Origin of the sequence: Stenotrophomonas sp. CASM106, from assembly GCF_049384825.1 — a bacterium.
GTDB lineage: Bacteria > Pseudomonadota > Gammaproteobacteria > Xanthomonadales > Xanthomonadaceae > Stenotrophomonas > Stenotrophomonas muris.
This window is the reverse complement of record NZ_JBMRFS010000002.1, coordinates 509,228-621,228: the sequence shown is the minus strand read 5'-3', so window position 1 is coordinate 621,228 and position 112,001 is coordinate 509,228. Positions and strand designations below refer to the sequence as shown.

Below are 112,001 nucleotides of genomic sequence, written 5' to 3'. Positions count from 1 at the left end.
CATCTGGTGCGGTCATGCCTGCCCGCAGACGCTGTGGCGTCGTGCCTTCGACTGGATCGCGCACGGCATGGCCAAGGTCTTGCCAGTGCCAGCCGTGCGCCCGGCCACCCAGGTCGCGTGGGGGCTGCTGTCGCTGTGGACTGGCATCACCTTCGTCGGCCTGTTCAGCCCGATCGCCGGACTGCTGGCCGCCGCGCCGCATGCCGGCTGGAGCGGCTGGGAAACATTCTGGGTGCTGTTCTATGCCGCCGCCACCTGGGGCAATGCCGGCTTCCTGCGCGAGCAGGTGTGCCGTTCGCTGTGCCCGTTCGCGCGCATGCAACCACTGCTGATCGATCCACATACACCACGCATGCTGTACGACGCGCGCCGCGGCGAACCGCGCGGCATGCGCCCTCCGGGCATGGGGGGCGTGCTCGGACGCGGACGCGGCCTGCTCGACCCGACCACCGCACAGGACTACGTGTTCCGCGCCGCACATCCGCTGCTGGCCGGACCGATGCCCACCTTCAGCGCCGATCGCCTGGGCGACTGCACCGACTGCGCCGCGTGTGTCAGCGCCTGCCCGATGCAGCTGGACATCCGCCAGGGACCGCAGGCCGATTGCCTGGCCTGCGGCGCCTGCCTGGACGCCTGCTCGCGGCAGCAGCACCAGGCCGGTTTCGGCCCGGGGCTGGTGCGCTACTGCAGTCCGCAGGCCATGGCCGGGCAACCGCGGCAATGGTGGCGACCGCGGACCCTGGCACTGCTGTCAATGCTGCTGGCGCTGTTGGCCTGTGGCGCCTGGCGCCTGCTTTGAATCAACGGGTCAACGCGGCCCGTTGGCGTGCGGCGGCACCAGCTGCGCACGTCGGACGATGCCGAGCTGTTCGATGATCAGCGCCATTTCATTGGTGACTTCGGTACGCTCGGTCCCCTGCGGGACCAGGCGGTCCAGCACCTGCTGGTAGGTATCCCAGAACGCCGGACCGCATCCGTGTTTGTGATAACTGGCTTCCAGTTCGCGGCGTACCCGTTCAGCCAAGCCATGCATGCCGTATTCCATACGACCTCCGTTGGACTTGTTCTGCATCGTTGACGGTCTACCGACTCACTTGCGAGCTACTGAAAGACTCCCGGGCTTCACGCCCGGTTGATGCCAATTAGTCATAGATTTCACGACAGGTCAATTACATGCAGCGACTTTCGTGATCGAAATTATTAATCGTTCACGAAACCACATACGGGATGACAGGCTTCCCGGATGGGCCGGAGCCGACAACCTACCCGATTCCTCCAGCCTCTGCCCTGGTAGGCCTCATCGATAGCCCGACCCCGTTCCATCGAAGTTTCCTATGTTGCTAAGCATACTTAGCAAATGGCACTTAGAGTGCTATATGCGCCAAAAGGCGGCGCAGTTGAGGCTTATTCGCCCTGCGTGGCTTCAGTTGCCGGGAACAGGTTGGGATAGCGCTGATGCAGGATGTATTGGCGTAACGCAGGAATCGGGAAATCCTTGGGCCATTGCGACACTGCAGATCGGCTTATGCCAAAGAAGCGCGCCAGTTCGGCATCGGTGCGGAAACCCAGCCGGGTGCGCACCTGCCCCTTGCTCCAGAATTCGGTCACGGTCGGTCCTTCTGTTAACCAGACTTATTCTTGGAACAAGGGATCTTTGCGATCCACGCGTTAAGCTGGCTTGCATAGATGAATACTCTCGGCCAACGACTCGCCATTGCCATGAAGAAAGCCGGGCACCCTCGCCCGGCCGATCTGGCCCGCGCCGCCGATTCGACGACGGCAACCATCAGCAACTGGCTCAACGACCACGTCAGCCCCGCCCATGTGAAGGCCGAACAGCTGTTCCGCATCGCCGATGCGGCCAAGCTGGACGCGCGTGAACTGCTGTATGGCGTGAGCGGGCTTGGCGTCGGTGAGCGGGGCAATACCTATATCCCCAGCCAGGCCCACCTGGATGTCTGGCAGGACGCCTACGAACTGGTCAGCCATCTGGTGGAAGAGAAGGGCCTGGAGATCGACCACCGCCGCCACGCGGCCCTGGACCTGCTGGCCTTCGAACTGCTGATGGACGGCTTCAGCCGCAGCAAGGTCATCCGGGTGCTGACGACCTCGATGACGTGAATGCACTACCGCTGGTAGCATGGTCGCCGATGGGGATGGGGCTCCCCCGATAACCGCCTGAAAGGGCTGATGGCTCCTGCCAAGACGAACCGGCGTTCGTCGATGGCAGGCCGTGCCTGCCCTCGGCGTTCGCCATCGAATCAGCGAACCCGTACCCGAGGCACGTGATGCACGCATTGAACAACTACTTGCTGGTCTTCATCGGCGGCGGGCTCGGCGCCTGCCTTCGCCATGCCTGCAACCTGATCGGTGCGCGGGTGGCAGTCGGCAGCCCGTGGCCATGGTCGACCTTCCTGATCAACATCAGCGGCGCGCTGCTGATGGGCGTGCTGGTCGAAGCCTTCGCCCTGCGCAATGGCGCCTCGCCGCAGCTGCGCCTGCTGCTGGCCACCGGCGTTCTCGGCGGCTACACCACGTTCTCCACCTATGCGCTGGAAATCGGCGTGCTGCTGCAGCGCGGCCAGCACGGCCTGGCAGCGTTGTACGCCGGCGGTTCGGTGGCACTGGGCCTGGTCGGCCTGTTCGGTGGCATGAAACTGGCCCGGCTGGTGCTGGGCTGAGGCTCAGGCCGCGCCGGCGCGGGCCTGCCCACGCCACTCGCGCGGCGACTGCCCGGTGTGCGCCTTGAATGCGCGCGACAGCGCGGCTTCGCTGCCGTACCCCACATCGTCGGCAATCCGCTTGAGCGGTCTGCCCTGGCGCAGTGCCTGCTGCGCCAGGCCCACCCGCCAGCCCTGCAGGTATTGACCGGGCGTGGTGCCCATCGCCTCACGGAAACTGGCAGCAAACACGCTGCGTGACATGCCGGCGACCTCGGCCAGGTCTTCCAGGGTCCAGGACTGTGCGGGCGCCTCATGCATCGCCACCAGCGCCAGCCGCAGCCGCGGATGCCCCAGCCCGGCAAACAGGCCGCCACGCATCTCGCCCCCTTCCATCAGCTGCCGCAGCACCTGGATCATCACCACCTCGAACAGCCGGTTGACCATCGCCGCACGCCCGCAGCGCTGCTCGAAGGCTTCCTCGAACAGCAGTTCCAGCACTGCGTTGCCGCCGTACAGATTGGCCAGCGGCAGGCAGATGAAATCGGGCAATGCGGCGCTGATCGGGTTGAGCCGTCCACCCTCGAAATGCAGGTTGGCGCAGGCCATGTCGGCGCCCTGCTGCGGGTCGGTACTGAAGCGATGCGGCATCGGCCGCGGGTACAGCAGCAGGCTCGGCACCTCGACCTGCACGGTCTGCTGGCCGTGGCTGACCTGCAGCGGGCCACGTCGCACCAGGTGCAACTGCCCGGCTTCATCCTCGCCGTCCAGCGTGTTGATGCCGCACAGCGCGCCGGCATGGAACACCGAGGCGGTGACCGAAAAACGTTCCAGCAGAATGGCGAGACGGTCGACCATGACGGGACTCCGGATCAAGCGAGACGAACTCAATGCGACAGATCGTATCGGATTCGGCGGTTGAGGGGGCGGCACTGGCTGAGTGATCCGTCGAACGCTATACAGGCCGCACATCCCCGCGCATGGAGGCACTGATGTCGATCCGCATCGCCCTGGCCCTGTTGCCACTGCTGCTCGTGGCCCCGCACGCCCTGGCCGCTCCGTCCTCGAAGATCGACCACCTGGCGTGGCTGGCCGGTTGCTGGCAGCTTGATGGCCAGCCGGCCGGCGCTGGCGAGCAGTGGTCCACCCTGGCTGGAAACACCCTGTTGGGCAGCAGCCGCAGCCTGCGTGACGGCCGCACCGTGGGTTTCGAGTTCATGCAGCTGCGCCAGCATGACGACGGCCGCCTGGTGCTGACCGCCCTGCCCTCCGGCCAGAACGCCACGGACTTCAACGCCACCCGCGTCGATGCCAACGAGGCAGTATTCGAGAACCCGGCCAACGACTTCCCGCAGCGCATCCGCTATCGACGCCTCGATGAACAGCGCGCGCATGCGCGCATCGAGGTCGCGCAGGAGAACCCGAAACAGGCCCTGGACTTCCCGATGCATCGCGTTGCCTGCGGTGGACCATCACCCACCCACTGAAATACAAGCGCCCCGGACTGGCCGGGGCGCCTGCATACGGTCAACACCACACGGACATTCACCCGGCCAGCGTGGTTTCCAGCGCCTTCAGGCCATCGCGGTAGATACCCTCGAACAGCGCGGACGCTTCTTCGTTGCTGACGCCCATCGGAGTGAACTCACCGGACCAGTCGATCCGCGAACCGCCGCCCTGCTCGACCACACGCAGCGTGGAGCGATAGCCGGTAACCGGGAACGGTGCCTGCAGGATCGGGTAGGTGTAGCTGCGACCGGCCTGGTCGAAGGCTTCCAGGCGCTCGACGATGGCATCGCCGTCGGGATTGGCCAGATGGCGCACGCGGCCACCTTCGCTGAGCGTGCTCCGGGGAATGTACGGAAGCCAGTCGGGCAGCGAATCGAAGCCGCCGATGAGGTCCCAGACCTGGTCGGCCGGGGTCGGCACGGTGATGGATGCAGATGCAGTTGCCATGGGAAGGTCTCCTTGGGACTCAGATGTTGTCGATCGGCAGCGGGGCGTTGGCCGCAACCAGGCCCTGGGCGCGCAGTTCCTGCCAGAACCCGGCCGGGATGATTTCCTTCAGTGCGGCGTCGTCTTCGGCGATGCGCTCGGGACGGCTGGCGCCCGGGATCACCGCAGCCACTGCCGGGTTGGCCAGCGAGAACTGCAGGGCGGCCGCCTTGATGCTGATGCCGTACCCGGCGGCGACGGCCTTGATGCGCTCGACCCTGGCAAGGATCTCAGGCGACGCCTTCTGGTACTCGAAGTGGCTGCCACCGGCCAGCACGCCGGAGCTGTACGGACCGCCGACCACGATGCCGGTGTTGCGTTCGGCCGCCTTCGGCATCACCCGCTGCAGCGCACGCTCGTGGTCGAGCAGCGAGTAGCGGCCGGCCAGCAGGAAGCCGTCCGGACGGGCTTCGTCCAGATCCAGGGTCAGCTCGATCGGCTCGACACGGTTGACGCCCAGGCCCCAGGCCTTGATCACGCCCTCCTCGCGCAGGCGGGTCAGCACCTTGAAGGCGCCGCGGCGTGCGGTCTCGAAGTACGACAGCCACTCATCGCCGTAGAAATCCTGGGCGATGTCGTGCACCCAGACGATATCGAGACGGTCGGTCTTCAGGCGCGTGAGGCTGTCATCGATCGAACGCAGGGTGGCATCGGCCGAGTAGTCATTGACCAGCTTGTTGGGGCGGCCGGCGACGAACAGGCCGCCCTTCTCGCCAAGATCGCGGGCGCTGGTGTCTTCCACTTCGTCCAGGATCAGGCGGCCGACCTTGGTGCTGAGCACGAAGTCGTCGCGGTTGCGCTTGGCCAGCACGTCGCCGAGCCGGATCTCGGCCAGGCCGGCGCCGTAGAACGGGGCGGTATCGAAGTAGCGGGTGCCCTGTTCCCAGGCCGCGTCCACGGTGGCCTGGGCCTCGGCTTCCGGGATGTCACGGAACATGTTGCCCAGCGGCGCGGTACCGAAGCCGAGGGCCTTGCCAGCCAGCAGAGTGTTGATGCTCATGGGGTTCCCCTTGGGGACGTTGTTGAGGTTGAGGCATAGGCTAGGCTTGCCCAATAAGACTGTCCAAGACATAATTTGTCCATCTTGAGTCCCGGACGGTCTTATGCTCGATCTCCGCCAACTGCGCTATTTCGTGGCCGTCGCCGAGGATGAACACGTCGGCCGCGCTGCCGAGCGCCTTCACATCTCCCAATCCCCGCTCAGCCGGCAGATCGCGCAGCTGGAGGAACGGCTGGAACTGCAGCTGTTCGAACGCTCGCAGCAGCGCATCCGGCTGACCGCCGATGGCCGCACCTTCCTGGCCGAGGCACGCGCCCTGTTGACCCACGCCAACCGGCTGGAATCGCTGGCACGCCGGCTCGGCCGCGGCGACGAGGGCGGCCTGTGCATCGGCTACCTGGAGTACGCGATGCACTCCGGCGTATTGCCCGCCGCCCTGCGCGAACTGCGTGGCGACCGTCCTGCCGTACACATCGCGCTGTACAACCAGCAGTCGGACACGCAGCTGGAAGGCCTGCGGCAACGCAGCCTGGACATCGCCCTGGTCTGCGAACCCCCCGCGTTCGACGATCCGGACCTGGAGGCCACGCAGGTGCTGAACGATCCAATGCTGCTGGCGCTGCCGGCCGGCCACCCATTGGCCAGCGCAGAGACCATCACGCCAGAGGATCTGGCCAGCCAGCAATGGATCGGCGTGATGCACAAGGAAAGCGCGCTGCGCCATGACACCTTCATCGCCGCCTGCGCGAAGGCCGGCTTCACCCCGACCATCGCCATGGAGGCGACCGAGCCGCTGGCCGCACTCGGTCTGGTCGCTGCTGGGCTGGGCCTGACCACCCTGCAGCGCAGCCTGGACCACCAGGCACCGCAGGGCGTGGTACTGCGCGAGCTGCCGTGGTTCAGCTACCGCACACCGCTGTGGGCGGCCTGGCACCGCATCAACCTGCGCCCGCTGGTCGAGACCTTCCGCAGGACGCTGGTGCAGACCGCAACCGAGGGCAAGCCGGCCTTCGTCGACTGAACTGACCGCGCTATGCCGGGCCTGCCTCGGTGTAGCGCATCACCACAAAGCCCTCTTCCGCGGCCGGTGCAACGAAGTGGCGGGTGATCTGTGCGAACTCCTCATCGCTGGCCTGGAACGGATGCTCACCGCGCGCATTGCGCGCACGCAGCCGCGCCTTGCAGACCTCGTCGGCAACATCCAGGAAATGCAGCTGGTGCGCGGCTCCCTCCGGTTCGAACAGCTCGCGCGCCCATGCCCGCGCGGCCGGCGTGTTGAAAGGGAAATCGAGCACCACCGAGACGCCCATGCGCAGCAATGCGCGCAGATGATCGGCCAGCACATTGCGCAACGTGGCTGCACGCTGCAGATAGTCGGCAATGGAATGGATTTCGCCCGGATACAGCGCCGCCAGCCACGTGTCTTCGCTGATCAATACGTGGCGCGGCTTCAACGCCAGCTGCTGCGACAGGGTGGATTTGCCGGCACCGATCTTGCCGCACACCAGGTGCAGGGTCGGCGCAGCGTCGTTCGATGAAAGGTCGTGCATCTGCATTCTCCTTGGTGGATTCATTACCCGGGAGAGCGCTGCATGCAACCCGCCTTCCCGGGCAGGTTGCTTGGCCGTGATGACCGCGCGCTACCCCGCCTTCCCGTGGGGAATGCGGATAATCGACGCGATGCTGTGCAGGGCCATGCCGCCAGCGTAGAGCGCAGCACCGCCGACCGGCAATGCCCTGCGGCACTGCAGCGCGCGCAAGGTTGTGCAGGGATCTATGCTCGGCGCCATTCCCGCATGGAATGCCCCCGATGCGAACCTTGTTTCGATGTGCGCTTGCCCTCTGCCTGCTGCCTTGGATGACATCGCTGGCTGCACCACCGCCGGCACCGCGCACGCTCAGCGGCGAGCTGCAGGGCGCACCGTGGCGGCTGGATGTACCGGCCCGCTGGAACGGCGACCTGGTGATGCTGGCCCATGGCTATGAACCGGTCGGCATGCCACGCACCGCACCCATGGCGGCCAATGACAGCACCGCGCCACTGCTGGCAGCAGGTTACGCCGTCGCGCAGAGCGCCTATGCCAGCCAGGGCTGGGCGGTGGCCGATGCGATCACCGATACAGAACGCCTGCGCCAGCAGGCAGTGGGTGAACTCAAGCATGTCCGCCACACCTGGATGCTGGGATTCTCGATGGGCGGCGCCGTGACCATCGGCAGCCTCGAGCGCTTCCCGCAGCACTACGCAGGTGGCGTGTCGCTGTGCGGCGCCAATCTCGGCGGCGAACAGATCGCGACCGATCTGCTGACCACGCTGGTCGCATTCGATTACTTCTTCCCCAAGGCCGATGGGCTGCCGGCCGCCGGCCTGGTAGCGCGCGAAGCCGCCGCGCAGCCACAGGGCGAGTTGTACCAGGGCATCGCCAATGCCCTGCAACGTGATCCGTCGCACGCCGCAGTGCTGGCGCGGCGGCTGCAGGTGTCCCCTGATGCAGTGGCCGGCACCATCAGCCTGCACGCGCTGGTGCTGCACGAACTGGCCACGCGCAGCGGCGGCATGCCGGTCGGCAACCTGGGGGTGGTGTACAGCGGATTCGGTGACGACGCCGCATTCAATGCCGGTGTTCAGCGCATCGATCCCGTGCCTGCGGCACAGGCGCATGTCCGCAACTCGCTGGCAATCACCGGCGCACTGAAGCGACCGCTGGTGATCCAGTTCAACCACAACGACCCGACCATCGTGCCGCACATGCAGACGGCGTATCCGCAATTGGCCGCACGGGCTGGCGCACGCCCGCTGCCACGCGTGTTGCCGCCAGTGGGCGAAGGACATTGTGGTTTTTCTGGGGCACAGGTGGTCGACGCCTTGAAAGCAGTGCAACGCTGAGTCCATCGTGTGCCGCAACGCATCACCACCGTGCCGGAAGGGGTTGCTCGGGTGGCGTGTGTTGTTCAGCCGCCAAGGCCTCGGCCTGACCAGCATGGTGCTGCGCGATGCACGCCGCCCGATCGGCATGCAGGGCCAGGCGCTGACCGTGCGAGCCCAACCATGACGGGCCCAGTCAGCCGCCCAGCGTGCCCATCGTGAAGGTGTAGCCCGAGCTCATCAGGAATTCGCGCATGCGCATTTCCGCGCGCCGCGGTGAGGCCAGGCTGGCCGGCGCATACAGCGCATACACCAGGCCCGATCCCTCGATATGCTCGCGGCGGACCTCGCAGCGGGCGGTTTCCGAGGCAATCACCCATCCGTCCTTCAGCCGCTCCGGCCCGATGGATTGTCCGTTCTTCAAGCGAAAGGTCAGCCAACGCACATCTGCCATGACTTTGCTCATTTCCGTTTCGCTCCGTGGCTGAAGCGACGCGTGATGTCCTTGCTCGCCATTGCGGCTCCCTGAGACGTGGAACCTGACCATAGCGCCTTTCCATGTCGTGGCCGGCTGAGACTGGCGGCCGCGGCATGCGAGCTGCCGCACGGTTTCCCTCGCGGCGTCGGAAATGGCGACGGCAGGGAGCGTCCTGCCGGCGCAGTTCACAGGCAGGGAACCCGACTCACGCAGCGCGGTCGCTGCCCTGGTTCAAGGCGTGCAGCGCATCGGCCAGCGCCTGGATTTCGGCACGCAGGGCCAGCCGCTGCAACCACCGCCCGGGGATTCCGCGCGCACCATGGAATGCGCCCGCCAGCTGCCCCGCGATGGCGGCCGTGGTGTCGGCGTCCTCGCCAAGATTGGCCGCCTCGAGTACGACGGCTTCAAAGGTGTCGTGGCGATCAAAGCACCAGAGTGCAGCTTCGACACTGTCGACAACATAGCCATTGCCACGGATCTGCTCACGCGCGGCACCGCGGTAGCCGCCCGCCGCGATCTGCTGCAGCCGCGCGCTCTCGACGGGGACATTGCTGAGATCCAGCACCGCGTCACGGGGGCCACCTGCCAACGCCCGCTCCAGCGCGACCGCCAGCAAGCGGCACGCCTCCAAGCACTCCTGCGCAGCGTGCGTCGTTCGCGAACTCAGCTCGGCCATTGCCTGCAGGTCGGGGGTCCCGGCGTAGCGCAATGCCACCGGCGCCAAACGCATGATCGAGCCATTGCCAGCGCTGCGTGGGTCGTCACTACCCGCCAGCGGATGGCCATCCTGCAGGAACCGGTCGATCGCAGCCCGCGTTGCCATACCGATATCGAAGCACTCGCCGGTCGCACTCCAGTACCCATGCCGGTACCAGTTGGCGTAGCGGTTCATCTGATCGTGCACATCGAAGGTGTCACAACGCACCAGGCTCTCGGCCAGGCACATCGCCATGGAGGTATCGTCGGTCCATTGCCCCGGCTGCAGCTGGAACGGCCCACCACCCACCATGTCGGTGATCGGGGTGAAGCTGCCACGAGGCTTGAACTCCAGCGTGGTACCGACGGCATCGCCGCATGCGAGGCCGAGCAAGGCGCCGCGGAAGTGATCAATCTGGTTCATCAGACCAGTGTAGCGCCACCGGATCCGCCATGACTGGCCGCCAGGCCGCGCAACGATCGCGCAAGCGGGAACGCAATCGTAGCCAACAAAAAAGCCCTGACCGGAGTCAGGGCTTTTCAATTGGAGGCCTCAAGCGGAATCGAACCGCTGTAAACGGATTTGCAATCCGGTGCATAGCCACTCTGCCATGAGGCCAACGTACTGCGCGCCAGGAATGGAACCCTGACAAGACAAAACCCCATGATGGGGCCTGTCGGAACATGGAGCGGGAAACGAGACTCGAACTCGCGACCTCAACCTTGGCAAGGTTGCGCTCTACCAACTGAGCTATTCCCGCGTAAGCCGACATGCTACCGGAAATCCGGAAAACACACCAGCGATTTCACCTTTCTGACTGCGCGCAAAGCCTTGCGGCTCAACGTGCCCCGCCTTGCCGTGGCGGGAGAAAAACAAGGCCCCTACCGGGGCCCTGTAGAATCTGGAGCGGGAAACGAGACTCGAACTCGCGACCTCAACCTTGGCAAGGTTGCGCTCTACCAACTGAGCTATTCCCGCAGATTCCGTTCGACCTGCGTCGAAGGAGCGCTATTGTGTCCAAATTCCTTCACGCCGTCAACAGTCTTCACATCATGCGGTCACAGGCGTCCGCACTGGGGTACGCTGCCCCGCCCAGCCCCATGCGCCCATGTTCCTTCGCGGCAAACCCTTGTTGATCGCCCTGCTGCTGCATCTGCTGGTGGCGCTGCTGTACTGGGCACTGATTCCGCTGGGAATGAACTGGTATCGCGACCATTTCGGCTTCACCGCCCATCGCGACATCGGCCTGGGCATCGCCCAGTTCCATCTGTTCTGGATGTTCATTGGCGCCCAACTGCTGATCGCAGTGTTGCGGCCATTGTTCGCCAAGCTGCTGGTGCTGGCGGCGCCGCTGGCGTTCGCCAGCTGGACGCTGATGCACGACCATCCGCTGCGCCTGGTGTACTTCACCGTTGGACCTGGCCTGCTGGCACTGGCCGCAATCGCCGCAAGCCTGCGCTATTCGTCGCGGGCAACCTCCCGCTACACCACGGACACCACCGATGCCTAGACGTTACATCCGCCTGTTCTGGCTGCTGGTCGCGCTGACCTGGCTGGCGCTGATCGCCGCACTGGTCAATGCCGGCTTCACTCCGGACTACTGGCTGCTGCACCACCTGGAAGGCGCCGAACTGCCCTACCCGACCAGCACCGTCATCGTCTTCGCGTTGCTGGGCACCGTCGAACTGGTGGTAGCCGCCTTGATCGTGCGGCCGTGGAGACTGAAACGCCTGTGGCTGCGCCTGCTGATCGCCTTCGCCCTTCTGCTGCTGTGGTCGGTGCCGTGGATGCTGTCGGCGATGCATCAGCCGCCGGTACAAGGCATGCATCTGCTGTGGCTGCTGCTGTTGGACGTGGGCCTGCTGCTGGCGCTGTGCATGGTGTCGGCGGTGAGCGCGTGGCGGGCGTTCAGGCGTCGAGGGCGCGCGGATGCGCCCCCGTTGCAGCACTAGGCCTACTTCCGGAACTCCACCCGCACATGCTGGCCGAAGCGCGCCTTGGCCTCGCCATCGAACTCCAGCACGCACTCCACCACCTTGGCCACGCCACGCCCCGCGTCTTCAGGCAGGCGAGCCTGCGCGAACACCGGGCTGATGCGTACCACGCGTGCGGGCGGCAGCGTGCTGGCGTTCTCGGCACCATCGCTGTCTGGCACCACGGTGGCCCTCATGCCCACCTGCACGGCATCGGCGTAGGCCGCGCTGAGTTCGGCACGTACCTGCAGCGGGCGCGCCGGCAGCAGTGATATCGCCGGCTTGCCGGCCTGCACGAAGGCGCCGAGGCCCGGCACCTGGCCGACCACGGTGCCGGCTTCCGGCGCGCTCAGCGACATCTGCTGCAGTTTCAGCCTGGCGTGTTCCAGCTTGTGCTGGGCCATGTCGACCTGCGCACCGGCCACGTCGACATCGGCGCGTACGCCAGCCAGCTGCTGCTTGGCCGCATCGGCCTGCTGGTTGGACGACACGCCTTCGCTCGCACCCGTGGACAGGCGGGTGGCATTGCGCTCCAGTTCGCGCAGCTGCGCCTGGCTGCCCTTCAGGCGGTCATTGGCCAGTGCGAGATCAGCGGTGGCCATCGCCACTTCCTGCTGCAGCAGCGCACCGTCCAGCGACAGCAGAAGCTGCCCCTTCTTCACCGTGGCGCCCTCCTTCACCAGCGCGGCGGTGATCGAACCATCCACCGGCGGCGCCAGCGCGATCAGGCCACCCTCGACATCGATGATGCCGCGCGCCACCGCAACCTTGCCGGCGGTGGCAGTGCTGGCTTTACCTGCAGGTGCCTGGGCGGGCGCGTCCCTGGAACAGGCGCAAAGCAGCAGTGCCACGGACAGTACCAGGCTGAGGGGAAGCAGGTGCGACGTCTTGGTCATGGGGCGGACTCTACGGTTTCGTTCTGGCGGCGGTCATCACGGACCATGCCGTCTTCCATGGCGATCACCCGATCGGCATGCCGGATCAGGCGCGGATCGTGGCTCACGCACAGCACGGTGGCGCCATGCGCACGTGCGTAGCGGTGCAGGATGTCGATCACGCGCTGGCCGTTCTCGGCGTCCAGCGCGCTGGTGGGTTCGTCGGCGAAGATCAGCGTCGGCGACTTGGCGAAGGCACGGGCGACGGCCACACGCTGCTTCTCACCGCCGGACAACTGCGCCGGGCGCATGTGGCTGCGGTGGCTGAGGCCCACTTCTTCCAGCGCCTTGCGCGCCAGCGGCTCGCTTTCGCGATTGCGCATGCCGCGGTAGCCCAGCGGCAGCTGCACCTGCTCCAGCGCAGTCAGTGCCGGGAACAGGTTGAAGCCCTGGAACACGAAGCCGACATGGTGCAGGCGGAAGCGCTCCACCTCGCCGCGGGTCAGGTGGCCCACGTCCTGGCCGAGTGCGTGCACGCGACCGCCATCCGGCGCGGAGAGGCCGGACAGCAGCGACAGCAGCGTGCTCTTGCCGCACCCCGAAGGGCCCGAGACCAGAGTCAACTCGCCCGGATAGATGTCCAGCGACAGGCCGCGCAGCACCGGCACCTGTACATCGCCGGACATGAAGCCTTTTTCCAGTGCGTCGGCCTGCAACGTGGGGGCGACGGCATGTTTGGAGGTCATCGGCCGGTCCTCAACGCAGCAGCAACGATGGATCGGAGCGGACGACACTGCGTACCGCCATGATGCTCGACAGCATGGCCATCACCGCGACCAGCGCCACGCAGCCGATGATGACCATCGGCGTCAGCTGCACCGGCACGCGCTGGGACTGTGCGATCAACAGCACGACGGTACTGAACGCCGCTGCCAGCAACATGCCCACGCCACCGATCAGCAATGCCTGCTCGAATACCACCCGTGCCAGCGCGTAACGACCTGCGCCGAGCGCGTTGAGCGTGGCGTACTCGCGCACCGAACCAGCCACCACCGAGGCGAACGACTGGTTGGTGATCACCGCGCCGACGAAGCAGACGATGACCGCCATGAACAGCACCGCGATGCCGGCGCCGGTGTCGAACAACCAGTACTGCTGCGAACGGCTGGCGAACGCCGGCGCGGTCCAGAACTCGACCGGCGTGGCCTGGCCCATCGACGCAGCGAGGCGGTCGCGCACGCGGTCGGCCAGGTCCGGCGAGCGCAGGCCCGCCACGAAATAGGTGCTGCCCTCGTGCGGATCGGTACCGGCGATGGCACGCGCGGTATCCAGCGAGGCCAGCACGTTGACGCCACCGAGGCCACGCAGGCCCGGTTGCGCGGCGACCACACGCACCGCCTTGCCATTGATCCATGCACGGTTGCTCTGCAGGTCCACGCCGAGCGTATCCAGGTCGGCGCTGTCGACGATCACCGCCCCCGGCTCGCGCAGCTGCGCGCGCAGGTCGGCAGGCAGGATGCGCGCGAACATCATTGCGTCATCGCCGGTGGAGATTCCGGACAGGTACACCGACACGTTGCCGGTACCCTGCGCACCCGAGCGCCATTCGCCATCGACCCACTCGTAGGGCTCGACGCGGGTGACATCCGGGTCCATGCGCAGGTGGCTTTCGACGTCCGCGCTGATCGCATGGCCGTAATTGACGCTCTGGGTGCCGGGGAAACCGGCCCAGATGTCGGCCGAGGACGCTTTCACGTAGATCGCAGCGGTACCGAAGATGCCCAGCACCAGTGCCGCCTGCACGATCAACAGCACACCGGCGAAGCACATCGCCAGCACCACCGGCAGGAACCGGCGCCACTCATAGGCCAGGGTCTTGCGGGCCAGCGCGATCATTGCGGTTCGCCCTCAGCCTCGACCGGCAGCGGTGCGCCGCCAAGGGCGCGGTACAGCGAAGCAAACGCCAGCACGCGCGCGCCCTGCGCACCGATCAGGTCGGCCTGCGAGGCCAATGCGGCACGCTGCGTATCCAGCCCATCGAACTCGCTGGACAGGCCCAGCTGCACCTGCCTCGCCTGGCGCTTGACCTGCTGGTTGGCGGCATCGTTGGCCGCACGCAGGGACTGGATGCTGCTGTCTTGGCGTGCAAGGCTGCCCAGCGCGCCTTCCACTTCGCTCACGCCTTCCAGCACGGCCTTGCGATACCCGAGCAGCGCGGCGTCCAGTTGCTTCTCATCGGCATGGAAACGCGCACGGCGTTGGCCCCAGTCCCACAGCGGAATATCGACGTACGGGCCGATCGAGGGACTGGAATCGGAGTTGGAGCGGGCGTTCTGGGTGAGGTTGTAGGCGTACAGGATCGAACCACCCAGGCTGATCCGCGGATACATCGCAGCGCGCGCCGCGCCCTTGCTGGCGGCGGCCTGCATCACCTCCGATTCGGCCAGCAGGATCTGCGGACGGTGGCGCAGCAGATCGGCGGGTACCTGCTGCAGCGAGAACGTGCCCAGCTTCGGCGGCGTTCGGTACGCGCGCCAGGCCGGGTCCGGGCCATCGCGACCCAGCAACAATGCCAGCGCGCGGGCCGCGTTGTCCCCGTTCTCCCGCGCCTGTGCGATGGCGGCGCGGGTGGCGGCCTGGCGTGCACGCAGGCGATCAAGTTCGCCGGGCTCATCCAGGCGCAGGCGCTGGCGCACCAGGGCCAACTGTTCGCCGCGGTCATCCACGGTCTGCTGCCGGCCCAGCAGGTCCTGCTGGGCCTGCGCCACGGTCAGATCCAGATAGCTGCGCACCACGTCGGCGATCACCGCGACCTGCGCGGCATTGCGCAGCGCCTCGGCATTGCCAGCCGAGGCCTGCGCGCTCAGCTGCGCACTCTCGGCGGCGCCGAACAGGCCCAGGTCCCAGATCGCTTCAATGCCGGCATGGAAGTAGGTATCGACAGCGGCGGCGTCCTGCACCTGCTTGGCGCTGGCGGAGATTTCCGGCAGGAAACGCGAGTCGGACGTGCCGGCGACAATCCGCACGGCCTGCAGGCGCAGCGTGGCCTGCTGCAGGTCGAGGTTGCCGGCGATGGCCTGATCGACCAGTCCATCCAGCGCTGGATCGGACAACACTTTCCACCACTGTTTGGCGTCCACCGCCACGCCTTGGCCCTGCGGCACCTGGGTCCAGGTGCTGGGCGTGCGATCAGGCAGATCCGGAACCGGCACCGACATGCAGCCCGCCAATGCGAGACTTGCGAGCAGCGCGCCGGGTCGCAGCACTGCCTGCAGGGAGAGTCCGCGCCCCGTCCTGGGCACTGCCACTGAAGTGATACGCCTGACCACCAGCCCGCCAACGTGTAGAAGGAGCATGAAGGCTACCGTGCGATTGTGGAGCGAACATGGAGAAATGGTCCGAAAAAGGTCACAGCACGCGTGCGGTTCAGGCAACGCCGGCGCAGGCCTTTCGCCAGCCTTTCAGCGCCTGCAGCAGGCGGAACACTGGTGCGGATTCCAGGTCATTGCGTCTGTTGCAGCCCCTCGTGCCAGGTGCTTCCGATCGTTCCCACGATCGCTGCGCCCCCCGTCATGCCGATTGCGACACCAATGTCGGAATCGCCCCCAGCTGCAGACTTACCACGCCCACCATGAAAATGTCGTGGCCCGCCTGTAGCGACCCGCCTGGCCAACGTCATGACAAACGAAAAACGCCCCCTTGCGGGAGCGTTTTTCTTGAATCTGGAGCGGGAAACGAGACTCGAACTCGCGACCTCAACCTTGGCAAGGTTGCGCTCTACCAACTGAGCTATTCCCGCAGATTCCGTTCGACCTGCGTCGAAGGAGCGCTATTGTGTCGATATTGCTGCACGGCGTCAACAGGAATTTTCGCCGGCATTGCGGAAGGCGTTCAGGCCCTCAGGACCGACACCTCAGGTTCGCAGGCCACGGCGGTGGAAGTAGACCTGCTCGGCGATGCGCCGCGTGGCCCCCGTGTGCAGCAGTGCGTTGAGCGGCCAGTCGGCCTGCAGATGGTCCATCGCCCAGCGCAGCAGGCGCTTGCCATGGAATGCCGGCGCCACCTGCCGCGCCACCCGTTCCGCTTCCGGCCCTTGCCCACGCAGATGGCGGGCAATCGCCTCGCCGACCGCCCAGCCGTGCCGCCACGAGGAGTGGATGCCGCCGGCGGACAGCGGCGAGACGATGCCTGCCGCGTCGCCGGTCAGGATCACGCGTTGGCCGGTGAAGGGCCCATCCGGCCGGCCGCACGGGACCAAGCCGGCGCGGGTGGCCGAGGGACGCGCCGAAGGCGGAATGCCGACCACATTGCGCACGTGGTCGAGGAAGCCATCGATATCCGGCGGCCGTACCTGTTGCGGGTCATGACGCAGCGCCAATCCCACCTGCAGCCCGGTCGGATTCTGCGCGACCCAGCAGATGTAGCCCGGTGCGTAGCGCTTGCTGACGAAGCAATGCAGTGCATCGCCCTGCGGCACCTGCAGGCCGGCGAACTCACGCTCGACGCCGTAGAGGTTGTCACGCACCTGGCCAAGCCCGGTGCGTTGTGCCACGCGTGAGCGTGCGCCGTCAGCGCCAACCAGATAGGCGCATCGCCCTGCCCCATCCACCTGCCAGCCGTCACCACTGCGATGGGCGTCGGTAAAGGACTGCTGCAGGCGCAGGTCGACGCCGTTCGCATGCAGCTCGCTGGCCAGCCAGCGCATCAGGTTCGGCGTATCGGTGGTGAGGAAGTAATAGCCCGGTGCGGCCAGCAACACGCTGCGAAGGTTCGGCGCATACAGGCGCACGTTTGCGCCGCGCTGCACCAGATGCTCGGGCATGCGCCCCAGCCAGGTCTGCTCCATCGCTTCCTTCACCACGATGCCGGTGGTGTGCAGGCGCTCACCGGGGTCGGCCTTGCGTTCCAGCACGCAGACGCGCAGCCCGTACTGGACAGCGGCCAATGCGCAGGCGGCGCCGGCGAAACCGGCGCCGACGATGACGACATCGTGGTCGTAAGCAGAGGATTGATGAGGCATCGCGGCATCGCCGGGCTGGAACGGAGATACAGCTTCGCGAACACGCGTGGTGAGGCGATGGGGTGGCGGTGAAGCAGGGATGAAGTGCCCTGCACACAAACGAAAAACGCTCCCTTCGGGGAGCGTTCTTCTTGAATCTGGAGCGGGAAACGAGACTCGAACTCGCGACCTCAACCTTGGCAAGGTTGCGCTCTACCAACTGAGCTATTCCCGCTTGGGAGGCGAAATTCTACCTGTTCCAAGGATGGCGTCAAGCGGTTTTTTCGGGGCCTGCGAGGCGCCTTGCACCGCGTATCCATGCATGGCGTGGATCTACTACAGCGTCTCCGCAAACTGATGGATCCGCACCATCCGTGGACGCAGCATTTCCAGTAGGTCCACGCCATGCGGGGATAGGCGCATCGATGGGGTCAGAGCCCTTTCCTTCGGAAAGGGATCCGACCCCGGGGCTCAGACCCCGGGCTCAGTTGCCCAGCTTCTTCTGCCGCGCACGCTCGCGCGCCGCGCGCTCATCGTCGCGCAGGCTCGGCCACGCGGCGTGCAGGTACTGCAAGCCCGACCACAGGGTCAGCACGGCGGCAATGGCCAGAGTCCAGTCGCCGATATGGAACACCGGCCAGCCCATCCAGATGTCTTCCACCGGCACGTTCGGGGCCACCGAGTACAGCAGGCACAACAGCGCGACCATCTGCGCGGTGGTCTTGACCTTGCCGATCATCGCCACGCGCACCTTCGCGCGCTGGCCCAGCTCGGCCATCCATTCGCGCAGCGCCGATACCGCGATCTCACGGCCGACGATGACCGCCGCCCAGAACGCCATCCACGGCGTCGGGTGGCCCTGCACGATCAGGAACAGCGCCACTGCCACCATCAGCTTGTCCGCGACCGGGTCGAGGAAGGCGCCGAAGGCCGACTCCAGCTGGTAACGGCGTGCGATCCAGCCATCGAGCCAGTCGGTGATCGCGGCCAGGCCGAAGATCGCCGCCGAAGCGAAGTTGGTCCAGGTGTAGGGCAGGTAGAACACCAGCACCAGCACCGGGATCATCACGATCCGCAACAACGTCAGCCAGGTGGGCAGGGTCAACTTCATGCTTGCGTGCTTCTCTCTCTACTCGGCCGCATCAGGCGTGGCCAACCCGTGCAGGTTAGCGTAGATACGTGCCGCGAGGGCGTCATTGATGCCTTCCACCTTGGCGATTTCCGCTTCGCCAGCGGCTTTCAGGCCCACCAGGCCGCCGAAATGCTTGAGCAGGCTGGCGCGGCGGCGCGGCCCGATGCCGGGGATATCCTCCAGCTTGCTGGTCATCCGCGCCTTCTGGCGGCGCCCCCTGTGGCCGGTGATGGCGAAGCGATGCGCCTCGTCGCGCACCTGCTGGATGAACTGCAGCGCCGGGCTGGCCGCGCCCGGGCGCAGCTCGCGGCCATCGGGCATCACCAGCGCTTCGTGGCCGGCACGGCGCTCCACGCCCTTGGCCACGCCCACCAGCAGCACGCCTTCCACGCCCAGATCGGCCAGTGCAGCTTGCGCCTGTGCCAACTGGCCGGCGCCACCGTCGATCAGCAGCACGTCCGGCAGCACGCCCTGCTCTTCCACTGCGCGGCGGAAACGGCGGTCGATGGCCTGGCGCATGGCGGCGTAGTCGTCGCCCGGCTCGATGCCGCTGATGTTGAAGCGGCGGTACTGCGCGCGCACCGGGCCGGCGGCGTCGAACACCACGCACGAGGCTACGGTGGCCTCGCCCAGGGTGTGGCTGATATCAAAACACTCGACACGCTTGACCGGCTCGGCCAGGCCCAGCATCTCGCGCAGCGCATCGCTGCGCGCGTGCTGCGCATTGCGGCTGTTGAGTTCGGTGGCCAGGGTCAGCTGCGCGTTGCGGCTGGCCAGTTCCACATAGCCGGCGCGCTCGCCGCGCACGTTCCACTTCAGCTGCACCTTGCGCTCGGCCGAGGCCGACAGCGCGGCGACCAGCAGGTCGGCGTCGGGAATCTCGCGGTCCAGCAGGATCTCGCGCGGCGGCTCGAATTCGATGTAGTACTGCGAGACGAAGGCGGCAAGCACTTCCTCCGGGCTTTCCTCGCCATTGGTGCGCGGGAAGAACGGGCGGGTACCGAGGTTGCGGCCATCACGGAAGGCCAGCAGCAGCACACAGGCCTGCGAGCCCTGCATGGCCACGGCCAGCACATCGAGGTCCGCGGCGCGGCCATCCACGTACTGGCGGGTCTGCATGCTGCGCAGCGAGGAGATCAGGTCGCGCAGGCGCGCGGCCTGCTCGAACTCCAGCGCCTCGCTGGCGGCCTGCATCTGCTCGCCCAGTTCGCGGGTCAGCTCGTCACTCTTGCCTTCCAGGAACAGGGCGGCGCGGCGCACCGACTCGGCGTACTCCGGCGCCGGGACCAGCTCCACGCACGGCGCGCTGCAACGCCCGATCTGGTATTGCAGGCACGGCCGCGAGCGGTTGCGGAACACGCTGTCCTCGCAGCTGCGCAGCTTGAACAGCTTGTGCATCAGGTTCAGCGTCTCGCGCACGGCGGTGACGCCGGGATACGGCCCGAAGTAGCGCCCGGGAATGGCACGCGGGCCACGATGCAGCGCGATGCGTGGCCAGTCCTCGCGGGTCAGCAGCACATGCGGATAGGTCTTGTCGTCGCGCAGCGAGACGTTGTAGCGCGGCGACAGCGATTTGATCAGCTGGTTTTCCAGCAGCAACGCCTCGGCTTCCGAGCGCGTCACGGTCACGTCCATGCGCGTGATCTGCGAGATCATCGACATGATCCGCGCGTTCTTCGGGCTACCGTTGAAATAGCTGCCGACACGGTTGCGCAGCGCGCGCGCCTTGCCCACGTACAGCAGGGTGTCGTCGGCGGCGTACATGCGGTACACGCCAGGTGCGGTGCTGAGCTGGGCCGCGAAGGCCTTGCCGTCGAAGGCCGGGGCGGGAACGTCGGTCATTCGCTGATCGGGACTTCGCTGAGCACGCCGCTGTCGGGGTCGAATCGCAGCACGGCATGGGCGTCAGTCTCGGCGATCCACACCGCACCGGCGCCCACCGCCAATCCGGCCGGGCCATGCAGGCGGCGCGGCAGCGGCTGGGTGGTCAGTTCACCGCCGCCCAGGCGCAGCGTGCGCAGGCGACCGTTGCCGGTATCGGCAATCCACAGCAGCGGAGCGTCCGCGCTCAATGCGATCGCCTGCGGATACTGCAGGCTGGCCTGCGCACGCGGGCCGTCTTCGCTGCCAAAGCGCCAGGGCCCCTGCCCGACCAGCGTCTGCACCAGGTCGCCGCGCAGTTGCAGTGCACGGATCGAGGATCCCAAGGCGTCGGCGACGTACAACACCTGCTGCACCACGGCCAGCGCAGTCGGTTGGGCAAAGGCAGCCAGGTGGCCGCTGCCGTCACGCTCGTCGATGGAACCACTGCCGGCGCGCCATTGCAGGCTGCGCTGGCCCAGGTGGTAGCTCCAGATGCGGTTGTCGCCGGCCATCGCGATGTGCAGCTGGTTGTCGGCGATGGCCAGGCCGACAGGATGGTCCAGCGAGACCTGCCGCGCCTGCGCCACCGGACCTTCCATCGGCGCACCGGGACGTCCGTTGCCACACAGCGTGTCGACGATGCCGGTCAGCAGGTTGATGCGGCGCACCGCATGGTTGCCGGTGTCGGCGACGTACAGCGAATCGCGCTCCAGCACCAGCGCCTGCGGGCGGTGGAACGCCGCTTCGGCCAGGTTGCCGTCCATGAAATCGGCGGTACCGAGGCCGAACTGGCGCAGGATGCGGCCGCCATGGCTGCATTCGAGAATGCGGTGGTGGCCACTGTCGGCGATGTACAGGCGTTCGGTGCTGACCGCCAGGCCCAGCGGGAACCGCAGCGCCTGGCGTGGTTCCGGATGCAGTTCGCTGCCGCCGCGCGGCGGCGCCGAAGGCGCGCCCTGGCACAGCGTGTTCAGGGCGCGCTCCAGTTCACCGGGTGCTCCCTGCCCGACCAGCCGCTGCTGCTCGCGACCCTGCGCGTCCAGCAGCACCACGGTCGGCCAGGCGGTAACGCCGAAGCGGCGCCAGCCATCCCAATCGGCATCGAGCAGTACGGGCATGGCCAGGCCCTGGCGGCGCAGCAGCTTCAGTGCGGCACTGGCGTCGCGCTCGAAATCGAAGCGCGGCACCTGCAGCACCAGCGGCTGCAGCTTGCCGGGGTGGCGCGACAGCCATTGGCCGAACTCGGCCAGGCGTTGCGCACTCCAGGCGGAGGCCGCATTGACGAACAGCAGCGCGACCGGCCGGCCGCGCAGCTCGGTCAGGGTGCAAGGGGTGGCATTGAGCCAGGTGGCGAACTCGGGCAGGTCCGGGACGGGCTGGACGTTCATGACCCGATTATGCCGGAGTCGGCGTCATGCAACAGTCGTGCCACCGCACGTTTTGCAGCATCGTCGACCAGCGACCAGACCTGTTCGAAATGATCGCTGCCGCCGGTGTAGGGGTCGGGGATGGCTACCCGCCCCTGAACGCCCGACCAGGGCAGGTACAACGCCAGCCGTTCACGCTGGGCCGCCGACGCCAGGCGCCCTGCATCACGCAGGTTGGCCTCGTCGGCACACAGGATCCAGTCGAAACGGTCGAAATCCACGTCCTGCAGCTGGCGTGCGCGCAGGCCGCCGATGTCCACGCCGTGCCCGGCCGCGCAGGCGATCGCGCGGCGGTCCGGCGGCTCGCCCACATGCCAGTCGCCGGTGCCAGCCGAATCAACCTGCACCCGCCCGGCCAGCGGCGAGGCATCCAGGCGTGCGCGCAGCGCGCCTTCGGCCATCGGCGAACGGCAGATGTTGCCGAGGCAGACGACCAGCAGCCTCATCGCGGCGCCATCGCCTGCAGCAGCCCCTCGGCGCGCTCCAGGTCCTCGGGCGTGTCGATGCCCGGCGGGAACGGCTCGGGCGAGATCGCCACGCTGATCGGATAGCCCGCTTCCAGCACGCGCAGCTGCTCCAGCGATTCGACCTGCTCCAGCTGGCCCGGCGGCATCGCCGCGAACTGCTGCAGGAAGCCGGCGCGATAGCCGTAGATGCCGATGTGGCGCAACCAGTGGTGGCCGTCCGGCAGCGTGTCGCGGCTGCGTGCGAAGCCGTCGCGGTGCCAGGCGATCGGCGCGCGGCTGAAGTACATCGCCTCGTTGCGCACGTTGCGCACCAGCTTCACCACGTTCGGGTCGAACAGGGTGTGCGCGTCCTCGACGGTCGTGGCGAGAGTCGACATCGGCGCAGTGCCTGCGACCAGCGCATCGGCCACCGCACGGATACCGGCCGCCGGTGCGAACGGTTCGTCGCCCTGCAGGTTGACCACCACCGTGTCATCGGCCCAGCCGGCAATGCGTGCGCATTCGGCCAGGCGATCAGTGCCGGAGGCGTGCGTGGTCGCGGTCATCGCCACCTTCACTTCGGCCAGCCCGGACAGCGCATCGGCAATGCGCTGATCGTCGGTCGCTACCCAGACTTCACGGGCACCGGCCTGCAGCGCGCGGCGCGCCACATGCAGCACCAGCGGCTCGCCGCCCAGCGGGCGCAACGGCTTGCCCGGCAGCCGCGAGGCGGCATAGCGGGCCGGAATGGCGACGACGAATTCAGTCATGCAGGCGGTACTCGGCAGGCTCGTTACAACGGGAATGCGGGCAGCAGCGCGTGAATGCAAGCGCCGCCGCGCCAGTCAGTTCGGCCGCAGCTTGTCCAGGCGATCGGTCAGCGCCACCCAGAACGCCGCGGGCAGCTCGGCGCGCAGCGGAACCGCGTAGTGCCAGTCGTTGCCGAACGCACGGCATTTCACCGCGTCCTTCTCGGTCATCAATACCGGCAGCTGGCTACCGAAGGACAGGTCCTGCGGCTGGTAGGCCTGGTGGTCGGCGAACGCATGCGGCACCACGCCGATCCCGCGCGCGCGCAACATGTCGAAGAAGCGCTGGGGATGGGCAATGCCGGCCACCGCATGCACGCGCTGGCCCTTGAAGTACGCCAGCGGGCGAGCGCGGCCGCCGGCCAGCGGCTGTGCACTGTCGATGTGCAGCGCCATCGGCCACTGGCCGAAGCCACAGGCCTGCGCTGCGGTTTCCTCATCGGCCTGGCCGAGGTTGACCACCCGGAAATCGCATTCGCTGGCGCGGCTGACCGGCTCGCGCAACGGCCCGGCCGGAATCATCCGGCCATTGCCGTAGCGACGCTGCGCATCGACCACTTCGATCTCGATGTCGCGCGCCAGGCGGTAGTGCTGCAGGCCATCGTCGCAGACGATCACATCGCAGCCGGCCTCGATCAGCGCCTTGCCGGCGGCGACACGGTCGCGGTCCACGCGCACCGGCACACCGGTCTTCCAGGCGATCAGCACCGGCTCGTCACCGCCCTTGGCAGTTGGCGTATCGGCCTGCACCCACAGCGGCTTGTCGGCGTCTTCGCGACCATAACCACGGCTGGCCACGCCCGGCTTCCAGCCGGCCGCGCGCAGGCGCTCGACCAGGGCAATGGTCAGCGGCGTCTTGCCGGTACCACCGGCGGTGATGTTGCCGACCACGATGACCGGCACCGGCAGCGAGTGGCGCTTGCGCCAGCCACGCCGATAGGCGCGCCGGCGCAGTGCGGTGACACCTGCGTACAGCGGCGCCAGCAGGCGCATCGTCCACGGAACGGGGCTGCCGTCGTACCAGTACGCCGGGGTCTGGGTACCCTTGCCGGCCATCAGTCCTGCCTTTCGCGGAACTGCATGCTGTGCAGATGCTGGTAAAGGCCGCCCAGTTCGAGCAGCTCCTTGTGGGTGCCACGTTCAACGATGCGGCCATGGTCCATCACCAGCACCTGGTCGGCATGCTCGATGGTCGACAGGCGGTGCGCGATGACCAGCGTGGTGCGTTCCGGCATCAGGCGCTGCAGCGCATCCTGCACCAGGCGCTCGGATTCGTTGTCCAGCGCCGCAGTGGCTTCGTCGAGGATCAGGATCGGCGCGTCGCGCAGGATCGCGCGGGCAATCGCCAGGCGCTGGCGCTGGCCACCGGACAGCAGCGCGCCATTCTCGCCGACCGGGGTCTGCAGCTGCTGCGGCATGCGTGCGATGAACTCCCAGGCATTGGCCGCTTCGGCCGCCGCACGGATCTGCTCATCGGTCGCCTCCATGCCGTAGGCGATGTTGGCGGCGATGGTGTCATCGAACAGCATCACCTTCTGCCCGACGATCGCCACCTGCCGGCGCAGGTCGGCCAGCGGATAGTCATCCAGGGCCACGCCATCGAGGGTGATGACGCCGCCACTGGGCTCGTAGAAGCGCGGAACCAGCCGGATCAGGCTGGTCTTGCCGCTGCCGGAACGGCCGACGATGGCCGTCACCGTGCCCGGCCTGGCAACGAAACTGATGTCGTCCAGGGCAATGCCGCTGTCTTCGCGGTAGCGCAGCATGACGTGGTCGAACGCCAGTTCGCCGCGCACGCGCTGCACGCGGTGCTGGCCCTCATCACGCTCCACCGGCATGTCGAGGATGCCGAACAGGCGCTCGGCGGCGGAGACGCCGCGCGAAATCGAGGTCTGTACGCTGGTCAGTCGGCGCAGCGAGGGAATGATGGCCATCATCGAGGTCATCAGGCCCATGAACTGGCCGGCATTGAGGCGGCCGGCCAGGGCTTCGCGGGTCGACACCCAGACAATCACCGCCAGCGCCAGTGCGGCCAGGAACTGCACCACGCTGGACGCGGCGGCGCGGGTGACCTCGACCTTCATGTTCAGCGCCAGCATGCGGTTGGCCAGGCGCGAGTAGCGCGAGATCTCATGCTGCTGGGTGCCGTGCACCTTCACTTCCTGCTGCGCGGCCAGCGACTGCTCGGCAGTCTGCGCCATCGTGCCCATGCCGTCCTGGATGCCGCGGCTGATGCGACGGTAGCGCTTGCCCACGTAGGACACGATGCCGCCGATCAGCGGCACCACCAGCAGCATCGCCAGGGTCACCTTGACGCTCATCTGCAGCATCACCGCCAGCATCGCGATGATGGTGAGGGTATCGGCGACCACGGTCTTCAGCGCGTCGGCACTGGCCTGGGTGACCTGTTCCGTATCGAAGTTGAGGCGGCTGACCATTACCGGCGTCGCTTCGGTATCGAAGTGCGACGACGGCAGGTGCAGGTACTTCTGCAGCACCTGCTCACGCAGGTCGCGGACCACGCTGCGGCCGGTCTTGGCCAGCGTGTAGTCGCTGACCCAGGTGGCCAGGCTGCGCATCAGGAACAGGCCGAGGATGGTCAGCGGCAGCACCACGGCCGCGCGCGGCTGCGGATCGACGAAACCTTCGTTGACCAGCGGCTCCATCAGCTTGGTGAAGTGGTAGCCGGCGAGGGCTTCGACCACCATGGCGATGACCGCGCCCACCATGAACACCCAGTAGGTGCGGGTGTAGCCCAGCAGACGTTTGTAGATCGGCCACACCGGCGCGTGATGGGAACTCATGGACGCACCTCTGGCGCAGTTGCAATGGCGATACGACGGAAACCGAGCTGACCGAGCGCGTCCTGCGCAGTCACCACGGCCTGGTAGGGAGTACGCGCGTCGGCGCGCAGCAGCACGGGCTGGCTGCGATCACTGCCGGCGACGGCGGCGATGGTCTGCTTGACGGACTCGACATCGCTGCGCAGCACTTCCTGGTCATTGATGAAATAACGGCCTTCGGCGTTGATCAGCACGCTGAGCGAACGCGGCGGTTCGTTGTTGGGCTGCTGGCTGGCGGTGGGCAGCTGCACCTGCAACGTCGAGCGCGCATCGAAGGTGGTGGTGACCACGAAGAAGATGATCAGCACCAGGATGACGTCGATCAGCGGGACCAGATCGATATGCGGCTCATCCTGGGATCGGTCATTGCCGATACGCATCGATCAGGCCTTCGCCGCAGCGGCGTTGGCCGGGCGCGCCGACGGGGACGGGTTCATCACCCCCGGGCGGCCGTCGAGCGTATCCAGCAGGGCGCTGGCCTCCTGTTCCATCTCCACCACGTAGCCGTGGATGCGGCCCTTGAAGTAGCGATGGAACATCAGTGCCGGGATGGCCACGATCATGCCGGTGGCGGTGCACACCAGGGCCTTGCCGATGCCACCGGCCAGCTGGTTCACATCACCCACGCCATGGTCGAGGATGCCCAGGAACATCTGGATCATGCCGATCACGGTGCCGAGCAGGCCCAGCAGCGGGCCGGCCGAAGCGATGGTGCCCAGCGCGTTGAGGAACCGCTCCATGCGGTGCACCAGGTGACGGCCGGTATCCTCGATGCGCTCGCGGATCTGGTCGCGCGGGCGGTTGCGGGCTTCCAGCGCGGCCGCCAGCAGCGCGCCCAACGGCGAGTTGGCACGCAGGGTCTGCAGGTGCGCCGGGTCAAGCTTGCCGCGCGCGGCCCAGTTGCGCACTTCCTGGCCGAGACCGGGCGGCAGCACCTCCGTTCGCCGCAGGGACCAGAAACGCTCCAGGATGATCGCCAAAGCCAGTACGCCCAACAGCAGCAGCGGCACCATCGGCCAGCCACCGGCCTTGACCAGTTCCCACACGTTTCAACCCTCCGGCCCAACGGCCGCTTGTTCGATCGGCGATAGGATAGCAGCCGACCGCGCCCGCCCAGCGGCATCCCACCACCGGGATGCATGGATGCGCTGTTCACGCAGCTGCAGCCCTTGTGCGCCAAGCCATACGCGGATCGCCCCGGACTCCGCAGTGGACACCACCTCGGCGCCCTGCGCCTGCCAGCGCCGGACCACGTCCTGGCGCGGGTGGCCGAAACGGTTCTGGTGGCCGGCCGAGACCAGTGCCAGCCGGGCTGACACCGCCGCCACCCAGGGCGCGCTGGAACTGCCGCCGCTGCCATGGTGCGGCACCAGCACCACATCCGCCTTCAGCGCCGCTGCAGACGCCCGCAACAGCGCCTGTTCGGCCGGACGGCCGATGTCCCCCGGCAACAGGACCACGCCATGGGCACCGGCCACGCGCAGCACGCAGCTGTCCTCGTTTTCGGCCCGCTGGCTGTCGGCACCCGGGTGCAGCACCTGGAAATCGACGCCGTCCCAGTGCCAGCGCAGGCCGCGCTGGCAACGGCCGGCCCCGGCGATCGTACTTCCCGGCGGCGCCAGCAATGGCAGCCCCGGCAGCTGAAGACGCAGGCTCGGCAGGTTGCCGGCATGATCGAGATCGTCGTGGCTGAGCAGCACCCGCTCGGGCGGCGCCTGGCCCAGGGCCCGCAGTGACGGAACCAGGACCCGCTCGCTGCCCTCGCCCCCGTTCGGCGGCCCCACGTCGTACCAGAGGGCATGCTGCGCAGTACGCAGCAACACCGCCGTGCCCTGGCCGACGTCATGCACCAGCAGCTCCAGCTCCCCCTCGGCCGGGCGCTCACGCGCCGGCCACAGCAGCGGCAGGCACAGCAGCAGGCCAGCCAGCCAGCCCCCGGCCCCCCGTGGCAGCAGCCACCAGAACACCCCCAGCAGCGCCGCCGGCACCGCCCAGGCCGGCGCCTCGGCCAGCCACCACATCGCCTGCGGGTGCGCCGCCAGTGGCTGCAGGGCCTGCCAGCTGATCTCGAACAGCCACGCCGCCGCGCGCCACACCCAGCACCCAGCACCGTCGTGCAGCGCCTGCAGGGCGGTGCCCAGCAGCGACAGGGGCACCACCAGCAATGTCCACCACGGGATGACCGGCAGGTTCACCAGCGGCCCCAGCCAGGCGGTGCCACCGAACAAGGCGATGCCCAGCGGCAACAGGCCGACGCTGGCCACCCCTTGTGCGGCCAGGAACCCGCGCAGGTTGGCGGCCACCCCGCGCGGACGTCCCTGCGGCAAGCACCACACCAGCCACAGTACGCCGCCGAAGCTGAGCCAGAAGCCCGCTGACAGCACCGACAGGGGCGCCGGCAGCAGCAGCGCGAGCGCCGCCAGCGCAAGCCCCTGCACGAGACCGAGCGGGCGCCGCCCGCTGCGCGCCAGGGCCACCAGCCCGATCATCAATGCCGTGCGCACGGTCGGCAATTCACCGCCGGCCAGCACCGCATAGCCCGCTGCGGACAGCGCCGCGGCGCAGGCCGCCGCCTGTGGACGTGGCCAATGCCGGGCCAGCAGGGGGCACAGCCACCACAGCCCTCGGCACAGCAACGCCCCCAGCCCCGCCACCACCCCGACATGAAATCCGGAAATGGCCACCAGATGGGTCAGCCCCAGCGCCCGCAGCTGATCCCAATCGGTGTCGGACAGGCCACGCGTGTCGCCCAGGGCGAGCGCCTGCACGAAACGGGCGGTCGGATGGGCCACTTGCATGGCGATGGCGGCGCTGGTGCGCTCACGCCATGCCGGCAGGCCATGTCCGGCCTGCAGCTCACGCGCGCTGGCCGGCGCCCTCACCGTTCCAGTGCCGGCTACGCCACGCAGCAGCGCATGACGCTCACTGTCAAAACCCCCGGGATTGATCCGCGAGCGAGGGGCCCGCACACGCAGCGCCAGCTGCCACTGCGCACCGGCCAGGACCTGCCTGCGCCGCCCCTCGGCAGCGGCGCTGGACCTGCCTTGCCAGCCGTCGTTCCAGGTGACCTGGAGGCGCTTGCCGCGCAGCGATGGCAGTTCGCGGCTCTCGCTGACCTGCAGCAGGAAGCGGGTGTGCGCGGCCCGATGATCCGGCAGATCGATGACCCGGCCACTGACCACTACATCCCGAGCCGGTTGGCCCGGTGGCAGCTGGTCCTGCATTGCCCAGTGCCCGTGCATCGACGTCCATCCGGCACCGAGCAGCATGACCGCCGGCAGGCGCCCCCGCCATCGCAGGCCCCACCCGACCATGCCAAGCACGATCATCACCGTGCAGACCCACAGCGGCGGCAGCTGCGACAGCTGCACGCAGCCCAACGCCCCCAGTGTGAGCGCCCCAGCGGTGCCACTGCCCAGCAAGGGAGACGGGGAGCGCTCGATGGCCATGAGGCCAGCCTGCCGCTGCCGGCGGCAGGTTGCCTATCGGGACTTGCCCCGCAAACGCGTCAGCGCCGCGCGCTGCCGCGATGGAAAGTGACCCGGAAGCTTGCGCCGCCGCCCGCGGCCTCACCGACACTGACCGAGCCGCCATGGTGCTGCACGATCTCCTTCACCAGGTGCAGGCCAAGGCCACTGCCGCTGCCCGCCGCGCGCAGGCGATGGAACGGCTCGAAGATCGCCTCGCGGTCGCCTACTGGAATGCCCGCGCCCTGGTCGCTGACTTCCAGCAACCCGCGCGTGTCCAACCGCACACAGATGGTGCCACGGCCACCACCATGCACGATCGCGTTGTGTACCAGATTGGCAATCACCCGCCCCAGCGCCAGGCTGTCACCGTGGATCCACACCGGCGCGTCCGGCGCGTCCACTTCGAATCCATAGCCGGCGCCCACCACCAACGGCGCCAGGTCCGCGGCTGCCTCACGCACCAGCAGGGCCAGGTCCAGCCGCTGCAATGCGCCGACATTGCGGTCAAGCCGCTGCAGATCAAGCAGGTGCTCGGCAACATTGCCCAGCCGCGCCACGTCGGTCAGCAACTGCGATTTCAGCTCGCCCTGCGGCAGCTGCGACAGGCGCGCCTGCACCACGGCGATCGGCACGCGCAGCTCGTGCGCTGCGTCGGCAAGGAACTTGTCGCGCGCGGCGTAGCCCTGCTGCACCTTGTCGATGGCATCGTTGAACGCTTCCACCAGCGGCGCCACTTCCGTGGAGACCAGCCGCGCATCCAGCCGCGCACCGGGCTGGCCGATGTCCAGCTCCTTGGCCTGCTGCGCGGAACGGCGCACACCGCGCATGGCACGGTGGATCACGGTCGGCATCACCAGCAGGGTGACCACGATCAGTGGCAGGAAGAACCACAGGCCGATCAGGCGCAGCACCATCAGCGCACCGTCCAGCAGCCCGCCCTTGGGTGCTCCACCGACCATCACGGTGATGCGGCGCCCATCCTCGTTGCGGATCATCACCCGCGCCACGTCCAGGTAGGGCGGTACCAGCGAACCCAGCTCGGTGGCACCCACGGTCGGCAGCCGCGCGAGCATCGGCGCGTGGATCGCGGGGATGGTGCCGCGCTCGAGCCACATGCCCTTGTCATCCACCGCGGCGAACCAGAGATTTCCCCCGGCGTTGGCATCGAGCTTGTCCCAGCGCGCCTGGTCCAGCACCAGGCGGCCGTCTTCGCTGTGCACCGCCTTGGCCACCGCCTCGGCAACGAACATGTCCATGCCCCAGGAGTCCTTGTCACCCCAGGTCAGGATCAGCGCGACCACCGCGAACAGTACGGTGAAGGCCTGCGCCAGGAACAGGCGCCAGGCCAGGCCAAGGGTGATCGAACGGATCGGACGGGCCATCTCAGGCCTCCGCCAGCAGGTAGCCGACGCCCCGTATCACGTGGATCTCGACGCCGGCACCGGCCTGCTGCAGTGCCTTGCGCAGCTTGGAGATGTGCGCGTCGAGCGCATTGGACTGGATCTCATCGTCGAAACCGTACACCGCAGCCTCCAACGCACTGCGGGTGACCGTGCGCCCCTGCCGCATCGCCAATGCCTGCAGCACCAGTACCTGCCGACGTGGCAGCGCCAGAGGCTGGCCCTCCACCTGCGCCTGCAGCGATTCGAAATCGAACTCGAGGCGCCCCAGCCGCAGGCTCGGTGTCACCATCGCCGAAGGCCTGCGCGATACCGCGCGGATGCGCGCCATCAGTTCCTCGATCGCCACCGGCTTGACCAGATAGTCATCGGCACCGACGTCCAGGCCTTCGACCTTGTCCGACAGCGTGCCCTTGGCGGTCAGCATGATCACCGCCAGGTTCGGCCGCAGCGCACGCGCCGTCGCGACGAATCCGGCGCCATCGCCATCGGGCAGCTGGCGATCGAGCAGCAGCAGCTGGTGCACCGGTTCGCGCAACGCGAGCGCGGCCTCGGCCAGGCTGCCGACCACGTCGGCGACCACGCCCTGCCGCTCCAGGCCCGATTGCAGGGCGCGGGACAGATCAGGATCGTCTTCGACCAGGAGGATGCGCATCAGGAACTCGTCTGCCGGAAACGCTGCCGATCATAGTGCCTGGCGCCAGGGTTTTGCGCCCATGCGTGCCGATCACGCGGGCGCAATGTTCTGACAATGTTGCCCCCTCACCATGCGCAGCCATCCTCCGCAACGTGGCTGATCGATGCCGTCGCTGTCCCCGACCCTGCTGCGCCCGCTGCTGTTCACCGCTGCCCTCGGCGTGCCGTTGCTCGCCCACGCTGCCGAGCAGAACCCGGGCGTACAGGCCGGCATCAGCGCTGGCGCGACCTCCGGTGCGTACGCGCACTACGACGTCAAACCGCTGGTGGTACCGGCCATTGCCTGGCAGGGCGAGCGCTTCTTCGCCAGCCCCGGCTCGCTGGGCATGTACCTCTACAAGGGCCAGGGACTGCGCCTGTCGGCGGCGGTCACGCCCTACACGCTGCGCTTCAAGACCGACGACGTGAACGATGCTCAGCTGCGCCGCCTGCACAGCCGGCAGATGTCGGCCATGGCCGGCATCAACGGCGAGTACAGCGCCGACTGGGGCATGGTCGAGGCCAGCGTGATGCGCGAAGTGACCGGCCATGGCGGCGGTTTCGAGTCGCGCCTGCATTACAGCTACCCGATCCAGGCGGGTCGCTTCACCTGGGTGCCGCGGGCGGGCGTGGTGCACTCCAGTGCACGGCTGCTCGACTACTACTACGGCATCAGCGATGAAGAAGCCCTGCGCTCGGGCCTTGCCGCCTACCGCCCCGGCAGCACCACGTCGCCGAGCCTGCAGATCGCGGTCAGCACGCCACTGGGCACCAAATGGCGCGCCACCGGCGTGGTGGCCAACCAGTGGTTCGGTGATGCAGTGAAGGACAGCCCGATGGCACGACGTGGCACGCAGACGTCGGCCTTCGTTTCCCTGATGCGCTCGTTCTGAGCGAGCGCCCCCTACGGACAAGGACCCCCATGGCCTCCGTCTCCTCCGCCACCGAAGCCCACGCGATCCTGCGCGCGCCCGACCTGGACAGCGCCGAGCGCGTCTATCTGGGACTGATGCCCGACCTCGAACATGTGAATGCACTGGCACGCCGTGCAGTGGGCCTGTCACGCGTAGCCGACGCGGCACGCGGCTATGCGTTGTCGATGACCCTGGTTGGACTGCGCCTGCAGGAACTGGAGATGGGCGAGCCGACGGCCAGGGAGCACCGCCAGGCAACCCTGCGCAGCCTGCGCCAGGCCTTCAGCGCCTGACGGCACATGCACGGACACTGCCGCCGCACCCTTGCCGCGGCACCCGTATTCACTGCATCAGCAGCCAAGCCCACGCGGTAGCGTCGCTCAGCGCAGCGTGGTCCACGCCAGCAGCGCGCACAGGATCGCCACCCAGATCACTGCCTTGAACGTGCCTTCCAGCATGTTGCCGCCGAACAGGCGTTCCAGGAACGGATTGGGCCTGGACACCGGGACGTGATCGCTCATGCGGCAGCTCGTTGAAGTGACGGCGCGGTTGCGCGGTAGCGCCGAGTCTACGCCTGCGCGCCCCGGATTCATCGCCGCCTGCCCGCCTTTGGCGGCGCAATCCCCGTCTTCGTCGCAGGCCGGCTGCGGTGCCCGGCCGGCCATGCCAGCCTGCACGCACTTTCCCGCTGGAGCACCGTGCCATGCCGATGCTTGCCCTGGTCCTGCTGTTCTCCAGCCTGTTCGGCGACGGCAGCGGGCCCACCGAGGATGCCCTGCGCAGCCAGATCCTGCGCACCGAAGGACCGCAGGACACGCATGAAGCGCTGCCCCTGCAGCTCTATCACCTGCGCCAGGACCGCGTGCTGCGCCTGGGCAGCCAGCAACTGGCAGGCGACCAAGGCGGCAGCCCGCATGCTGCGCTGGCCCGGGCAGGTGTAGCGCAGTTGTGGGAACGCGTCGATGGCCACTGGCGGATCCAGCGTTCGATCACCATCACCCACTGATTTCACGCCACTGAACCTGCAGGAATGTGGCTTCGCGGGAACGTCGGGGTCCTGCCCCTGGAAAGAAAAAAAGCCGGCCCCAGGGCCGGCTTTCATCGTTTCCACCGTCTCACCGGCAACGCCGGGAACAGGTGGTGGGCGGTACAGGGTTCGAACCTGTGACCCCTACCATGTCAAGGTAGTGCTCTACCGCTGAGCTAACCGCCCATCTTGTTCTTGCCGCCCGAAGGCTGGCCTTGTTACGTAAAAACCCGGCGCCAGGGCCGGGCTTTGCAGTTCACGAGAGCCCTTTTGCAAGGACTTCGTGGTGGGCGGTACAGGGTTCGAACCTGTGACCCCTACCATGTCAAGGTAGTGCTCTACCGCTGAGCTAACCGCCCCTTTTGCTTCTGCATTTCCGCGATTGCGTCGGTGCAGGCCGCGTATATTACGGATGCCGGCAGGGAAGCGCAACACTTTTGTGAAGATGATGCTGCACTGCCGCGTTCAGCCCAGGCTGGCTTCCTTCAGCTGGCGGATCTGGTCACGCACGCGCGCGGCATCCTCGAATTCCAGATCCTTGGCGTGCTGGTACATCTGCTGTTCCAGCGCCTTGAGACGGACAGCCAGCTGCGCCGGCGACAGCGAACGATAGTCGGTCGCCTCTTCGGCCACGCCCGCCCGGCCCTTGCCCTTGCCCTTCTTGGCTTCCTTCTCCGCGGCATCCGAACGCGCGCCCTCGAGGACGTCGACGATCGGGCGCGCCACCGAACGCGGCACGATGCCATGTTCTTCGTTGTACTCGACCTGCTTGGCGCGGCGGCGGTCGGTTTCATCGATCGCCGCCTGCATCGAACGGGTGATCCGGTCGGCATACAGGATCGCCTTGCCGCGCACGTTGCGGGCGGCGCGGCCGATGGTCTGGATCAGCGAGCCGGTGGAGCGCAGGAAACCCTCCTTGTCGGCATCGAGGATCGCCACCAGCGATACCTCGGGCATGTCCAGGCCTTCGCGCAGCAGGTTGATGCCGACCAGCACGTCGAACTTGCCCAGGCGCAGGTCGCGGATGATCTCCACACGCTCGACAGTGTCCACGTCCGAGTGCAGGTAACGCACGCGGATGCCATGCTCGGTGAGGTATTCAGTGAGGTTTTCAGCCATGCGCTTGGTCAGCGTGGTGACCAGCACGCGGTCGCCCGCCTTGATGCGCGCGTTGGCCTCGCTCATCAGGTCGTCGACCTGGGTACCCACCGGCCGGATCTCCACCACCGGGTCGATCAGGCCGGTCGGGCGCACCACCAGTTCGGTGATCTCGTCTCCGGCCTCGCGGTATTCATACGGACCCGGCGTGGCCGACACGTAGATGCTGCGCGGGCAACGCTCCTCCCATTCCTCGAAACGCAGCGGACGATTGTCCAGCGCGGACGGCAGGCGGAAGCCGAACTCGACCAGGGTTTCCTTGCGCGAGCGATCGCCCTTGAACATGGCGCCGATCTGCGGAATGGTCACATGCGATTCGTCGATGACCAGCAGCGCATCGGCCGGCAGGTAGTCGAACAGGGTCGGCGGCGGCTCGCCGGCGGCCTTGCCGGTCAGGTGCCGGGAGTAGTTCTCGATGCCGTTGCAGTAACCGACCTCGGCCATCATCTCCAGGTCGAACTGGGTGCGCTGCGCCAAACGCTGCGCCTCCACCAGCTTGTTCTGCGCGTACAGCTGCTCCAGCCGCTCCTTCAGCTCCACCTTGATCGTCTCGATCGCCGCCAGCACGCGTTCGCGCGTGGTCGCATAGTGGGTCTTCGGATACACGGTGAAGCGCTGCATGTTGCGCAGCGTCTCGCCGGTCAGCGGATCGAACAGGGTGATCTTCTCGACCTCGCCATCGAACAGCTCGAGGCGCAGCGCTTCACTGTCCGACTCGGCCGGGAACACGTCGATCACTTCGCCGCGCACGCGGAAGGTGCCGCGCTGCAGTTCGTACTCATTGCGCGTGTACTGCAGCTGGGTCAGGTGGTTGATCAGGTCGCGCTGGTCGATGCGCTCGCCCTTGGACAGGATCAGGCGCAGCGACAGGTAGTCTTCCGGCGCGCCCAGGCCATAGATCGCCGACACCGTCGCCACCACGATCGCGTCCGGGCGCGACAGCAGGGTCTTGGTCGCGGCCAGCCGCATCTGCTCGATATGTTCATTGATCGAACTGTCCTTCTCGATGAAGGTGTCCGACGACGGCACGTAGGCTTCCGGCTGGTAGTAGTCGTAATAGCTGACGAAATACTCCACCGCGTTGTGCGGGAAGAACGCCTTGAATTCGCCATACAGCTGCGCCGCCAGCGTCTTGTTCGGCGCCATGATCAGCGTCGGCTTCTGAATGTTCTGGATGACGTTGGCGATGGTGTAGGTCTTGCCCGAGCCGGTCACGCCCAGCAGGGTCTGCTTGGCGATGCCGGCCTCGAAGTTGCTGGTCAGCTTCGCGATGGCATCGGGCTGGTCGCCCGCCGGCGAATACGGCGAGACAAGTTCAAAACTGTCGCTCATGGTGTTGCCAGTTCCCGGGAAGGATGAGTATACGGGGCGAGGGGTGACGGCTGGCTGAGGAGTGGCCGGGCAGCCCGCCACGGGGATTCCCGATGGCGGCCGCGCAGCCGGGCGCGGAGGCTGGATGCATGCACCCGACCCATGCCCCCTGCCCCCTCGGCCCCCGCTCTGCGCGGGGCGTGCACCTGACCGAACTGCTGGTGGTCATCGCCGTGCTGGCGGTGCTGCTGGCGGCGTCCTGGCCGGCGCTGCAGCCTTTGCTGCTGCGGCAACGCGCCGATGCACTACAACTGACCCTGCACGCCAGCCTGGCCGGCGCGCGCAGCGAGGCATTGCGCAGACGCGAGCTGATCGGCCTCTGCGCCAGTATCGACGGCCTGCACTGCAGCGACGACTGGAGCGCCGGCTGGATCATCTACCGCAGTGGCGACCAGCGCGGGGAGCCAACGTCGCCGGAGGCGATCCTGAACCATCACACCGGGCGCTCGGACATATCGATCCTTGCCCAGGCCAGCAGCGGGCGGCCCCAGCTGTTCTTCCAGGCAGACGGACGCAGCCCAGGGGCCAACCTGACCCTGCGCATCTGCGCGGGCAACCGGCTGCACGGTGCGTTGATCGTCAACAATGGCGGCCGCGTGCGAAGTGAACGCGTGGACCGCGATACGCCCTGCTGACTGCCTGCGCAGAAAAGCAAAAGCCGCGATTTCTCGCGGCTTTTGCAGTGTCTGGCGCCCGAAGTTGGACTCGAACCAACGACCCCCTGATTAACAGTCAAGTGCTCTAACCGGCTGAGCTATTCGGGCGGGGAGGCGCATTGTACTGGTCGATTACAGGAAGATCAACACCTGTTTCACCAGCAACTGGCAACGCCACCGTCGGCCGTCTTGCGGTTGGCCTGGTCCACGCTCATCGTGCCGCAGCTGTCCTTGGCCTGCGTGCCCTGCGGGGTGGCGGTGATGGTGAAGCTGGTGCCATCCCCCTTGTAGTCCAGGTTGTAGCGCACGGTACCGCCATCACGGGGCGACACCTTGGTCGGCAGCGCGTAGCCGGTGTAGGAGTTGTTGCTGGTGTGGTAGCGCTCGGCGCGCTGTGCGTACTCAGCCAGGTCCGCCTTCACCACGGCACGATGCGATCGGCGCACGTATTCCTGATAGGACGGAATGGCGATCGCCGCCAGGATGCCGATGACGATCACCACGATCATCAATTCGATCAGCGTAAAGCCAGCCGCGCGGCGAGGCATGTGAGTGTGCAACATGAGCGTGGATCCTCGCACTGGGGTTACTGGAGCTGGCGCCAGGACTGGCGACCGCAAGGGTAAGGCAGATACAGCGACTGGCTGCCCGCCGCGCCGACGGCCATCCAGCAGGAGCTGCCTCCGGGCGGCGCCTTGTTGTCCGTCGGACGCGGCAGCACCGACAGCGAAACGTCACGGACCGGCGCAGTTCCTCCAGTCTTCAACGCGATGGCGGCGGTCGCTGCCCCGGGCCGGCTGCCGGTCGGCGAGCCATAGCGCACGTTCTCCAACATCGGCAAGCCGCTGATCGACGACAGCCCGAACAGCCAGTTCGAACCGCTGGTCGAACAGCCCACCGACTGCATGTTGGGCACGTAGGTCGGCATGAAGACGATGCCACTGACCAGGATCGGGTTGCCCACCGCACGCTCGCCATTGCCGGCAGGCAGCTGGATCATCCAGCCCCGGGCATTTGCCGGGGCCGTCCCCGCCGTGATCTTGCGTTCATCAACGCCTGCAGTGGCGGCCGCGGCCGTGTACGGAACCAGGTTGGCAGCGGTCACCGTCGAGGTCACTGTCTTCCCCGACAGATCGTTCACGGCGTACAGCGCCTGCTGCGCCTTGTCATCCTTGTCGCTGGTGAAGGAGAAGCTGCCGGTGCCGAAATAGAGCATCACGCCGCCCGAAGGACCGGTGGCAGCAGTCATGCCACCGGTGATCGGCTGGCGGTAGGTCTTGGTGGAGGAGTCCTGGGCAACCTGGCTGGTGAACATCGGCACGGTCAGCGTGGTGTTCGCACTGCTGGTCAGGTCGAACTTCCACACGGCGCCACGCTGATCGGCGGCATAGACGGTGTCGGCCAGTCCATCACGGCCGCGCGCATCCTGGTTGGTACCGGTCCAGCGATCGACAACCACAACATTGCCCAGTCCGTTGCTCCCGGAGATGCCGGCGCCTGACGTACCCTCGACGGCTTCGATCATCCGGATGTCGCCACTGGCCATGTCGACCACGAACAGCACCGCCTTGCCATTGGCGCTGCCGTACCCATTGCCGAAGATCGCCTTCCAGGCCACGCCGGTGCCGCTCTTCACCGGCACGATCACCGGCTTGCCCAGCACGAATCCGATGTTGTTGCGCACCTCGTCCCTCAGCGACGCGTTGATGTCGCTGATTTCCCACAGCACGTTGCCGGTGCCGAAGCTGCCCGGCGTGGTGACGTCCAGCGCGAACACCGAACGGCCACCTGCCCCCGTGGTGCCTACCAGACTGGTCTGCCACGCGGTGCCATTGTAGGTATCGGCCACGGCAATCGGGCCATCGACGTAATAGCGGTGGCGGAAGGTCTGGTCGGCCGTATCGGACTTGTAGGGGAACAGCAGGTTGGCCATGTGCCCCAGCGCGGTGGCCGGGATGTAGGCAAAGCTCTCCGTGCCGCCGGTGCCGTCCTGCTTGGCATCGGCCTTCATGCCGCCATCGAAGGCGTGCAGCATGCCGTCATTGGCACCGACATAGACCATGTACCGCTGGGACTTGGCCTTGGCCGCCAGGTAGTCGGTGTAGCTCTTGGCGTAGGTGCCGCCGAGCTGGCGGTACCCGTAGTCGTCCAGCGGCGAGCTGACCACCGGCGCCGAATTGACGATGTCACCCAGCGGCGTGGTCCGGTCACGATACTTGCCGCCGTTGCGGACCTCGGTGGAGCTGTCGGCACTGAGATAGTTGATGGCACTGGCCAGATCGGCCTTGATCGTCGTCAGCTTGTCGGTGGAGCAGACCAGCATCGACGCGTACTTGCCGTCGGGTTTGCTGCACAGATCCTGCAGGCTGATACGGGCACTGTTGAAGTCCACCGGCGAACCCAGCTTGTTGGCCACGATCCGGCGGCCGGACGACGTCAGGCGGCTGGAGGCTTCCCACACCTCGGTGAGCTCCGCGACCTGGTCGGCGTTGACCTTGACGCTGGCCGCAGTCAGCTTGCTCGACCAGTCGGTGCCGCTGTTGGTGATGTCATAGCGTGGGGTGACCGCCAGTGAGCCGGTGCCGATGCGCGCACCACTGATACCGATCGTGCCTGAAGGCGACGCACCACCACTGATCGAGGACAGCACCCGACGCATGGCCTCGGTGACGTCCGCCGGGGTCTGCGCGTTGATGAATTCGCCACGGCTGTTGACGGCCGCATGCCACAGCTCATCGATGACGGTACCGTCATCGACGTCCAGCGGATTGCCATTGCCGGCCCAGTTCGGCGCCGTCTTGTACGGATCGGCGGTTGCGGCCTGGTTGACGCCGTAGATCTTGCCCTGCGCGCCCAGGGTCACGCCGTAGAAGTTCATGTGCAGGTCGGTCTGGCAGTCCAGGCGCTTCCAGTCCGGGCTGCTCTTGTCCAGGGAGCTGCACTTGTCACTGACCGGCACCTGCCCCGCCGGGAAGCTGGTCCCGGTGCGCAGGGGGGTCCGGGCGCCTGCATAAGCCGCCGCGGCGATGTCGGCGATGGTATTGCTGTAGCCGTCGGAGAACGGAATGGACGGCAGGTGGGTCGAGTTCACCGAGTCGGCGTCACCGAAGGACGCGCTCGGTGCATTGCCGGAGTTGGTGTAGCCATCGGTGAACAGCATGCCGCCATTACGCTGGCAGGCCAGCTGCACGGGGGCATCGGCGTCGGTACGACGGAACTGGTCGACCAGATACTCCACCGCGCGACGGTTGGGCGTGCCGCCGTTGGCCGTCAGCGCATAAATCTGCTTGTAGAGGTCAGCTCGGTTGGTGACCATGTCATACATGGTCGCGTTGCTGAGCTTGTTGATGGTGAAGTAGCCCACCCGCATCGTATCCACGCTCACCAGGGCGGCGGTCGACGAACCGACGATGGCCAGCACGCGGTTGCGGTGATACTGGAACCAGTTGGCGAAATTCTGGATCGCGGCGTTGTAGGCGGCCGGACTCGAGTAATTGCCCGGCTTGATCTGGTAGCGACGCAGGTTGCAGCCCGGACCACAGGCACCGGTAATCACCGGGCGACTGGCGTCGTCGGTCTTGTATCCGTCCGGTGCAGGCGCTGCAGCCGGCAGGTAGAAGGTCGCCGGAAAATAACTGATGGAGTATGTGGTATTGCCGGTGTTGCTGATCGCGGCGGTCTTCCATCCACCATCCCACCAGCTGTCGACATAGTATTCATTGCCGGTACCGGAAAGGTCGGGAATCCGCATACCGTTGACGAACTGGAACTTTTCCGACGTGTCGGCCCGATTGACGGTCATGTTGTACACGGCGTTGTAGCCGCGCTGGCCGGACCGGGGATCGGCGCGGGTCTGGGTGATGGAGGCATCTGCCCACAGCGTGCCATCGGCATTGGTCCACGGCCGATAGGTCACTGCCGGGTTGAAGTAACTGGCGTTGTAGACATGCGAACGCGCGAAGCCGTAGATATCCAGCGGCGGAATGGCGCGGCCTGGCGAGTATTCCTTGTTGAACTCCGCGTGCGGATACAGGTAGAGGTAACAGTCCACCGAGTTGCTGGCGCACGCCGAGCCCACGCTGAAGAAGCTTCCATCGTTGTTGAAGAAGCTGTTGGTGTTGCTGTTCCAGCGCATGCGGCCGTCACCACCGGGGAACATGCGTTCGAAGTTCATCGAACCCGAATCGTCCACCGCCATGATGAACGCCGGTGTCGCGCGCGTCTGCACGTTCATCGGCTCCTGTGCCAGCACGCCCTGCGCCTGTGCGGCAAACAAGGTATGCGCCAGATAGCCGCCAGCGGCCAAGACGGCAAGGCCAACGCCTGCCAGGATCCTGCGGTTGCGAGTGTTCATGGGCTCCCCACCCTCACAGCTTGAATACGGTATCGATCGCCGCACGCGACGTCGCATCACTGGTGGTATCACCGGCATAGGTCGTGATCTGGTAGACCGGCGTCGGCTTCTCCACCGACTTGCCCATGTCCAGCGCACCCTCCCCCTGGATGCAGCCCTGGATCTCACGGACATAGATGGCCGGCTTGCTGCCCAGCTTGGTTTTCGCGACCCAGGCCGAGGGGTCGAAGCCGTCATCGCACTGCTGGTTGATGTCGGAGGAGGCCACGGCCGGATTGGCGCCGGCATCCTTGCGGTTGGCGATGTTCTCCACGGCGTTCTCGGCGCTGCGTGCCGCGCCTTCCGCGTTCTGGAGCGCCATGTTGGTCGCCCGGTAGCCGGCCGCCATGCGTTCCTGCATGCCGGCCACCTGCATGCCGATCACGCCCAGCAGGGCCAGCAGCACCAGCATGATCAGCGCGACATAGAGAACCGCACCCTGCTGTCGTCCCTGGGCAACGAAGGGACGGCGTCGGGAGGAAGGATGAGTGCGCATGGTCGTCAGTTCCCGAACAAGCGGTTGCGCAGCGCAACGGACGCTTCATAGGCGCCACGATGGCGCTGGTCGTAAGGATCGGCCGGGGCAAAGCCCACCCCGAGGATGGCCGGATACGTGGCCGCACTGCCCGGCGCTTCGGCCGACGCACGCTGCGGACTGCGCGCCAGCAGGCCGACCTGCACCATGCCGACGCGGCGCCACTGCCCTGCGGCGGTGGCATCGGTACCGGTACTGACCGCACTGGCCACGCGCTGGTCGACGATGCGACCGGTCGGCGGCGTGGGCAGGGCGATATCCGGGGTGGCATCCAGTCCGTACAGGAACTGCATGTTCTCGATGCCTTCCACCAGCTCCTCGCCATCGGCGTAGCCGCCGGCGCCATTCGCGCGTGCCCGGTAAAGCGCCGGCTCGCCATTGGGATTGGTCGCGATGTAGTACGCCATGCCATCGGCGCGATACAGCATGGTCATCGCGTTGTTGATCGAATAGTTGCTCAGGTCGACCTTGTCCACCTTCAAGGTCGAACCGCTGATGGTGGCGGGGAAGACGTCGGCACGGGTGCAGTCGGCTATGCCGAAGACCGTCGGCGTACCTGCGGCGTTGGCCTTCAGTCGGGCCATGCCATCACTGGAGACGGTCAGCGTGGTCGCACCCGCGGCCACGGAGATGCCGGTCACCACGGCCCCTTCCGGACTCATCAGGCGCAGCACAAGGATGTCGCTGCCAGGCAACGGCGCCGGCTTGAGGTTGGTGATGCTCTTCGGTACCGACTGCGCCGCGCTCCACGCACGGCCCAGCGTCAGCGTGGCGCCCGGCGCCGTACCTGCTGCCTCATACCCCTGCACCGGAACCGAGAAATCCTGCGGGTCGCCACTGCCCGAGCTGATGCCCAGGTGATAGCCGACATCGCCGGTGTTCTTGACCACGTGGGCCTGGTCGTTGACGCAGCCGAAGTGGCCGGCCATGCGCAGGTCACGCTGCAGGAAATCCAGCGCGAAGCGCGCGTTCTCCTGGGTACGGGCCGCGCCTTCGGACAGCCGCGACGCCGCACGCGAGGCGATGAAGATCTGGGTGACGCCCAGCATCAGGACCAGGCCGATGACCATGGCGATCATCAGTTCGATCAGCGACAGGCCTCGGGCTCGCGAAATTGGACTCATGGGCGCGTTCACAGGAAGGTCGTCAGGCCGAAGGTGGTAAGGCTGTCGGGATCCTTCGGATCCCAGCGCTGGTCACCCCAGCTGATGGCCACGGTGACCTGGCCGGTGCTCTGCACGAAGGTCACCTGCGCGCTGGCCTTCTCGCCCAGCGTGCGCGCGACCTCGCACTGCCATCGCGCCACGTTCGTCTTCGGCGTCACGGCAGCGCCGGTCGGCCAGGCGCAGACGCCGCTGGGCTTCACCGAGCCGGCCGAGAACGAGGCCGAGGAATAGGCCCCACCGGCCAGGGTATCGGTGCGCTGGGCGCGCATCAGCTCGATCAGGTCGTTGGCCAGGTTGGTCGCCTGGGTGCGGTAGTTTGCGCTCTGCACGAAGCGGACGTTGGTGGTCTGCAGCAAGGCAAAGCCCAGCAGCCCGAACGCCAGGATCAGCACCGCCACCATCACTTCGATCAGGCTGAAGCCACCCTGCGACGAGCGCGGGCGGGCCAGGTTGCGGCGGCTCATGAGCAGGCTCCCTTGGTCACCCGGACCTGGCCGGATTGGTTGATCGTCAACGTGCTTTTCGATTCACCGGCCTTGCACGCATCCGGCGACAGCACCAGGGTCTGATCAGCGACCGCCCTGCGCCGGCCGCGCCCGTCGAAGGCGATGACCGCGCCCGGTGGGCCGACTACGCTCAGCTGCGGATTGCCCTGAGAAAAGCGCAGCGCGACGTCATTGCTGCCCATCTGGCCGTCGCCATCGAGGTCCGACCAGGCCAGCACACCCTTGGACCAGTCGCCATCACAGGCCTTGCCATCGGCGCTGCCACAGACACCGCCACCGTTGCTGTTGCGGATGCCTTCGCTGCGGGCCAGGTTGGCCAGCGCGATCAGTTCATTGTTGGCGGTCGCCAGCCGGTTCGAGCGGATCATCCCGCGGAAGCTCGGATAGGCGATCGACGCCAGGATCACGAAGACGGCCAGCGTGACCATCAGTTCAACCAGCGTGAAACCGTTTTGCCGGCGCAAAGACATTGGACGCTCCCCAGCGTGTTGGTGGCCACGATGGGCCATCGTCCCGCCACCGGCAAGCGGCGGCAGGATGAACGGTCAATCCGGGGCGACGGGCGTCAAAGGCTTGACGACCCGCCCTCCCCTGCCCGTGCCGGCGCGATCCCAATCGCGCCGGCCCGGGTTCAGGCCAGCACCTGGTAGCAGGGCTGGTATTCGCCGGAGATCTTCATCCGGCGCTGCTCGACGAAGGCGCGCAGCAGCGCATCCAGCGCCTGCATCATGTCCGGATCCCCGTGGATCTGGAACGGCCCGAACTGCTCGATGCGGCGCATGCCGTCCTCCTTCACGTTGCCGGCGACGATGCCCGAGAACGCCCGGCGCAGATCGGCCGCCAGCGCGTGCGGCGCACGCCCGTGGTGCAGGTCCAGCGCGGCCATCGCCTCGTGGGTCGGCACGAACGGCTGCTGGTACTCCCACGGGATCTCGATCGACCAGTTGAAGAAGAACGAGTCCTTCTGCGCCAGGCGGTGCTCGCGCACGCGCTTGATGCCGTTGGCCATCTTCTTGGCCACCGCGACCGGGTCACCGATGATGATCTCGTAGCGCTCGGCAGCCTCATCACCCAGGGTCAGGCGGATGAAGCGGTCGATCTGCTCGAAGTACGGCGCCGCCACGGTCGGGCCGGTCAGGATCAGCGGGAACGGCAGGTCCTTGTTCTCCTCGCGCAGCAGGATGCCGAGCAGGTACAGGATCTCTTCGGCAGTGCCGACGCCGCCGGCGAACACGATGATGCCGTGGCCGATGCGGACGAAGGCCTCAAGGCGCTTCTCGATGTCCGGCATGATCACCAGGTGGTTGACGATCGGGTTCGGCGACTCGGCCGCAATGATGCCCGGCTCGGTGAGGCCGATGTAGCGCGTGACGGTGCGGCGCTGCTTGGCATGGGCGATGGTCGCACCCTTCATCGGGCCCTTCATCGCACCCGGACCGCAGCCGGTGCAGATGTCCAGGCCGCGCAGGCCCAGCTCGTAACCCACCTGCTTGGTGTACAGGTACTCGTCGCGCGAGATCGAATGGCCGCCCCAGCACACCACCAGGTTCGGATCGCCCGGGTTGAGGATGCGCGCATTGCGCAGCAGGCCGAACACCGCGTTGGTGATGCCCTCGGACGACTCCAGCTCGGCCGCGTAGGCCGGGCCCATCTCGATGGCCATGTAGGCCAGGTCGCGCACGACGGCGAACAGCAGTTCGGCGACACCGCGGATGATCTCGCCGTCGACGAAGGCCATCGCCGGTGCGTTGACCAGGTCGATGCGCACGCCGCGATCCTGCTGCGCCACCTGGATGTCGAAATCAGGGTAGAGGTCGCGCGCCGCGCGCGGATCGTCCGAAGCGCTGCCGCTGGTCAGCACAGCCAGCGCGCAGCGGCGCAGCAGCTCATGCATGCCGCCGGCGGAGGCATCGCGCAGGCGTGCGACCTCGGCCCGCGACAGCACATCCAGCCCACCGCGCGGGTAGATCCGCGCATCCTGCACCGGCAGTGCACGGGCTGATTTTTCGTTCGTGGTCATATCCAATTTTTCGCTTCCTTCAAGGTTTCCGACTGTACTGCCGCCCCCTTAAAAAGCAAAACGGCCGGGAAGCCCGACCGTTGGATGTGTGCTGCCCGCGTTCCCCTGTCCGGGACCGCCTGGGCGGCGTTGACGCCGCGCACATTTCCAGATGCTACGCCGTTGCCCAGCGCCCCGCAAGGACTTTCGCCTGAACGGAAAACGGCCGGGTTTCCCCGGCCGTTTCCGTTTACAGCAGCGCTACGTCAGTGCATCAGAACTGGTAGCGGAAGCCCAGCTGCATCGACCACTGCGAGACACCGACGTCGAAGCCGTCAGCATCGGAGTTGGCGACGCTCGGCAGGTCCGCGCCACGGTAGTTGTAGACGTACTTGCCGTTGTACAGGCCCTGCAGGCTGGCAACACGAGCGTTGGCGTAGAAGCCGTAGTCGTAGATGTTGCCCCACTTCTTGTTGAGCATGTTGCCGACGTTCTGGATGTCCAGCCAGATCTCCGACTTGTGGCCCTTCATGAAGCCCGGCAGCTGCTGGCTGATACGGATGTCGAAGGTGTTGATCCAGCCGGTACGGAACTGGTTGGCCGGAGCCACTTGGCCTTCGTACTTGGCCAGCTGCGGGTTGGCCGCCAGCCAGTCGAAGAACGACTTCTCCATCGCCGCATCGGCGGTGAACTTGCCGTTGTTGGACAGGGTACCGAACAGGACCTCGCCGCGACGCGGCACGTAGAACAGGTCGTTGCCCGAACGGCCGTCGCCGTTGGCGTCGTTCACATAGATGTAGCTGTACGGGCGGCCGCTGCGGCCTTCGTACACCAGACCCACCTTGGTCTCGTAGTCGCCGAAGAACTTGTGCTTCCAGTTCAGCGAGCCCGACAGGCGGTCTCGGATCTGGTAGCGCGAGGTGTTCAGCATTTCCTCGTTGGCATTGAAGGCGTACTGGTAGCCCCAGCCCGAGCTGGCGGTGGAGCTGGTCAGGCTACCCACTTCCTTGGCATCGGTGTAGGTGTAGCCCAGGTTCCAGGACCAGTCGCTGCTCGCGCTCCACGGCTTGCTCAGCGAGACGGTGAACTGCGAGGTGCGGCCCTGATCGGTGTTGTCGATCAGGTAGACGTTGTTGAAGCCCTGTGCGGCATAACCATTACGCGCATCGTTGGTGCCCCACGCCCTGCCGTCAGCCGAAGGCACGTAGTAGTTCACGCGACCATCGGCACCGACCTGACGGCCCTTGCCCAGGTTCAGGTGCTGGTAGTACAGGCCATCCTTGACCTTGGTGACCAGCAGCTCGGCCGAGGCGACCATGCCGTACCAAGGCAGCTCGTGATCGAAGGCCAGGTTGGCCTTGTACAGCGACGGCAGCTTGAAGTCGCGGCCGACGAAGTTGACGTTCTGCAGCGCGCTGCCCGGAGTGGTCGGGACCGGCTGGTTGTCCTTGTCCGGATTGAACTTCTGGCCGTTGTAGCGGCTGATGTTGTACGAGTCGTAGTTGAAGCCGGTGGTGGAGTAGCTGTTGCTGATCCACACCTGCGGTGCATCACCCTGGAACAGGCCGATGCCGCCGCGCAGCTGTGTCGGGCGCTCGGTGTCGAAGGTGTAGTTGAAGCCGAAGCGCGGCTGGATCAGGAACTTGCTCGGGAACACCGCACTATTGTCATAACCGAAGACAGTCTGCGCCTTCTGGTTGTACGCCGGCGCCGGGCTCACCTTCGGCCGGTCGCCACGCAGACCCATGGTCAGGGTCAGGTTGCTGTTGACGTACCAGGTGTCCTGCACGAACAGGGCCAGGTTGCTGTACTTGTAGTCAGCCGCGATCGAGTTCGCGCTCTTTTCCTTGTTCAGCTGGTAGGTCTGCCACTGCCCCTTGGCGAAATTGTCCAGGCCATAGAAGGTGTAAGCACCCCACGAGCCAGCGCCAAAGTAGTTGTAGACATCGTTGGTGTCGTACGAACCACCGAACTTCAGGTCGTGGTCACCCAAGGTCAGCGTACCGGCGGCGTAGTAGTTCCACGCCTTGGTTTCCAGCACGTTGTTCTGCGAGTTGGTCTCGGTACCCAGGAACAGCGAGTCGCCTTCCGGCGTGGTCACATCGCCACCGCGCGGGAAGTAGATGCGGATGCTCGGGGCATTGGTCGGCACCTCGCGGACGGCCGAGTACTCGCGGTACGAAGCCTTCAACTCGGTCGAGAAGGTGTCGGTCCAGTCGCTGAAGACCTGGGCGACGTAGCTCTCGTTGGTCTTGACGTGCTGGTACCAGTAAGAGCTCAGCGAAGCCTGCGAGGTCGAGCCCATGCCGTTGATGCGCAGCTTGCTCTGCTCGAGCTTGCTGTAACGGATGTTGGCGCGGTGGTTCTCGTTGATGTTCCAGTCGAGCTTCAGCGCGTACTCTTCCAGATCCGTGTTGCCGTTGCTTTCGATACCGCCGGCATCGAAGCCATAACCCTTGGCGATTTCCTGGGCACGGGTCACGTCAGCCATGCTGTAGTCGGCATTGGCCTTGCCCAGCGCGGTGCTGGACAGATCGGCGCCCGGCGCGGACTGCTTGAACTTCTCGTAGTTGGCGAAGAAGAACAGCTTGTCCTTGACGATCGGGCCGCCCAGGGTCATGCCGTAGGTCTTTTCGTCATTGAAGCCGTTGAACTTCTTGCCTTCCGGGTTCTTGCCGAACCAGTCACCGTCACGGTAGGTGCCGTACACCGAACCGTGGAATTCATTGGTACCGGACTTGGTCACCGCATTGACGGTGGCACCGGCAGCGCCAGCGATGCTGACGTCGTAGTTGGACAGGTTGATGTCCAGCGCTTCGATGGCTTCCATCGCGACCGGCTGGCGGCGGGTCGGCATGTTGTTGCCTTCCAGGCCGAAGGTGTCGCTGGCCGAGACGCCGTCGATGTTGATCGAGTTGTAGCGCGGGTTCTGGCCACCGGCCGAGATCGAGCCCGAGGCGCGATCGATGAAGGTGACGCGCGGATCCAGGCGCATCAGATCCTGGATGTTGCCGCCGATGGACGGCGCAATCTCGATCTGCTCCTGGCTGATGTTGGTGCCCGAGCCCATCTTGGTGGCACTGAACACCTCCGAGCCGCCGCCGACAGCGGTGACCTGCACGGTGTCCAGGTTGGTGGCCTTGGCCACGTCACCGGTCAGGATGGCATTGATGGTGCCGGTCTGGTTCACGCCCAGGTACACACCATCTTCGGTCTTGGTGCCTTCACCCGGCTTGGTGATGGTGATGGTGTAGGGACCACCCACGCGCAGGCCGCGCGCGTTGTAGCGACCCGCCGCGTCGGTAGTAGCGCGCGAAACCGTGCCCGACTCGGTGTGGGTGATGGTGACTTCAGCACCGGCGACGGGCTGGCCGCCGCTGGTCACGACCTGGCCGCCGACACCGGCAGTGGTGGTCTGGGCGAAGGCGGGAGCGGCAGCAAGTGCAGCCACGAGACCAAGGGTAAGCTTGGACATCCGGAGTGGGTGGGTCATTTTTCGGTAGCCTCGATGCGAGTTGGCGATGGCGGAAAAAAAAGCGCATCCAAACAGCCCTGCGGGTGGCTGGTCGGAGAGTTATCTGGGGTTCCCTACCGCTTGGCTGAAGGCAGCCATAACGGTTAACACTAGATTAACACGCTACGCCATCAATGTGACGGTTGTGCGACAAACGGCACCGGTTCGCAACGCAATCGTGACGGGTTCTTCACTCCGCCTTTCCCCGGGGCTCACTCGCGGGGAACTGCCTCGCTGGCATCGAGAATCGTCCCCCGCCAGGCATGGCCGGCCGGGGACAACAGGATGACGGCCGCAGCGGCGGCCGCTTCGGGCCCTTGCGCAGCCGGGTCCTGATCGACGGAATAGGCTCGGGCGCGCAGTGCCGTGCGCAGGGGCCCCGGGTACAGGCCACTGACCCGGACCGGGCTGCGACCCAGCTCATCGTGCAGGCTGCCGATCAGGCCACGCAGGCCGTGCTGGGCCACGCCATACCCGCCCCAGTAGGCCTGCCCCACCCGTTCGGGGGCATCGACCGCGAAGACCAGGGCAGCATCCTCGCGCTGCCGCAGCAGCGGCAGGCAGGCCTGGGCCAGCCAGGCCGGGGCGGTCAGGGTGACATGGACCGCGCGGGCGAAACTGGCCGGGTCGGCCAGCTCGAACGGGGTCAGGCCGGGGAAATGCGCGGCGCAGACCAGCAGGCCATCCAGCCGCCCCAGCTCACGCTGCAGGGCCTGGGCCAGTTCGGCATAGTCATCGGGGCCGGCACCCTCCAGGTCCATCGGGTACAGCAGGGGTTCCGGGCCGACCGCCTGGACCTGGGCATAGACCCGGTCCAGCCGGCGCGGCTTGCGCCCCAGCAGGACCACCGTAGCCCCGGCCGCCGCAGCGGCAATCGCCGCCGCACTGCCCAGCCCGCCGCCGGCACCGGCAACCAGCACCACGCGGTCCTGCAAGGGGCGGCCATCGAGCGCCCCGTCAGTCGGTGACGTCGACGGCCAGGCACTCATCCCTGGGTCGCCTCTTCGACGATGCGCTTGAGCTCGCCGGATTCAAACAGTTCCATGACGATGTCGCAGCCGCCGATCAACTCGCCGTTGATGAACAGCTGCGGGAAGGTCGGCAGGTTGGAGAAGCGCGGCAGGTTGGCGCGGATCTCCGGTTCTTCGAGCACGTTGACGGTGCGCAGGGTGACGGCGCCGGCAGCCATCAACGCCTGCACGGCGCGGCTGGAAAAGCCGCACATCGGGTACTGCGGGGTGCCCTTCATGAACAGCACGAGCGGGTAACGATCGACCTCGGCCTGGATTTGCTGCATTACCGCCACAACCACACTCCTTGCTTCGCCGGACAACCCGACCGTGATGGTCGGCTAGACTGCCCACGGTAGCCGCCATTGTAAGCGGATGGAACAGGCTGCCGCCGTCCCCTGGCCACGAACCTGCACATGCCCGTCGAATTGCCCGCCCTGCCCTACCTCTCCGGCTCCCTGCAGCCCCACCTGTCCGCGCAGACCGTGGAACTGCATCACGGCCGCCACCACCGCGCCTATGTCGACGCGGTCAACGCCGGCACCCTCGGCACCGAGTGGGAGGAGGCGTCGCTTGAAGAGATCGTGCGCCATGCCCAGGGCACGCTGTTCGATGCGGCCGCCCAGGCCTGGAACCACGGTTTCTACTGGCAGTGCCTGCGCCCGCGCGGCGGCGGCGAACCGCAGGGCCGGCTGGGCGAACTGGTCAAGCGCCAGTTCGGTGACGCGCAGCGCCTGCGCGAGGAATTCAACCGCACTGCACTGGGCCTGTTCGGCTCGGGCTGGGTGTGGCTGGTGCAGCACCCGGGCGGCCAGCTGGGCATCCAGGCCACCCGCAACGCCGGCACGCCCCTGACCGGCGACAGCACCCCGCTGCTGTGCTGCGACGTGTGGGAGCACGCGTACTACACCGACTACCAGAATGACCGCGCGCGTTACCTGGACGCGTTCTGGCAGATGGTCAACTGGGAATTCGCCGAGAGCCAGCTGCGCTGAGGCAGCGGCTCTGTCACCGGGTAGTGCCGGCCGCTGGCCGGCAACCCACTGGACGTACAAGGATGCCGGGGTTGCCGGCCAGCGGCCGGCACTACCGGGCAGCAGAGCGTGGCTTCACGCGCTCTCGTGCGCGGCCACCGCATCCATCACCCGCGCCGAGTACACCAGCGCGGCGCCAGCGTTGAGCGAGACCGCCACGCCCAGCGCCTCGGCGATTTCCTCGCGGCTGGCGCCATGCTTCAGCGCCGCGTCCACGTGCACGGTGATGCAGCCGTCACAGCGGGTGGTCACCGCCACCGCCAGCGCGATCAGCTCCCGGGTCTTGGCATCCAGGTGGTTGGTCTGGGCACCGGCATTGGCCAGGGTGGCGTAGCCCTTGACCGTATCCGGCGAGAGCTTGCCGATCTCGCCGATGCGGCCCTTCAGTTCCTTGCGGTAGGCATTCCAGTCGAGCATGGTCGTGACTCCTGTGAAAGGAGCTCCACGCTACCACCGGGAATGTTGCACCGATGGCTGCACCGGTGCGCCACACCGTTGCACTGCCGGCCAGCGGCCGGCACTACCGGACTCAGCGGTTGCGCAGCGCGTGCACCGCCGGTGCCACCTGGGCCTGGCGGTCCAGTTCCAGGCCCACCTGGTCCAACGCGTCGGCCAGTGCTGCGGCATCGTCATCGCGCAACGTGGCATGGCCGACCTTGCGGCCTTCGCGCGACTCCTTGCCATAGTCATGCCAGTGGCCACTGGCCTGGGCCAGCACCGGCAGCGGGTCGGGCATCCGGCCCAGCCAGTTCAGCATGCAGGCATGGCCGAGCATGCGGGTGCTGCCCAGCGGCAGGCCCAGCACGGCGCGCAGGTGGTTCTCGAACTGCGAGGTCTCGCTGCCTTCGATGGTCCAGTGCCCGGAGTTGTGCACGCGTGGCGCCATCTCGTTGGCCAGCAGCTCGCCATCGCGGCAGAACAGTTCCAGCGCGAACACGCCGACGTACTGCAGGTGTTCGGCGACACGGCGTGCATAGCCGATCGCTGCCTGCTGCTCGGCGGCGGACAGCACGGCCGGGGCCACGCTGGCCGACAGCACACCGTCGACATGCCAGTTGCCGGTGATCGGCCAGGCTTCGAAACTGCCATCGCGGCCACGCACCGCCACCACGCTGACCTCGCGCTGGAAGGCCACGAAGCCCTCCAGGATCAGTCCGGTGCGCTCGACCTGCGCACCCAGCGCATCCCAGGCGGAGTCGATGTCGGCCTCGCTGCGCAGGCGGAACTGGCCCTTGCCGTCGTAGCCCAGGCGGCGGGTCTTGAGGATGCACGGCAGGCCGAATTCGGCGGCCTTCGCCGCCAGCTCGTCGCGGCTGCAGATATCAGCGAAGGCCGGCAGCGGGATGCCCAGCTGCTGGAACAGGGTCTTCTCGCTCAACCGGTCCTGGGCCACCGCCAGCGCGGCCGGCGGCGGGTAGACCGGCACGCGGTCGGCCAGGAACTGCGCACTATCAGCGGGCACATTCTCGAAATCGAAGGTGACCACATCGACCTTGGCAGCGAAGTCCGCCAGCGCCTGGCGGTCGTCGAAGGCGCCCACGGTGAGCGGCGCCAGCGGGCCGCTGCAGGCGTCGGCCGCCGGGTCATACAGCTCGAAGCGCAGCCCCAGCGGCGCACCGGCCAGGACCATCATGCGGGCGAGCTGGCCGCCGCCCAGGATGCCGACGGTCAGGCTCATTGGCGCGGATCGTCATGGGCCATCACGTCTTCGGTCTGGCGTGCACGGAAGGCGTCGAGCGCCTGGCCGATCGCCGGCTGGTCGCTGGCCAGCATCGCGGCGGCGAACAGCGCCGCGTTGGACGCGCCGGCATTGCCGATGGCGAAGGTGGCGACCGGGATGCCGGCCGGCATCTGCACGATCGACAGCAGCGAATCCATGCCGTTGAGGGCCTTGGACTGCACCGGCACGCCCAGCACCGGCACGGCGGTCTTGGCGGCGATCATGCCCGGCAGGTGGGCGGCCCCGCCGGCACCGGCGATGATCGCGCGCAGGCCACGCGGGCCCGCCTGCTCGGCGTAACTGAACAACACATCCGGCGTCCGATGCGCGGACACCACCTTCACTTCGAACGGAACACCCAGGGCTTCAAGCTTCTGGGCGGCGTGCTGCATGGTTTCCCAGTCGGAACGGGAACCCATGACGATGCCGACAAGCGGCGCGATCGGGTTGGGGGTCATTGGCCGTCACCTGCCTTAAAGACGTATTCTAGCCATCTTCCACGCAAGACGAAGAACCATGGATCGCAAGCTGCTCGACCTGCTGGTGTCGCCTGACACCCGCCAGCCCCTGTCCCTGCTGGATGGCAAGGGCCTGGAAGCCCTCAACAAGGCCATTTCCGCCGGCGCGGTGAACAAGGCCGATGGCAACCCGCTGGCGCAGCCGCTGCGCGAAGCGCTGGTCACCCGCGACCGCAAGCAGGTCTTCCGCGTCGACGACGGCATCCCGGTGCTGCTGGCCGAGGAAGCCATCCCGACCGCCCAGATCGCCGATTTCCCGACCGCATGAGCACGCTGCCGACGCCGGATGCGGCCGTTGTCGCCGCCGATGTCGCGCGTGCACTGGCCGAGGACCTGGGCAGCGGTGATGTCACCGCCGCCCTGCTGCCCGACCAGGCCGACAGCGCCTACCTGCTGTGCAAGCAGGACGGGGTGATCGCCGGCCGCCCCTGGTTCGACGCCACCCACCGCGCGCTCGACCCGGACGTACGCATCGAATGGCAGGTTTCCGACGGCGACGCGGTCACCGCAGGCACCGTGCTGGCCCTGCTGCACGGGCGCAGCCGCAGCCTGGTCAGCGCCGAACGCACCTCGCTCAACTTCCTGCAGACGCTGTCCGGTACGGCAACCACCACCGCCCGCTACGTGGCGGCGGTGGCCGGTACCGGCACGCGCATCCTTGACACCCGCAAGACCCTGCCCGGCCTGCGCCTGGCGCAGAAGTACGCGGTGCGCTGCGGCGGTGGCGAGAACCATCGTTTCGGCCTGTACGACACGGTGATGCTGAAGGAAAACCACATCCGCGCTGCCGGTTCACTGGCCGACGCCGTGGCGGGCGCACGCCGGCAGTGGCCTGCGCTGCCGCTGGTGGTCGAGGTCGAGGATCTGGCGCAGCTGCGCCAGGCGCTCGACGCTGGTTGCGAACGCATCCTGCTGGACGACTTCAGCCCCGACCTGCGCCGCGAGGCGGTACGCATCACGGCCGGCCGCATTCCGCTGGAAGTGTCCGGCAGCGTCGGCCTGGGTGGCCTGCGCTCGATCGCCGAGGATGGCGTCGACTGCATCTCCATCGGCGGCCTGACCAAGCACGTGCAGGCCATCGATCTGTCGTTGAAGCTCGGCCCACCGCCGGGCTGAGGCCTGGCTTGGGGTCCGATCCCTTTTTCATGGGAAAAGGGATCCGACCCCGTTCTCACACCCGGCGTTCACGACAGCGCTGCGACGCTGCGGGCATCCCCCACAGGAGCCGCGCATGCGCCGGATGCTCTTGCCTGCCTGTCTGCTGCTGGCCGCGGCCCCCCTGTCCGCAGCGGCGGCCGAAGCCTGCGATGTGCCACCGCGTTTCGGCCTGAGCCCATTGGCGGTGGCCATCCGCAATACTGCCTGCAATGAACACCGGCTCTGGTTCCGGCCTTTCATCGATCGCGATGGCCGCGCGGCGAGCCTGAGTGTCACCGAGGCCGAGAACGAACATCTGGCCGACAACGGGCTGATTGCCTGGCAGCGCGTGGCCGGCTACTGGCGCAACAGCGGCACGCTCAACGCGATGGGCAGCATCGTCGGCGCCAGCAGCTGTCTGGCACCACTGGGCACGCGCTACACCGACAGCGACTGCCGCACCTTCCTGATCGACAACCCGTGGTCGGCCGCGTTCATTTCCTGGGTGATGGTGCAGGCCGGCGTCCCCGGCTTCAACGCGTCGCCACGCCACATCGACTACATCCGTGCCGCGTACCAGGGCGGACCCTCGGGCGTGCCGTACCGGCTGGTCGATCCCGCGACCGCAAAGCCCGCACCGGGCGACCTGCTGTGCTTCCTGCGCGATCGCAGCACCACGCTCAGCTACAGTGGGCTGGTGCAGGCACTGGGCAACGGTTCGGTGGGCCACTGGAAATCACATTGCGAAGTAGTGGTGGCCGCCAACCTGGGGGGCGACCAGACCCTGTACCTGGTGGGCGGCAACGTGATGAACACGGTGGCGATGCGACTGCTGCCGCTGGACCGCACCGGGTTGATCAAGCTGCCGCCGGCGCGCGAACGCAACAGCACCGGCATCGAGCCCAGCTGCACGCCGGGCCGCGAGGACGAATGCAGCTTCAACCGCCAGGACTGGGCAGCGCTGCTGCAGCTGACGGCGACCGCGCCATTGGTGATGCCTTCGCCCTCCGCCGCGCCGATGCAGACGGTGCCGGCGACGGCGCCGTCTAACGTGCCCGCATCACCGATGTCCAGCGAACCGCAGCCGCGGCGGTGAATGCAGCGCTTGATCCAGCGCGCATTCGCCGCCATCTTTGCGGGATCGACCTCTGACGGCTGACGCCATGCCCACCCTGCTGTTGTTGCTGATTGCCGGCGGAATCATCTATTTCTTCTGGAATGCGGCGCGTTCGGCCGCCGAGCGCGCGGTCGAGCTGGGCCGCAATGCCTGCCGCGCTGCCGACGTGCAATGGCTGGATCAGGCGGTACATGCCACCGGCCTGCGACTGTCGCGTGGCGAGGATGGACGGCTCGGTTTCGAGCGCACCTTCAAGTTCGAGTATTCCTACGATGGCATCGATCGCCACGTGGGACGCATGGTGCTGCGTGGCGACCAGTTGATCTCGTTCACCGGCCCAGGCGCGGCGCGGATCAGCCAGATCCGGCCGGATGTGGAGGATGCCGAGGATGTGTAAGAACTGAAGGTGTGCCGACCAACGGTCGGCACCCACACAATTCCGGCACCCACCGGTAAAACCTGCAAAGGAAGACGCCGCCCATCGGGGCGGCGTCGGAATGGTTACTTGACCACGCGCAGGTTCGGGCGGCCCTTCGGCGGCGGGCTGGCCGGCGGCGTATCGTCCGGTGGCGTGCCGTCCTCATGCAGCAGCTCGTCGCTGGTCGGCGCGGTCTCGCTGCCCGGAATGTCATCCGGCAGCGCCATGCCCTGCCCGGTCTCGCGGGCATAGACCGCCAGCACGGCGCTGATCGGTACCTGCACCGGGTAGCTGGTGCCGGAGAAGCGGGCCGAGAAGCTCACCATTTCGTTGTCGATCATCAGCCGCACGACAGCGCGTTCGGCGATGTTGAGCACGACCCGGCCCTCCTTGACCGCCGAAGGCGGCACCTGCACGCCGGGGACGCCGGCGTCGACCAGGATGTGCGGGGTCAGCTGGTTGTCGTTGATCCATTCCACCAGCGCCCGCAGCAGGTACGGGCGGTGGCTGGTCATGTGGAAGAAGTCTTCGGTCATGCGTGAAGTGTACGCGCCCGGCGCCCCGCCGGGGCGGATCGCCTGCACGCCGGTCGGCGTGCAGACGGGTTACGCAAGGTTGGATCAGACCGGCAGATCGCGCAGCTTCTTTTCCTGGTCGGTCAGGCTGCGGACGAAACCCGGGTGACGGAAGATGCGGTTGCCATAGTCCTCGATCGCCTTGCCGTCCTTCGGCAGCGGCACGTCCAGCGACTGCAGGCGCCAGATGATCGGTGCCATTGCACAGTCGGCCAGGCTCATTTCCGGATTGAGGAAGAACTTGCTGGCCTTGAACAGCGGCAGCGAGGCGGTCAGCAGTTCCTTCAGGCGCTTGCGGCCGGCCTCGGCCTGGGTCTTGTTGCCCAGCTGGATGGCCTGCACCTGCGGTACCCAGTCGTGCTCGATGCGCAGCATGGCCAAGCGGATACGCGCACGCGAGAGCGGATCGACCGGCATCAGCGGAGGATGCGGGTAGCGTTCGTCCAAGTATTCGCTGACCACCGACGCGGCGTACAGCACCAGCTCGCGCTCGACCAGGGTCGGCACCGAGTGGTACGGATTGAGATCGATCAGGTCTTCAGGCGGGTTCTGCGGATCGACCGGGACAAAGTCGAAGGTGACCCCCTTGGCCGCCAGCACCAGGCGTACCCGGTGGCACAGTACGTCGTCGTTCGAGGAAAACAGCGTCAGTGTATTGCGCATGCGTACGCTCGCCGCCATCAAAGGCTCTCCCACGACAGGAGACCGCCTGCCGCATCGGCGCCGCCGGCACCGTGCCAGCGGTCGACTCCACCCCGAGTGTGCAACCGACCATCACAAAAGCCAATAGGCCCGGGCGATGGCCGGCGGCAGAATCAGTGGACGTCCTTCCAGTATTCCTTCTTCAGCAGGTACAGCAGGAAAGTCAGCAGGGCCAGGAACAGGATCACCCATACGCCCAGCTGCTGGCGCTTGAGCGCGGCCGGTTCACCGGCGTATTCGAGGAAGTTGGTGATGTCCCGAACGGCCTGATCGTACTGGCCGGCATCGACCGACCCGGGCGTTTCGATTTTCAGGCCGGTCACCGGCGGGTCCATGCCGGGCGCTTCCGCCTTGCCGTGCACCGCATGCTGCAGGCCCTGCATTTCCCACAGCGGGTTGGGCATGGAGGCATTGGCGAACAGCGCGTTGTTCCAGCCCAGCGGGCGGCTGCTGTCCAGATAGAACGACTTGAGATAGGTGTAGACCCAGTCACTGCCCCGCACGCGCGAGATCAGGCTGAGATCGGGCGGCATCTTGCCGAACCACTTCTCCGCGTTCTCCTTGGGCATCGCCACCGGGATCGGGTCGCCGATCGCCGAGCCGGTGAAGTTGAGGTTGTTCATCACCTCTTCCTCGGTCAGGCCGAGGTCCTGCGCCATCCGCGAATAGCGCAGGTACTTCAATGCGTGGCAGCCGGAGCAGTAGTTCATGTACAGCTGCGCGCCGCGCTGCAGCGAGGCGCGGTCACCGAGGTCGTTGCCGGCCTGCAGCAGCGGGGTGCCGCCTTCGGCGGCGGAGGCCAGGAAACTGCCCAGCATCAGGGTGGCCGCCAGGGCCAGCCGGACCATCCAGCGCTCAGTCATGCGTGGTCACCCTCTCCGGTACCGGCTTGGTCCTGTCCAACCTTGTCCATAGCGGCATGGTGATGAAGAACGCGAAGTACAGGAAGGTCAACACCCGCCCGATGTAGGTCTCGTGCACATCGGTGCCCGGGCCGGAACCAATCACGCCCAGCCACACGAAGCACACCGCCAGCACGCCCAGCATCACCTTCGAGATCCAGCCGCGGTAGCGCACCGATTTCACCTTCGCCTTGTCCAGCCACGGCACCAAGAACAGGATCGCGATGGCCGAGAACATCACCAGCACGCCGCCCAGCTTGTTCGGCACCACGCGCAACATCGCGTAGTACGGCGTGTAGTACCAGACCGGCTTGATGTGTTCCGGGGTCACCAGGCGGTTGGCTTCGGTGAAGTTGTCGTGCTCCAGGAACAGGCCGCCGAAACCGGGGGCGAAGAAGATGATGAAGGCGGCGATGATCAGCAGGAAGCCGGCACCGACGCCATCCTTGAGCGTGTAGTACGGATGGAACGGAATGCCGTCGGCCGGGGCGTTCGGCGACCAGCGGTTGCCCTTGGGCCCCTTCTTGATCTCCACGCCATCGGGGTTGTTCGACCCCACCTCGTGCAGCGCGCCCAAGTGCAGCACCACCAGCAACAGCAGCACCAGCGGCAGTGCGATGACGTGCAGCGCGAAGAAGCGGTTGAGCGTGGCGTCACTGGGCAGGTAGTCGCCCATGATCCACTCGGTCAGGCCGTTGCCGATCACCGGTATCGCGCCGAACAGCGAAATGATCACCTTGGCGCCCCAGAACGACATCTGCCCCCACGGCAGCACGTAGCCCATGAAGGCTTCGGCCATCAGCACCAGGTAGATCAGCATGCCCAGGATCCACACCAGCTCGCGCGGCTTCTGGTAACTGCCGTACAGCAGGCCGCGGAACATGTGCAGGTAGACCACGATGAAGAACAGCGAGGCCCCGGTGGAGTGCATGTAGCGGATCAGCCAGCCCCACTCCACATCACGCATGATGTATTCGATGGAGCCGAACGCCTCGGCGGCGTTGGTCTTGTAGTGCATCGTCAGGAAGATGCCGGTGACGATCTGGTTGACCAGCACCAGCAGCGCCAGCGAACCGAAGTAGTACCAGATGTTGAAGTTCTTCGGCGCGTAGTACTCGGTGACATGCTTGCGATAGACCGGCATCAGGCCCGGCGCGCGGGCATTGACCCAGTCGGCCACGCCGCTGGCGGTACGAGCGAGGATATTGGCCATCAGGCTGCCCCCTGCGGATCGACACCGATGATGATGGTGTTGTCGTCCTGGTAATGGTGCGCGGGCACCTTCAGGTTGATCGGCGCCGGCACGTCCTTGAAGACGCGGCCGGACATGTCGAAGCGCGACTTGTGGCAGGGGCAGAAGTAGCCGCCCTTCCACTGCGGGTCATAGGGTTCAGGCCGGATCTCGGCGACCATTTCCGGCGAACAGCCCAGGTGCGTGCACAGGCCGACCAGCACGGAAATGTCCGGCTTGATCGAGCGCAGCTCGGGGTTCTGCTTCAGCACGTAGTCCGGCTGCTGGTCCTTCTCGCCGGACTCGGGGTCCTTGAGGCGGCCATCGAGCCCGTGCAGTGCATCGAGGATCGCCTTGGACCGCTTGACGATCCAGATCGGCTGGCCACGCCATTCCACGATCAGGCGTTGGCCTTCCTGCAGGGCGCTGATGTCGGCCACCACCGGTGCGCCGGCAAGCTTGGCACGGGCACTGGGGTTCCAGGATTTGATGAAAGGAACAGCGGTGAATCCGACGCCGACGGCGCCCACCACGGCTGTGGTGGCAGAAAGAAAACGCCGACGTCCGGTGTTGACTGGATCGTGTACCCCATCGTTGGCCATCCGGCACTCCGATATTGATTAGGTAGCTTTAAGGCTGCCAGCGGATCCGGTGGGGGCCAGAGCCGCATTGAATCATGGGCGAGTGTAGCGGAACCGTCGAGCGCCACACAACGCATTGCAACAACATTGATTACGGGGCTGCCAGCCAGTGGCCGGTCGGTACCGGCCATTGCCCAAGGTTGCCGGCCAGCGGCCGGCACTACTGGTGCGTCAATGCGGTGCGGTAACGCTCGGCCAGCTGCCCGACCCGGCGCACGTAGTACTGGGTCTCGCTGTAGGGCGGCACGCCACCGTGGCGGTCAACCGCGCCTTCGCCCGCGTTGTAGCCAGCCGCGGCCAGGGTCAGGTCGCCATTGAAACGCTTCAACAACCACGCAAGATACTGCACGCCACCGCGGATGTTCTGCCCGGCATCGTAGGAATCGCTGACTCCGAAACGGGCCGCGGTTGGCGGCATCAGCTGCATCAGGCCCTGCGCGCCGGCGCGGCTGAGCGCGGTCGGGTTGTAGGCCGACTCGGCGTGGATGATGGCGCGCACCACGGCTTCGTCGACGCCGAACTCGCGCGCGGCCGAGCTGATCTCGGTCTGGAACGCGGTGGTGTTCAACCGCACCGAACCGAAGTCCACGCGCGGGTTGACGCCACAGGCGTAGCAGCGCTCCATGAAACTGTAGCGGATGGTGCGCACCGGGCCGAGGTTGGCGACCTGGGTCGGGCGCGCGCTGGTGTAGTGGCGCACGCCGTCCTTCATGAAGGAATAGACCTGGCCGCTGACCATGCGCCCGCTGCGCGAGGCGACCGGGGGCGCGGGCACGGCGGCTGGCGCAGCCGCCGGCGCCGCAGTGCTGGCCGCCACCGCCACCGGGTTGCGCTCGATGCTGGCCACGGTGGTCGGCGCCGGCTTCGGCGCGGCCACCACCGGGCGCGGTGCCGGGCGGAGGTCGCGGCTGTAGCTGATGGCGCTGCAGCGGGCCCCGGCCAGGCGCTTGCTGACATAGCTGGTGACCCCGTCGGCGCCCTGGCACTTGAACAGGGTGCCCGCGCTGGCCGGCGCAGCGGTCAGCGCAGCGATGATGATCGCCGTTGTTCCCGGTATCCCCTTCATGCCGGCGAGTGTCCCAGCTTCGCCGGGGCTTGCCAAGCGACGCGGCTCAGCCTGTGACGGGCGGCACAGCCAGCACCTGCCCCAATCCGGCCAGGCGCTGTGCCAGTTCATCGCGCAGGCCCGGCGGCGTGGTCCACACCGCCACCGGCACCCGGTCCAGGCTGAGGATCTGCGCCAGCATCATGCCGCGGCTCTCGGCGCCCATGCGCAGCAGGCAATGGTCGGGCCCATCGTCCTCCAGCACACCACACCAGGGCGGGATGCGGCATTCCAGCTCGGCGCGGCTGCCGGCCAGGCGGACGATGGCCTGCAGGGCGAACGGGGCCTGGCTGACCGCCTGCCGCACCATCACATCTGGCGGTGCGGGCGTACGGCGGTGCATGCCCGGCTCGGCGCATTCGCGCACCGCGCCCATCCGGTCCACGCGCAGGGTGCGCCAGTCCTGCCGGCCCAGGTCCCAGGCCAGCAGGTACCAGCGCCGCCCGTAGTTGACCAGGTGCTGCGCCTCGACCTCGCGCTGGGTCACCGCTTCCTGGGCACTGCGGTATTCGAAGGCCAGCCGTGACGCCTGCCGGCAGTGCTGGGCCAGCCGCCCGAGCAGGCGTGCGTCGGTGGACGGAAGGTCGGACAGGGTGGCGGTGGCGGCATGCACCTCGCCGGCCTGCTGGCGGCGACGGGTCGGCACCAGCGGATCGAGCTTGGACAACAGGCCACGCGCGGTGTCGTCGATGCCGGCGACGGTCGCAGAGGCCGCGCGCAGGGCGATGGCCAGGGTAGTCGCCTCCTCCTCGTCCAGCAGCATCGGCAGCACCGGCGCCCCTGCCCCCAGCTGGTAGCCGCCGCCAACCCCGGACGAGGCCCGGACCGGATAACCCAGCTCGCGCAGGCGCTCGACGTCACGGCGGATGCTGCGCCGGTCCACGCCCATGCGCTCGGCGAGTTCAGCCCCGGACCACTGGCGGCGGGCCTGCAGCAGGGCGATCAGGCGCAGCAGTCGATGGGCGGTGTGGCGCATGAAGGATCGAGGACAGAAGTCGTCCGCAATAGTGCCTCAGGATGGCCTCCAGTTCACCACCCACCGCAAGGAGCAATGCCATGAATTCACGCCAGATCACCCTGTACCACGCCGCCCGTTCCCGCTCGAGCGGCGCCGTGGCCCTGCTCGAAGCACTGGGTGCCGACTACCGCATGCAGATGCTGGACCTGAAGGCGGGCGCCAACCTGGCCCCGGCCTACCTGGCCATCAACCCGATGGGCAAGGTGCCGGCGATCGTCCACAACGGTGCGCTGGTGACCGAGCAGGTGGCGATCTATCTGTACCTGGCCGACCTGTATCCGGAGGCCGGCCTGGCACCGCCGATCGGCGACGCCCTGCGCGGGCCCTACCTGCGCTGGATGGCCTTCTATGGCGCCTGTTTCGAGCCGGCGATGATCGACAAGGCGATGCACCGCGAGCCGCCGCCGCGCCTGATGTCGCCGTATAACGACGCCGAGACCGTGCTGCAGGTGATCGAGGCCCAGCTGGCGCAGGGCCCCTACCTGCTCGGCGAGACGATGAGCGCCGCCGACGTGCTGTGGGGCAATGCGCTGGCCTGGACCACGGCCTTCGGCCTGGTGCAGCCTGCACCGGCCACGGCTGATTACATTGCACGGATGAGCGCGATGACCGCCTTCGACCGTTCGCGGCAGATCGATGCGGAACTGGCGGCGTAAGCAGCGCCCCCTTGTAGAGCCGAGCCCACGCTCGGCTGCTCCTCCGCCTTGCAAAGGCAGCCGAGCACGGGCTCGGCTCTACAGTGATGGCCACGCTGGGCATGGGCGCGGTTGCACGGGCGCGGCGGCTGGCGTGGGATGCGGGTAGAATTGCCCGCTTTCCCGCCACCCGAATGGATTAAGCGCCATGACCGGGACGCCAGACGTCTTTCCGCCCACCACACCGGGCGGTACCCCGCTCGTTGCCCTGCCCGCTGGTCCGCGCAAGCCCGACCAGGTGAAAGGCAAGCTGTACATCAAGACCCACGGTTGCCAGATGAACGAGTACGACTCGGCCAAGATGGCCGACGTGCTTGCCGCCAGCGATGGCCTGGAACTGACCGACAGCCCGGACGACGCGGACGTCATCCTGGTCAACACCTGCTCCATCCGCGAGAAGGCGCAGGAGAAGGTGTTCAGCCAGCTGGGCGTGTGGAAGGGCCTGAAGAACAAGGGCCGCGAAGTCATCATTGGCGTCGGCGGCTGCGTCGCCTCGCAGGAAGGCGAAGCGATCATCAAGCGCGCGCCGTTCGTCGACCTGGTGTTCGGCCCGCAGACCCTGCACCGGCTGCCGGAGCTGATCCGCGCACGCCGCGAACAGAAGCGCCCGCAGGTCGACATCAGCTTCCCCGAGATCGAGAAATTCGATCGCCTGCCCGAGCCGCGCGCCGAAGGAGCCTCGGCATTCGTGTCGATCATGGAAGGCTGTTCCAAGTACTGTTCGTTCTGCGTGGTGCCCTACACCCGCGGCACCGAAGTCAGCCGCCCGTTCGAGGACGTGGTGGTGGAGGTGGCGCAGCTGGCCGCACAGGGCGTGCGCGAGATCAACCTGCTCGGGCAGAACGTCAACGCGTATCGCGGGCCCTATGGTGACGGTGAGTTCGCCGACCTCGGCCTGCTGATCCGCACCATCGCCGAGATCGATGGCGTCGGCCGCATCCGCTTCACCACCTCGCATCCGCTGGAGTTCAGCGATTCGCTGATCGATGCGTTCCGTGACGTGCCACAGCTGGCCAACTTCCTGCACCTGCCGGTACAGGCTGGCAGCGACCGCGTGCTGTCAGCGATGAAGCGCGGCTACACCGCGCTGGAATTCAAGTCGAAGATCCGCAAGCTGCGTGCGGTGCGCCCGGACATCTCGATCAGCTCGGACTTCATCGTCGGCTTCCCCGGCGAGACCGATGCCGACTTCGAGAAGACCATGAAGCTGATCGAGGACATCGGCTTCGACCACAGCTTCTCCTTCATCTATTCGCGGCGCCCGGGCACGCCAGCCGCGGACCTGGAGGACACGATCAGCGATGCCGAAAAGCACGCGCGCCTGTCGCGCCTGCAGGAGCGCATCAATGCGCATGCCGCTGGCATTTCCGAGAAGATGGTCGGCACCGTGCAGACCGTGCTGGTGGAAGGGCCCTCGCGCAAGAACCCGAACGAGCTGACCGGCAAGACCGAGAACATGCGTTCGGTGAACTTCCCGGCGCCGGCGCGATTGATCGGCCAGTTCGTGGATGTGGTGATCACCGAAGCGCTGACCAATTCGCTGCGCGCGCGGGTGGTGGCGGAATGAATCTTCGGGTCGGAGCCCCAAAGGGGCTCCGGCCCGCCGGCCCGATAAATTGGGGTCGGAGCCCCTGCGGGGATCCGACCCCCTGCCTTCAATCCAGGCGCTTGCGGAAACGCAGGATGGCCAGGGTCATCATCACCACGATGAAGGCCAGCAGCGCCAGCGCGTCGTGCCACAGCTCCCACAATGAGGCGCCGCGCAGCATGATGCCGCGCACCAGGCGCAGGAAGTGGGTCAGCGGCAGCACCTCGGCCAGCCACTGCACCGGCCGCGGCATGCCTGCGAACGGGAACATGAAGCCCGACAGCAGGATCGACGGCAGGAACAGGAACAGCGTCATCTGCATGGCCTGGAACTGCGAGCGCGCACGCGTGGAGATCAGCAGGCCCAGCGCCAGGTTGGCCAGCACCAGCAGCACCGCGGCCAGATAGATGTCCAGCAGGCTGCCGCGAATGGGTACCTGGAACAGCCAGGTGCCCAGCACCAGCACCAGCGTGGTCTGCAGCAGGCCGATGGCCGCATAGGGCAGCACCTTGCCGACCATCAGCTCGCTGCGCGACACCGGCGTGGCGATCAGCAGTTCCATGTTGCCGCGCTCGCGTTCGCGCACCACCGCTACCGCCGTGAACATCACCAGGGTCATGGTCAGGATCACCCCGATCAGGCCCGGTACGATGTTCACCGCCGAGCGCCGCTGCGGGTTGTAGAAGCTGGTCACGCTGACCGGACCACTGGCGATGCTGCCTTCGCGCAGGGGACGGGTGTTGCTGGTCGGGCGCGTGTCCAGCGGCACCTGCGCCAGCTGGATCGCCGCGCTCTGCACCACGGTGTCGCTGCCATCGACCAGCACCTGCACCGCCTCGCGTCCATCGAAGCGGCGACGCTCGAAGTCGGCCGGCACCACGATGCCGACACTGATCTCGCCACGGCGCAGCGCCTGCATCAGCTGGGCAGGCGTGTAGGCTTCGCTGCGCGGCGTGATCACGCCGGTGGCCACCATGTCCTGCACCAGCGCGCGCGAAGCGGCGCTGTTGGCCTGATCGGCGACACCCGCATCGAGATGACGCAGGTTGAGGTTGATCGCATAGCCGAACAGCAACAGCTGCATCACCGGAATGCCAACGATCATCGCCAGCGTGATGCGGTCGCGGCGCAGCTGCCGCAGCTCCTTGAGCATGATCGCCCACAGCCGGCGCAGGTTCATGCCGCCGGCTCCCGGCCGCGGCCACGGGTGGCGGCCACGAACACATCTTCCAGGTTCGGCGCCACCGTCTCGATACGGGCCTGCGGGTCAGCGTTGGCAAGTGCACGGGCCAGCACTGCGACGTCCGCTGCGCCCTCATTGCACAGCACGCGCAGCTGGGTGCCGATCTGCGCCACGCTCAGCACACCGGGCAGCTCAGACAGTGCGCGGCTGGCCTGCCGCGGCTGCGACGACGTGACCTGCAACGTGCGGCCGTCCAGCCGTGCGCACAGCTCAGACGGCGTGCCATCGGCAACCAGTGCACCACGGTCCAGGATTGCCAGCCGGTGGCAGCGCTCGGCCTCGTCCATGTAGTGGGTCGACACCAGCACGGTGGTACCGGCGTCGGCAAGTTCAAACAGGGCTTCCCAGAAATCACGGCGCGATTCCGGATCGACCGCGCTGGTCGGCTCGTCCAGGAACAGCAGCTCGGGCGCGTGCACGACGGCGCCGGCCAGGGCGAGGCGCTGCTTCTGGCCACCGCTGAGGGTTCCGGCCAGCTGCGGCTGCCGGTCCAGCAGACGGTACTGCTGCAGCAGCTCGTCGACCCGCTGCCGGGCCTGCGCGCGTGGCAGATCCTGGATGGCGGCGAGGAATTCCAGGTTCTCGCGCACCGACAGGTCCTCATACAACGAGAAGCGCTGGGTCATGTAGCCGATGCGCCGGCGCAGTGCTTCGGCCTGCTCGGGAACCTGCAGCCCCAGCACCTCGATCTGCCCAGCGCTCGGTTCCAGCAGGCCGCACAGCATGCGGATGGTGGTCGACTTTCCGGATCCATTCGGCCCCAGGAAGCCGTACACCTGCCCGCGCGGCACGGTCAGGTCGACATTGTCCACGGCCAGAAGATCGCCGAAGCGGCGGGTCAAGCCCTGCGCATGCACCGCGATGTCGTCGCCGGTGTTCAGAAGCGCACCTGCACCGGCAGTCCGGCCGGAAGCTTCTGCATGTCGGTGGCCGTGTCCACTTCGATCTCGGCCAGATAGCTCAGGCGCTCGACGTCATCACCGGTCAGTGCGTAGTACGGGGTGAACGAGGGCTCGCTGCGGATTGAGCGCACGTGCCCCTTCAGCACGGTGCTGCCGCCTTCCAGCTGTACCTGCGCGGCCTGCCCGACCTTGACCTGCAGGCGCAGCGGCTGCGGCAGGTAGACGCGTGCATAGGGGCGCTCGCCAACCAGCATCACCGCCAGCGGCGCCCCGATCGGTGCCTGGTCACCCTGCCGGTAGGGCAAGGCATCGACCACGCCATCGCGCGGTGCGCGCAGCTGCAGCTTCTGCAGGTTGACGCCCTGCACCACCTGCTGCGCCTGTGCGGCGTCGGCGGCCGCCTGGCCCTGGGCGATGTCCTGCGCGCGACTGCCGTGCACCCGTTCCAGCCAAACCTGCTCGGCGGCCCGCACGCTGGCCTCGGCATTGCCGGCAGCCGCCCGTGCACGGTCCAGCTCGGCGGCGGCGATCAGGCGCTGGCGTGCCAGCGGTTGCACCCGACGGTAGTAGGCCGTGGCTTCAGCAGACTGCGCGCGCAACGCGGCCAGCTGCGCCTGGGCCTGCGCGATCTGTTCCTGGCGCGGACCGATCTTCAGTTCTTCCAGCTGGGCCTGCGCGCGCACCGTGTCGGCCTGCGCCGCGGCGAACTGCGCGTCGCCGCGGGCGGGGTCGAGCTGCATCAGCACTGCTCCGGCCTTGACCTGCTGGCCCTCGCGCACCTCCACCGTGGCGATCACTTCGGCCGCCGGCGCCGGCACCGTGATCCGGTCCCATTCCAGCGTGCCGAGCGCTGCAGGCGGCGCCTGCCCACACCCTGCCAGCAGGCCGATACCCACCAATCCGATTCCACGCATCCCGTTGCCGATGCCCATGCCATCCCCTCCTGCGACGGCGCCACGGTGCCATCCGCCCCGTGCACCCTCAATGATTCCGATCAGCCCTGACGGTTTTTTCACCATGCGTTGGCGAGCCTTTGGCTGCAAGGCTCCGCGCCACCTATCCACAGGTTGATTCGGCATCATTCCACAACCGGTGTGGAAAACCGGCAACACGGGATCCTGTTGCTCGCCTGGCAGCGGAACCTGCGCTGCGATCACGAAGAACGCCGGCGTGCCTTGGAAGTTCTCGGCCACGCGCTGCGACGTGCCCTCCCTCCCGGTCCGCCCGTCCTGCGGGTGCCGGCACGCCCGGGTCCGTGACGATTTTTTCACCACCCCCTCATGACGCTTGTGGCACAAGCACTGTAGAGGTCTATCCACAGGTTTCCGCAGCCCCCGTCCACACCGGGTGTGGAAAAGCATGTATCGACCCCGTGCTGGCCGCGCGCCCGCTGCGCGCGCTACCCTTGTCCTCCCTGAATACACTGCGGTGGAAGGCTTCCGCCCCACCCAAGGCAATGAAAAGCATCGAACATCGAGACTTCACCCTGTCGCCGGAAGACACCGAGCGGCTGGCCAACCTGTGCGGCCCCTTCGATGGGCACCTGCGCCAGATCGAGCTGAAGCTCGGCGTGGAGATCGCCAACCGCGGTTTCGTGTTCCGCATCAGCGGGCCCAACGAAGCCATCGTCGAGGCGCAGAAGCTGGTTGAAGCGCTGTACGCCGAAGCCGGCGAAACCACCTTCGACAACCACGCCATCCACCTGCGCCTGGCGCAGGCCAACGTCGAGCAGATCGCCGAACGCTCCTACGAAGCGCAGGAGGTGGCGATCAAGGTCAAGCGCGGCACGGTGCGCGGCCGCGGTGCCAACCAAGGCCGCTACCTGCACCAGATCGCCACGCATGACATCAACTTCGGCATCGGCCCGGCCGGCACCGGCAAGACCTTCCTGGCCGTGGCCAGCGCGGTCGAAGCGCTGAACGAATCACGGGTGCAGCGCCTGATCCTGGTGCGCCCGGCGGTGGAGGCCGGCGAGAAGCTGGGCTTCCTGCCCGGTGACCTGAGCCAGAAGGTCGACCCCTACCTGCGACCGCTGTACGACGCCCTCTACGAGATGATGGGCGTGGAGAAGGTGGTCAAGCTGCTGGAAAAGAACGTCATCGAAATCGCGCCGCTGGCCTACATGCGTGGCCGCACGCTCAACGATGCCTTCGTGATCCTGGACGAAGCACAGAACACCACCATCGAGCAGATGAAGATGTTCCTGACCCGCCTCGGCTACGGTTCCACCGCCGTGGTCACCGGCGACCTGACCCAGACCGATCTCCCCAAGCACGTGAAGTCCGGCCTGCGCGATGCCATCGACGTGCTGCGCGAGGTCGAGGGCGTCAGCTTCACCTTCTTCGAGTCGCGCGACGTAGTCCGCCACCCGCTGGTGGCGCGCATCGTCAGCGCCTACGATCGCCGTGACCTGCATCAGATCCAACCTGGAGCAACTCCATGACCCGTGGTCCCGTGCGACTGGACGTCGCCGTCAGTTATGCCCTGCCGCGCACCGGCCTGCCGGCGGCGGTCAGCTTCCGCAAGTGGGTGGCTGCTGCGCTGAAAGGCCGCATCCGCGAAGCCGACCTGGCCATCCGCGTGGTCGATGCCAAGGAAGGGCAGTCACTGAACCGCCATTATCGCGGCAAGGATTACGCGACCAACGTGCTCAGCTTCCCGGCCGAAGTGCCCGAAGGGCTGCCCAAGGGCGTGAAGTTTCCGCTGCTGGGCGACCTGGTGATCTGCGCACCGGTGGTGGCCCGCGAGGCCGATGAACAGGGCAAGGCGCTCAACGCCCACTACGCACACCTGACCGTGCACGGCGTGCTGCACCTGCTCGGCTGGGACCACGAGGACGACAAGGAAGCCGACGCCATGGAACAGCTGGAGCGCGAGATCCTGGCCGAGCTCGGCATCGCCGACCCCTACGCCGGCGAGCGCTGAGGCCCGTGCAGCCGCGCCTACGCTCGGCTCCAATGCACCGCCCCCGCAAACCTGACCGAAATGCAGCCGAGCGTGGGCTCGGCTCTACAACGGGAATTTCCTTGTGCTGCTGCGTATTGCCCTGCCCCTGCTGCTCGCCGTGTCCGCCCCGGCCGCTGCCCTGGACCTGCCGGCCCTGATTGAATGCCGCCAGGGCGTGGCCGAGCAGGCCGCGCTGGCGCCCCTGCTGGCTGATCCACTGAGAGCCGTCGCCCACGGCCTGCAGCCGCTGCCGCAGGGCAACCAGTTCATGAGCGAGTACCGGCTGGCCCAGCCGATCAGCGTGTTCGGCGCCCGCACCGAACGGGTCGCCGTGGCCGGGTCCAGCGTCATGGCGATCCTCGACCAGGCCGATCCGCGGCCGCTGGCCGGGCGGCTGGGGCTGGAGACCGGCTACGACCAGGACGGCAAGTTCATGGCCGGCCGCGAGCTGGTCAGCCGCGACGTGACCGATCCGAAGACCGGCGAGGCCCGGATCGAGTCGATCATCCTCAGCGTCTCCACCGTGGCCTCCCATCCCGGCAAAACCCTGGCCGGCTGCACCTACAGCCTGGACCTGCCCGAGGAAGAAGCCCCCGCCCGGCCTGAACTGGCCCCGCCGCCGATCACCGGACCGGGCAGCGACGGTCACTGACAGGCCGCCACATCCTGATAGACTTGGGCCAACGCCCGGCTTGCCGGGTGCCCTTTTTCCAGAGATGTCAGAAGACGACAGTAGTAGCTCCGCACAGGAGCCCAGTGAAAAGAAGCGCGGCTGGCTTGAACGCCTGACCTCCGCCTTCTCCGGCGAACCCCATACCCGCGACGAGCTGGTCGCTGTCCTGCACACCGCGCAGGAAGAGGGCCTGATCGCCGCCGATACCCTGAAGATGATGGAAGGCGCCATTTCGGTGGCCGAGTTGACCGTGGGCGACGTGATGATCTCGCGCTCGCAGATGGTTTCGCTGCCGGTCGAAGCGCCCTTCCTGGAACTGATGAAGCAGGTGGTCGAATCCGGCCATTCGCGCTTCCCGGTGCACGGCGAGAACAAGGACGACATCCTTGGCATCCTGCTGGCCAAGGACCTGCTGCGCGGCGTGGTCGCCGACAACGGCCCGGCCAACGTGCGCGAGCTGCTGCGCCCGGCAGTGCTGATCCCGGAGGCGAAGAAGCTCAACGTGCTGCTGAAGGAATTCCGCCTGTCACGCAACCACATGGCCATCGTGGTCGACGAGTACGGCGGTGTCGCCGGCCTGGTCACCATCGAGGACGTGCTGGAACAGATCGTCGGCGAGATCGACGACGAGCATGACGAGGCCGAGGATCCGTCGGCGCAGATCGCCATCCAGTCCGACGGCCAGTACGTGGTCGACGCGCTGACCCCGATCGGCGACTTCAACGAACGCTTCGGCGCTACCTTCTCCGACGAGGACTACGACACCATCGGTGGCCTGGTCACCGAGGCCGTGGGCCACCTGCCGGAAGTCGGTGACGAGCTGGCGCTGGACCGCTTCATGTTCCGCGTGGCCCGCGCCGATGCGCGCCGGGTCCAGGCCTTCCACGTGACCGTGCTGCCGCCGGACGCGCAGGACGACGCTTGAAGCGCGGCGCCCTCCTGGCACTGCGCCTGAGGCTGTGGCTGGCACTGTGCGTGCTGGCCACGGCCCTGCCGCTGGCCGCCTTCGCGCAGCCGGCGGCACCCGCTCCTGCTGCACCCGCCGCCAGCGCCGAGGCTCCCGCCCCGCGCATCGGGGTGGTGACCATGCAGCCGGGCACGGTGTTCTTCGAGCGCTTCGGCCACGACGCCATCGTCGTGATCGATCCGCTCAGCGGCGAAGCGACCTCGTACAACTTCGGCTACTTCGATCCGTCCGAGGACGATTTCATCAGCCGCTTCGTGCGCGGCGACATGATGTACTACCTGGTGGCGCTGCCGCTGCAGCAGGACCTGTCGTACTACGACGAGACCGGCCGCGGCGCCAGCGTGCAGTGGCTGGACCTGCGCCCCGACCAGGCACGCGCCCTGGCCGCTGACCTCGCCGAGCGCGCCAAGCCGGAGAACGCGCGCTACCACTACGACTACTACACCGCCAATTGCGCCACGATGGTGCGCGACACGGTGGACAAGGCGCTGGATGGCGGCCTGCAGTCGCAGCTGTCGGGGCGTTCGCGCGGCAACACCTATCGCAGCGAGTCGGTGCGCCTGGCCTCGCCGGCACCGTGGATGTGGCTGGGCTTCGATGTCGGCCTCGGGCCGTTCGCCGACCAGCCGCTGTCGCGCTGGCAGGAAGCCTTCGTGCCGATGCGCCTGGCCGACGCGCTGCGCCAGGCGCGCAACAGCGACGGCCGGCCGCTGGTGCAGTCCGAACAGGAACTGCTGCCGCACCGCATCGACCCGGAGCCGAAGGAATTCGCACGCCGTTGGTGGCCGTGGCTGCTGCTTGGGCTGGTCGTGGCCGGCGGCATACTGGCGCTGCGCAGCCGGCCGCGCCTGCTTGCCGGGCTGGCCCTGCCGTTCTGGCTGCTGTGTGCCATCGCCGGCAGCCTGCTGGTGTTCCTGTGGGGCTTCAGCACCCACTACGCCGCCTGGGCCAACCGCAACCTGCTGCTGCTTTCGCCACTGGCCGTGCTGTTGCTGCCAGGCGCGATCGCGCTGCTGCGCCGGCGCGCGCCGGGCCGCATGTTCAGGGTCGTGCTGTGGCTGCTGGCGGTGCAGGCCGTGGCGGCGCTGGTGCTGCACTGGCTGAGCCTGCAGGCGCAGTACAACGTGCAGTGGATCGTGCTTCTGCTGCCCGTCCACGTCGCGCTGGCGTGGGTACTGGGGCGCCGTCCTCACTTGTCCGAAACACGGCACTGACGCACGATGGCGGGCATGTCATTGCCCGCCTCCGCTTCCGCCCCTGCCTCGGCCAACCCCGCCTGCGTCATCAACTGCGTCCACTACGATGACGACGGCAAACGCCACGACATCAGCCTGGATGCCATCAGCGATGTCATTGCCAGTGGCAACGGCTTCGTCTGGGTCGGCCTGTACGACCCCAACGACGATGTGCTGCTGAAACTGCAGGAAGAGTTCTGCCTGCACGACCTGGCCATCGAGGACGCGCGCAATGCGCACCAGCGGCCCAAGGTCGAGACCTACGGCAATTCGCTGTTCGTGGTGGTGACCACCGCGCAGATGGTGGACGAACGCATCCAGTACGGCGAAACCCACGCCTTCCTCGGCCCGCGTTTCCTGGTGACGGTGCGCCACGGCGCCTCGCTGTCCTACGCCCCGGTGCGTGCACGGGTCGAGCGTGAACCGCAGCTGCTGAAGATGGGCCCGTCGTACTGCCTGTACGCGGTGACCGACTTCGTGGTCGACAACTACCTGCCGATCGTGCACCGCTTCCGCGACACCCTGGACCTGCTGGAAAAGGACATCTTTGCCGACAGCTACAAGCGCAGCACGGTGGTACGGCTTTACGAGCTCAAGCGCGAACTGAACAAGATGCGGATGGCGGTGGCACCGCTGCAGGATGTGCTGGCGCAGCTGCGCCGCTACCAGGGTGACCTGATTCCCGATGAAGTGAAGCTCTACGTGCGCGACGTGCATGACCACGCGGTACGCATCAGCGATGTGATCGACACCCTGCGCGAGATGCTGGGCACCGCACTGAGCGTGAACCTGTCGCTGGTGACGCTGGCGCAGGGCGAGACGGTCAAGCGCCTGGGTGCATGGGCCGCACTGCTGGCAGCGCCGACGCTGATCACCAGCTGGTACGGCATGAACTTCAGCCACATGCCCGAGCTGAGCCAGCCGTGGTCGTATCCGCTGATGATTGTCGGCGTGGGCGGTGTGTGCGTCGGTCTGTACCGGTTGTTCAAGCGCGCGAAGTGGTTGTAGCGCGTATCGACCAACGGTCGATACCCACCATGCACGGGGGCGTCGATACCCACCACGCACGGGAGGCGTCGATACCCGGCAATCCGGTAGGCCACGACCGTTGGTCGTGGCACATGCCCCGCTTCTGGTAGTGCCGGCCGCTGGCCGGCAACCAGGGCAATGCCGGCCAGCGGCCGGCACTACCGTTCGGCATCAAGCCACGTAGACGGTCTTGATGTTCATGAACTCGTGGATGCCGTGGTCGGCCAGCTCCCGGCCGAAGCCGGACTGCTTGCTGCCACCGAACGGCAGCCGAGCGTCGCTCTTGACGATGGCGTTGACGAACGCGGCGCCGCATTCCATGCGCTGCGCGAAGGCTTCGCCGCGCACCGGGTCGCGCGTCCACACGCTGCCGCCCAGGCCGAAGCGGGTGTCGTTGGCCACGCGCAGCGCCTCGGCCTCATCCTTGACCCGGATCACCGCAGCCACCGGCCCGAACAGCTCCTCGTCGTAGGCAGGCATTCCTGGGCCGACCTGATCGAGCACGGTCGCCGGATAGCCCGCATGGGTGCCGGCAATGGGCTCGCCGCCGACCAGAACGCGCGCACCTTTCGCCACGCTGGCCTGCACCTGTTTGTGCAGCTCATCGCGCAGGTCCGCGCGTGCCATCGACGCCAGCGTGGTGCCACGCTCACTGGGATCGCCGTACTGGCGCTCGCCTGCGGCTTCAACGAAGCGTCGGGTGAAGTCATCGGCCACCGCATCGACCACGATGAAGCGCTTGGCCGCAATGCAGGTCTGCCCGCTGTTGTCGAAACGCGACTTCACCGCCGCCGCCACGGCCTTGTCGAGGTCGGCATCGTCGAGTACCACGAAGGCATCGCTGCCACCCAGCTCCATCACCGACTTCTTCAGCTGGCTGCCTGCAGTGGACGCGATCGAGCGCCCTGCCCGTTCGCTGCCGGTCAGCGTCACCGCCTTCACCCGTGCGTCGCGCAGCACCTCGGCAGCCTGGTCGTTGTCGATGTGCAGCACGTCGAACACGCCATCAGGCAGGCCTCCGTCACGACACACCGCCAGGATCAGGTCGGCGCACTGCGGCACGTTGCTGGCGTGCTTGAGCAAGGCCACGTTGCCAGCCATGAACGCCGGGGCCAGGAAACGGAACACCTGCCAGACCGGGAAATTCCATGGCATCACCGCGAACACGCAGCCGATCGGCTCGTAGCGCACATAGCTGCGCTGGGCTTCGGTGTCGATCAGCTGCGGCTTGAGATAGTCGGCCGCGTGGTCGGCGTAGTACTCGCAGGCGGCAGCGCACTTGTCGACCTCGGCCAGCGCCTCGGCCTTGAGCTTGCCCATCTCATGGGTCATCGCCTGCTGCAGGTCGTCGCGACGCGTGCGCAGCTGCGCGGCGATCTGGCGAAGGACGGCACCGCGATCCTGCAGCGAGCGATCGGCCCAGCCGGGGAAGGCATCGGCGGCAGCCTGCAGGCGCTGCTCGATGTCAGCAGCGCCCATCAGTTCATGGCGGTAGGTCACCTGGCCGGTGGCCGGGTCGATGATCTCGACGGTCATGGGGGATCTCCATCTGGAAGACCCCCATTGTGCGCCGCTGTCCGTGAGCCGGGTGTTGCCGGCGCTGTCGACAGGCCGTGTGCTCAGCCGTTGTCCTGCCGCGCCAGCTGCAGGTCGCGCTGGCGCCGCTTCTCGGCGCGGGCGTTGATGTACCAGCCGATCACCGCAGCGATCGACACCGCCGACACCAGCAGCGTGGCCAACGCGTTGATCTTCGGACTGATGCCCATGCGCACCGAAGCGAACACCTTCATCGGCAGCGTGGTCGAGCCCGGCGTGGCCACGAAGCTGGCCACCACCACGTCATCCAGCGACAGGGTGAAGGCCAGCAGCCAACCCGCCACCAGCGCCGGCGCGATGATGGGCAGGGTGATGCGGGTGAACACGGTCAACCGGCTGGCGCCCAGGTCCATCGCCGCTTCTTCCAGCGACAGGTCCATTTCCTGCAGGCGCGAGGACACCACTACGGTGACGAAGCAGAGGGTGAAGGTCACGTGCGCGATCCAGATGGTGGCCAGGCCACGCGCCGGGAAGCCGGGAATCGCGCCCATCGATGCCAGCAGCGCCATCAGCGAGAAGCCCAGGATCACGTCCGGCATCACCAGCGGCGCGGTCACCAGCGCGCCGAACAGTGGCTTGCCACGGAATCGCTTGAAGCGGGTCATCACCATCGCCGCCAGCGTACCCAGCACGGTGGCGGTACAGGCGGTCCAGAACGCCACCACCAGGCTGGTCCACATCGCGTCCATCAGCGCGCGGTCGGCGAACAGGTCGCTGTAGGCGCGGGTGGAGAACCCGGCCCAGACCATCGCCAGCCGCGAGCTGTTGAACGAGTAGAACATCAACAACAGGATCGGCAGGTACAGGAAGGCGAAGCCGAGCAGCAGCACGCCCAGCCCCAGGCCCTTGGCGGTACGCGGGCTCATGCCTGCTTCCCTTCCAGCAGGCGCTGCTGGGAACGGTTGAACAGCAGGATCGGCACCAGCAGCAACAGGATCATCGCCACCGCCATCGCCGAAGCGCCCGGCCAGTTGCGATTGTTGAAGAACTCGTTCCACAACTGGCGGCCGACCATCAGCGTCTCCGAACCACCGAGCATTTCCGGGATCACGAATTCACCCACGGCCGGGATCATCACCAGCATGCAGCCGGCGATGATGCCGGCCTTCGACAGCGGCAACGTGATGCGCAGGAACGCCTGCCACGGCTTGGCGCCGAGGTCGTAGGCCGCTTCCAGCAGGCGGTGGTCATGCTTGACCAGGTTGGCGTACAGCGGCAGCACCATGAACGGCAGGTAGCAGTAGACGATGCCGATATAGGCGGCGGTCGGCGTATCGATCAGCTGCAGTTTCGGCAGCCCCATCGACGTCATCAGCGTCTGCAGGCCAGTGAACTGCAGGAACTGGTCGAGCAGGCCATTGCGGTCCAGGATTGCCTTCCACGCATACACGCGGATCAGGAACGAGGTCCACGACGGCAGCACCACCAGCATCATCGCCACGTTGCGTGCGGCCGGCGACAGGCGCGCGATGGCATAGGCCATCGGATAGCCGATCAGCAGGGTGAAGAAGGTGGAGATCGCCGCGATCTTGATCGAGCTCAGGAACGCCTGCGCATAGATCGAATCGCGGAACAGCGCCAGGTAGTTCTCCAGGTTCAGCTTCAGCGAGAAGCCGCCGTCGGCGTACTGCAGCAGCCAGGTATACGGCGGCGAGCCGACCCGGCTGAGCGAGAAGCTGATCATCAGCACGATCAGGAACGGCACTGCGAAGAACAGCAGCAGCCACAGGTACGGAATGCCGATCACCGTGGCACGCAGCCCCGGCCGCCAGCGCTTCAGGCCGGCGACGCTCATGAGGTCAGCACCACGCCGTCGTTGTCGCGCCAGTGCACCCACACGCTGTCGCCCCAGGTCAGGCCATCGCTGGCCCAGCGCTGCGAATTGGCGAAATTGGCCAGCACCTTGGCGCCGCTGGGCAGCCGCACGTGGTAGACCGAATGGCTGCCGAAATAGGCGATGTCCTCGATCACGCCCTGCGCTTTGTTGGTGTGCCCATCCGGCTCGTCCTTGCCGATCATCACCTTCTCCGGGCGCAGCGCGAATGCGACCGGCTGCCCTTCGTAACAGGTGATGCCATGGGCGATGTAGATCGGTGCCGGGAACAGCGGCGAGCGCACGGTCACGTACTCGGGCAGGTCCTCGTCGATCACCCCGTCAAACAGGTTGACCGAACCGATGAACTCGGCAACGAAGCGGTTGGCCGGCTGCTCGTAGACCTCGTCCGGCTTGCCGACCTGCTGGATCCAGCCGGCATCCATCACCGCGATGCGGGTGGCCATGGTCATCGCTTCTTCCTGGTCGTGGGTGACCATCACGCAGGTCACGCCCGACGACTCGATGATGCTGACCAGTTCCAGCTGCATCTGCGAGCGCAGCTTCTTGTCCAGTGCGCCCATCGGCTCGTCCAGCAGCAGCAGCTTCGGCCCCTTGGCCAGCGACCGCGCCAGCGCCACGCGCTGCTGCTGGCCACCGGACAGCTGGTGCGGCTTGCGCTTGCCCAGGTGGCCCATCTGCACCAGGTCGAGCATCTCGCCGACGCGCTTGCTGATCGCGTCCTTGCCCAGGCCATCCTGCTTCAGGCCGAAGGCAATGTTCTGCTCCACCGTCATGTGCGGGAACAGGGCATAGGACTGGAACATCATGTTGACCGGCCGCTGGTACGGCGGCAGCGCGTCCAGGCGCTGGCCATCGACGGTGATGCTGCCCTTGGTGGGCGTCTCGAAGCCGCCCAGGCAGCGCAGCAGGGTCGATTTGCCGCTGCCGGAGCCTCCGAGCAGGGCAAAGATCTCGCCCTTGCGCACGTCCAGATTGACGTCGTCGACGGCGACGAAACCGTCGAATTCCTTGCGCAAATCACGAATGGAGAGATAGCCGGGCGCACCGGTCGTGTCGACGACGGCGGCTACCGGCTGGGCTTCAACGGGCATGGGGGCTCCGGGAGCGGGCGGTGGACAGCGGCCGCCATTCTAACGGCCGGGGGCTGCAGGGGATATGACGGCGACGGGTGGCACCCACCTGCCAGCCAGCCCTTAGCGCCCGGTCTTCACCTCGGTCCACAGCCGGGTGTAGAGCTTGTCGGTCTCCGGCGTGTTGATCGAGTAGGTGAACATCTTCTCGGCCACGTCGGCCGGCGGGTAGATGGTCGGGTCGGTACGGATCGCCTCGTCCACCAGCGGGGTCGCGGTCGGCACCGGGTTGGCGTAGTGGATGAAGTTGGTGTTGGCCGCGGCAACCTTCGGCTGCAGCAGGTAGTTGATGAAGGCGTACGCGGCTTCCGGATGCTTGGCGTCCTTCGGGATCGCCAGCATGTCGAACCACTGCGGTGCGCCTTCCTTCGGGATCGAATAGGCCACGTGCACGCCATTGCTGGCTTCCTCGGCGCGGTCGCGGGCCTGGATGATGTCACCCGACCAGCCGACCACCAGGCAGGTACCGCCGTTGGCCAGCGAACCCACGTACTGCGAGGAGTGGAAGTTCTGCACGTACGGGCGGATCGACTTCAGCAGGTCGGCGGCCTTCTGCAGCTCGGCCGGGTCGCCGCTGTGCGGGTCCAGGCCCAGGTAATGCAGTGCGATCGGGATCATGTCCGCCGGCGTGTCCAGGATGGTCACGCCGCAGTCCTTCATCTTGCTGATGTTCTCCGGCTTGAACACCAGGTCCCAGCTGTTGGCGATGTCGGCGCTGCCGCCGAAGCGCTGCTTCAGCATGTCCACGTTGTAGCCGATGCCGGTGGTGCCGATCATGTACGGCACGCCGTACTGGTTGCCCGGGTCCTGGGTGGCGATGCGCTTCATCACCGCCGGATCGAGGTTGGCCAGGTTCGGGATCTTGCTCTTGTCCAGCGGCAGGAACACACCGGCCTGGATCTGGCGACCGAAGAAGTTCAGGGTCGGCACCACCACGTCATAGCCGCTGTTGCCGGCCAGCAGCTTGGTCTCGACCATCTCGTCACTGTCGAACACATCGTAGGTCACCTTGATCCCGCTCTCCTTCTCGAAGGTCGGAATGGTGTCCTCGGCGATGTAATCGCTGTAGTTGTAGACGTTCAGGACCTGGCTGTCCTGCGCGCCGCCGTTGCCACCGCTGCAGGCGGCGAGCATGGCGGAGGCCAGGCCGAGCGTGAGGATACGCAGCTTCATCGGGTGCTCCAGAATGCGGGAAGGGGGGGCCGGCGGGGCCGGCGACGGGTGCCAGCCTACCCCCCGGCGGCGGATTTTTCTATTCCGGATGCTCAGACGTTCAGCAGCAGGAACTCGCGCTCCCACGAGCTGATGACGCGGAAAAAGGTCTCGTATTCCTTGCGCTTGACCGAGATGTAGGCCCGGCAGAAGCGCTCGCCCAGCAGGGCCTGCAGCTCGCTGCACTGCTCCAGCCCATCCAGCGCCTCGCCCAGCGAGCGCGGCAGGTTGTACCCCAGTTCCTTGGCGCTGCCGGTCACCGGCGCATCCGGTGCCAGCCGCTCGCGGATGCCCAGCAGGCCGCAGGCCAGGGTCGCGGCCATCGCCAGGTAGGGATTGGCATCGGACCCGGCGAAACGGCTCTCCACGCGCATGTTCTCCGGCGTATCCAGCGGCACGCGCAGGCCGCAGGTGCGGTTGTCGAAGCCCCAGTGGACGTTGCTCGGCGAGACTTCGCCGAACACCAGCCGGCGGTAGGAGTTCACGTTCGGCGCGAAGAACGCCATCGCCTGCGGTGCGTACTTCTGCAGGCCACCCAGGTAGTGGCCGAACACCGGGCTGAACTCGCCCTCGGCATCGGTCTCGCCGGCGAACACGTTGCTGCCATCGCTCACCCGCACCAGGCTCTGGTGGATGTGCATGGCACTGCCCGGCTCGTTTTCCATCGGCTTGGCCAGGAACGTGGCATACACCCCGTGGCGCATCGCCGCTTCGCGCATGGTGCGCTTGAACAGGAACACCTGGTCGGCCAGGTCCATCGCATCGGCATGGGTGAAGTTGACCTCCAGCTGCGCCGCGCCGGACTCGTGGATCAGCGTGTCCACGTCCAGCTTCATCGCATCGGCGTAGTCGTACATCAGGTCGAGGATCGGGTCGAACTCGTTGACCGCATCGATCGAGTACGACTGCCGCGCGGTCTCCGGGCGCCCGGAGCGGCCGGCCGGTGGCAGCAGCGGGAAGTCCGGGTCGGTGTTCTTCTGCACCAGGAAGAACTCCAGTTCCGGCGCCACCACCGGGCGCAGGCCCAGCTCGGCGTAGGCTGCCAGCACGCGGCGCAGCACGTTGCGCGGCGCCAGTTCGTGCGGCTCACCGCTCTTGGTGTAGCAATCGTGGATGACCTGCGCGGTGGCGTCGGCCGCCCACGGCACCATGCGCACCGTGTCCGGATCGGGGCGCAGCATCATGTCCGAGTCCGACGGCGAGGTCAGCTCGTAATAATCGTCAGGGAACTCACCGGTGACGGTGGTGGCGAAGATGCCCTCAGGCAGGCGCGTGCCGTAGTCGTGCGAGAACTTGTCGGCGGGAATGATCTTGCCGCGCGCGTTGCCGGTGATGTCCGGCACCAGGCATTCCACCTCGGTGATGCGCCGCTCCTTCAGCCAGCGCAGCAGCGTGCTTTCCTGCGGTGCGGGGGGCGTGGCCGTCTTGCGCGGGCGCGTTCGGGAACTCATCGGGAATCCAGTCGGTTCTGTTGGTGCTGCCGGCAAGCCTGGCCGAACGCACGGAAAATAGCGTGATAGAACGGCGCCTGCATGACACGCCACTCCGGGTGCCACTGTACGCCGAGCACGAAACGATGGTGCAGGCTGCGTGCCGCTTCGACCAGCCCATCGTCGGCCACGGCCTCGACCTGCAGCCCCTGCGCCAGGCGGGCGACACCCTGCCCGTGTACCGAATTGACCTGCGCGCGGCCACTGCCGTGCCACTGCGCCAGCCAGCCATCGGCAGCCAGCGTGACCGCGTGCGCCGGCCCATACTGCACCTCCACCGGCGCCTGCGGTTCTTCGCGATGGTCGGCCAGGCCAGGCACCGCGTGCACCTGCGGATGCAGGCTGCCGCCCAGCGCGACGTTCAACTCCTGGAAGCCGCGGCAGATCGCCAGCACCGGCAGGTCCAGCGCCAGTGCCTCGTGCAGCAACGCAAAGGCATTGGCATCGCGGGCCGGGTCATGTGGATTGCCTGGCCAGCTGCGGCCACCTTCGTAGTGCTGCGGTTCGATATTGCTGACCGCGCCGGTCAGCAGCAGGCCATCCAGCCCCTGCAGCCAGTCGCCGGCCGGCAGCGGTGGCTGCAGGCTCGGCAACACTACCGGAGTCACCTCGGCCGCCTCGGCCAGCGCGCGCACGTACTTCTCGCCGGCCACCGCGAAACGGTGATGGCCGAGCACGGTGCTGTCGGTGGGCAGGCCCACCCAGGGCAGGCGGCGCATGGGAACACTCCTTGGCGTGCCGACACGTTACCTGGCGTCCGGCGAAGGCGGCAAGTCGTCGCCGTCACGCCATGGCTGTCACGCATCGGCGAAACTAGAGGGGTGAATGCTGATCGTCCTCCTCCGCTTCGCCTTCCCGCACTGCGCCCGCGAGGCCTGCGGTGAGTGCCGCGTTCCCGCCCAGCTGGTACGCCGCCAGCCTGCCCGAACCGCCCGCACTGCCCCCGCTGCAGGGGAATGTGCAGGCCGACGTTGCGGTGCTCGGTGCCGGCTATACCGGCCTGACCGCAGCCCTGGAACTGGCCGCGCGTGGCCAGCGGGTCGTGTTGCTGGAAGCGCAGCGGATCGGCTGGGGCGCGTCCGGCCGCAATGGTGGCCAGGCGCTGGTCGGCTATGGCTGCGAGGTCGACGAACTGGAGCGTCAGCTCGGCCGTGAAGATGCGCGCCACCTGTTCGACTGGTCGCGCGACGCGGTGCAGGCGATGCGCACCCGCATCGATCGCCACGGTATCGACTGCCACTGGGTGGAGGGCCACGCCAGCGTCGCCATCCGCGAGCGCCATGAGCGCGACCTGCGGGCCAACTGCGAGCACCTGCAACGCCATTACGACTACCCCATGCAGTGGTGGGAGCGGGATGCCCTGCGCGCGCAGCTGGACAGCCCGCGCTACCGCGCCGCGATGTTCGATCCGCTCAGCGCGCACCTGCATCCGCTGGCCTATGCGCGTGGCCTGGCCGACGCCGCGCGCGCAGCCGGCGTGGTGATCCACGAGCATTCGACGGTAACCCGCGTGCAGCGTGGGCCGCAGCCTGCCCTGCACACCGCGCAGGGCAGCGTGCGCGCCGCACATCTGGTGGTGGCCGGCAACGCCTGGCTGCAGGGCCTGCTACCGGAGCTGGAACGGCGGATCATGCCGGTCGGCACCTATATCGGTGCCAGTGAGCCGATCGGGGCCGAGCGTGCCCGGGCGCTGATCGGCAACAACATGGCGGTGGCCGATACCGCCTGGGCACTGGACTACTTCCGCCTCAGCCACGACCACCGGCTGCTGTTCGGTGGCCGTGCCAGCTATTCGGCGCTGCCACCGCCCGGTCTGCGCAGGGTGATGCAGCGGCGCATGCACCAGGTGTTCCCACAGCTGGCCGACGTGGCCCTGGACCAGGTCTGGGGCGGCTACGTCGACATCACCCGCAACCGCGCCCCGCACTGGGGCCGGCTGGACGGCAATCTGTACTTCGCGCAGGGCTTCTCCGGTCATGGGGTGGCCGCCGCCGGGCTGGCCGGCGAGGTGATCGCGGCCGCCATCGCCGGCCAGAGCGAGCGCCTGGACGTATTCCAGCGCCTGCGGCATGCGCCCTTCCCCGGCGGCCGGCTGCTGCGCACGCCACTGCTGGTGGCGGCGATGTCCTGGTACAAGCTGCGGGATGCATTGTGGTGAAGATTCTGCATCTCCACCTGTATTGAACGTTCTGACAAACGTACCGCAGCGCTGATCGTGCTGCACACGTCACAGATTTTCACGCGACATCTGTGATGGATGGCTGGACAATTTCCTAAATGCGCAGCTATGCAATTGCATAATCGTTCGCAGACCGATACCGTCCTGAGAAACCGGGCCCCGCGGCGAATGGATGCTGACAGGGGACACGTAGGAGAGGGGGACGTGCGATTGGACTGGTGGAAAGAAGGATTGTTGCTGAAGGTGCGCATTCGTCCGGCTGGCCTGATGATTGCCTTGCTTTATGCAGTTGCCTATTGGGCAACCCGACAGCTGTCGCTGGATCAGTTCTATTTGCCAGCCGGCATTCGGGTGGCAGCCGTGCTGTTGTGCCCGCCGCGCCTGTGGCCCTACCTGCTGTTGGGCGAATATGCGTACTTTGCACAGTCCCGCGTGCCGATGATCGAGAAGTACGGCCTGACATGGGTCATTGTTGCCTCCGCATTCCTCATGCCAGCGGTGATGCTGATTGTGAAGCTGCAACGGCGACTGATGGCGGAGTCGCAGACGATCGGCCTCTTGTTGATTGCCGCCGCTTCCAGCGTCGTTATTACTCTGCTCAACCTCAGCTTTTCCCATCTGCTCTGGCCAACACCTCCTTCCACACCCTTCCTGACCAATGCCGCGCGCTTCAGCGTGGGTGATTTCATCGGCATTCTGACGGTGGCCCCCATCGCCATGCTGTGGGCGCGGCAGGACGTGGGGCAGGAGTGGAACGCTCGACGAAAGACCCCGATGCTGGCAGCACTTTCATCGATGCTGCTGATCGGGATAGCAGCGACTCAACTGCCCGCAGACTGGATTGCATTGAAGGCAACGTTCCTGCTGCTGTTGGCACTCCCCGCGGCCGCGCTTACCTGCCTGTATGGCTGGAAGGGGGCTGCCCTTGCAGTGCCGGTGCTCAACATGGTCATCGGCCTGACCACGCCCAACACCCATCCCACCGCATTCGATCCAGCGGCCTTCATCACCCAGCAGATCATGGCGATCAGCGGCATCGTATTGCTGCTGCTCGGATCACGCATCACCCACTTCTACCACCGTTACAGGCTGCGCGAGATGGGGGAAAGGGACGCCATCCATTTGGCGAGGAGCTCGCAATTGGCCAGCGAGATGGAGCTGCGTGAACGTGCCCTGCACCTTCGCAAGCTCGGCGACGGCATTGATACGTCGCTGGTTGAGCTGGCCGAATGGCTCAAGGCCCAGGGACATCACGCAGTGGCCAACAGCCTTCTGCATACCTCGAATGTACATTCGCGGCTCTTTCGCGAACAGACAAGCATGGTCTATCCCTCGGGCCTGGAGCATCTTGGGCTTTACGTGGCCCTGCAGGCGGGTGGCATCCGTGAGTCGTGGAAGCTGACGGAGCGCGTTCTCCGCCCGGATCTGAAAGGCGACCCCTGCAACCTGAGCGTGGAACTGCAATTGGCCGCTTACCGAACACTGATTGATGCGGTCTCCATTCTTCTCAAGCATGAAGGTGGTCAGATTCGCATTCGTGCAAGGTGCGGCGGAATGGGCTCCAGGCGCGGAATCCTCATGGTCGTGTCACTGCTGGAACAGCGCAGACGCCTTTCCCAGCAGACAACCATGGCAGCGTTCGAGCGACTGACCGGGCGAACCCTCCCCTATGACGGGACCGTTGACTGCTATCGCAACCGGGTCAGGATTCTGTTCCTCGACCGCGAAACCAGACTGGAGGCAGTAGCCAGTACTCCATCGCGGTACGGCTGCCCCGCACCCTCTGCGCTGCAGTAGTGCATTTCACAGTCAAGCGACCGGATCGAACCAACACAGCAGAATCGCATAACGTCCCGCTCGTCCCCCTGGCCCAGGGCGTCATGGGCACCCGGCGAACACCGGGTGCCCATGCAGTCTGATACTGAAGCTGGCCGATATCCCGGCAACTGTCAGTATCAGGGTGCCTCTACTGCCCACAACACATCAGCTCCGCTTGCATATCTGACCAGCGTGAATGCGGGGGCCCGATAGACAACCGTTCTGGTGGCCTTGGCGGGAACAGGCAGGCGCTGCTCCGGCAACGACACCTTCGCAGACGGGTCACCTGCCGGCAGCACCCAGAACGTGCCGGCAGCATTGCCGATCACGATGTGCACGTGCCCTGCGAGATCGTTTACCTGGAAATAATCCATGCCATCGCGCTCGAACCCATAGACCAACCAGCCGGGATCCACGCTGAGGTCTTGTGCCTGCGGAATCGACTGGCCGAGTCCTTGGCCGGCCAACTTGATTCCATGGTCGTCACTCGGGGCAAAAGCAAAAACGGATACCGGCACCAACATCAATGCACCAGCAAATGCATGAATTCGGAAACTTCTCACACTGACCTCCAGGTTGGATGCAATACGGATCAAGAAGGATGCTACCGCCAATCGCATCAGCATATACCGGGCGGACTCCGCAGTGCCTGTCGGAGATAATCCACTGGATCGATGCAAACCCATGCCACGCCGAAGCTGCCTCCGAAATCGCCAATACCCGCGGCGAAACCCGCGCACGGTGCGGGTCAGCGGCATCTGCGACAAGGCCCTGGACAGGCGCGTGCAACAGCAGGATGTCGTCGATTGTGTGACGGCGAACACAGCGGACAGCATCAACCGCCGAATGTGGCGGGTGCAACGGCTGAAACGCGATCGACACATGGGCGCACTGATTGTGGATGATTCACCGTCCTCTGGTGGCTATGCCGCCGCACTGCCGGGCATGTAGGGCCTCGAAGCATGGGAAGCCGCCGATTGCAGCGCAAAGGGAGGCCAGACACCTCGATTGCACCCATCTCCAACTGTCGATAGTGTCTGCGGAAGTGGTCAGTCATCATTGGCCAGGAGATGAGAGGCGCGGGCTTGGACCGATTCAAAGAAGCAATTGAACTGAGCTTCCGGATCCGACCCGTCGGAATCGCACTCGCGGCCGTCTACGCCCTGGGCTGCCTTGCCTCGCGTCAGTTCTCGCTGGATCAGTTCTTCCTGCCCGCGGGCATCCGGGCAGCGGCACTACTGATCGTCCCGACCCGCCTGTGGCCCTACCTGCTGCTTGGCGAGTACGCGTACTTCGCAACCTTGCGCATTCCCATGATCGACAGCTACGGCCTGGCCTGGGTCATCCTGGCCTCGACGCTGCTGATGCCGGTGGCGATGCTGGTGGTCTACCTGCATCGCATTAGAATGCCATCGGAGTCCGCCACCGGCCTCTGGTTGCTGTCGTTGACCTTCTGCATGGCGTTGTTCGTCCCGGCTCTCAATATGGGCATTTCATTTGCTCTGTGGTCGAACCCACCGCCGAGCAACCTGCTTAGCGCAGTTGATCGCACGATCTTTGGCCACTTCGCCGCCATCATCACCCTCGTGCCGTTGGCATTCCTCTGGTCGCGACGACACGCGGCCCCCAATTGGACGCGCCGCTTTGCTGCGCCTACGGTCACGGCCATCCTGGTGATGCTGGTCCTGGGCCTGTGCATGCAGCTTACGGCCATCAGCGCCCACACCACACGCACCCACCTGGTACTGCTGTCCTCCCTCCCAGCGATCGCCCTGACCTTCATGCATGGGTGGCGTGGCGCTGCCATCGCGATTCCGCTGTTGAACCTTCCACTCCATTTCGCCACACCCAGCACCGGCCTACCGTCCTCGTTCGACCTGGGCACCTTCGCCACCCAGCAGAACATGGCCGTGATGAGTGTCGCACTGCTCGCCCTGGGGTCCAGCATCAGCTATCACCATGAGCGTGCACGGTGCCGTGGACTGGCAGAGGAAACCACGTTGCGCCTGGCACGTAGTTCGCACCAGACCCGTGAGCGTGAGCTTCGCGAGCGCGCCTCCCATCTCAAGCAACTCGGCGAAGGCATGGACAGCTCGCTCGGCGAGATGGTCAGCTGGCTGAAGGCGCAGGGGCATCATGCGGTGGCCAACAGCCTGCAGCACGCCTCATCCGTGCACTCGCGGCTGTTCCGTGAACAGGCCAGTCTGGTCTACCCCACGGGGCTGGAGCAGGTTGGGCTGTATATCGCGCTGCGGGTTAGCGGCGCATGCGAAAGCTGGGACAACTCCCATCGCGTGATTCCGCCCCGGCTGGAGGGCAACCCCTGCCTGCTGACTGTCGACCTGCAGCTCGCCATCTATCGCTCGCTGATCGAGGCGGTGTCGCTGCTGCTGGAACTGGAGTCGGGACAGGTCAGCGTGCGCGCCCGGAGCGGCCAGGCGGGCGACCGGCGCGGCATCGTGGTGGTCGTTGGCCTGCTTGACCGCGGTCGCACGCTGTCGAACCGGACCGTTCAGCAGGCCATCGAGCGTCTGGCCGGCCGGATAATGGCCTACGGCGGCACGGTGCATTGCCGTGGCAACCGGCTCCGGCTCGTCCTGCACGAATCGCTTGCGGGTACAGCGGCGGCATTCGCATCGCCTGCCTGATCGGTGAACGACGCGCAGGGCACGCTGCTCCGGCTAAAGTTGCACCCGAAACCGCCGCTATCCGTGCCGAGTCCCTCCCTCGTGAGCCACCGCATCATGCCCGTCCTGCCGCAGGCCGCCGTCGATGGCGACCTGGCCGATCCGCTGCCGCAACGGATCCTGCTGGTCGAAAACTCCCGTGCGTTCACCGGCATGCTGCGCGAGGCCATCGAGCAGCGCCTGGAACTGCCGGTGGTGATCGCTTCCACCCTGGCCGAGGCCGATCGCCTGCTGAGCGAGGATGGGGGCTGGTTCCTGGTACTGACCGGGCTGGTGCTGGCCGACGGCGACCGCGACGCGGTGGTCGAGTTCTTCCTCAGGCGCGGCCTGCCCACCGTGGTGGTCAGCAGCGTCTACGACGAGGATCTGCGCAAGCGCGTACTGCAGCAGCAGATCATCGACTACGTGCTGAAGAACACGCCGGGCAGCATCGACTACCTGGTGTGGCTGGTGCAGCGCCTGGAGCGCAACCGGCGCATTGCGGCACTGGTGGTGGACGACTCGCCGTCCGCGCGCGGCTATGCCGCCGCCCTGCTGCGCATGTATGGCCACGAGGTGCACGAGGCCGCTGACGGCAACGAGGGCCTGGCCGCGATCGAGGCGCATCCTGCGATCCGCCTGGCCGTGGTCGACCAGGAAATGCCGGGCATGCAGGGCGTGGAGTTCACCCGCCGCCTGCGCACCCTGCGCTCGCGCGACAAGGTGGCGGTGATCGGCATTTCCGGCAATGCCGATGCCTCGCTGATCCCGCGCTTCCTGAAGAACGGCGCCAACGACTTCCTGCGCAAGCCGTTCTCGCGCGAGGAGTTCTTCTGCCGGGTCTCGCAGAACGTGGATCAGCTGGAGCTGATCGGCACGCTGCAGGACCTGGCCACCCGCGACTTCCTCACCGGCCTGCCCAACCGTCGCTGCTTCCTGGAACAGAGCCAGCGCCAGCTGCCGCAACTGCAGCTGCATGGCCAGTGCGTGGCGGTGGCAATGATCGACATCGACCACTTCAAGCACATCAACGACACCTACGGTCACGAAGCCGGCGATGACGCGCTGCGCGCGGTGGCCGGTGCGGTGGCCGCGCATGCCCGCAGCCACGACCTGACCGCCCGCTTCGGCGGCGAGGAGTTCTGCCTGCTGGTGCCGGACATGGAGCAGGACGAGGCCCTGCTGTACTTCGAGGAACTGCGCCAGCGCATCGCCGCGCTGGAAGTGGACATCGGCACCGCCAGCCTGCGCATGACGGTGAGCATCGGCCTGTGCTGCCTGCGCCCGCAGCGCGATGCACTGCATCGGCTGATCTCCGAAGCCGACCGCCAGCTGTACCTGGCCAAGGCCGGCGGCCGCAACCGGGTCAGCTGCACCACGGTGGCCAGCCCGCTGCGCCCGCGCGAGCCCGCGCTGACCTGACCGGGCAGCCTTGATCCAGATCAACGCCGCGCCAGCGCGGCAGCTCTACAGTCAGCCCCGACATACGCATGAAGGGGAGCCGGGGATGGCACTACTGGTCTGGCAGGACGATCTGAACATCGGCATCGATGTGATCGACCAACAACACCGCCGCATCATCGAGATGCTCAACCATTTGCACGTGGCCCAGGCCAGCATGCAGCGTGCGGCAGTGGGCGAGGTGATCGACGAAGTGGTGGACTACACCATGTCGCACTTCGCGTTCGAGGAAGAACTGATGGAGGAAGCGGGCTATCCGTTCTGTGCCGCGCACAAGCGCGTGCATGAAGTCTTCATCAAGCGGGTATCGGAGTACCGCATGCGCTTCCAGGCCGGCGAGGACATCAGCGATGAACTGCGCACCATGCTCTCGCGCTGGTTGTTCAACCACATCCGCGGCGATGACCAGGCCTACGCCGAACAGGTCAAGGCGCACTTGAACCAGTTCGCCCGCGAACACCAGGGCGGCGGTTGGCTGGGGCGCACGCTCAAGCGCTTCTTTGGCTGAGCCGCAGCGCGCGCCGGTGCAGGGCCACCAGCGCGCACAGGGTCGCTGCCGCAGTCAGGCACAGGTAGTAGCCGACCGCGACCAGGCCGAAGCGTTCGGCCAGCCAGGTGGCCAGGTACGGCGCCGGCGCCGCACCCAGAATGCCGGCCAGGTTGAATGAGAGCGAGGCGCCGGTGTAGCGCACTTCCACCGGGTAGATCTCGGCCAGGAAGGTGCCGCAGGGGCCGTAGGTCAGCCCCATCAGGAACAGGCCCAGGCACAGGAACGCCGTGACCAGCCAGGGACTGTGCGGCTGGAACAACGGCGCGAACAGTACGCCGAAGCCGATGATCAGCACGCTGGCCACGATCATCGTGCGACGCGTGCCCCAGCGGTCGCCATAGCGCGCCGACAACGGGATGCCCAGCGCGAAGAACAGCATGCCGGCCATCTGCATCAGCAGGAACTGCTCGCGGCTGTAGCCCAGCACGGCGGTGCCATGGCCGAGGCTGAACACGGTCATCAGGTAGAACAGCACGAAGGTGGCGAACGCCCCCAGCGTGCCCAGCAGCATCGCCACCGGATGGTCACGCAGCACCGTCCACATCGGCAGCCGCACCGGCGCCTTGCGCTCCAGTGCCTGCTTGAAGTCGGGCGTCTCATGGATGTTCAGGCGCACCCACAGGCCCAGGCCGACCAGCAGCGCGCTGGCCACGAACGGAATACGCCAGCCCCACTGCAGGAAGTCGTCCTGGCTCAGGCAGCGGCCGAGCACCAGGAAAATGCCCGCCGACAACAGGAAACCGATCGGCGCGCCCAGCTGCGGGAACATGCCGTACCAGGCGCGCTTGCCCGGCGGCGCGTTCTCGGTGGCCAGCAGCACCGCCCCACCCCACTCGCCGCCCAGCCCCAGGCCCTGGCCGAAGCGGCACAGCGCCAGCAGCGCGGGCGCCCACAGGCCAATCTGCGCGTGGGTCGGCAGCAGACCGATCAGCACCGTGGACAGGCCCATGGTCAGCAACGCGGCGACCAGGGTGGCCTTGCGGCCGATGCGGTCGCCGAAATGGCCGAACACCGCCGAGCCGACCGGCCGTGCGATGAACGCCACCGCGAAGGTCGCCAGTGACTGCAACAGCGCCGCCTGTTCGCTGCTGTCCGGGAAGAACAGGTGCGGGAACACCAGCACTGCGGCCGTGGCGTAGATGTAGAAATCGAAGAATTCGATGGTGGTGCCGATCAGGCTGGCCAACAGGACGCGGCGGGGAGAGTTCACGGGCGGTGCGGCAGCGGTGATCGTCGACATCGGCAACACGGGTAACGGCGGATCGCCCGATTCTGCCACGGGCCGGTGGCCGCACGGGACGATGGTTTCAGCCGACACCGATGCCAACGAGGGTGGCAGGCGCCATTGTTCTGCAGGTCCTCGCCCCTGCTCGACCACATTCCACGAAATGCAGCCGAGCATCGGCTCGGCTCTACATGTGGGCGCAAGCCCCGACGCCGTTACAGCTGGATCCAGGTGGCCTTGATCTCGCTGTACTTGTCGAACGCATGCAGCGATTTGTCGCGCCCATTGCCGGACTGCTTGTAGCCACCGAACGGGGCGGTCATGTCACCGCCATCCCAGCCGTTCACCCAGACGCTGCCGGCGCGCAGCTGGCGTGCGACGCGGTGGGCGCGGCCCAGATCGCGCGTCCACAGGCCGGCGGCGAGGCCGTAGCGGCTGTCATTGGCCAGGCGCACCGCTTCGGCTTCGTCGTCAAAGCCGAGCACCGCCAGCACCGGCCCGAATACTTCCTCGCGCGCCAATGCCTGGTCGGGGCTCACCTGATCGAACACCGTGGGCTGCACATAACAACCGCCCGCCTCGACATCGGCGCGATGACCGCCCAGCAGCAGGCGGGCGCCCTCGCTTTCGGCACGCACGATATCCCCCATCACCTTGTCCAGATGCGCGGCATCCACCAGCGCGCCCATCGGTGCGTCGGCGTCAAGCGGGTGGCGCGGCTGCATGTGCTGGCCGTAGGCAACCACCTGGTGCACGAAATCCTCGCGGATCGAGCGCTGCACCAGCAGCCGTGACCCGGCAGTACAGACCTCGCCCTGGTTGAAGAAGATGCCCCGTGCCACCGCCTTCGCAGCGGCATCCAGATCGGGGGCATCGGCAAACACCACGTGCGGGCTCTTGCCACCACACTCCAGCCAGACCCGCTTGAGGTTGGACCGCCCTGAATACTGCAGCAGCCGCGCGCCGGTGGCCGTGGAGCCGGTGAACGCCAGCACGTCCACATCCATGTGCAGGGCCAACGGCTCACCGACGCGCGCACCGTGGCCCGGCAGCACGTTCAGCACGCCCTCCGGCAGGCCCGCTTCGGCGGCCAGCGCCGCCAGCCGCAACGCACTCAGGGGCGAGCGCTCGGAAGGCTTGAGCACCACCGAGTTGCCCATGGCCAATGCAGGCGCGATCTTCCAGCACGCCATCAGCAACGGGAAATTCCACGGCACGATCGCCGCCACCACGCCGGCGGGCTCGCGCGTGACCAGGCCCAGCTCATGCGGGCCGGTGGGCGCGACCTCACCGTACAGCTTGTCCACCGCTTCGGCCGTCCAGCGCAGGCAGCGCACCGCGCCGGGCAGGTCGATACGACGCGCATCACGCACCGGCTTGCCCATGTCCAGGGTTTCCAGCAGGGCCAGCTCGTCCGCGTGTTTTTCCACCAACGCCGCCAACGCCAGCAGCACGCGCTTGCGATGGGCCGGGCTGGCCTGTGACCAGTGGCCCGCATCGAAGGCACGCCGCGCCGCGCCCACTGCGCGCTCCACGTCCTGTGCATCGCAGTCGGCGACCACCCCCAGCACGCGACCATCAATCGGGCTGATGCAGTCGAAGCGCGCGCCGCTGGCAGCGTCGGTGTAACGACCCTCGATAAAGGCCTGTCCGGGTATCGAAAGCTGCTGGGCCAGCGCCTGCCAGTGGCTGCGGTCGGGAAAGTCGGCCATGTCGGGCTCCTCGGAACAGTTTCCCCGGTTATACCGGCGCGGCCGCGACTCCACCGTGACGTGGCTGCGCTACATTTCCCCCATCGGACCCGATGGAGCTGGCATGAAGCGTTCCGCGAGCGACCTGCACGATCTGGCCACCCGACGCCCGGAGTCATTGGAGGCGTACTGGATGCCGTTCACCGCCAACCGCCACTTCAAGGCCGCGCCGCGTGTGCTGGTGCGTGCCGAGGGCATGCACTACGAGGATGTCGACGGCCGCCAGATCCTCGATGGCACCGCCGGCCTCTGGTGCTGCAACGCGGGCCATGCACGGCCGCGCATCGTCGAGGCCATCGTCGAGCAGGCGCGCACGCTCGACTATTCGCCGGCCTTCCAGATGGGCTCGCCGCCGGCCTTCGCCCTGGCGCAGCGGCTGGCCGCCTTGGCGCCGGGCCCGCTCAACCATGTGTTCTTCACCAGCTCCGGTTCCGAGGCGGTGGATACCGCGATGAAGATCGTGCTGGCCTACCACCGCCAGCGCGGCGAGGGCCAGCGCACGCGCTTCATCAGCCGCGAGAAGGCCTACCACGGGGTGGGTTTCGGCGGCATGGCGCTGGGCGGGCTGCCCAACAACCGCAAGCCGTTCGGCCTGCAGCTGGGCGGCGTCGACTACCTGCGCCACACCCTGGACCTGCCGCGCAACGCGTTCAGCAAGGGCCTGCCACGCCAGGGCGCGGAGCTGGCCGATGACCTGGAACGGCTGATCGCGCTGCATGATGCCTCGACGATTGCCGCCGTATTCGTCGAACCCATTGCCGGCTCGGCCGGGGTGATCCTGCCCGCACCGGGTTACCTGCAGCGCCTGCGCGAACTGTGCGACCAGCACGGCATCCTGCTGGTGTTCGACGAGGTCATCACCGGTTTCGGCCGGGTTGGGATGCCCTTCGCCGCGCAGCGCTTCGGGGTCACCCCGGACCTGCTGACCTTCGCCAAGGCGGTCAGCAACGGCGCGGTACCGCTGGGTGGCGTGCTGGCCAGCGACGCCGTGCATGCAACCCTGATGCAGGCACCACCACAGGCCATCGAGCTTTTCCATGGCTATACCTGTTCGGGGCACCCGCTGGCCTGCGCCGCGGCGCTGGCGACGCTGGAGGTCTATGCCGAGGAGCGTCTGTTCGAGCGCGCCATCGAGCTGGGCGAATACTGGCAGGAACGACTGCATGCGCTGCAGGGCCTGCCCAACGTGATCGACATCCGCAACTTCGGCCTGGTCGGCGCGGTTGAGCTGGCGCCTCGCCGCGATGCGCCGGGCAGCCGGGGCTACGAGGTCTACCGGCGCTGCTTCCACGACGGCCGACTGCTGGTGCGGTGCACCGGCGACATCATCGCGCTGTCGCCGCCGCTGATCGTGGACAAGGCGCAGATCGACCAGATCACCGGCACCCTGGGCGAGATGATCCGGGCCACCGCCTGAGCCCGGGCCGGTGGTGGCGAGCGGGTACAATGGGCGGTTCCGCTCCTGCTCGCTGCCGTGCCCATGGATATCGTCGTCAAAGAAGAACTCAAGGCCTACATCGACCCGCTGACCGCGGACGAACATGACGCGCTGGAGCGCAGCATCCTGGCCGAAGGCTGCCGCGATGCGCTGGTGTTGTGGGGGAATGTACTGGTCGATGGCCATAACCGTTTCGGCATCTGCCAGAAGCATGGCCTGCCCTTCAATACCGTGCAGAACACCCGCTTCCAGAGCATGGAAGACGTGCACCTGTGGATGATCGAACAGCATCTGGGCCGCCGCAGCGTGTCCGACTTCCAGCGCGGCGTGCTGGCGCTGCGCAAGCGCGACATCCTGGCCGCCCGCAAGCAGGTCGAGCAGGCGCAGCTGCAGCGCGAGAGCGATGGCACCGCCGACGTCGCCGATGAGACCAGTGAAGACAGCCCGCCGTGGGAACCGGCACCGAAGATCAGCCGCGCCGAGCTGGCGCGCGAAGCCAAGCTGAGCACCAGCCAGGTCGGCATGATCGAGCGCATCCACGCCCAGGCCGCCGCCGAGGTGGTGGAAGCGGTCAAGGCCGGCGTGATCTCGATCAGCGCCGCCGCCGCCGTGGCCGACCTGCCGGAAGAAGAGCAGCGCGCCGCCGCCGCCGGTGGCAAGGACGAGCTGAAGCAGGCCGCCAAGCGCGTGCGCGAGTCCAAGCGCAAGCCGCGCGCACCGAAGCCGGAAGCGGCCGAGATGGACTTCGAGGAACCGGACGAGGAGCAGATCGCCAGCCGCGACGCCGAGGTGCTGTCGGCGCTGGAACAACTGGGCGAGGATGCCCCGGCACTGCGCCGCCGCGTCGTCGCGCTGACCCGCGAGAACGACACCCTGCGCGCGCAGCTGGCTGCGTTGCGCAAGCAACTGGAAGCGCTCTGAACCAGCGGGTAGTGCCGGCCGCTGGCCGGCAACCCCATGAACGTTCCGCGTGCGTAGCGGATGCCGGCCAGCGGCCGGCACTACCAGATGCTCATGCCGTGCCGGTTAGACTTCCGGCATGACGCCTGCCCACGATCCGCGCCGCGCTCAGCTGCGACGCCTGAAAGCCCTCGCACTGGGCCTGCTGCTGTTGATGCTGGCCGGATTCGCGGTCAGCCACTGGCAGGGCGAACGCGGCATCTGGGCCTGGGTCTCGGCGTTCTGCGAGGCCGCAGCCGTGGGCGCACTGGCCGACTGGTTCGCCGTCGTCGCGCTGTTCCGGCGCCCGATGGGCCTGCCGATTCCGCACACTGCGATCATCCCGCGCAGCAAGGAACGCATCGGCGACAGCCTCGCCCTGTTCGTGCGTGACCAGTTCCTGGAACCGCAGGTGCTGCTGGCCAAGCTGCAGGTGTTCGATCCGGCCAGCCGCCTCGGCAGTTGGCTGGCCGACCCGGCGCGCTCGCGGATGCTGGCCGACATGGCACGCGGCTGGGCCCTGCAGGCACTGGACTTCTTCGACGAGACAGCGGTGCGCCGGCAGCTGCATGCGTTCGTGGTGCAGCAGCTGCGGCAGTGGAATGCCGCCGCCACCGCCGGTGAGCTGCTGGCCCTGCTGACCGCCGACGGGCGCCACCAGCGCGTGCTGGACGAGGGCCTGCAGCGGCTCGGCCGCTGGCTGGAACAGCCAGAAGTGAAGGAACGCGCCTCGCAGCTGATCGTGCGCTACATCCAGCGCGAATGGCCGACGCTCTCGAGCACGGTGAACTGGGTGAAGCCGATCGATGAGATCGGCGACAGCCTGGCCGAGCGCCTGGCGCGGGCGGTGCTGGAAGAACTGCAGCAGGTACTGGCCGAGCCGCAGCATCCGCTGCGCCAGGACTACGAGACCTGGCTGCAGAACTACGTGCAGCGCCTGCGCGAGGACCCGGCCCTGGCCGAGCGCATCGAACAGCTCAAGCAGGAAATGATCGACCACCCCGCCCTGCAGGACTATGTGCAAGGGCTGTGGGCGCGCATCCACGCCAGCCTGCGTGACGACCTGCAGCGCGAGGACTCGGCGCTGGTCGGACACCTGCAGCGCAGCCTCGCCTCACTGGGCGCCAGCCTGCAGGCCGACCCGGCCCTGCGCGAGGCCCTCAACCAGCACCTGCTGGAAGGTGCGCAACGCCTGACCGGCCGTCTGCGCGAGGGTGTGACCACGCATATCGCGCAGACCGTGAAGGGCTGGGACGAGCGGCATCTGGTCGAACAGCTGGAACTGAGCGTGGGCCGCGACCTGCAGTTCATCCGCTTCAACGGCACGCTGGTGGGTGGGCTGATCGGCCTGTTGCTGCATGCGGCGACAGTGGTGTTCAGGTTCTAGGCCTCGGTGCGCCCCCGGATCATCATGCTTGATTCATAAAATGCGAATGCCTATCATTTACTGATCGGTTTGTACGCTTAGCCAAGCGGGCGCGGAAGACGCGCCCATCGCCCGTGTACATCCCCGACCTCTGGATTGCCCGCCTGCGCGGGCAGTGCTTCGTCGATGGGACACGCTGGGCGACATGCGCAGGGCGCAAGGGGGCCGCGGACGCGTTCCATCCCCTCCCCTACCTGCAGGAACGCCGTGGACCGCTCGCCCGCAACCGCCAGCCCCCGCACCTTCTTCTCCAATCCACGCTGGGGCGTGCTGTCACGCTCGCTGGCCGCGATCTTCGGCGGCTACGCGCTGGCTTCGGCCACCAGCGTGTTCTGCGCGGTGGCACTGCCCGGTGCGCGCGGCCAGGCCGTGCTGACCGGCATGCTGCTGGCCATCCTGGTAGCCGCGTGCGCAGCGCTGTGGGCGTTCGCGACCCGCAGCGCGCTGCGCGCCTGGGTGGGCATCCTCGCGCCCGCGCTGCTGATGGCCGCCGTTGCGCGCCTGCTGGGGGCCTGGGCATGAAGAACGGCTTCCGCCAGTCGATGGCCTGGCTGCACACCTGGACCGGTCTGCTGGTCGGCTGGTTGCTGCTGCTGATCTTCATGGCCGGCACGGCCAGCTACTACCGCGAGGAAATCAGCCGCTGGATGCGACCGGAACTTCCGTCCAGCCAGGTCAGCATCGATGTCGCCGCGCAGCGCGCCGTGGATTACCTGCAGGCCAATGCGGCGCAGGCCGGGAACTGGTTCGTCACCCTGCCGCAGCCGCGCAACCCGGCCATGCAGATGTTCTGGCGGTTGCCACCGGAGCTGGCCGATCCCAGTCGCGGCCGTCGCGGTGGCTTCGGCGAAGCCACGCTGGACCCGAATACCGGCCAGGCACTGAAGGCACGCGAAACGCGGGGCGGTGATTTCTTCTACCGCCTGCATTTCGACCTGCACTACATCCCGGTGCTGTGGGCGCGCTACCTGGTCGGCTTCTGCGCGATGTTCATGCTGGTGGCGATCATCACCGGCGTCATCACCCACAAGAAAATCTTCAAGGACTTCTTCACCTTCCGCAAGGACAAGGGCCTGCGTTCCTGGCTTGATTTCCACAACGTCAGCGCGGTGATGGCCCTGCCCTACCACGCGATGATCACCTACACCGGCATCGTCACCCTGATGGTCATGTACCTGCCGTGGGGGGTGAAAGTCGCCTACCCGCAGGACGAAGACAAGTTCTTCAGCGAAGCCTTCGGCGGCATGCCGGAGGTGACCGCGCCGGCCGAAGGACGCGCCACGCCGCTGCCGATCGCGCAGCTGCTGGACAGCGCACGTGCGCACTGGCACGGCGTGGAAGTGGCCGGCTTCACCGTGTCCAACCCGGGGGCGGCCAATGCGGTGATCGACATCCGCCAACGCGACGGCAAGCGCCTGTCCACCGACACTCCCGCCGTTCGCTACGACATGGTCAACGGCACGTTGCTGGAGGAAACGCCTCCATCCGGCGGCGCCACCGCCACCCGTGGCGTGCTGTACGGCCTGCACCTGGCGCGCTTCGCCGATTGGGGCCTGCGTGCACTGTTCTTCCTGTCCGGCCTGGTCGGCTGCCTGATGGTGGCCAGCGGCGTGGTGCTGTGGGCGGTGAAGGAACGGCCCAGGCATGCCAAGAGCGGCCGCACCGGCTTCGGCCTGCGCCTGGTCGATGCGCTGAACATCGGCACCGTGGCCGGCCTGCCGATCGCTTTCGCGGCCTACTTCTGGGGCAACCGCCTGCTGCCACTGGACATCGCCGGGCGCGCGAGTGCGGAGGCCAACGTGTTCTTCTACGCCTGGGGCGGCGCGCTGCTGGCCGCCTTCATCTGGCCGAAGCGGATGATGTGGGCGTGGCAGCTGTACCTGGGTGCGGCTGCGTTCGCGCTGGTACCGGTGGTCAACGCGCTGACCACGCACGCGCATCTTGGCATCACACTGCGCAGCGGTGACTGGGTACTGGCTGGCGTCGATCTGTCGATGATCGCGTTCGGTGCGATGCTGGCGCTGTGCGGCTGGCGCATGCAGCGCTGGACGCCACCGCTGAGCGCGGCCGAGAAGAAGAAGCGCGCCGCCGCCGCAGCAGCACCCAGGGCCCCGGTGGACGCTGCGGAAACCGCCGAAGCGGAGGCCAGCGCATGATGCTGCTGGCACTGGCCCTGTCGTTCTCCGCGTTCACCGCGTTGTCGCTGGCGATGGAAAAGCACCAGCACGACCTGCACGGCAGGGCCGCAGCCACGCCCGCACGGCGCACCCAGTGGCGCGTGCTGGGCTGGGCCCTGCTGACGGTGGCGTTCGCGCTGTGCGTGATCGACCACGGCTGGGCGATGGGCCCGGTGCTGTGGCTGGGCACGATGACACTGGGCGGTCTGGCGCTGTCGTTCGGGCTGTACCCGTACCGGCCGAAGTGGATCGCGGCGTTGGCGATCGTGCTGCCGGTGCTGGGGCTGGTGGTGGCGGTGCTGTAGCCGGGCCACCGGGGTCGGATCCCTTTCGCGAAGCGCAAGGGCTCTGACCCCTGGTGCGTAGATCCGGATGGGGTCAGAGCCCCTGCGCTTCGCGCAGGGGATCCGACCCCGGGCGTCGCGTTACCCCAACCGCTTCAATTCCCACGCGCGGTGGATGCGCGCGTTGCGCTCGAAGTCCGGGCCGATGGTGCGCGCGGTGATCTCGCGGCACTGGGCGAATTCGGCGATGGCGTTCTCTTCCAGCTTGAAGCGGCGGAAATTGTTGGAGAAGTACAGCACGCCGCCCGGCGCCAGCCGCGCCACGGCTGCACGCAGCAGCTTGATCTGCTCGCGCTGCACGTCGAAGTCATCGGCGCGCGCGGAGTTGGAGAAGGTCGGCGGGTCACAGAAGATCACGTCGTACTGGCCACGGTCGCCCTCCAGCCACGCCATCGCGTCGGCCTGCACCAGCAGGTGCTGGTTGCCGCCCTGCCCGTTCAACGCCAGGTTGTCGTAGCACCACTGCAGGTAGGTCGCCGACAGATCGACGCTGGTGGTGCTGGCGGCACCGGCCACCGCCGCCTGCACGCTGGCCACGCCGGTGTAGCAGAACAGGTTGAGGAAGCGCTTGCCACGTACCTGCTCGGCCATCATCCGGCGCAGCGGGCGGTGGTCGAGGAACAGGCCGGTGTCCAGGTAGTCGAACAGATTCACCTGCAGCAGTGCATTGTTCTCGCGCACCACGATGAATTCGTCACGCTGCTCGAAGCGGCCGTACTTGCTGCCGCCCTTGCCGCGCTCGCGCGACTTCATCGAGACCTGCTCGGGCGGCACGCCGAACACTTCGCGCGCAGCGGCCAGCAGCTCGTTGCGGCGGCGGCGCACGTCGTTCTCGGGAATGGCAGCCGGTGCGGCGTATTCCTGCACGTGCAGGAAGGTACGGCGCTTGCCGCCGTCTTCCTCGTAGACGTCGATGGCGGCCGCGTACTCCGGCAGGTCGGCGTCATAGGCGCGGAAGCAGGTGATGTCTTCGCGGGCACGCCAGCTCTTGAACTTCTTCAGGTTCTTGCGCAGGCGGTTGGCCACCATCTGCGCGCCTTCGCTCAGCTCGCGCGGCTGTGCCGGATCACGGCCCGGCACGGCGATCGGGTCGCAGACGATCAGCGCACACTCCAGCGCACCATTGAACATCTGGTACTTCTTGCCGGCGCGCAGGCCGGTGGCGAAGGCCAGTTCGTCGTTGCCGCACAGCAGGCTGGCGCGCCACTGCGGCACCGCCTTCTGCAGGGCGTTGCCCAGCGCGCGGTACAGCGCCGGATCGGCGGCCAGGCGTTCGTCGTACGGCGGGTTGCAGACCACCGCACCGATCTCCTGTTCCGGCGCGGCCAGGTCGGCCACGTCGGCGCGGGTGAAGCGGATCGCGTGGGCGACGCCCGCGACCTCGGCGTTCTCGCGTGCCGCCTGGATCGCGGTCGGATCGATGTCGCTGCCGTGGATGACTGGCTTCAGCGCGGCCAGGCCGGCCGCTTCGCGCTCACGTGCTTCGCTCTGGATGGACTTCCAGGCGGCCTTGTCGAAGCCCAGCCAGCGGCTCGGCGGCAGGCTGCCATGACGCATCAGGCCGGGAGCGACGTCGGCGGCCATCAGCGCACCTTCGATCAGCAGGGTACCGCTGCCGCACATCGGATCCAGCAGGCCACCACCGGCAGCGTGCAGGCGCGGCCATTGCGCGCGCAGCAGCAGCGCGGCGGCCAGGTTTTCCTTCAGCGGTGCCTCGTGGGCAGCACCACGCCAGCCACGGCGATGCAGCGGGCCGCCGCCGAGATCGATCGACAACGAGGCACGGCCCTTGCGCAGCAACAGGTTGACGCGCACGTCGGGCAGATCGGTGTTGACCGAGGGGCGTTCCAGGCCTTCATCGCGCATGCGGTCGACGATGGCGTCCTTGATCCGCTGCGCGGCGAAGCGGGCGTGGGTGATCTTGTCGCCGGACACGTGCGCGTCCACCGCCAGGGTCATCTCCGGCGTGATGTGCTCGTGCCACGGCAGCGCACGCACGCCGTCGTACAGGGCCTGCTCATCCGGGCACTCGAACTCGTCGATGGGCCACAGCACGCGGCTGGCCAGGCGCGACCACATCACGATCCGCAGCGCCTGCGCCAGTTCGCCCTCGGCGTTGACGCCGGCAATGGTGGCAGTGGCCTTGCCAAGGCCCAGGGCCGACAGTTCATCGGCAAGCAGGTATTCCAGGCCCTTGGCGCAGGAGACGAAGAATTTCACGGGATCGGTTCGCAGGTGGTCGGGCGCGGCACAGGGGCCGGGCCGGTCGGAAAGGAGGGCCGTAGGCACGGCCGGCAGGCCCGCGCCGGGGGCGGCGGGGCTGCCATTGTAGTCAATGCGGGCGGGCGCGCCGTGCGCCCGGGCTTCACAGTTGCCGCAGCAAGCGTTCGAAGGCCTGCGCGGAAGCCTCCACGTGGCGCTCGAGGCGGTGGCCGTCGTCGACCAGCAGCAGCTGCGCCGAGCGCGCCTGCGCCCACGCGATCACTCCCGCTGCTGGCACCACGTCGTCATGCCAGGCCTGGACCACGGTGGTCGGCACGGCGGCGGCGTCCAGCGCCGGCATCGGGCCCATCGTGGTCGGCGGCACCATCAGGAACAGGCCGGCCACCGGTACCTGCAACGAGGCGATGGCGGAAATGTAGGCGCCCAGGCTGGAGCCGGCCAGCACCACCGGCCCCTGCCGGGCCGCGATGGCGGCGCGCTCGACCAGGCGGCGCAGGCGGGTCGGCACGTCGCCTACCCGGCTGACCTCGCTCATCGCGTCCAGGTCGGTGTAGTCCGGGCGCTCATGGGTCCAGCCCAGGCGCTGCGCCACGTCGGCCAGCGCGGTGACCTTGGTCGCTTCCGGGCCGCTCTCGAAGCCATGCGACAGGATGCAGTGGCCGCGGCTCATGCACGTGCTCCGTGCGAGCGGGCCAACGAGGAAAGAGAAGGCAGGTTCATGCCGCAATGCTAGCATCGCCGGATGCCCAACCCGCTCCTGCCCGGCCTGCAGCTGCAGCCCCTGCCCTACGAAGACCGTCTGCCGCTGCGCGACCCGGCCACGCTGGAGATGGTGGTGATCCACTGCACCGAACTGCCCGATCTGGCGATGGCCCGCGAGTACGGCGAGCGTGTGCTGTACGACAGCGGTGCCGGCAACAGCGGGCACTTCTACATCGACCGCGATGGCAGCGTGGTGCAGTACGTGGCACCGGAACGCGTGGCCCACCACGTGCGCGGCATGAACGCGCATACGCTGGGCATCGAGCTGGTCAATACCGGGCGCTATCCGGACTGGTTCGACAGCCGCCACCAGGCGATGGACGAGGCCTACACCGAGGCACAGCTGCAGGCGCTGGAACAGCTGCTGCTGGCGCTGGTGGCGCACTACCCGTCGCTGCGACGGATTGCCGGGCATGACCAGCTGGACCTGGAACGGGTGCCGGCCAGCGACGATGCGACGTTGACGGTGGCGCGCAAGCGCGATCCGGGGCCGCTGTTCCCGTGGGCGCGGGTGCTGGCGAAGGTGCCGTTGCAGCCGGTTGGGTAAGCGGCAGGGCTGCGCCCTGCACCCGCAGAGGCAACGGCAACGTCAAGAGCTGGCATTCCGTGGGATGGCGGGGTGGGTCCGGTTGCGGACACCCCCGCAACCGGACCCACCCCGCCTTCGACAGTTCTCCGCGGTCCTTCGAATCGACACGGGGTCGGATCCCGTTGCTACGCAACGGGCTCTGACCCGATTTTCGGTTGATGGGGTCAGAACCGTTCTCCGTTGGAAAACGGATCCGACCCCGCGCGGCTCAGGCGCCGGTCGCCACCGGGCGGCTGCTGTCGCTGACCCACCCGCTCCAGGAGTCGGCGTAGATGCGCGCGCCGGACAGGCCCGCCGTTTCCATCGCCAGCAGCAGATGGCAGGCGGTCACGCCGGAGCCGCACATCAGCACCACCTGCTGCGGATCGCGGTTGCCGATCACGCCCTGCAGTTCGGCGCGCAGCGCCTGTGGGTCGCGCAGGTGGCCATCGAGTACGTTCAAGGCGAACGGGCGGTTGACCGCGCCCGGCACGTGGCCGGCGATCGGGTCCAGCGGCTCGACGTCACCGCGGAAGCGCTCACCCGCGCGCGCGTCGACCAACCAGCCCGGCGCGTGCTTCAGCCGTGCGCTGATTTCATCGGCGTTGGCGATCTGGGTGGTGTCGAAACGGCCCGGGTAGGCAGGTAACACCGTCACTTCAGTCGGCCCGCTCGCCAGCGCGTGACCGGCGGCCTGCCAGGCGGCAATACCGCCGTCGAGCACGGCCACCCGGGTGTGCCCGATCAGCCGCAGCAGCCACCACAGGCGCGATGCGGCCATGCTGCCGTCGCTGCCGTCGTAGACCACCACCTGGGTTTCGGGACCGATGCCCCACGTGCCGAGCTTCGCGGCGAACGCATCGCTGTCCGGCAGCGGGTGCCGGCCGTGGCCGCTTCGGGTCAGATCCGACAGATCACGGTTGAGATCGGCATGCACCGCAGTCGGTATGTGCCCTGCCAGATACTGGCCGCCCGCAGCCTGCGGATCGGCCAGCGAAGCACGCGCATCGACCACGCGCACGGCGGTGCTGGCGGTGGCACGCGCGTCGACGACGCGCACGCCTGCGCCCAGCGCAGCGGCAAGGGTGGTGACATCGACCAGGGTGGTCCACGGCGGATCGATCGGCTTCATTGCACTTGCTCCAGGCGACGACGCAGGTTGTAGAGAATGGCGGCGGTCGCGCCCCAGATGCGCTGGCCCGGCCAGCCATACTCCAGGACGTGGCGGACCCGGCCGCGATGAGTGATTTCGACCTGGCGCAGGCTGTCGGGCGCCATCAGATAATCCAGCGGCACCTCGAACACTTCGGCCACTTCGCTGGGCTGCGGCACCGGCACGAAATCCGGATCCACCACCGCCACCACCGGCGTGACCCGGTAGCCGGTGATGGTGACGAAGGGATCGAGATACCCCAGCGCCTGCACCTGGCCGGGCGCCAATGCGATTTCTTCCTGGCTCTCGCGCAGCGCGGCCGCCAATGCGTCGCGGTCATCGGGCTCGGTGCGGCCGCCGGGGAATCCGACCTGGCCCCCGTGCGTGCGCAGGGTTTCGGTGCGGCGGGTCAGGATCACCTGTGCGCCGTTGGCGCGCGGGACGATGCCGGCCAGCACCGCAGCCTCCACCGGAGGCCCGGGCGGCAGCAGGTCGATCAGCTCACTGCGGTTCCAGCCGTCGCCGGCCGGCGGTTGGGCCAAGGGGTGCAGCGCGCGCATCAGTCGCTCGTGGTCGGCCAGCGAGCCACGCAGCGATTGCTGCAGTTGTTCGCGCAGGGGCTGCACGCGGTGCAGGATGCGGCTGCGTTCCTCGTTGCTCATCGACGACCACCGCGCGATCTCATCGATATGCCGCGCGCAGCCGGTGCATTGCCGGTGCGGATCCAGCGTGCACACTCCGATGCAGGGACTTGCGACAACACGCGCCGTTTCTTCCATTGTTTGCACCCGGCAACAGTAGCGCGATCGGGCTGAATTTGCGCGGGTGGCCCGGCCCAACGGTAGAGTCGACTGTCAGTCGACGCTCGCGCGCAGCGCGGGCGTTTCACCGCCAAGGGCTGCACAAACAGAAACGCGCCGGTGGGATCACCGGCGCGTTTCGTTTGCTGTTTCGATTTACTTGACGCTGACCAGCTTGATCTCGAACTGCACAGCCACGTTCGGCGGGAACGGGGTGCGCGGGTCGGCACCGTAGGCCTGGTCCGGCGGCAGGGTGACTTCCCACTTCGAGCCGGCCGGCATCTGCAGCAGGGTCTCGCGCATGGCCTTCATTTCAACTTCGCTGACCTTGATCGACGGGATCTGCTGGGCCGGGCGGGCTTCGGTCGGGCGCTGGCCGTACGGGAACGGACCGGCCACTTCCAGCTGCACGGTGCTGGCCTGGGTCGGCTTGGCGCCCTTGCCGGCTTCGATCACGCGGTACTGGACGCCGCTCGGCAGGGACTGCACGCCGGCCTTGGCCTTGTTCGCCGCGATGAACTGATCGCTCTTGGTCTTGTTTTCGGCAGCCGCCTTTTCGTACTCGGCCTTGGCAGCCTGGGCACGGCCCTGCTCGCGCTTCTGGAACGCTTCAACGGCCGGCTTCAGCTGCTCGGCGGTGATCGCCGGCTGCTTCTTGGCGTAGGCATCCTGCAGGCCCTTCACCACCGAGTTGATGTCCAGCTGCTCACCGCGACCGGTCAGCTCCGCCAGGTTGTTGCCGTAGTCGTAACCGAAGTAATAACTCAGCTTGCCCTTCTCGGACGCGATGTCCTGGGCGAAGGCATTGCCCGTCAGGGCCAGGGCCGCGACGGCGACCGCGATAGAACGCAACTTCATCAAACAGTTCTCCAGGGGTGGTAACTCAGGGACGTTCTTCGCCGCCCTGAGGCGACGGGTTAGGATAACGGGCGCAACGTGTAACCGCTACTCACGATGCAGGCTATGACCCGTCTGCGTTTGCAGAGTTCAATATCACTTTTTTTTAACGTTCCAGGAGTTTCCCCGTGGCCGATGCCCTGATCGCTGTTGCCGACGAAGGCGCCATCCGCACCGTGACCGTCCAGCGCCCGGACAAGCTCAATGCCCTGAACGCCGCGACCCTGGAGGCGCTGGCCGATGCCTTCAGGGACGCCGCTGCCGATCCGGAGGTGCGCGTGGTGGTGTTGACCGGAGCGGGCCCGAAGGCCTTCGTGGCCGGTGCCGACATCGCGGAAATGAACACCCTCAGCGCCGTTCAGGGACGTGATTTCTCGCTGCTGGGCCAGGCCCTGATGCGCCAGATCGAACGCATGCCCAAGCCGGTCATCGCACGCGTGAACGGTTTCGCGCTGGGCGGCGGGCTTGAGCTGGCGATGGCGTGCCACCTGCGCATCGCCGCCGATACCGCCAAGGTCGGCCAACCGGAAATCAATCTCGGCCTGATTCCCGGCTTCGGCGGCAGCCAGCGCCTGCTGCGCCTGTGTGGCCGCGCCGCCACCCTGGAGCTGTGCCTGCTGGGGGCGCCGATCAACGCCGCGCGTGCGCTGGAACTGGGCATCGTCAACGAAGTCGTGCCGGCCGACGCGCTGGACAACCGTGTACAGGACGTCGCCCGCCAGCTGGCACGCTCAGCGCCGCTGGCCCTGCGTGGCCTGCTCGACGCGGTGCACGTGGGCGGCGAGTGCAGCCTGGAGGCCGGGCTGGAATACGAAAGTACGCAGTTCGGCCTGCTGTTCGCCACCGAGGACATGCGTGAAGGCACCAGTGCCTTCCTGCAGCGCCGCCCGCCGGCCTTCCAGAACCGCTGACGCCATGGCATCCCGACCCACCCCCGCGCAGTTGTTCGCCCGGGTCCAGGCAGACGATCTCGATGGCGCCCTGCAGGCGGGGCTGATGGACTACGTCGCCCGAGCCGGCGACGAACAGCTGCTGCCTGGCCACCCGGACCTTCCGCAGCGGCTGCAGCAGGCCCAGCAGCAACTGCGTACGGCCTGGGCCGCACGCGAACGCTATCGCGCCCGCGCGGTGCGCCTGGCCCGCCGCGAAGCCGAGCGCGATGCACGTCGCACCCCGCCCCCGGCGCCGGACGTGAAGCCCCCCCTGCCCGCCGCGGCGGCCGCGATTCTCGCCCGGGCCAAGGCCCGCGTCACCGGCAAGGAGCCGTAATGGCCACCGCGAAGAAGACTGCCCGCGCACCGGCGCGGCGCGGCGGCCGCATGCCGCGCGCCGACGTGGTGGAAATGTTCACCCGCCTGCGCGAGCTCAACCCGCACCCGAAGACCGAGCTTGAGTACAGCTCGCCGTTCGAACTGCTGGTGGCCGTGGCGCTGTCCGCCCAGGCCACCGACGTCGGCGTCAACAAGGCCACCCGCCGCCTGTTCCCGGTCGCCAACACGCCGGCGGAGATCCTCGCGCTCGGTGAGGATGGCCTGAAGCCGTACATCGCCACCATCGGGCTGTTCAACGCCAAGGCGAAGAACGTGATCGCCACCTGCGCGATCCTGCTGCAGAAGTACGGCGGCGAAGTGCCGCGCGACCGCGAAGCGCTGGAAGCGCTGCCGGGTGTGGGCCGCAAGACCGCCAACGTGGTGCTCAACACCGCCTTCGGCGAGCCGGTGATGGCGGTGGATACGCATATCTTCCGCGTCTCCAACCGTACCGGCCTGGCCCCCGGCAAGAACGTGCGCGAAGTGGAGGACACGCTGGTGAAGGTGATTCCGGCCGAGTTCCTGCTCGACGCGCACCATTGGCTGATCCTGCATGGCCGCTACGTGTGCAAGGCGCGCAAGCCGGATTGCCCGGGCTGCGTGATCGCCGACCTGTGCCGGTTCAAGGAAAAGACCACAGCCGAGACGTGACGCGGATCGTGTTGTGACGAAACGAAGACGGCGGGCACCAGGCCCGCCGTCCGCGTGTATGGACAAGGGTGCTTCAGGAGATCAGAACGACAGGTCGCCCCAGACGCCGAATTCCTTGGTCTTGTCGTTCTTCTTGTCGCTGGCGTTGGCCAGGTGCGTGTACTTGTACACGGTCGACAGCTTGAGGTTCTTCATGACCGGGAACTCGACGCCGACGTTCCAGTACTTGTCGCTCAGGGTCGGGTCCAGGGTCTTGCTGACGTCGGTGTCATCGTAACGACCGAACACGTTGATGCCGCCGTCGGTCACGCGCACGCTGCCCCACACCGACCAGCCACTGGTCTTGTCGGTGGCAACGGTCAGCACGTTGTTGAGGTTCTTGGCCTGGAAGTACTCGCCGCCGACGCGGAAGTTGCTGTCGGCGTAGGCCACCATCGCGTTGGCGCGGGTGTAGGTGTTCTCGGCGCTCTGGATGTCGGTTTCCTTGCCCAGCTTGCCGCTGTAGCCGCCGACGGCGACCACGAAGTTCTCGTTCGGAGTGTAGGCCACGCGGCCTTCCACGTCCATGCCCTTGCTGCGGGTCGGGTTCTTGTAGCCGGCGCCGGACACGACCGAGACGGCGTAGTTGAAGTTGTTGCCCAGGTTGCCGAAGCCATGCAGGCCCCAGTCGGACGAGTTGCCGTACTTCAGGCGGTCGGTCAGGGTGTTCTCGACATAGCGCATGCCGTAGAACTTCTCGACGTACGGGATCCACGGCATGTCGGCGGCACCGACGCGCAGGTTGAAGGCCGGGTCGAAGCTGCCCTGCACATAGGCCTTCTTGACGAACAGTTCGGTGTTGCCGATGGCCGAGCTGTACTGGAAGTCGGTGGTCAGGTTGGCCGACCAGATGTCGTTGAACTTGTGGTCGACGGTCAGGTAGAAGCGCTTGACGTCCAGGCCGGTGCCGCTGGCGGCGGTGTCCTTGCCGTTGCTGGTCTTGTCGATGTTGGTCAGGTCGAAGAACATGCGACCGCCAATCTTGTTGTCATTGACCAGCTTGGCCAGCTTGTCGACGCTGGTCTGGGTCTTCTGCGCACCTTCCAGGGCCTGCGCCTGGGTGATGTTCACTTCGGACTGCGCGTCGGACTGCGCCTGCAGCGCCTGCGAATCGTTCTGCAACTGCTGGACCTGGGCCTGCAGCGCAGCGATCTGTGCCTGCAGCTGCTGCAACTGTGCCTGGGACACGCCCGAGCTGGCGGGGGCTGCGAAGGCGTCGGCGGAAACCAGACCGAGGCTTGCAACGACCGCGGCGGCGAGCAAATGGGAACGCATTTTGGATTTCTCCAGAGGGTTGGAATGGCTTGGGCAGAACGCCACGCCGGCAGGCCGGTCAAGCGTTTTGCGAACGTTCCGTTAAAACCATGACAGCCGAATGACAGATTGAGCACCAACCACAGATTTCTTCGTGCGGTCATGCGTACGACTCATTTGCGCGCACATGCTTATCGATCCCTTGCGCCCCATGGCGTGGTGTACCGGCGCCGACACGCGGGCAAGCCGCCGGGTCACCCTGGTCCGCACCGCCCGGCTTCGCGCGGATGACGCGGAATCCCTGCGCAACGCCAGGCGCAGACCGCGCGAAGGGAGGCAGCCGTCACCTCATCGGCCACCTATGCAAGGTGACCGCAACCGGCGCCGGCGCACCTCCCTTGTGCCCGCACGACCGCCTCAGCCGCTGCGCGAAACCTTCACGGCCCGCGCTGCGCAAGCGTCAGCCAGCGCTGTAACGGATGCGTCATACAACGGTCCCCGCGCTGTCATCGAACCGTTATGGAATGTGCGCCGGGCGGGTAACCCCGCATTCCAATCAACCCAGGAGCCACCCCGTGATCCACGCCTTCAAGTCGCGCGTTGCCGTTGCCGTCTTCGCAGCGTCGTCCGTGTTCGCCGCCAACGCCGCTGAAATCACCGGCGCGGGCGCCTCGTTCATCTACCCGGTGATGTCGAAGTGGTCGGCCGACTACAACGCTGCCACCAGCAACAAGGTCAACTACCAGTCGATCGGTTCCGGCGGCGGCATTGCGCAGATCAAGGCCAAGACCGTTGATTTCGGCTCTTCCGATGCACCGCTGAAGCCGGAAGAACTGGCCGCCTCGGGCCTGGCCCAGTTCCCGTCGGTGATCGGCGGCGTGGTGCCGGTGGTCAACGTGGCCGGCATCGCCCCGGGCGCACTGAAGCTGGACGGCACCGTGCTGGCCAACATCTTCCTGGGCAAGATCAAGACCTGGAACGACCCGGCCATCGCCGCGCTGAACCCGGGCGTGACCCTGCCGAGCGCCAAGATCACCGTCGTGCACCGCTCGGATGGTTCGGGCACCACCTTCAACTTCGTCAACTACCTGTCCAAGGTCAGCCCGGAGTGGAAGAGCTCGGTCGGTGAAGGCACCTCGGTCCAGTGGCCGGCCGGCATCGGCGGCAAGGGCAACGAAGGCGTTGCTGCCTACGTGAAGCAGATCAAGGGCGGCATCGGCTACGTCGAACTGTCCTACGCACTGCAGAACAAGCTGTCGTACACGGCGATGAAGAACGCTGCCGGCAGGTTCGTGCAGCCGAGCGATGCATCGTTCGCCGCCGCTGCCGCCAGCGCCGACTGGGCCAGCGCCAAGGACTTCTACCTGGTGATGACCAACGCCCCGGGCGCCGAGTCCTGGCCGATCACCGCCACCAACTTCATCCTGGTGCACAAGAAGCCGAAGAACGCTGCCAACGGCAAGGCCACCCAGGAGTTCTTCCGCTGGGTCTACAAGAGCGGCGACGCCCAGGCCCGCCAGCTCGACTACGTGCCGCTGCCGGACAGCCTGGTCCGCCAGATCGAGACCTATTGGTCGCAGAACCTGAAGTAAGCACGTTCCCCCGCAGGAACGGGGCCGGCGGGTCCTCTCTCCCCCGCCGGCCCCAACCGGGCGCGAGATCCTCGAGATCTCGCGCTCTTCTTGTTTTTTGGGGTTGGTCGTGAAGAGCGTTGCGCCTGCGCTGATCCATGGGGGAGTCGATGGGCCAGGGCGTGCAGGACACGCCGTAAACCCGTCCTTGGGGGCTCGGCCACGGCATCCATGCAGTGGACGGTCCTGCACGCCCTGGCCCACCGCCTCTGGACAGTTCATCGCGGACGCGGTGGGGTCATGGAAGGCAGGAGCAAAGGCAGGAGCGTTTGCAGCGCCGAGCCCACGCTCGGCTGGGTGCTGGAGCGTGCGGACCGACGGTCCGCACCTACCGAGGGCAGGGAGCTATCGAACATGGCTTGACTCCACAAGGGCCAACCGGCCGCCATACCGGTGCGCAGATCCGGGGTCTCCGGGGCTCTGCCGGATGGGGGCCAACCCGGTGAAACCCTTGTCAGAACGTGATCCAGGACACCTCTGTCATGGTCGTAATACGGCTGTAACAAAAACATCATTTCATAGCCGCATCCGCCGACCACGTCGGCTCTTCCCCGCTATGGAGTGACCATGAAACTGCACTCGGCCGGCCTTGCCGCCCTTTCCCTGGCCATCGCCCTGGGCCTGTCGGCCTGCGGTGGCGACAAGCAGGCCGCGCAGCAGCCGGCGGCCGACGGTGCCGCTGCCCCGGCCGCTGCCGGTGCCAAGGTGACCGCCGAAGTGTCCGGCGCGGGCGCGTCCTTCATCTTCCCGCTGGTCTCCAAGTGGTCGGCCGACTACAACGCCACCACCGGGGCCAAGATCAACTACCAGTCGATCGGCTCCGGCGGCGGCATCGCCCAGATCAAGGCCGGCACCGTCGACTTCGGCTCCTCCGACAAGCCGCTGAGCAGCGAAGAGCTGGCACAGGCCGGCCTGGCCCAGTTCCCGTCGGCCATCGGCGGCGTGGTGCCGGTGGTCAACATCGAAGGCCTGGAAGCCGGCAAGCTGCGCCTGAGCGGCGCCCTGCTGGCCGACATCTTCCTGGGCAAGGTCAAGACCTGGAACGATCCGGCCATCGTCGCCGCCAACCCGGGCGTGAAGCTGCCGGACGGCAAGATCACCCTGGTCCACCGTTCGGACGGTTCGGGCACCACCTTCAACTTCTCCAACTACCTGTCCAAGGTCAGCCCGGAGTGGAAGAGCAAGGTCGGCGAAGGCACCTCGGTGCAGTGGCCGGACGGCGTCGGTGGCAAGGGCAATGAAGGCGTCGCTTCGTACGTGAAGCAGATCAAGGGCTCCATCGGCTACGTCGAGCTGGCCTACGCGCTGCAGAACGGCATGCCGTACACCGCCATGCAGAACGCCGCCGGCAACTGGGTCGAGCCCAGCGCGGAAACCTTCGCCGCGGCGGCCGCCAGCGCCGACTGGGCCAGCGCCAAGGACTTCAACCTGGTCATCACCAACGCTGCGGGCGAGCAGGCCTGGCCGATCACCGCCACCAACTTCATGCTGATGCAGAAGCAGCCGAAGGACGCCAAGCGCAACCAGGACACCCTGGCCTTCTTCAAGTGGGCCTTCGAGAACGGCCAGGCCCAGGCCAACGAGCTGCACTACGTGCCGCTGCCGGCCGAACTGGTCAAGCAGATCGAGGCCTACTGGGCGACCGACCTGAAGTGACGGACTCGACGGTGCCCGCCCCGCGCGGGCACCGCTTCCACGCCGTGCCGCCCCGCCCCTTCCTGGCCCTGCCGTCCCCATGAATGCCATCGCCCAGCCTGTAGCCGCCCCGTCCACGCGTGATGCGCGTGATGCCCGCAACGACAAACTGTTCCGATGGGTGCTGGTCGGCACCGTCATCTTCGTCCTGATCGCCCTGGCCTGCGCCGCGCTGTCGATGCTGTGGGGCGGCCGCCATGCCCTGCAGATGCAGGGCCTGAGCTTCTTCTTCTCCGCCGACTGGAATCCGGTCGAAAACAAGTTCGGCGCGCTCGCCCCGATCTACGGCACCCTGGTCACCGCCGTCATCGCGATGGTCATCGCCGTGCCGGTCAGCTTCGGCATCGCCTTCTTCCTCACCGAAGTCGCGCCACGCTGGCTGCGTGGCCCGGTCGGCACAGCCATCGAACTGCTGGCCGGCATTCCCTCGATCATCTACGGCATGTGGGGCCTGTTCGTGCTGGTGCCGGTGATGACCGAGTACGTCACGCCGTTCCTCAACGAGACCCTGGGCGAATGGCCGATCATC

The 112,001-nt window shown here is 67.0% G+C and carries 110 protein-coding genes, 8 tRNA genes and 1 riboswitch (2 of these 119 running past the window's edge); of the genes, 44 read left to right on the top strand and 74 right to left on the bottom strand.

Annotated features, from left to right (window positions below; genetic code table 11):
• On the top strand, positions 1-799 hold the 3' portion of the coding sequence (locus tag VG556_RS06655; RefSeq protein WP_049442294.1) for a 4Fe-4S dicluster domain-containing protein. The gene continues 257 nt to the left of window position 1, outside the view; the window shows 799 of its 1,056 coding nt (coding positions 258-1,056); its start codon lies beyond the left edge, outside the window; it ends in the stop codon at positions 797-799.
• Between the two features lie 9 nt (positions 800-808).
• Here VG556_RS06655 and VG556_RS06650 read toward each other — a convergent pair whose 3' ends face one another.
• Both VG556_RS06650 and VG556_RS06645 read right to left on the bottom strand, forming a co-directional pair.
• Positions 809-1,045, bottom strand: coding sequence for a hypothetical protein (locus VG556_RS06650; RefSeq protein ID WP_005416001.1), 237 nt, complete (start codon positions 1,043-1,045; stop codon positions 809-811).
• A 359-nt stretch (positions 1,046-1,404) separates the two neighbouring features.
• Positions 1,405-1,608 (bottom strand): hypothetical protein, encoded by a 204-nt coding sequence (locus tag VG556_RS06645; RefSeq protein WP_014646673.1) that lies wholly within the window; start codon positions 1,606-1,608, stop codon positions 1,405-1,407.
• 111 nt (positions 1,609-1,719) lie between these two features.
• On the opposite strand from VG556_RS06645, the gene VG556_RS06640 reads away from it, so the two are divergent.
• Entirely contained in the window at positions 1,720-2,121 is a 402-nt protein-coding gene (locus tag VG556_RS06640; protein ID WP_005415999.1) for a helix-turn-helix domain-containing protein, read from the top strand.
• A gap of 22 nt (positions 2,122-2,143) precedes the next feature.
• Positions 2,144-2,207, top strand: a riboswitch (Fluoride riboswitch).
• Between the two features lie 81 nt (positions 2,208-2,288).
• The gene (gene crcB, locus VG556_RS06635; protein WP_049404321.1) at positions 2,289-2,681 is read left to right on the top strand and encodes a fluoride efflux transporter CrcB; all 393 of its coding nucleotides are present in this window, start codon (positions 2,289-2,291) and stop codon (positions 2,679-2,681) included.
• A 3-nt stretch (positions 2,682-2,684) separates the two neighbouring features.
• Here crcB and VG556_RS06630 read toward each other — a convergent pair whose 3' ends face one another.
• The gene (locus tag VG556_RS06630) at positions 2,685-3,518 is read right to left on the bottom strand and encodes an AraC family transcriptional regulator (RefSeq protein ID WP_100449727.1); all 834 of its coding nucleotides are present in this window, start codon (positions 3,516-3,518) and stop codon (positions 2,685-2,687) included.
• A 134-nt stretch (positions 3,519-3,652) separates the two neighbouring features.
• On the opposite strand from VG556_RS06630, the gene VG556_RS06625 reads away from it, so the two are divergent.
• Positions 3,653-4,147, top strand: a complete 495-nt coding sequence (locus tag VG556_RS06625) for a DUF6265 family protein (RefSeq protein ID WP_100449726.1) — start codon at positions 3,653-3,655, stop codon at positions 4,145-4,147.
• Positions 4,148-4,205: 58 nt separating this feature from the next.
• Here the strand turns inward: VG556_RS06625 and VG556_RS06620 are convergent, their stop codons facing one another.
• Positions 4,206-4,616: an SRPBCC family protein gene (locus tag VG556_RS06620; RefSeq protein ID WP_100449725.1), complete on the bottom strand. Its 411-nt coding sequence runs from the start codon at positions 4,614-4,616 to the stop codon at positions 4,206-4,208.
• Between the two features lie 19 nt (positions 4,617-4,635).
• Positions 4,636-5,655, bottom strand: a complete 1,020-nt coding sequence (locus VG556_RS06615; RefSeq protein ID WP_423179983.1) for an aldo/keto reductase — start codon at positions 5,653-5,655, stop codon at positions 4,636-4,638.
• A gap of 103 nt (positions 5,656-5,758) precedes the next feature.
• On the opposite strand from VG556_RS06615, the gene VG556_RS06610 reads away from it, so the two are divergent.
• Positions 5,759-6,676, top strand: coding sequence for a LysR family transcriptional regulator (locus tag VG556_RS06610; protein ID WP_049404314.1), 918 nt, complete (start codon positions 5,759-5,761; stop codon positions 6,674-6,676).
• 10 nt (positions 6,677-6,686) lie between these two features.
• Here VG556_RS06610 and VG556_RS06605 read toward each other — a convergent pair whose 3' ends face one another.
• Positions 6,687-7,205, bottom strand: a complete 519-nt coding sequence (locus VG556_RS06605) for an AAA family ATPase (protein ID WP_100449988.1) — start codon at positions 7,203-7,205, stop codon at positions 6,687-6,689.
• Positions 7,206-7,465: 260 nt separating this feature from the next.
• On the opposite strand from VG556_RS06605, the gene VG556_RS06600 reads away from it, so the two are divergent.
• Positions 7,466-8,539 (top strand): alpha/beta hydrolase family protein, encoded by a 1,074-nt coding sequence (locus VG556_RS06600; protein WP_100449722.1) that lies wholly within the window; start codon positions 7,466-7,468, stop codon positions 8,537-8,539.
• A 175-nt stretch (positions 8,540-8,714) separates the two neighbouring features.
• Here VG556_RS06600 and VG556_RS06595 read toward each other — a convergent pair whose 3' ends face one another.
• From VG556_RS06595 to VG556_RS06575, 5 genes are all read right to left on the bottom strand, one after another.
• Positions 8,715-8,984, bottom strand: coding sequence for a hypothetical protein (locus tag VG556_RS06595; protein ID WP_032959304.1), 270 nt, complete (start codon positions 8,982-8,984; stop codon positions 8,715-8,717).
• Positions 8,985-9,201: 217 nt separating this feature from the next.
• Positions 9,202-10,116, bottom strand: a complete 915-nt coding sequence (locus tag VG556_RS06590; RefSeq protein WP_100449721.1) for an ADP-ribosylglycohydrolase family protein — start codon at positions 10,114-10,116, stop codon at positions 9,202-9,204.
• A gap of 121 nt (positions 10,117-10,237) precedes the next feature.
• Positions 10,238-10,311, bottom strand: a tRNA-Cys gene (locus VG556_RS06585).
• Positions 10,312-10,377: 66 nt separating this feature from the next.
• Positions 10,378-10,453: transfer RNA gene (locus VG556_RS06580), tRNA-Gly, on the bottom strand.
• A 142-nt stretch (positions 10,454-10,595) separates the two neighbouring features.
• Positions 10,596-10,671, bottom strand: a tRNA-Gly gene (locus tag VG556_RS06575).
• A 130-nt stretch (positions 10,672-10,801) separates the two neighbouring features.
• Between VG556_RS06575 and VG556_RS06570 the strand changes: the two genes are divergently transcribed.
• Both VG556_RS06570 and VG556_RS06565 read left to right on the top strand, forming a co-directional pair.
• Positions 10,802-11,203 carry a hypothetical protein gene (locus VG556_RS06570; protein ID WP_046429875.1) on the top strand — a complete coding sequence of 134 codons (402 nt, stop codon included), beginning with the start codon at positions 10,802-10,804 and terminating at the stop codon, positions 11,201-11,203.
• Positions 11,196-11,645 carry a hypothetical protein gene (locus VG556_RS06565; RefSeq protein WP_014646638.1) on the top strand — a complete coding sequence of 150 codons (450 nt, stop codon included), beginning with the start codon at positions 11,196-11,198 and terminating at the stop codon, positions 11,643-11,645. The genes VG556_RS06570 and VG556_RS06565 overlap by 8 nt, the downstream gene beginning before the upstream one ends.
• Positions 11,646-11,647: 2 nt before the next feature.
• Here the strand turns inward: VG556_RS06565 and VG556_RS06560 are convergent, their stop codons facing one another.
• The 19 genes from VG556_RS06560 to VG556_RS06470 all read right to left on the bottom strand — a co-directional run bounded on the left by VG556_RS06560 (position 11,648) and on the right by VG556_RS06470 (position 31,585).
• A complete protein-coding gene (locus tag VG556_RS06560; RefSeq protein ID WP_053496476.1) occupies positions 11,648-12,562 on the bottom strand; it encodes an HlyD family secretion protein in 915 nt (304 codons plus the stop codon).
• Positions 12,559-13,287 (bottom strand): ABC transporter ATP-binding protein, encoded by a 729-nt coding sequence (locus VG556_RS06555; RefSeq protein WP_111144176.1) that lies wholly within the window; start codon positions 13,285-13,287, stop codon positions 12,559-12,561. Before VG556_RS06555 ends, VG556_RS06560 begins: the two co-directional genes overlap by 4 nt.
• A gap of 10 nt (positions 13,288-13,297) precedes the next feature.
• A complete protein-coding gene (locus VG556_RS06550) occupies positions 13,298-14,437 on the bottom strand; it encodes an ABC transporter permease (RefSeq protein ID WP_032959316.1) in 1,140 nt (379 codons plus the stop codon).
• Entirely contained in the window at positions 14,434-15,897 is a 1,464-nt protein-coding gene (locus VG556_RS06545) for an efflux transporter outer membrane subunit (protein ID WP_111144177.1), read from the bottom strand. The genes VG556_RS06550 and VG556_RS06545 overlap by 4 nt, the downstream gene beginning before the upstream one ends.
• Before the next feature lie 367 nt (positions 15,898-16,264).
• Positions 16,265-16,340, bottom strand: a tRNA-Gly gene (locus tag VG556_RS06540).
• A gap of 114 nt (positions 16,341-16,454) precedes the next feature.
• On the bottom strand, positions 16,455-17,561 hold the full coding sequence (locus VG556_RS06535; protein ID WP_111144178.1) for an NAD(P)/FAD-dependent oxidoreductase: 1,107 nt from the start codon (positions 17,559-17,561) through the stop codon (positions 16,455-16,457).
• 138 nt (positions 17,562-17,699) lie between these two features.
• Positions 17,700-17,775: transfer RNA gene (locus VG556_RS06530), tRNA-Gly, on the bottom strand.
• 249 nt (positions 17,776-18,024) lie between these two features.
• Positions 18,025-18,651, bottom strand: coding sequence for a CDP-diacylglycerol--glycerol-3-phosphate 3-phosphatidyltransferase (gene pgsA, locus VG556_RS06525; protein WP_012510614.1), 627 nt, complete (start codon positions 18,649-18,651; stop codon positions 18,025-18,027).
• Positions 18,652-18,669: 18 nt separating this feature from the next.
• The gene (gene uvrC / locus VG556_RS06520; protein ID WP_032959320.1) at positions 18,670-20,514 is read right to left on the bottom strand and encodes an excinuclease ABC subunit UvrC; all 1,845 of its coding nucleotides are present in this window, start codon (positions 20,512-20,514) and stop codon (positions 18,670-18,672) included.
• Entirely contained in the window at positions 20,511-21,923 is a 1,413-nt protein-coding gene (locus tag VG556_RS06515) for a hypothetical protein (protein WP_014646610.1), read from the bottom strand. The genes uvrC and VG556_RS06515 overlap by 4 nt, the downstream gene beginning before the upstream one ends.
• Positions 21,920-22,408 (bottom strand): low molecular weight protein-tyrosine-phosphatase, encoded by a 489-nt coding sequence (locus tag VG556_RS06510; protein WP_049442255.1) that lies wholly within the window; start codon positions 22,406-22,408, stop codon positions 21,920-21,922. Before VG556_RS06510 ends, VG556_RS06515 begins: the two co-directional genes overlap by 4 nt.
• Positions 22,405-23,178, bottom strand: a complete 774-nt coding sequence (gene kdsB, locus VG556_RS06505) for a 3-deoxy-manno-octulosonate cytidylyltransferase (RefSeq protein WP_100449717.1) — start codon at positions 23,176-23,178, stop codon at positions 22,405-22,407. Before kdsB ends, VG556_RS06510 begins: the two co-directional genes overlap by 4 nt.
• A gap of 75 nt (positions 23,179-23,253) precedes the next feature.
• Positions 23,254-24,273 (bottom strand): tetraacyldisaccharide 4'-kinase, encoded by a 1,020-nt coding sequence (lpxK, locus tag VG556_RS06500; RefSeq protein ID WP_032960871.1) that lies wholly within the window; start codon positions 24,271-24,273, stop codon positions 23,254-23,256.
• Positions 24,273-26,021 (bottom strand): lipid A export permease/ATP-binding protein MsbA, encoded by a 1,749-nt coding sequence (gene msbA, locus VG556_RS06495; RefSeq protein WP_014646606.1) that lies wholly within the window; start codon positions 26,019-26,021, stop codon positions 24,273-24,275. Before msbA ends, lpxK begins: the two co-directional genes overlap by 1 nt.
• Positions 26,018-26,440 (bottom strand): ExbD/TolR family protein, encoded by a 423-nt coding sequence (locus VG556_RS06490; protein ID WP_014036620.1) that lies wholly within the window; start codon positions 26,438-26,440, stop codon positions 26,018-26,020. Before VG556_RS06490 ends, msbA begins: the two co-directional genes overlap by 4 nt.
• Before the next feature lie 3 nt (positions 26,441-26,443).
• Complete coding sequence (locus VG556_RS06485; protein ID WP_014646605.1) at positions 26,444-27,106, bottom strand: MotA/TolQ/ExbB proton channel family protein; 663 nt, start codon at positions 27,104-27,106, stop codon at positions 26,444-26,446.
• A 3-nt stretch (positions 27,107-27,109) separates the two neighbouring features.
• Complete coding sequence (locus tag VG556_RS06480; protein ID WP_100449716.1) at positions 27,110-29,509, bottom strand: DNA internalization-related competence protein ComEC/Rec2; 2,400 nt, start codon at positions 29,507-29,509, stop codon at positions 27,110-27,112.
• Between the two features lie 59 nt (positions 29,510-29,568).
• Positions 29,569-30,912 (bottom strand): sensor histidine kinase, encoded by a 1,344-nt coding sequence (locus VG556_RS06475; protein WP_100449715.1) that lies wholly within the window; start codon positions 30,910-30,912, stop codon positions 29,569-29,571.
• A 1-nt stretch (position 30,913) separates the two neighbouring features.
• Positions 30,914-31,585 carry a response regulator transcription factor gene (locus VG556_RS06470; protein WP_005415973.1) on the bottom strand — a complete coding sequence of 224 codons (672 nt, stop codon included), beginning with the start codon at positions 31,583-31,585 and terminating at the stop codon, positions 30,914-30,916.
• A gap of 145 nt (positions 31,586-31,730) precedes the next feature.
• Between VG556_RS06470 and VG556_RS06465 the strand changes: the two genes are divergently transcribed.
• Both VG556_RS06465 and VG556_RS06460 read left to right on the top strand, forming a co-directional pair.
• Complete coding sequence (locus VG556_RS06465) at positions 31,731-32,498, top strand: MipA/OmpV family protein (protein ID WP_032960877.1); 768 nt, start codon at positions 31,731-31,733, stop codon at positions 32,496-32,498.
• 29 nt (positions 32,499-32,527) lie between these two features.
• Positions 32,528-32,812: a hypothetical protein gene (locus VG556_RS06460; RefSeq protein ID WP_014646601.1), complete on the top strand. Its 285-nt coding sequence runs from the start codon at positions 32,528-32,530 to the stop codon at positions 32,810-32,812.
• An 87-nt stretch (positions 32,813-32,899) separates the two neighbouring features.
• Here VG556_RS06460 and VG556_RS06455 read toward each other — a convergent pair whose 3' ends face one another.
• On the bottom strand, positions 32,900-33,040 hold the full coding sequence (locus VG556_RS06455; protein WP_162838510.1) for a hypothetical protein: 141 nt from the start codon (positions 33,038-33,040) through the stop codon (positions 32,900-32,902).
• 182 nt (positions 33,041-33,222) lie between these two features.
• Between VG556_RS06455 and VG556_RS06450 the strand changes: the two genes are divergently transcribed.
• Positions 33,223-33,525, top strand: a complete 303-nt coding sequence (locus VG556_RS06450; protein ID WP_032960880.1) for a hypothetical protein — start codon at positions 33,223-33,225, stop codon at positions 33,523-33,525.
• Positions 33,526-33,657: 132 nt separating this feature from the next.
• Here the strand turns inward: VG556_RS06450 and VG556_RS06445 are convergent.
• From VG556_RS06445 to uvrB, 3 genes are all read right to left on the bottom strand, one after another.
• Positions 33,658-33,732: transfer RNA gene (locus VG556_RS06445), tRNA-Val, on the bottom strand.
• Positions 33,733-33,830: 98 nt separating this feature from the next.
• Positions 33,831-33,905 (bottom strand) — tRNA-Val (locus tag VG556_RS06440).
• A 106-nt stretch (positions 33,906-34,011) separates the two neighbouring features.
• Positions 34,012-36,036, bottom strand: coding sequence for an excinuclease ABC subunit UvrB (gene uvrB / locus VG556_RS06435; RefSeq protein ID WP_014646599.1), 2,025 nt, complete (start codon positions 36,034-36,036; stop codon positions 34,012-34,014).
• A 128-nt stretch (positions 36,037-36,164) separates the two neighbouring features.
• Between uvrB and VG556_RS06430 the strand changes: the two genes are divergently transcribed.
• Positions 36,165-36,710 (top strand): GspH/FimT family pseudopilin, encoded by a 546-nt coding sequence (locus VG556_RS06430; protein ID WP_051007154.1) that lies wholly within the window; start codon positions 36,165-36,167, stop codon positions 36,708-36,710.
• Between the two features lie 52 nt (positions 36,711-36,762).
• Here VG556_RS06430 and VG556_RS06425 read toward each other — a convergent pair.
• From VG556_RS06425 to grxD, 11 genes are all read right to left on the bottom strand, one after another.
• Positions 36,763-36,839: transfer RNA gene (locus tag VG556_RS06425), tRNA-Asn, on the bottom strand.
• Between the two features lie 47 nt (positions 36,840-36,886).
• Positions 36,887-37,294 (bottom strand): type IV pilin protein, encoded by a 408-nt coding sequence (locus VG556_RS06420; protein WP_014646597.1) that lies wholly within the window; start codon positions 37,292-37,294, stop codon positions 36,887-36,889.
• A 23-nt stretch (positions 37,295-37,317) separates the two neighbouring features.
• A complete protein-coding gene (locus VG556_RS06415) occupies positions 37,318-41,085 on the bottom strand; it encodes a pilus assembly protein (RefSeq protein ID WP_100449714.1) in 3,768 nt (1,255 codons plus the stop codon).
• Between the two features lie 13 nt (positions 41,086-41,098).
• Entirely contained in the window at positions 41,099-41,620 is a 522-nt protein-coding gene (locus VG556_RS06410) for a pilus assembly PilX family protein (protein ID WP_100449713.1), read from the bottom strand.
• 5 nt (positions 41,621-41,625) lie between these two features.
• Complete coding sequence (locus VG556_RS06405; protein ID WP_049407947.1) at positions 41,626-42,783, bottom strand: PilW family protein; 1,158 nt, start codon at positions 42,781-42,783, stop codon at positions 41,626-41,628.
• Between the two features lie 8 nt (positions 42,784-42,791).
• Entirely contained in the window at positions 42,792-43,289 is a 498-nt protein-coding gene (pilV, locus tag VG556_RS06400) for a type IV pilus modification protein PilV (RefSeq protein WP_046429810.1), read from the bottom strand.
• A complete protein-coding gene (locus VG556_RS06395; protein ID WP_041863227.1) occupies positions 43,286-43,801 on the bottom strand; it encodes a pilus assembly FimT family protein in 516 nt (171 codons plus the stop codon). Before VG556_RS06395 ends, pilV begins: the two co-directional genes overlap by 4 nt.
• A gap of 161 nt (positions 43,802-43,962) precedes the next feature.
• Complete coding sequence (ppnN, locus tag VG556_RS06390) at positions 43,963-45,351, bottom strand: nucleotide 5'-monophosphate nucleosidase PpnN (protein WP_014036604.1); 1,389 nt, start codon at positions 45,349-45,351, stop codon at positions 43,963-43,965.
• A 253-nt stretch (positions 45,352-45,604) separates the two neighbouring features.
• On the bottom strand, positions 45,605-48,805 hold the full coding sequence (locus tag VG556_RS06385) for a TonB-dependent receptor (protein WP_032960902.1): 3,201 nt from the start codon (positions 48,803-48,805) through the stop codon (positions 45,605-45,607).
• 251 nt (positions 48,806-49,056) lie between these two features.
• Positions 49,057-49,833, bottom strand: coding sequence for an SDR family NAD(P)-dependent oxidoreductase (locus VG556_RS06380; RefSeq protein ID WP_049419100.1), 777 nt, complete (start codon positions 49,831-49,833; stop codon positions 49,057-49,059).
• The gene (grxD, locus tag VG556_RS06375; protein ID WP_005415957.1) at positions 49,830-50,150 is read right to left on the bottom strand and encodes a Grx4 family monothiol glutaredoxin; all 321 of its coding nucleotides are present in this window, start codon (positions 50,148-50,150) and stop codon (positions 49,830-49,832) included. Before grxD ends, VG556_RS06380 begins: the two co-directional genes overlap by 4 nt.
• 120 nt (positions 50,151-50,270) lie before the next feature.
• On the opposite strand from grxD, the gene VG556_RS06370 reads away from it, so the two are divergent.
• Positions 50,271-50,849, top strand: a complete 579-nt coding sequence (locus VG556_RS06370) for a superoxide dismutase (protein WP_014646588.1) — start codon at positions 50,271-50,273, stop codon at positions 50,847-50,849.
• 114 nt (positions 50,850-50,963) lie between these two features.
• Here VG556_RS06370 and VG556_RS06365 read toward each other — a convergent pair whose 3' ends face one another.
• The 3 genes from VG556_RS06365 to purE form a co-directional block, all read right to left on the bottom strand.
• Positions 50,964-51,305 carry a carboxymuconolactone decarboxylase family protein gene (locus VG556_RS06365; RefSeq protein WP_004152082.1) on the bottom strand — a complete coding sequence of 114 codons (342 nt, stop codon included), beginning with the start codon at positions 51,303-51,305 and terminating at the stop codon, positions 50,964-50,966.
• Positions 51,306-51,417: 112 nt separating this feature from the next.
• Positions 51,418-52,566 (bottom strand): 5-(carboxyamino)imidazole ribonucleotide synthase, encoded by a 1,149-nt coding sequence (locus tag VG556_RS06360; RefSeq protein WP_100449712.1) that lies wholly within the window; start codon positions 52,564-52,566, stop codon positions 51,418-51,420.
• Positions 52,563-53,066 carry a 5-(carboxyamino)imidazole ribonucleotide mutase gene (gene purE / locus VG556_RS06355; RefSeq protein WP_005412808.1) on the bottom strand — a complete coding sequence of 168 codons (504 nt, stop codon included), beginning with the start codon at positions 53,064-53,066 and terminating at the stop codon, positions 52,563-52,565. The genes VG556_RS06360 and purE overlap by 4 nt, the downstream gene beginning before the upstream one ends.
• Positions 53,067-53,124: 58 nt before the next feature.
• Here purE and VG556_RS06350 point away from each other — a divergent pair, with 58 nt between their 5' ends.
• From VG556_RS06350 to VG556_RS06335, 4 genes are all read left to right on the top strand, one after another.
• Positions 53,125-53,394: a Trm112 family protein gene (locus tag VG556_RS06350; protein ID WP_014036599.1), complete on the top strand. Its 270-nt coding sequence runs from the start codon at positions 53,125-53,127 to the stop codon at positions 53,392-53,394.
• Complete coding sequence (nadC, locus tag VG556_RS06345; protein WP_014646586.1) at positions 53,391-54,242, top strand: carboxylating nicotinate-nucleotide diphosphorylase; 852 nt, start codon at positions 53,391-53,393, stop codon at positions 54,240-54,242. Before VG556_RS06350 ends, nadC begins: the two co-directional genes overlap by 4 nt.
• Positions 54,243-54,357: 115 nt before the next feature.
• Positions 54,358-55,359, top strand: a complete 1,002-nt coding sequence (locus VG556_RS06340; protein WP_423179982.1) for a DUF2272 domain-containing protein — start codon at positions 54,358-54,360, stop codon at positions 55,357-55,359.
• 67 nt (positions 55,360-55,426) lie between these two features.
• Entirely contained in the window at positions 55,427-55,777 is a 351-nt protein-coding gene (locus VG556_RS06335; RefSeq protein ID WP_005415950.1) for a DUF3301 domain-containing protein, read from the top strand.
• Between the two features lie 104 nt (positions 55,778-55,881).
• Here VG556_RS06335 and VG556_RS06330 read toward each other — a convergent pair whose 3' ends face one another.
• The 7 genes from VG556_RS06330 to VG556_RS06300 form a co-directional block, all read right to left on the bottom strand.
• Complete coding sequence (locus tag VG556_RS06330) at positions 55,882-56,334, bottom strand: ClpXP protease specificity-enhancing factor (protein ID WP_100449711.1); 453 nt, start codon at positions 56,332-56,334, stop codon at positions 55,882-55,884.
• An 84-nt stretch (positions 56,335-56,418) separates the two neighbouring features.
• Positions 56,419-57,054, bottom strand: a complete 636-nt coding sequence (locus VG556_RS06325) for a glutathione S-transferase N-terminal domain-containing protein (RefSeq protein WP_005408842.1) — start codon at positions 57,052-57,054, stop codon at positions 56,419-56,421.
• A 134-nt stretch (positions 57,055-57,188) separates the two neighbouring features.
• Positions 57,189-57,938 carry a cytochrome c1 gene (locus VG556_RS06320; protein WP_032960911.1) on the bottom strand — a complete coding sequence of 250 codons (750 nt, stop codon included), beginning with the start codon at positions 57,936-57,938 and terminating at the stop codon, positions 57,189-57,191.
• The gene (locus VG556_RS06315; protein WP_014646581.1) at positions 57,931-59,190 is read right to left on the bottom strand and encodes a cytochrome b; all 1,260 of its coding nucleotides are present in this window, start codon (positions 59,188-59,190) and stop codon (positions 57,931-57,933) included. Before VG556_RS06315 ends, VG556_RS06320 begins: the two co-directional genes overlap by 8 nt.
• Positions 59,190-59,810: a ubiquinol-cytochrome c reductase iron-sulfur subunit gene (petA, locus tag VG556_RS06310; RefSeq protein ID WP_004151998.1), complete on the bottom strand. Its 621-nt coding sequence runs from the start codon at positions 59,808-59,810 to the stop codon at positions 59,190-59,192. The genes VG556_RS06315 and petA overlap by 1 nt, the downstream gene beginning before the upstream one ends.
• Positions 59,811-60,009: 199 nt before the next feature.
• Positions 60,010-60,915: a lytic transglycosylase domain-containing protein gene (locus VG556_RS06305; protein ID WP_100449709.1), complete on the bottom strand. Its 906-nt coding sequence runs from the start codon at positions 60,913-60,915 to the stop codon at positions 60,010-60,012.
• 46 nt (positions 60,916-60,961) lie between these two features.
• Positions 60,962-61,930: a helix-turn-helix transcriptional regulator gene (locus VG556_RS06300; RefSeq protein WP_100449708.1), complete on the bottom strand. Its 969-nt coding sequence runs from the start codon at positions 61,928-61,930 to the stop codon at positions 60,962-60,964.
• A gap of 80 nt (positions 61,931-62,010) precedes the next feature.
• Here VG556_RS06300 and VG556_RS06295 point away from each other — a divergent pair, with 80 nt between their 5' ends.
• Entirely contained in the window at positions 62,011-62,628 is a 618-nt protein-coding gene (locus tag VG556_RS06295) for a glutathione S-transferase family protein (RefSeq protein ID WP_423179981.1), read from the top strand.
• 187 nt (positions 62,629-62,815) lie between these two features.
• Complete coding sequence (gene miaB, locus VG556_RS06290; protein ID WP_100449707.1) at positions 62,816-64,234, top strand: tRNA (N6-isopentenyl adenosine(37)-C2)-methylthiotransferase MiaB; 1,419 nt, start codon at positions 62,816-62,818, stop codon at positions 64,232-64,234.
• Between the two features lie 88 nt (positions 64,235-64,322).
• Here miaB and VG556_RS06285 read toward each other — a convergent pair whose 3' ends face one another.
• Genes VG556_RS06285 through VG556_RS06275 form a run of 3 tightly spaced genes read right to left on the bottom strand, consistent with a single transcriptional unit; the run spans position 64,323 to position 67,332 of the window.
• Positions 64,323-65,435: an ABC transporter permease gene (locus tag VG556_RS06285; RefSeq protein ID WP_032960915.1), complete on the bottom strand. Its 1,113-nt coding sequence runs from the start codon at positions 65,433-65,435 to the stop codon at positions 64,323-64,325.
• Positions 65,432-66,355, bottom strand: coding sequence for an ABC transporter ATP-binding protein (locus VG556_RS06280; protein ID WP_032960918.1), 924 nt, complete (start codon positions 66,353-66,355; stop codon positions 65,432-65,434). Before VG556_RS06280 ends, VG556_RS06285 begins: the two co-directional genes overlap by 4 nt.
• 20 nt (positions 66,356-66,375) lie before the next feature.
• Complete coding sequence (locus VG556_RS06275; protein ID WP_100449705.1) at positions 66,376-67,332, bottom strand: HlyD family secretion protein; 957 nt, start codon at positions 67,330-67,332, stop codon at positions 66,376-66,378.
• A gap of 524 nt (positions 67,333-67,856) precedes the next feature.
• Here VG556_RS06275 and VG556_RS06270 point away from each other — a divergent pair.
• From VG556_RS06270 to VG556_RS06245, 6 genes are all read left to right on the top strand, one after another.
• Positions 67,857-68,843, top strand: coding sequence for a PhoH family protein (locus tag VG556_RS06270; RefSeq protein WP_032960924.1), 987 nt, complete (start codon positions 67,857-67,859; stop codon positions 68,841-68,843).
• Positions 68,840-69,325, top strand: coding sequence for an rRNA maturation RNase YbeY (gene ybeY / locus VG556_RS06265; protein WP_014036587.1), 486 nt, complete (start codon positions 68,840-68,842; stop codon positions 69,323-69,325). The genes VG556_RS06270 and ybeY overlap by 4 nt, the downstream gene beginning before the upstream one ends.
• A gap of 106 nt (positions 69,326-69,431) precedes the next feature.
• Complete coding sequence (locus tag VG556_RS06260) at positions 69,432-69,998, top strand: hypothetical protein (protein ID WP_278254445.1); 567 nt, start codon at positions 69,432-69,434, stop codon at positions 69,996-69,998.
• A 64-nt stretch (positions 69,999-70,062) separates the two neighbouring features.
• A complete protein-coding gene (locus VG556_RS06255; RefSeq protein WP_014036584.1) occupies positions 70,063-70,944 on the top strand; it encodes an HlyC/CorC family transporter in 882 nt (293 codons plus the stop codon).
• Entirely contained in the window at positions 70,941-72,200 is a 1,260-nt protein-coding gene (locus VG556_RS06250) for a DUF4105 domain-containing protein (RefSeq protein WP_100449703.1), read from the top strand. The genes VG556_RS06255 and VG556_RS06250 overlap by 4 nt, the downstream gene beginning before the upstream one ends.
• Before the next feature lie 6 nt (positions 72,201-72,206).
• The gene (locus VG556_RS06245) at positions 72,207-73,229 is read left to right on the top strand and encodes a magnesium and cobalt transport protein CorA (protein WP_014646569.1); all 1,023 of its coding nucleotides are present in this window, start codon (positions 72,207-72,209) and stop codon (positions 73,227-73,229) included.
• Positions 73,230-73,421: 192 nt separating this feature from the next.
• Here VG556_RS06245 and VG556_RS06240 read toward each other — a convergent pair whose 3' ends face one another.
• The 7 genes from VG556_RS06240 to VG556_RS06210 form a co-directional block, all read right to left on the bottom strand.
• Positions 73,422-74,786, bottom strand: a complete 1,365-nt coding sequence (locus tag VG556_RS06240) for an NAD-dependent succinate-semialdehyde dehydrogenase (protein WP_100449702.1) — start codon at positions 74,784-74,786, stop codon at positions 73,422-73,424.
• An 83-nt stretch (positions 74,787-74,869) separates the two neighbouring features.
• On the bottom strand, positions 74,870-75,712 hold the full coding sequence (locus tag VG556_RS06235; protein WP_005415928.1) for an ABC transporter permease subunit: 843 nt from the start codon (positions 75,710-75,712) through the stop codon (positions 74,870-74,872).
• A complete protein-coding gene (locus VG556_RS06230) occupies positions 75,709-76,641 on the bottom strand; it encodes an ABC transporter permease subunit (RefSeq protein WP_100449701.1) in 933 nt (310 codons plus the stop codon). The genes VG556_RS06235 and VG556_RS06230 overlap by 4 nt, the downstream gene beginning before the upstream one ends.
• Complete coding sequence (locus VG556_RS06225; protein WP_032960935.1) at positions 76,638-77,774, bottom strand: ABC transporter ATP-binding protein; 1,137 nt, start codon at positions 77,772-77,774, stop codon at positions 76,638-76,640. Before VG556_RS06225 ends, VG556_RS06230 begins: the two co-directional genes overlap by 4 nt.
• 102 nt (positions 77,775-77,876) lie before the next feature.
• Positions 77,877-78,986: a polyamine ABC transporter substrate-binding protein gene (locus VG556_RS06220; protein WP_014036578.1), complete on the bottom strand. Its 1,110-nt coding sequence runs from the start codon at positions 78,984-78,986 to the stop codon at positions 77,877-77,879.
• Between the two features lie 92 nt (positions 78,987-79,078).
• A complete protein-coding gene (locus tag VG556_RS06215; RefSeq protein ID WP_100449700.1) occupies positions 79,079-80,476 on the bottom strand; it encodes a glutamine synthetase family protein in 1,398 nt (465 codons plus the stop codon).
• Positions 80,473-81,234, bottom strand: coding sequence for a gamma-glutamyl-gamma-aminobutyrate hydrolase family protein (locus VG556_RS06210; protein ID WP_014646563.1), 762 nt, complete (start codon positions 81,232-81,234; stop codon positions 80,473-80,475). Before VG556_RS06210 ends, VG556_RS06215 begins: the two co-directional genes overlap by 4 nt.
• Before the next feature lie 161 nt (positions 81,235-81,395).
• Between VG556_RS06210 and VG556_RS06205 the strand changes: the two genes are divergently transcribed.
• A complete protein-coding gene (locus tag VG556_RS06205; RefSeq protein ID WP_100449699.1) occupies positions 81,396-82,673 on the top strand; it encodes an NAD(P)/FAD-dependent oxidoreductase in 1,278 nt (425 codons plus the stop codon).
• Positions 82,674-82,898: 225 nt separating this feature from the next.
• Positions 82,899-84,491 carry an MASE1 domain-containing protein gene (locus tag VG556_RS06200; protein ID WP_100449987.1) on the top strand — a complete coding sequence of 531 codons (1,593 nt, stop codon included), beginning with the start codon at positions 82,899-82,901 and terminating at the stop codon, positions 84,489-84,491.
• Positions 84,492-84,649: 158 nt separating this feature from the next.
• On the opposite strand, the gene VG556_RS06195 is transcribed toward VG556_RS06200, so the two are convergent.
• The gene (locus tag VG556_RS06195) at positions 84,650-85,138 is read right to left on the bottom strand and encodes a hypothetical protein (protein ID WP_049405537.1); all 489 of its coding nucleotides are present in this window, start codon (positions 85,136-85,138) and stop codon (positions 84,650-84,652) included.
• Between the two features lie 157 nt (positions 85,139-85,295).
• On the opposite strand from VG556_RS06195, the gene VG556_RS06190 reads away from it, so the two are divergent.
• The 4 genes from VG556_RS06190 to VG556_RS06175 all read left to right on the top strand — a co-directional run bounded on the left by VG556_RS06190 (position 85,296) and on the right by VG556_RS06175 (position 89,147).
• Complete coding sequence (locus tag VG556_RS06190; RefSeq protein WP_157806038.1) at positions 85,296-85,463, top strand: hypothetical protein; 168 nt, start codon at positions 85,296-85,298, stop codon at positions 85,461-85,463.
• Positions 85,464-85,597: 134 nt separating this feature from the next.
• A complete protein-coding gene (locus VG556_RS06185) occupies positions 85,598-87,160 on the top strand; it encodes an MASE1 domain-containing protein (protein WP_014646560.1) in 1,563 nt (520 codons plus the stop codon).
• Positions 87,161-87,256: 96 nt separating this feature from the next.
• Positions 87,257-88,600 carry a diguanylate cyclase gene (locus VG556_RS06180; protein ID WP_049405533.1) on the top strand — a complete coding sequence of 448 codons (1,344 nt, stop codon included), beginning with the start codon at positions 87,257-87,259 and terminating at the stop codon, positions 88,598-88,600.
• Between the two features lie 85 nt (positions 88,601-88,685).
• Positions 88,686-89,147: a bacteriohemerythrin gene (locus VG556_RS06175; RefSeq protein WP_004151683.1), complete on the top strand. Its 462-nt coding sequence runs from the start codon at positions 88,686-88,688 to the stop codon at positions 89,145-89,147.
• On the opposite strand, the gene VG556_RS06170 is transcribed toward VG556_RS06175, so the two are convergent.
• Together VG556_RS06170 and VG556_RS06165 are read right to left on the bottom strand one after the other, a co-directional pair.
• Entirely contained in the window at positions 89,128-90,429 is a 1,302-nt protein-coding gene (locus VG556_RS06170; protein WP_049405530.1) for an MFS transporter, read from the bottom strand. The genes VG556_RS06175 and VG556_RS06170 overlap by 20 nt on opposite strands.
• Positions 90,430-90,629: 200 nt before the next feature.
• Positions 90,630-92,126, bottom strand: coding sequence for an aldehyde dehydrogenase (locus tag VG556_RS06165; protein ID WP_032961594.1), 1,497 nt, complete (start codon positions 92,124-92,126; stop codon positions 90,630-90,632).
• 103 nt (positions 92,127-92,229) lie between these two features.
• Here VG556_RS06165 and VG556_RS06160 point away from each other — a divergent pair, with 103 nt between their 5' ends.
• The 6 genes from VG556_RS06160 (at position 92,230) to VG556_RS06135 (ending at position 98,450) form a co-directional block, all read left to right on the top strand.
• The gene (locus VG556_RS06160) at positions 92,230-93,582 is read left to right on the top strand and encodes an aspartate aminotransferase family protein (RefSeq protein ID WP_100449698.1); all 1,353 of its coding nucleotides are present in this window, start codon (positions 92,230-92,232) and stop codon (positions 93,580-93,582) included.
• Positions 93,583-93,645: 63 nt separating this feature from the next.
• A complete protein-coding gene (locus VG556_RS06155; protein WP_049419089.1) occupies positions 93,646-94,524 on the top strand; it encodes a hypothetical protein in 879 nt (292 codons plus the stop codon).
• Between the two features lie 118 nt (positions 94,525-94,642).
• Entirely contained in the window at positions 94,643-95,929 is a 1,287-nt protein-coding gene (locus VG556_RS06150; protein WP_049405926.1) for a DUF445 domain-containing protein, read from the top strand.
• Positions 95,930-96,175: 246 nt separating this feature from the next.
• The gene (locus VG556_RS06145) at positions 96,176-96,490 is read left to right on the top strand and encodes a DUF3649 domain-containing protein (protein ID WP_100449697.1); all 315 of its coding nucleotides are present in this window, start codon (positions 96,176-96,178) and stop codon (positions 96,488-96,490) included.
• Positions 96,487-98,124, top strand: a complete 1,638-nt coding sequence (locus VG556_RS06140) for a PepSY-associated TM helix domain-containing protein (protein ID WP_100449696.1) — start codon at positions 96,487-96,489, stop codon at positions 98,122-98,124. Before VG556_RS06145 ends, VG556_RS06140 begins: the two co-directional genes overlap by 4 nt.
• On the top strand, positions 98,121-98,450 hold the full coding sequence (locus tag VG556_RS06135) for a DUF3325 domain-containing protein (protein ID WP_032961601.1): 330 nt from the start codon (positions 98,121-98,123) through the stop codon (positions 98,448-98,450). Before VG556_RS06140 ends, VG556_RS06135 begins: the two co-directional genes overlap by 4 nt.
• A 120-nt stretch (positions 98,451-98,570) precedes the next feature.
• Here the strand turns inward: VG556_RS06135 and rlmKL are convergent, their stop codons facing one another.
• Positions 98,571-100,709 (bottom strand): bifunctional 23S rRNA (guanine(2069)-N(7))-methyltransferase RlmK/23S rRNA (guanine(2445)-N(2))-methyltransferase RlmL, encoded by a 2,139-nt coding sequence (gene rlmKL, locus VG556_RS06130; protein WP_100449695.1) that lies wholly within the window; start codon positions 100,707-100,709, stop codon positions 98,571-98,573.
• A 145-nt stretch (positions 100,710-100,854) separates the two neighbouring features.
• Positions 100,855-101,382, bottom strand: a complete 528-nt coding sequence (locus VG556_RS06125; RefSeq protein WP_032961606.1) for an alpha/beta hydrolase — start codon at positions 101,380-101,382, stop codon at positions 100,855-100,857.
• A 72-nt stretch (positions 101,383-101,454) separates the two neighbouring features.
• Between VG556_RS06125 and VG556_RS06120 the strand changes: the two genes are divergently transcribed.
• Positions 101,455-102,021 (top strand): N-acetylmuramoyl-L-alanine amidase, encoded by a 567-nt coding sequence (locus tag VG556_RS06120; protein WP_053495474.1) that lies wholly within the window; start codon positions 101,455-101,457, stop codon positions 102,019-102,021.
• A gap of 250 nt (positions 102,022-102,271) precedes the next feature.
• On the opposite strand, the gene VG556_RS06115 is transcribed toward VG556_RS06120, so the two are convergent.
• The 3 genes from VG556_RS06115 to VG556_RS06105 all read right to left on the bottom strand — a co-directional run bounded on the left by VG556_RS06115 (position 102,272) and on the right by VG556_RS06105 (position 104,853).
• Positions 102,272-103,174 (bottom strand): sulfurtransferase, encoded by a 903-nt coding sequence (locus tag VG556_RS06115; RefSeq protein ID WP_100449694.1) that lies wholly within the window; start codon positions 103,172-103,174, stop codon positions 102,272-102,274.
• The gene (locus tag VG556_RS06110) at positions 103,171-103,974 is read right to left on the bottom strand and encodes a CoA pyrophosphatase (RefSeq protein WP_053495261.1); all 804 of its coding nucleotides are present in this window, start codon (positions 103,972-103,974) and stop codon (positions 103,171-103,173) included. Before VG556_RS06110 ends, VG556_RS06115 begins: the two co-directional genes overlap by 4 nt.
• Positions 103,975-104,151: 177 nt before the next feature.
• Positions 104,152-104,853, bottom strand: coding sequence for an FKBP-type peptidyl-prolyl cis-trans isomerase N-terminal domain-containing protein (locus VG556_RS06105; RefSeq protein ID WP_014646545.1), 702 nt, complete (start codon positions 104,851-104,853; stop codon positions 104,152-104,154).
• Positions 104,854-105,020: 167 nt separating this feature from the next.
• Here VG556_RS06105 and VG556_RS06100 point away from each other — a divergent pair, with 167 nt between their 5' ends.
• Genes VG556_RS06100 through nth form a run of 3 tightly spaced genes read left to right on the top strand, consistent with a single transcriptional unit; the run spans position 105,021 to position 106,853 of the window.
• Positions 105,021-105,803, top strand: coding sequence for an enoyl-CoA hydratase/isomerase family protein (locus VG556_RS06100; protein WP_100449693.1), 783 nt, complete (start codon positions 105,021-105,023; stop codon positions 105,801-105,803).
• A 4-nt stretch (positions 105,804-105,807) separates the two neighbouring features.
• Positions 105,808-106,161, top strand: a complete 354-nt coding sequence (locus tag VG556_RS06095; RefSeq protein WP_100449692.1) for a hypothetical protein — start codon at positions 105,808-105,810, stop codon at positions 106,159-106,161.
• Positions 106,161-106,853 carry an endonuclease III gene (gene nth, locus VG556_RS06090; protein WP_100449691.1) on the top strand — a complete coding sequence of 231 codons (693 nt, stop codon included), beginning with the start codon at positions 106,161-106,163 and terminating at the stop codon, positions 106,851-106,853. Before VG556_RS06095 ends, nth begins: the two co-directional genes overlap by 1 nt.
• A gap of 81 nt (positions 106,854-106,934) precedes the next feature.
• On the opposite strand, the gene VG556_RS06085 is transcribed toward nth, so the two are convergent.
• The gene (locus tag VG556_RS06085) at positions 106,935-108,167 is read right to left on the bottom strand and encodes a porin (protein WP_014646541.1); all 1,233 of its coding nucleotides are present in this window, start codon (positions 108,165-108,167) and stop codon (positions 106,935-106,937) included.
• Between the two features lie 554 nt (positions 108,168-108,721).
• On the opposite strand from VG556_RS06085, the gene pstS (VG556_RS06080) reads away from it, so the two are divergent.
• The 3 genes from pstS (VG556_RS06080) to pstC all read left to right on the top strand — a co-directional run.
• A complete protein-coding gene (pstS, locus tag VG556_RS06080; RefSeq protein ID WP_014646540.1) occupies positions 108,722-109,738 on the top strand; it encodes a phosphate ABC transporter substrate-binding protein PstS in 1,017 nt (338 codons plus the stop codon).
• 606 nt (positions 109,739-110,344) lie between these two features.
• Positions 110,345-111,433, top strand: a complete 1,089-nt coding sequence (pstS, locus tag VG556_RS06075; RefSeq protein WP_049405775.1) for a phosphate ABC transporter substrate-binding protein PstS — start codon at positions 110,345-110,347, stop codon at positions 111,431-111,433.
• Positions 111,434-111,512: 79 nt separating this feature from the next.
• Positions 111,513-112,001 carry the 5' portion of a phosphate ABC transporter permease subunit PstC gene (gene pstC / locus VG556_RS06070; RefSeq protein WP_005412771.1) on the top strand. It continues 480 nt past the right edge of the window, so the window shows 489 of its 969 coding nt (coding positions 1-489); its start codon is at positions 111,513-111,515; its stop codon lies beyond the right edge, outside the window.

Coding starts and splice junctions, on each gene's coding strand:
- VG556_RS06650 (WP_005416001.1), bottom strand. CDS start 1,045: ATGGAATACGGCATGCATGGCTTGGCTGAACGGGTACGCCGCGAACTG.
- VG556_RS06640 (WP_005415999.1), top strand. CDS start 1,720: ATGAAGAAAGCCGGGCACCCTCGCCCGGCCGATCTGGCCCGCGCCGCC.
- crcB (WP_049404321.1), top strand. CDS start 2,289: ATGCACGCATTGAACAACTACTTGCTGGTCTTCATCGGCGGCGGGCTC.
- VG556_RS06630 (WP_100449727.1), bottom strand. CDS start 3,518: ATGGTCGACCGTCTCGCCATTCTGCTGGAACGTTTTTCGGTCACCGCC.
- VG556_RS06625 (WP_100449726.1), top strand. CDS start 3,653: ATGTCGATCCGCATCGCCCTGGCCCTGTTGCCACTGCTGCTCGTGGCC.
- VG556_RS06620 (WP_100449725.1), bottom strand. CDS start 4,616: ATGGCAACTGCATCTGCATCCATCACCGTGCCGACCCCGGCCGACCAG.
- VG556_RS06615 (WP_423179983.1), bottom strand. CDS start 5,655: ATGAGCATCAACACTCTGCTGGCTGGCAAGGCCCTCGGCTTCGGTACC.
- VG556_RS06610 (WP_049404314.1), top strand. CDS start 5,759: ATGCTCGATCTCCGCCAACTGCGCTATTTCGTGGCCGTCGCCGAGGAT.
- VG556_RS06605 (WP_100449988.1), bottom strand. CDS start 7,205: ATGCACGACCTTTCATCGAACGACGCTGCGCCGACCCTGCACCTGGTG.
- VG556_RS06600 (WP_100449722.1), top strand. CDS start 7,466: ATGCGAACCTTGTTTCGATGTGCGCTTGCCCTCTGCCTGCTGCCTTGG.
- VG556_RS06595 (WP_032959304.1), bottom strand. CDS start 8,984: ATGAGCAAAGTCATGGCAGATGTGCGTTGGCTGACCTTTCGCTTGAAG.
- VG556_RS06590 (WP_100449721.1), bottom strand. CDS start 10,116: ATGAACCAGATTGATCACTTCCGCGGCGCCTTGCTCGGCCTCGCATGC.
- VG556_RS06570 (WP_046429875.1), top strand. CDS start 10,802: ATGTTCCTTCGCGGCAAACCCTTGTTGATCGCCCTGCTGCTGCATCTG.
- VG556_RS06565 (WP_014646638.1), top strand. CDS start 11,196: ATGCCTAGACGTTACATCCGCCTGTTCTGGCTGCTGGTCGCGCTGACC.
- VG556_RS06560 (WP_053496476.1), bottom strand. CDS start 12,562: ATGACCAAGACGTCGCACCTGCTTCCCCTCAGCCTGGTACTGTCCGTG.
- VG556_RS06555 (WP_111144176.1), bottom strand. CDS start 13,287: ATGACCTCCAAACATGCCGTCGCCCCCACGTTGCAGGCCGACGCACTG.
- VG556_RS06550 (WP_032959316.1), bottom strand. CDS start 14,437: ATGATCGCGCTGGCCCGCAAGACCCTGGCCTATGAGTGGCGCCGGTTC.
- VG556_RS06545 (WP_111144177.1), bottom strand. CDS start 15,897: ATGCTCCTTCTACACGTTGGCGGGCTGGTGGTCAGGCGTATCACTTCA.
- VG556_RS06535 (WP_111144178.1), bottom strand. CDS start 17,561: ATGCCTCATCAATCCTCTGCTTACGACCACGATGTCGTCATCGTCGGC.
- pgsA (WP_012510614.1), bottom strand. CDS start 18,651: ATGAAGTTGACCCTGCCCACCTGGCTGACGTTGTTGCGGATCGTGATG.
- uvrC (WP_032959320.1), bottom strand. CDS start 20,514: ATGACCGACGTTCCCGCCCCGGCCTTCGACGGCAAGGCCTTCGCGGCC.
- VG556_RS06515 (WP_014646610.1), bottom strand. CDS start 21,923: ATGAACGTCCAGCCCGTCCCGGACCTGCCCGAGTTCGCCACCTGGCTC.
- VG556_RS06510 (WP_049442255.1), bottom strand. CDS start 22,408: ATGAGGCTGCTGGTCGTCTGCCTCGGCAACATCTGCCGTTCGCCGATG.
- kdsB (WP_100449717.1), bottom strand. CDS start 23,178: ATGACTGAATTCGTCGTCGCCATTCCGGCCCGCTATGCCGCCTCGCGG.
- lpxK (WP_032960871.1), bottom strand. CDS start 24,273: ATGGCCGGCAAGGGTACCCAGACCCCGGCGTACTGGTACGACGGCAGC.
- msbA (WP_014646606.1), bottom strand. CDS start 26,021: ATGAGTTCCCATCACGCGCCGGTGTGGCCGATCTACAAACGTCTGCTG.
- VG556_RS06490 (WP_014036620.1), bottom strand. CDS start 26,440: ATGCGTATCGGCAATGACCGATCCCAGGATGAGCCGCATATCGATCTG.
- VG556_RS06480 (WP_100449716.1), bottom strand. CDS start 29,509: ATGGCCATCGAGCGCTCCCCGTCTCCCTTGCTGGGCAGTGGCACCGCT.
- VG556_RS06475 (WP_100449715.1), bottom strand. CDS start 30,912: ATGGCCCGTCCGATCCGTTCGATCACCCTTGGCCTGGCCTGGCGCCTG.
- VG556_RS06470 (WP_005415973.1), bottom strand. CDS start 31,585: ATGCGCATCCTCCTGGTCGAAGACGATCCTGATCTGTCCCGCGCCCTG.
- VG556_RS06465 (WP_032960877.1), top strand. CDS start 31,731: ATGCCGTCGCTGTCCCCGACCCTGCTGCGCCCGCTGCTGTTCACCGCT.
- VG556_RS06460 (WP_014646601.1), top strand. CDS start 32,528: ATGGCCTCCGTCTCCTCCGCCACCGAAGCCCACGCGATCCTGCGCGCG.
- VG556_RS06455 (WP_162838510.1), bottom strand. CDS start 33,040: ATGAGCGATCACGTCCCGGTGTCCAGGCCCAATCCGTTCCTGGAACGC.
- VG556_RS06450 (WP_032960880.1), top strand. CDS start 33,223: ATGCCGATGCTTGCCCTGGTCCTGCTGTTCTCCAGCCTGTTCGGCGAC.
- uvrB (WP_014646599.1), bottom strand. CDS start 36,036: ATGAGCGACAGTTTTGAACTTGTCTCGCCGTATTCGCCGGCGGGCGAC.
- VG556_RS06430 (WP_051007154.1), top strand. CDS start 36,165: ATGCACCCGACCCATGCCCCCTGCCCCCTCGGCCCCCGCTCTGCGCGG.
- VG556_RS06420 (WP_014646597.1), bottom strand. CDS start 37,294: ATGTTGCACACTCACATGCCTCGCCGCGCGGCTGGCTTTACGCTGATC.
- VG556_RS06415 (WP_100449714.1), bottom strand. CDS start 41,085: ATGAACACTCGCAACCGCAGGATCCTGGCAGGCGTTGGCCTTGCCGTC.
- VG556_RS06410 (WP_100449713.1), bottom strand. CDS start 41,620: ATGCGCACTCATCCTTCCTCCCGACGCCGTCCCTTCGTTGCCCAGGGA.
- VG556_RS06405 (WP_049407947.1), bottom strand. CDS start 42,783: ATGAGTCCAATTTCGCGAGCCCGAGGCCTGTCGCTGATCGAACTGATG.
- pilV (WP_046429810.1), bottom strand. CDS start 43,289: ATGAGCCGCCGCAACCTGGCCCGCCCGCGCTCGTCGCAGGGTGGCTTC.
- VG556_RS06395 (WP_041863227.1), bottom strand. CDS start 43,801: ATGTCTTTGCGCCGGCAAAACGGTTTCACGCTGGTTGAACTGATGGTC.
- ppnN (WP_014036604.1), bottom strand. CDS start 45,351: ATGACCACGAACGAAAAATCAGCCCGTGCACTGCCGGTGCAGGATGCG.
- VG556_RS06385 (WP_032960902.1), bottom strand. CDS start 48,805: ATGTCCAAGCTTACCCTTGGTCTCGTGGCTGCACTTGCTGCCGCTCCC.
- VG556_RS06380 (WP_049419100.1), bottom strand. CDS start 49,833: ATGAGTGCCTGGCCGTCGACGTCACCGACTGACGGGGCGCTCGATGGC.
- VG556_RS06370 (WP_014646588.1), top strand. CDS start 50,271: ATGCCCGTCGAATTGCCCGCCCTGCCCTACCTCTCCGGCTCCCTGCAG.
- VG556_RS06365 (WP_004152082.1), bottom strand. CDS start 51,305: ATGCTCGACTGGAATGCCTACCGCAAGGAACTGAAGGGCCGCATCGGC.
- VG556_RS06360 (WP_100449712.1), bottom strand. CDS start 52,566: ATGAGCCTGACCGTCGGCATCCTGGGCGGCGGCCAGCTCGCCCGCATG.
- purE (WP_005412808.1), bottom strand. CDS start 53,066: ATGACCCCCAACCCGATCGCGCCGCTTGTCGGCATCGTCATGGGTTCC.
- VG556_RS06350 (WP_014036599.1), top strand. CDS start 53,125: ATGGATCGCAAGCTGCTCGACCTGCTGGTGTCGCCTGACACCCGCCAG.
- nadC (WP_014646586.1), top strand. CDS start 53,391: ATGAGCACGCTGCCGACGCCGGATGCGGCCGTTGTCGCCGCCGATGTC.
- VG556_RS06340 (WP_423179982.1), top strand. CDS start 54,358: ATGCGCCGGATGCTCTTGCCTGCCTGTCTGCTGCTGGCCGCGGCCCCC.
- VG556_RS06335 (WP_005415950.1), top strand. CDS start 55,427: ATGCCCACCCTGCTGTTGTTGCTGATTGCCGGCGGAATCATCTATTTC.
- VG556_RS06330 (WP_100449711.1), bottom strand. CDS start 56,334: ATGACCGAAGACTTCTTCCACATGACCAGCCACCGCCCGTACCTGCTG.
- VG556_RS06325 (WP_005408842.1), bottom strand. CDS start 57,054: ATGGCGGCGAGCGTACGCATGCGCAATACACTGACGCTGTTTTCCTCG.
- VG556_RS06320 (WP_032960911.1), bottom strand. CDS start 57,938: ATGACTGAGCGCTGGATGGTCCGGCTGGCCCTGGCGGCCACCCTGATG.
- VG556_RS06315 (WP_014646581.1), bottom strand. CDS start 59,190: ATGGCCAATATCCTCGCTCGTACCGCCAGCGGCGTGGCCGACTGGGTC.
- petA (WP_004151998.1), bottom strand. CDS start 59,810: ATGGCCAACGATGGGGTACACGATCCAGTCAACACCGGACGTCGGCGT.
- VG556_RS06305 (WP_100449709.1), bottom strand. CDS start 60,915: ATGAAGGGGATACCGGGAACAACGGCGATCATCATCGCTGCGCTGACC.
- VG556_RS06300 (WP_100449708.1), bottom strand. CDS start 61,930: ATGCGCCACACCGCCCATCGACTGCTGCGCCTGATCGCCCTGCTGCAG.
- VG556_RS06295 (WP_423179981.1), top strand. CDS start 62,011: ATGAATTCACGCCAGATCACCCTGTACCACGCCGCCCGTTCCCGCTCG.
- miaB (WP_100449707.1), top strand. CDS start 62,816: ATGACCGGGACGCCAGACGTCTTTCCGCCCACCACACCGGGCGGTACC.
- VG556_RS06285 (WP_032960915.1), bottom strand. CDS start 65,435: ATGAACCTGCGCCGGCTGTGGGCGATCATGCTCAAGGAGCTGCGGCAG.
- VG556_RS06275 (WP_100449705.1), bottom strand. CDS start 67,332: ATGGGCATCGGCAACGGGATGCGTGGAATCGGATTGGTGGGTATCGGC.
- VG556_RS06270 (WP_032960924.1), top strand. CDS start 67,857: ATGAAAAGCATCGAACATCGAGACTTCACCCTGTCGCCGGAAGACACC.
- ybeY (WP_014036587.1), top strand. CDS start 68,840: ATGACCCGTGGTCCCGTGCGACTGGACGTCGCCGTCAGTTATGCCCTG.
- VG556_RS06255 (WP_014036584.1), top strand. CDS start 70,063: ATGTCAGAAGACGACAGTAGTAGCTCCGCACAGGAGCCCAGTGAAAAG.
- VG556_RS06245 (WP_014646569.1), top strand. CDS start 72,207: ATGGCGGGCATGTCATTGCCCGCCTCCGCTTCCGCCCCTGCCTCGGCC.
- VG556_RS06240 (WP_100449702.1), bottom strand. CDS start 74,786: ATGACCGTCGAGATCATCGACCCGGCCACCGGCCAGGTGACCTACCGC.
- VG556_RS06235 (WP_005415928.1), bottom strand. CDS start 75,712: ATGAGCCCGCGTACCGCCAAGGGCCTGGGGCTGGGCGTGCTGCTGCTC.
- VG556_RS06230 (WP_100449701.1), bottom strand. CDS start 76,641: ATGAGCGTCGCCGGCCTGAAGCGCTGGCGGCCGGGGCTGCGTGCCACG.
- VG556_RS06225 (WP_032960935.1), bottom strand. CDS start 77,774: ATGCCCGTTGAAGCCCAGCCGGTAGCCGCCGTCGTCGACACGACCGGT.
- VG556_RS06220 (WP_014036578.1), bottom strand. CDS start 78,986: ATGAAGCTGCGTATCCTCACGCTCGGCCTGGCCTCCGCCATGCTCGCC.
- VG556_RS06215 (WP_100449700.1), bottom strand. CDS start 80,476: ATGAGTTCCCGAACGCGCCCGCGCAAGACGGCCACGCCCCCCGCACCG.
- VG556_RS06210 (WP_014646563.1), bottom strand. CDS start 81,234: ATGCGCCGCCTGCCCTGGGTGGGCCTGCCCACCGACAGCACCGTGCTC.
- VG556_RS06195 (WP_049405537.1), bottom strand. CDS start 85,138: ATGCTGATGCGATTGGCGGTAGCATCCTTCTTGATCCGTATTGCATCC.
- VG556_RS06180 (WP_049405533.1), top strand. CDS start 87,257: ATGCCCGTCCTGCCGCAGGCCGCCGTCGATGGCGACCTGGCCGATCCG.
- VG556_RS06175 (WP_004151683.1), top strand. CDS start 88,686: ATGGCACTACTGGTCTGGCAGGACGATCTGAACATCGGCATCGATGTG.
- VG556_RS06170 (WP_049405530.1), bottom strand. CDS start 90,429: ATGTCGACGATCACCGCTGCCGCACCGCCCGTGAACTCTCCCCGCCGC.
- VG556_RS06165 (WP_032961594.1), bottom strand. CDS start 92,126: ATGGCCGACTTTCCCGACCGCAGCCACTGGCAGGCGCTGGCCCAGCAG.
- VG556_RS06160 (WP_100449698.1), top strand. CDS start 92,230: ATGAAGCGTTCCGCGAGCGACCTGCACGATCTGGCCACCCGACGCCCG.
- VG556_RS06155 (WP_049419089.1), top strand. CDS start 93,646: ATGGATATCGTCGTCAAAGAAGAACTCAAGGCCTACATCGACCCGCTG.
- VG556_RS06150 (WP_049405926.1), top strand. CDS start 94,643: ATGACGCCTGCCCACGATCCGCGCCGCGCTCAGCTGCGACGCCTGAAA.
- VG556_RS06140 (WP_100449696.1), top strand. CDS start 96,487: ATGAAGAACGGCTTCCGCCAGTCGATGGCCTGGCTGCACACCTGGACC.
- VG556_RS06135 (WP_032961601.1), top strand. CDS start 98,121: ATGATGCTGCTGGCACTGGCCCTGTCGTTCTCCGCGTTCACCGCGTTG.
- VG556_RS06125 (WP_032961606.1), bottom strand. CDS start 101,382: ATGAGCCGCGGCCACTGCATCCTGTCGCATGGCTTCGAGAGCGGCCCG.
- VG556_RS06120 (WP_053495474.1), top strand. CDS start 101,455: ATGCCCAACCCGCTCCTGCCCGGCCTGCAGCTGCAGCCCCTGCCCTAC.
- VG556_RS06115 (WP_100449694.1), bottom strand. CDS start 103,174: ATGAAGCCGATCGATCCGCCGTGGACCACCCTGGTCGATGTCACCACC.
- VG556_RS06110 (WP_053495261.1), bottom strand. CDS start 103,974: ATGGAAGAAACGGCGCGTGTTGTCGCAAGTCCCTGCATCGGAGTGTGC.
- VG556_RS06105 (WP_014646545.1), bottom strand. CDS start 104,853: ATGAAGTTGCGTTCTATCGCGGTCGCCGTCGCGGCCCTGGCCCTGACG.
- VG556_RS06095 (WP_100449692.1), top strand. CDS start 105,808: ATGGCATCCCGACCCACCCCCGCGCAGTTGTTCGCCCGGGTCCAGGCA.
- nth (WP_100449691.1), top strand. CDS start 106,161: ATGGCCACCGCGAAGAAGACTGCCCGCGCACCGGCGCGGCGCGGCGGC.
- VG556_RS06085 (WP_014646541.1), bottom strand. CDS start 108,167: ATGCGTTCCCATTTGCTCGCCGCCGCGGTCGTTGCAAGCCTCGGTCTG.
- pstS (WP_049405775.1), top strand. CDS start 110,345: ATGAAACTGCACTCGGCCGGCCTTGCCGCCCTTTCCCTGGCCATCGCC.